The 100,915-nt window shown below is 34.8% G+C and carries 93 protein-coding genes, 2 tRNA genes and 2 pseudogenes (1 of these 97 cut by a window edge); 38 read left to right on the top strand and 59 right to left on the bottom strand.

Features of this window, described 5'->3' with window-relative positions:
* Positions 1-326: 326 nt before the first annotated feature.
* Complete coding sequence (locus tag ONI09_RS06795) at positions 327-1,064, top strand: type I glutamate--ammonia ligase (protein WP_264705507.1); 738 nt, start codon at positions 327-329, stop codon at positions 1,062-1,064.
* A gap of 3 nt (positions 1,065-1,067) precedes the next feature.
* Here ONI09_RS06795 and ONI09_RS06790 read toward each other — a convergent pair.
* Positions 1,068-1,830 (bottom strand): annotated as a pseudogene (locus ONI09_RS06790) (hypothetical protein).
* A 175-nt stretch (positions 1,831-2,005) separates the two neighbouring features.
* Here ONI09_RS06790 and ONI09_RS06785 point away from each other — a divergent pair.
* The 5 genes from ONI09_RS06785 (at position 2,006) to ubiA (ending at position 10,325) form a co-directional block, all read left to right on the top strand.
* Complete coding sequence (locus ONI09_RS06785; RefSeq protein ID WP_265014039.1) at positions 2,006-5,071, top strand: efflux RND transporter permease subunit; 3,066 nt, start codon at positions 2,006-2,008, stop codon at positions 5,069-5,071.
* Positions 5,072-5,159: 88 nt separating this feature from the next.
* Positions 5,160-6,722 (top strand): transcription termination factor NusA, encoded by a 1,563-nt coding sequence (nusA, locus tag ONI09_RS06780; protein ID WP_265014038.1) that lies wholly within the window; start codon positions 5,160-5,162, stop codon positions 6,720-6,722.
* A gap of 9 nt (positions 6,723-6,731) precedes the next feature.
* A complete protein-coding gene (infB, locus tag ONI09_RS06775; RefSeq protein WP_265014037.1) occupies positions 6,732-9,056 on the top strand; it encodes a translation initiation factor IF-2 in 2,325 nt (774 codons plus the stop codon).
* A 9-nt stretch (positions 9,057-9,065) separates the two neighbouring features.
* A complete protein-coding gene (locus ONI09_RS06770; protein ID WP_038249615.1) occupies positions 9,066-9,464 on the top strand; it encodes a ribosome-binding factor A in 399 nt (132 codons plus the stop codon).
* 3 nt (positions 9,465-9,467) lie between these two features.
* Positions 9,468-10,325, top strand: coding sequence for a 4-hydroxybenzoate octaprenyltransferase (gene ubiA, locus ONI09_RS06765; RefSeq protein ID WP_265014036.1), 858 nt, complete (start codon positions 9,468-9,470; stop codon positions 10,323-10,325).
* A 629-nt stretch (positions 10,326-10,954) separates the two neighbouring features.
* On the opposite strand, the gene ONI09_RS06760 is transcribed toward ubiA, so the two are convergent.
* The 4 genes from ONI09_RS06760 to ONI09_RS06745 all read right to left on the bottom strand — a co-directional run bounded on the left by ONI09_RS06760 (position 10,955) and on the right by ONI09_RS06745 (position 13,960).
* Positions 10,955-11,155, bottom strand: coding sequence for a hypothetical protein (locus tag ONI09_RS06760; RefSeq protein ID WP_265014035.1), 201 nt, complete (start codon positions 11,153-11,155; stop codon positions 10,955-10,957).
* Positions 11,156-11,160: 5 nt separating this feature from the next.
* Positions 11,161-12,639 (bottom strand): UbiD family decarboxylase, encoded by a 1,479-nt coding sequence (locus ONI09_RS06755; RefSeq protein ID WP_265014034.1) that lies wholly within the window; start codon positions 12,637-12,639, stop codon positions 11,161-11,163.
* Between the two features lie 87 nt (positions 12,640-12,726).
* A complete protein-coding gene (locus ONI09_RS06750) occupies positions 12,727-13,797 on the bottom strand; it encodes a Fic family protein (protein ID WP_265014033.1) in 1,071 nt (356 codons plus the stop codon).
* 10 nt (positions 13,798-13,807) lie between these two features.
* Positions 13,808-13,960, bottom strand: coding sequence for a hypothetical protein (locus ONI09_RS06745; protein ID WP_265014032.1), 153 nt, complete (start codon positions 13,958-13,960; stop codon positions 13,808-13,810).
* Between the two features lie 333 nt (positions 13,961-14,293).
* On the opposite strand from ONI09_RS06745, the gene ONI09_RS06740 reads away from it, so the two are divergent.
* Together ONI09_RS06740 and ONI09_RS06735 are read left to right on the top strand one after the other, a co-directional pair.
* Entirely contained in the window at positions 14,294-15,052 is a 759-nt protein-coding gene (locus ONI09_RS06740; protein ID WP_265014031.1) for a DsbA family protein, read from the top strand.
* A 190-nt stretch (positions 15,053-15,242) separates the two neighbouring features.
* The gene (locus ONI09_RS06735; RefSeq protein ID WP_265014030.1) at positions 15,243-15,839 is read left to right on the top strand and encodes a TIGR02217 family protein; all 597 of its coding nucleotides are present in this window, start codon (positions 15,243-15,245) and stop codon (positions 15,837-15,839) included.
* Between the two features lie 130 nt (positions 15,840-15,969).
* On the opposite strand, the gene ONI09_RS06730 is transcribed toward ONI09_RS06735, so the two are convergent.
* The 4 genes from ONI09_RS06730 to purE all read right to left on the bottom strand — a co-directional run bounded on the left by ONI09_RS06730 (position 15,970) and on the right by purE (position 22,884).
* On the bottom strand, positions 15,970-16,758 hold the full coding sequence (locus ONI09_RS06730) for a GTPase Era family protein (RefSeq protein WP_265014029.1): 789 nt from the start codon (positions 16,756-16,758) through the stop codon (positions 15,970-15,972).
* Between the two features lie 244 nt (positions 16,759-17,002).
* Complete coding sequence (locus ONI09_RS06725; RefSeq protein WP_265014028.1) at positions 17,003-19,666, bottom strand: 2-oxoglutarate dehydrogenase E1 component; 2,664 nt, start codon at positions 19,664-19,666, stop codon at positions 17,003-17,005.
* An 892-nt stretch (positions 19,667-20,558) separates the two neighbouring features.
* Positions 20,559-22,385, bottom strand: coding sequence for a DNA mismatch repair endonuclease MutL (mutL, locus tag ONI09_RS06720; protein ID WP_265014027.1), 1,827 nt, complete (start codon positions 22,383-22,385; stop codon positions 20,559-20,561).
* Between the two features lie 7 nt (positions 22,386-22,392).
* Positions 22,393-22,884: a 5-(carboxyamino)imidazole ribonucleotide mutase gene (gene purE / locus ONI09_RS06715; RefSeq protein ID WP_265014026.1), complete on the bottom strand. Its 492-nt coding sequence runs from the start codon at positions 22,882-22,884 to the stop codon at positions 22,393-22,395.
* Positions 22,885-23,320: 436 nt separating this feature from the next.
* Here purE and ONI09_RS06710 point away from each other — a divergent pair, with 436 nt between their 5' ends.
* From ONI09_RS06710 to ONI09_RS06670, 9 genes are all read left to right on the top strand, one after another.
* Positions 23,321-23,617, top strand: coding sequence for a helix-turn-helix domain-containing protein (locus ONI09_RS06710; RefSeq protein ID WP_265014025.1), 297 nt, complete (start codon positions 23,321-23,323; stop codon positions 23,615-23,617).
* Positions 23,618-23,677: 60 nt separating this feature from the next.
* A complete protein-coding gene (gene rpoZ, locus ONI09_RS06705; protein ID WP_007548528.1) occupies positions 23,678-24,085 on the top strand; it encodes a DNA-directed RNA polymerase subunit omega in 408 nt (135 codons plus the stop codon).
* 28 nt (positions 24,086-24,113) lie between these two features.
* Positions 24,114-24,359, top strand: a complete 246-nt coding sequence (locus ONI09_RS06700) for a monovalent cation/H+ antiporter complex subunit F (protein WP_007548527.1) — start codon at positions 24,114-24,116, stop codon at positions 24,357-24,359.
* Positions 24,360-24,365: 6 nt separating this feature from the next.
* A complete protein-coding gene (gene mnhG, locus ONI09_RS06695) occupies positions 24,366-24,653 on the top strand; it encodes a monovalent cation/H(+) antiporter subunit G (protein WP_265014024.1) in 288 nt (95 codons plus the stop codon).
* Position 24,654: 1 nt separating this feature from the next.
* Entirely contained in the window at positions 24,655-25,182 is a 528-nt protein-coding gene (locus ONI09_RS06690; RefSeq protein ID WP_015589497.1) for a DUF4040 domain-containing protein, read from the top strand.
* Entirely contained in the window at positions 25,175-25,594 is a 420-nt protein-coding gene (locus tag ONI09_RS06685; protein WP_006279705.1) for a Na(+)/H(+) antiporter subunit B, read from the top strand. Before ONI09_RS06690 ends, ONI09_RS06685 begins: the two co-directional genes overlap by 8 nt.
* Entirely contained in the window at positions 25,591-25,917 is a 327-nt protein-coding gene (locus ONI09_RS06680) for a cation:proton antiporter subunit C (RefSeq protein ID WP_253307288.1), read from the top strand. Before ONI09_RS06685 ends, ONI09_RS06680 begins: the two co-directional genes overlap by 4 nt.
* Before the next feature lie 123 nt (positions 25,918-26,040).
* Positions 26,041-27,993: an RNA polymerase sigma factor RpoD gene (rpoD, locus tag ONI09_RS06675; protein WP_265014449.1), complete on the top strand. Its 1,953-nt coding sequence runs from the start codon at positions 26,041-26,043 to the stop codon at positions 27,991-27,993.
* Between the two features lie 140 nt (positions 27,994-28,133).
* A complete protein-coding gene (locus ONI09_RS06670) occupies positions 28,134-29,099 on the top strand; it encodes an SGNH/GDSL hydrolase family protein (RefSeq protein ID WP_265014023.1) in 966 nt (321 codons plus the stop codon).
* A gap of 183 nt (positions 29,100-29,282) precedes the next feature.
* On the opposite strand, the gene ONI09_RS06665 is transcribed toward ONI09_RS06670, so the two are convergent.
* The 5 genes and pseudogenes from ONI09_RS06665 to carB form a co-directional block, all read right to left on the bottom strand.
* Complete coding sequence (locus ONI09_RS06665; RefSeq protein WP_265014022.1) at positions 29,283-29,432, bottom strand: hypothetical protein; 150 nt, start codon at positions 29,430-29,432, stop codon at positions 29,283-29,285.
* Between the two features lie 15 nt (positions 29,433-29,447).
* A protein-coding gene (locus ONI09_RS06660) for an IS630 family transposase (protein ID WP_264705388.1) occupies positions 29,448-30,307 on the bottom strand; the annotation gives its coding sequence in 2 pieces (ribosomal slippage) (positions 29,448-29,983 and positions 29,983-30,307; 861 coding nt in all).
* A 62-nt stretch (positions 30,308-30,369) separates the two neighbouring features.
* Positions 30,370-30,823 (bottom strand): annotated as a pseudogene (locus ONI09_RS07145) (IS110 family transposase); the annotation flags it as partial.
* The gene (locus ONI09_RS06650) at positions 30,820-31,035 is read right to left on the bottom strand and encodes a hypothetical protein (protein ID WP_080717592.1); all 216 of its coding nucleotides are present in this window, start codon (positions 31,033-31,035) and stop codon (positions 30,820-30,822) included. The pseudogene ONI09_RS07145 and the gene ONI09_RS06650, both read right to left, overlap by 4 nt.
* A 164-nt stretch (positions 31,036-31,199) precedes the next feature.
* Entirely contained in the window at positions 31,200-34,574 is a 3,375-nt protein-coding gene (gene carB, locus ONI09_RS06645; protein ID WP_265014021.1) for a carbamoyl-phosphate synthase large subunit, read from the bottom strand.
* Between the two features lie 138 nt (positions 34,575-34,712).
* On the opposite strand from carB, the gene ONI09_RS06640 reads away from it, so the two are divergent.
* The gene (locus ONI09_RS06640) at positions 34,713-34,895 is read left to right on the top strand and encodes a WPE palindromic element domain-containing protein (protein WP_264705490.1); all 183 of its coding nucleotides are present in this window, start codon (positions 34,713-34,715) and stop codon (positions 34,893-34,895) included.
* A gap of 124 nt (positions 34,896-35,019) precedes the next feature.
* Here the strand turns inward: ONI09_RS06640 and ONI09_RS06635 are convergent, their stop codons facing one another.
* Entirely contained in the window at positions 35,020-35,775 is a 756-nt protein-coding gene (locus ONI09_RS06635; protein ID WP_264707246.1) for an SDR family oxidoreductase, read from the bottom strand.
* Positions 35,762-36,577, bottom strand: a complete 816-nt coding sequence (locus tag ONI09_RS06630; protein ID WP_265014020.1) for a YihY/virulence factor BrkB family protein — start codon at positions 36,575-36,577, stop codon at positions 35,762-35,764. The genes ONI09_RS06635 and ONI09_RS06630 overlap by 14 nt, the downstream gene beginning before the upstream one ends.
* 135 nt (positions 36,578-36,712) lie before the next feature.
* Here ONI09_RS06630 and ONI09_RS06625 point away from each other — a divergent pair, with 135 nt between their 5' ends.
* The 3 genes from ONI09_RS06625 (at position 36,713) to ONI09_RS06615 (ending at position 37,948) form a co-directional block, all read left to right on the top strand.
* The gene (locus tag ONI09_RS06625; RefSeq protein WP_015589492.1) at positions 36,713-37,033 is read left to right on the top strand and encodes a TrbC/VirB2 family protein; all 321 of its coding nucleotides are present in this window, start codon (positions 36,713-36,715) and stop codon (positions 37,031-37,033) included.
* Positions 37,034-37,053: 20 nt separating this feature from the next.
* Positions 37,054-37,410, top strand: a complete 357-nt coding sequence (locus ONI09_RS06620; RefSeq protein WP_265014019.1) for a TrbC/VirB2 family protein — start codon at positions 37,054-37,056, stop codon at positions 37,408-37,410.
* Between the two features lie 217 nt (positions 37,411-37,627).
* Positions 37,628-37,948, top strand: coding sequence for a TrbC/VirB2 family protein (locus tag ONI09_RS06615; RefSeq protein ID WP_012673416.1), 321 nt, complete (start codon positions 37,628-37,630; stop codon positions 37,946-37,948).
* A gap of 809 nt (positions 37,949-38,757) precedes the next feature.
* Here ONI09_RS06615 and recF read toward each other — a convergent pair.
* From recF to ONI09_RS06600, 3 genes are all read right to left on the bottom strand, one after another.
* Positions 38,758-39,837 (bottom strand): DNA replication/repair protein RecF, encoded by a 1,080-nt coding sequence (gene recF, locus ONI09_RS06610; protein WP_182319834.1) that lies wholly within the window; start codon positions 39,835-39,837, stop codon positions 38,758-38,760.
* 16 nt (positions 39,838-39,853) lie between these two features.
* A complete protein-coding gene (gene bcp, locus ONI09_RS06605; protein ID WP_265014448.1) occupies positions 39,854-40,321 on the bottom strand; it encodes a thioredoxin-dependent thiol peroxidase in 468 nt (155 codons plus the stop codon).
* A gap of 189 nt (positions 40,322-40,510) precedes the next feature.
* Positions 40,511-41,938 carry a sensor histidine kinase gene (locus ONI09_RS06600; protein WP_265014018.1) on the bottom strand — a complete coding sequence of 476 codons (1,428 nt, stop codon included), beginning with the start codon at positions 41,936-41,938 and terminating at the stop codon, positions 40,511-40,513.
* 65 nt (positions 41,939-42,003) lie between these two features.
* Between ONI09_RS06600 and ONI09_RS06595 the strand changes: the two genes are divergently transcribed.
* The 4 genes from ONI09_RS06595 to ONI09_RS06580 all read left to right on the top strand — a co-directional run bounded on the left by ONI09_RS06595 (position 42,004) and on the right by ONI09_RS06580 (position 45,036).
* The gene (locus ONI09_RS06595; protein WP_265014017.1) at positions 42,004-43,179 is read left to right on the top strand and encodes an aspartate aminotransferase family protein; all 1,176 of its coding nucleotides are present in this window, start codon (positions 42,004-42,006) and stop codon (positions 43,177-43,179) included.
* A gap of 14 nt (positions 43,180-43,193) precedes the next feature.
* On the top strand, positions 43,194-43,700 hold the full coding sequence (rimM, locus tag ONI09_RS06590; RefSeq protein ID WP_038250708.1) for a ribosome maturation factor RimM: 507 nt from the start codon (positions 43,194-43,196) through the stop codon (positions 43,698-43,700).
* A 62-nt stretch (positions 43,701-43,762) separates the two neighbouring features.
* Complete coding sequence (gene efp, locus ONI09_RS06585; RefSeq protein WP_265014016.1) at positions 43,763-44,329, top strand: elongation factor P; 567 nt, start codon at positions 43,763-43,765, stop codon at positions 44,327-44,329.
* A gap of 8 nt (positions 44,330-44,337) precedes the next feature.
* A complete protein-coding gene (locus ONI09_RS06580; RefSeq protein WP_264707251.1) occupies positions 44,338-45,036 on the top strand; it encodes an inositol monophosphatase family protein in 699 nt (232 codons plus the stop codon).
* Here ONI09_RS06580 and hemA read toward each other — a convergent pair.
* From hemA to htpG, 4 genes are all read right to left on the bottom strand, one after another.
* Positions 45,028-46,230 carry a 5-aminolevulinate synthase gene (gene hemA, locus ONI09_RS06575; RefSeq protein ID WP_265014015.1) on the bottom strand — a complete coding sequence of 401 codons (1,203 nt, stop codon included), beginning with the start codon at positions 46,228-46,230 and terminating at the stop codon, positions 45,028-45,030. The genes ONI09_RS06580 and hemA overlap by 9 nt on opposite strands.
* Before the next feature lie 64 nt (positions 46,231-46,294).
* Positions 46,295-50,209 (bottom strand): host RNA manipulator TomO, encoded by a 3,915-nt coding sequence (locus ONI09_RS06570; protein WP_458695089.1) that lies wholly within the window; start codon positions 50,207-50,209, stop codon positions 46,295-46,297.
* A gap of 14 nt (positions 50,210-50,223) precedes the next feature.
* Positions 50,224-50,433 (bottom strand): hypothetical protein, encoded by a 210-nt coding sequence (locus ONI09_RS06565; RefSeq protein WP_265014013.1) that lies wholly within the window; start codon positions 50,431-50,433, stop codon positions 50,224-50,226.
* 38 nt (positions 50,434-50,471) lie between these two features.
* The gene (htpG, locus tag ONI09_RS06560; protein WP_182309722.1) at positions 50,472-52,367 is read right to left on the bottom strand and encodes a molecular chaperone HtpG; all 1,896 of its coding nucleotides are present in this window, start codon (positions 52,365-52,367) and stop codon (positions 50,472-50,474) included.
* A 645-nt stretch (positions 52,368-53,012) separates the two neighbouring features.
* On the opposite strand from htpG, the gene ONI09_RS06555 reads away from it, so the two are divergent.
* Positions 53,013-53,129 carry a WPE palindromic element domain-containing protein gene (locus ONI09_RS06555; RefSeq protein WP_077188447.1) on the top strand — a complete coding sequence of 39 codons (117 nt, stop codon included), beginning with the start codon at positions 53,013-53,015 and terminating at the stop codon, positions 53,127-53,129.
* Here the strand turns inward: ONI09_RS06555 and ONI09_RS06550 are convergent.
* Complete coding sequence (locus ONI09_RS06550) at positions 53,119-53,268, bottom strand: hypothetical protein (protein ID WP_265014012.1); 150 nt, start codon at positions 53,266-53,268, stop codon at positions 53,119-53,121. The two genes, ONI09_RS06555 and ONI09_RS06550, sit on opposite strands and share 11 nt — an antisense overlap.
* A gap of 600 nt (positions 53,269-53,868) precedes the next feature.
* Positions 53,869-54,798, bottom strand: coding sequence for a 4-hydroxy-3-methylbut-2-enyl diphosphate reductase (gene ispH / locus ONI09_RS06545; protein WP_265014447.1), 930 nt, complete (start codon positions 54,796-54,798; stop codon positions 53,869-53,871).
* Positions 54,799-54,818: 20 nt separating this feature from the next.
* On the opposite strand from ispH, the gene ONI09_RS06540 reads away from it, so the two are divergent.
* Positions 54,819-56,366, top strand: a complete 1,548-nt coding sequence (locus tag ONI09_RS06540; RefSeq protein ID WP_151807547.1) for a peptidoglycan D,D-transpeptidase FtsI family protein — start codon at positions 54,819-54,821, stop codon at positions 56,364-56,366.
* A 2-nt stretch (positions 56,367-56,368) separates the two neighbouring features.
* On the opposite strand, the gene ONI09_RS06535 is transcribed toward ONI09_RS06540, so the two are convergent.
* Both ONI09_RS06535 and elbB read right to left on the bottom strand, forming a co-directional pair.
* Positions 56,369-56,677: a hypothetical protein gene (locus ONI09_RS06535; RefSeq protein WP_265014011.1), complete on the bottom strand. Its 309-nt coding sequence runs from the start codon at positions 56,675-56,677 to the stop codon at positions 56,369-56,371.
* A 146-nt stretch (positions 56,678-56,823) separates the two neighbouring features.
* Positions 56,824-57,531, bottom strand: a complete 708-nt coding sequence (elbB, locus tag ONI09_RS06530) for an isoprenoid biosynthesis glyoxalase ElbB (protein ID WP_264707255.1) — start codon at positions 57,529-57,531, stop codon at positions 56,824-56,826.
* A 136-nt stretch (positions 57,532-57,667) separates the two neighbouring features.
* Here elbB and ONI09_RS06525 point away from each other — a divergent pair, with 136 nt between their 5' ends.
* Positions 57,668-58,702, top strand: a complete 1,035-nt coding sequence (locus ONI09_RS06525; protein WP_265014010.1) for a hypothetical protein — start codon at positions 57,668-57,670, stop codon at positions 58,700-58,702.
* A 36-nt stretch (positions 58,703-58,738) separates the two neighbouring features.
* Here ONI09_RS06525 and ONI09_RS06520 read toward each other — a convergent pair whose 3' ends face one another.
* The 9 genes from ONI09_RS06520 to ONI09_RS06480 form a co-directional block, all read right to left on the bottom strand.
* Complete coding sequence (locus ONI09_RS06520; protein ID WP_264707258.1) at positions 58,739-59,290, bottom strand: 5-formyltetrahydrofolate cyclo-ligase; 552 nt, start codon at positions 59,288-59,290, stop codon at positions 58,739-58,741.
* A complete protein-coding gene (locus ONI09_RS06515) occupies positions 59,274-59,894 on the bottom strand; it encodes a ferredoxin reductase domain-containing protein (protein ID WP_006279429.1) in 621 nt (206 codons plus the stop codon). The genes ONI09_RS06520 and ONI09_RS06515 overlap by 17 nt, the downstream gene beginning before the upstream one ends.
* A 97-nt stretch (positions 59,895-59,991) precedes the next feature.
* Positions 59,992-61,137 (bottom strand): SurA N-terminal domain-containing protein, encoded by a 1,146-nt coding sequence (locus ONI09_RS06510; protein ID WP_182309700.1) that lies wholly within the window; start codon positions 61,135-61,137, stop codon positions 59,992-59,994.
* Between the two features lie 184 nt (positions 61,138-61,321).
* A tRNA-Ser gene (locus tag ONI09_RS06505) sits at positions 61,322-61,412 on the bottom strand.
* A 734-nt stretch (positions 61,413-62,146) separates the two neighbouring features.
* Entirely contained in the window at positions 62,147-62,653 is a 507-nt protein-coding gene (ppa, locus tag ONI09_RS06500; protein ID WP_265014009.1) for an inorganic diphosphatase, read from the bottom strand.
* Between the two features lie 59 nt (positions 62,654-62,712).
* Positions 62,713-63,936 (bottom strand): WD1261 family protein, encoded by a 1,224-nt coding sequence (locus ONI09_RS06495; protein WP_265014008.1) that lies wholly within the window; start codon positions 63,934-63,936, stop codon positions 62,713-62,715.
* Between the two features lie 791 nt (positions 63,937-64,727).
* Positions 64,728-65,834: a tRNA 2-thiouridine(34) synthase MnmA gene (mnmA, locus tag ONI09_RS06490; protein WP_265014007.1), complete on the bottom strand. Its 1,107-nt coding sequence runs from the start codon at positions 65,832-65,834 to the stop codon at positions 64,728-64,730.
* A 316-nt stretch (positions 65,835-66,150) separates the two neighbouring features.
* Complete coding sequence (locus tag ONI09_RS06485) at positions 66,151-67,227, bottom strand: rod shape-determining protein (protein WP_265014006.1); 1,077 nt, start codon at positions 67,225-67,227, stop codon at positions 66,151-66,153.
* A 23-nt stretch (positions 67,228-67,250) separates the two neighbouring features.
* The gene (locus tag ONI09_RS06480; RefSeq protein ID WP_265014005.1) at positions 67,251-68,669 is read right to left on the bottom strand and encodes a gluzincin family metallopeptidase; all 1,419 of its coding nucleotides are present in this window, start codon (positions 68,667-68,669) and stop codon (positions 67,251-67,253) included.
* 275 nt (positions 68,670-68,944) lie between these two features.
* Here ONI09_RS06480 and ONI09_RS06475 point away from each other — a divergent pair, with 275 nt between their 5' ends.
* The 4 genes from ONI09_RS06475 to ONI09_RS06460 all read left to right on the top strand — a co-directional run bounded on the left by ONI09_RS06475 (position 68,945) and on the right by ONI09_RS06460 (position 73,576).
* Positions 68,945-69,424: an OmpA family protein gene (locus ONI09_RS06475; RefSeq protein ID WP_265014004.1), complete on the top strand. Its 480-nt coding sequence runs from the start codon at positions 68,945-68,947 to the stop codon at positions 69,422-69,424.
* Between the two features lie 182 nt (positions 69,425-69,606).
* Complete coding sequence (gene tilS / locus ONI09_RS06470; RefSeq protein WP_264705472.1) at positions 69,607-70,902, top strand: tRNA lysidine(34) synthetase TilS; 1,296 nt, start codon at positions 69,607-69,609, stop codon at positions 70,900-70,902.
* Positions 70,903-70,914: 12 nt separating this feature from the next.
* A complete protein-coding gene (gene ftsH, locus ONI09_RS06465) occupies positions 70,915-72,753 on the top strand; it encodes an ATP-dependent zinc metalloprotease FtsH (RefSeq protein WP_265014003.1) in 1,839 nt (612 codons plus the stop codon).
* A gap of 154 nt (positions 72,754-72,907) precedes the next feature.
* On the top strand, positions 72,908-73,576 hold the full coding sequence (locus tag ONI09_RS06460; protein WP_010081999.1) for a hypothetical protein: 669 nt from the start codon (positions 72,908-72,910) through the stop codon (positions 73,574-73,576).
* Here ONI09_RS06460 and tmk read toward each other — a convergent pair.
* On the bottom strand, positions 73,569-74,159 hold the full coding sequence (gene tmk, locus ONI09_RS06455) for a dTMP kinase (protein ID WP_264707522.1): 591 nt from the start codon (positions 74,157-74,159) through the stop codon (positions 73,569-73,571). The genes ONI09_RS06460 and tmk overlap by 8 nt on opposite strands.
* A 108-nt stretch (positions 74,160-74,267) precedes the next feature.
* Between tmk and ONI09_RS06450 the strand changes: the two genes are divergently transcribed.
* Together ONI09_RS06450 and ONI09_RS06445 are read left to right on the top strand one after the other, a co-directional pair.
* A complete protein-coding gene (locus tag ONI09_RS06450) occupies positions 74,268-74,840 on the top strand; it encodes a thioredoxin family protein (protein ID WP_265014002.1) in 573 nt (190 codons plus the stop codon).
* 5 nt (positions 74,841-74,845) lie between these two features.
* Positions 74,846-76,564 (top strand): monovalent cation:proton antiporter-2 (CPA2) family protein, encoded by a 1,719-nt coding sequence (locus tag ONI09_RS06445; protein ID WP_265014001.1) that lies wholly within the window; start codon positions 74,846-74,848, stop codon positions 76,562-76,564.
* Positions 76,565-76,594: 30 nt separating this feature from the next.
* On the opposite strand, the gene ONI09_RS06440 is transcribed toward ONI09_RS06445, so the two are convergent.
* The 4 genes from ONI09_RS06440 to ONI09_RS06425 are packed head-to-tail and all read right to left on the bottom strand — an operon-like array spanning position 76,595 to position 78,882.
* The gene (locus ONI09_RS06440; protein ID WP_182321165.1) at positions 76,595-77,212 is read right to left on the bottom strand and encodes an SURF1 family protein; all 618 of its coding nucleotides are present in this window, start codon (positions 77,210-77,212) and stop codon (positions 76,595-76,597) included.
* A gap of 1 nt (position 77,213) precedes the next feature.
* Positions 77,214-77,690: a bacterioferritin gene (bfr, locus tag ONI09_RS06435; protein ID WP_265014000.1), complete on the bottom strand. Its 477-nt coding sequence runs from the start codon at positions 77,688-77,690 to the stop codon at positions 77,214-77,216.
* A gap of 59 nt (positions 77,691-77,749) precedes the next feature.
* Positions 77,750-78,244 carry an RDD family protein gene (locus tag ONI09_RS06430; RefSeq protein ID WP_077188432.1) on the bottom strand — a complete coding sequence of 165 codons (495 nt, stop codon included), beginning with the start codon at positions 78,242-78,244 and terminating at the stop codon, positions 77,750-77,752.
* Entirely contained in the window at positions 78,244-78,882 is a 639-nt protein-coding gene (locus tag ONI09_RS06425; RefSeq protein WP_264707526.1) for an HAD family hydrolase, read from the bottom strand. Before ONI09_RS06425 ends, ONI09_RS06430 begins: the two co-directional genes overlap by 1 nt.
* A 167-nt stretch (positions 78,883-79,049) precedes the next feature.
* Between ONI09_RS06425 and ONI09_RS06420 the strand changes: the two genes are divergently transcribed.
* Both ONI09_RS06420 and ONI09_RS06415 read left to right on the top strand, forming a co-directional pair.
* Positions 79,050-79,508 (top strand): hypothetical protein, encoded by a 459-nt coding sequence (locus ONI09_RS06420; protein WP_265013999.1) that lies wholly within the window; start codon positions 79,050-79,052, stop codon positions 79,506-79,508.
* The gene (locus tag ONI09_RS06415; protein WP_265013998.1) at positions 79,505-79,873 is read left to right on the top strand and encodes a hypothetical protein; all 369 of its coding nucleotides are present in this window, start codon (positions 79,505-79,507) and stop codon (positions 79,871-79,873) included. The genes ONI09_RS06420 and ONI09_RS06415 overlap by 4 nt, the downstream gene beginning before the upstream one ends.
* Positions 79,874-80,058: 185 nt before the next feature.
* On the opposite strand, the gene ONI09_RS06410 is transcribed toward ONI09_RS06415, so the two are convergent.
* Positions 80,059-80,199: a hypothetical protein gene (locus ONI09_RS06410; protein WP_153296786.1), complete on the bottom strand. Its 141-nt coding sequence runs from the start codon at positions 80,197-80,199 to the stop codon at positions 80,059-80,061.
* A gap of 531 nt (positions 80,200-80,730) precedes the next feature.
* On the opposite strand from ONI09_RS06410, the gene ONI09_RS06405 reads away from it, so the two are divergent.
* Both ONI09_RS06405 and ONI09_RS06400 read left to right on the top strand, forming a co-directional pair.
* Positions 80,731-81,261, top strand: coding sequence for a phospholipase D family nuclease (locus ONI09_RS06405; RefSeq protein ID WP_015589462.1), 531 nt, complete (start codon positions 80,731-80,733; stop codon positions 81,259-81,261).
* A gap of 109 nt (positions 81,262-81,370) precedes the next feature.
* Positions 81,371-81,913 (top strand): hypothetical protein, encoded by a 543-nt coding sequence (locus ONI09_RS06400; RefSeq protein WP_006279913.1) that lies wholly within the window; start codon positions 81,371-81,373, stop codon positions 81,911-81,913.
* A 338-nt stretch (positions 81,914-82,251) separates the two neighbouring features.
* On the opposite strand, the gene rnc is transcribed toward ONI09_RS06400, so the two are convergent.
* The 17 genes from rnc to sdhD form a co-directional block, all read right to left on the bottom strand.
* Positions 82,252-82,950, bottom strand: a complete 699-nt coding sequence (gene rnc / locus ONI09_RS06390) for a ribonuclease III (RefSeq protein WP_264705467.1) — start codon at positions 82,948-82,950, stop codon at positions 82,252-82,254.
* Positions 82,951-83,137: 187 nt separating this feature from the next.
* On the bottom strand, positions 83,138-84,214 hold the full coding sequence (locus ONI09_RS06385; RefSeq protein ID WP_265013997.1) for a quinone-dependent dihydroorotate dehydrogenase: 1,077 nt from the start codon (positions 84,212-84,214) through the stop codon (positions 83,138-83,140).
* Positions 84,215-84,344: 130 nt separating this feature from the next.
* Positions 84,345-84,416, bottom strand: a tRNA-Cys gene (locus ONI09_RS06380).
* Positions 84,417-84,421: 5 nt separating this feature from the next.
* Positions 84,422-85,318: a class I fructose-bisphosphate aldolase gene (locus ONI09_RS06375; RefSeq protein ID WP_151807527.1), complete on the bottom strand. Its 897-nt coding sequence runs from the start codon at positions 85,316-85,318 to the stop codon at positions 84,422-84,424.
* A 58-nt stretch (positions 85,319-85,376) separates the two neighbouring features.
* Complete coding sequence (locus tag ONI09_RS06370; RefSeq protein ID WP_265013996.1) at positions 85,377-86,387, bottom strand: molecular chaperone DnaJ; 1,011 nt, start codon at positions 86,385-86,387, stop codon at positions 85,377-85,379.
* 58 nt (positions 86,388-86,445) lie between these two features.
* Positions 86,446-88,752, bottom strand: a complete 2,307-nt coding sequence (locus tag ONI09_RS06365; protein ID WP_265013995.1) for an AAA family ATPase — start codon at positions 88,750-88,752, stop codon at positions 86,446-86,448.
* A gap of 203 nt (positions 88,753-88,955) precedes the next feature.
* Entirely contained in the window at positions 88,956-90,182 is a 1,227-nt protein-coding gene (locus tag ONI09_RS06360; protein ID WP_458695103.1) for a DEAD/DEAH box helicase, read from the bottom strand.
* A 35-nt stretch (positions 90,183-90,217) separates the two neighbouring features.
* Positions 90,218-90,469, bottom strand: a complete 252-nt coding sequence (locus ONI09_RS06355) for a cold-shock protein (RefSeq protein WP_006279919.1) — start codon at positions 90,467-90,469, stop codon at positions 90,218-90,220.
* A gap of 174 nt (positions 90,470-90,643) precedes the next feature.
* Entirely contained in the window at positions 90,644-91,978 is a 1,335-nt protein-coding gene (locus ONI09_RS06350; RefSeq protein WP_265013993.1) for a TldD/PmbA family protein, read from the bottom strand.
* 18 nt (positions 91,979-91,996) lie between these two features.
* Positions 91,997-92,869 (bottom strand): ATP synthase F1 subunit gamma, encoded by an 873-nt coding sequence (gene atpG / locus ONI09_RS06345; RefSeq protein ID WP_265013992.1) that lies wholly within the window; start codon positions 92,867-92,869, stop codon positions 91,997-91,999.
* Between the two features lie 198 nt (positions 92,870-93,067).
* The gene (locus ONI09_RS06340) at positions 93,068-94,288 is read right to left on the bottom strand and encodes a heme biosynthesis protein HemY (protein WP_265013991.1); all 1,221 of its coding nucleotides are present in this window, start codon (positions 94,286-94,288) and stop codon (positions 93,068-93,070) included.
* Entirely contained in the window at positions 94,285-95,016 is a 732-nt protein-coding gene (locus ONI09_RS06335) for a hypothetical protein (protein WP_038250643.1), read from the bottom strand. Before ONI09_RS06335 ends, ONI09_RS06340 begins: the two co-directional genes overlap by 4 nt.
* Entirely contained in the window at positions 95,009-96,238 is a 1,230-nt protein-coding gene (locus ONI09_RS06330; RefSeq protein WP_265013990.1) for a lipoprotein-releasing ABC transporter permease subunit, read from the bottom strand. The genes ONI09_RS06335 and ONI09_RS06330 overlap by 8 nt, the downstream gene beginning before the upstream one ends.
* Before the next feature lie 280 nt (positions 96,239-96,518).
* A complete protein-coding gene (locus ONI09_RS06325; protein ID WP_265013989.1) occupies positions 96,519-97,727 on the bottom strand; it encodes a hypothetical protein in 1,209 nt (402 codons plus the stop codon).
* Between the two features lie 128 nt (positions 97,728-97,855).
* Positions 97,856-99,148 (bottom strand): sugar phosphate nucleotidyltransferase, encoded by a 1,293-nt coding sequence (locus ONI09_RS06320; protein ID WP_265013988.1) that lies wholly within the window; start codon positions 99,146-99,148, stop codon positions 97,856-97,858.
* A 111-nt stretch (positions 99,149-99,259) separates the two neighbouring features.
* Positions 99,260-100,522 carry a hypothetical protein gene (locus ONI09_RS06315; protein ID WP_265013987.1) on the bottom strand — a complete coding sequence of 421 codons (1,263 nt, stop codon included), beginning with the start codon at positions 100,520-100,522 and terminating at the stop codon, positions 99,260-99,262.
* A gap of 84 nt (positions 100,523-100,606) precedes the next feature.
* On the bottom strand, positions 100,607-100,915 hold the 3' portion of the coding sequence (sdhD, locus tag ONI09_RS06310) for a succinate dehydrogenase, hydrophobic membrane anchor protein (protein WP_265013986.1). Its footprint extends 48 nt past the window's final position; the window shows 309 of its 357 coding nt (coding positions 49-357); its start codon lies off the right edge, out of view; its stop codon occupies positions 100,607-100,609.

Below are 100,915 nucleotides of genomic sequence, written 5' to 3'. Positions count from 1 at the left end.
ATACCACACCAAGAAAAAAGCAATAATTAGAAAAATACAAGATAATCAATAGCTTACTGCAAAATGAAAAGCTAATACTACTTAATACATACTAAAAATTATGGTGATTTTTTGATGGGTTGTAAAGGGTATAAAAACATTAAAATTGATCATTTTTATTTCAAAAAAATGAAAAATTTGTAAATGTCGCTTGTATCGAGGATTAGAAGCATGCTATTAAAAACAGTAATACATTATGTATAAATAAGATGTTAAATTTACTGGCAAATAAGTAAAGTATTCATATAAATATAGCTAACCTAATATAGATTTACTGAAGCAAATTTATGATTATATTAAGTAATTTGAGTTGTTATGCTGTATTCGGTATTGAACTAGAGTTTTACATTGAAGGAATAGAAAAAGAATACTTATTTCTGAATAGCATCAAAAATAAAATAGCATCTCTTGAATTTTCTTGCGAGAAGGAGAATTCTACACATCAGTATGAGATAAAAAGTGGTTGTTACACGAACTTCGACAATTTAATTAAGCATTTTGAGTTAGCAAAACAATTACTTACTGAAACAGCACAAAAACTAGGTGGAAACGTTTCTTTTAAAGCAAAGCCCTATTTGGATAGAGCAGGCAGTGCATTAAATGTGCATGTTAATCTCGTGAACTCAAATAACGATAACTTATTTTATATCAATGAGCAAAAGTATAGTGATTATTTGATTCATAGTATTGGTGGATTATGCACAATGATGAAAAAACATATGTTGTTTTTTGCTCCAAATGATGATTCATATTTAAGATTTCAGTACCCGGATATCCACACTCCAACTACGATTAGTTGGGGAGTAAATAACAGAACTGCTGCGATCAGAATTCCCTATTTTGGCAACGATTTCAAAAGATGCCGCCTGGAGCACCGCGTTCCCGGAGCAGACTGTAATCTTGAAAAAGTACTTACAGCAATAATTGAAGGTATAGTTTTTGGTATAGAGAACAAAATTGCTCCGCCAAATAGAGTGTATGGCATTGCATCTGATTCTCAATATAAGATGGAGAGTTTGATATAGCAACTACCCCTCAAACCCTAACCCGTTAAACGGCCGTTGAATAATTGGCTGTTTTAGCACTTTCGTCACATTATCATTTACATTCCCGTACTGTAATAGCAAGTCTGCAACAGATAGTTTTTGCGTACTTTTAGACTTAGGCCCTATTATTGGGAAGGTTGCTTGGTGGCTGCTCAGGAAGTGGATTACCAGATACATCCATGTGTTCAGGAAGAGATTTCATCTGATTCTTTATAGAGCTAGAGCTATTTTGTGTAAGAGTTTTATCATCTGGCATGCCAAGAATAATTTTCTCAGGCACTACCATAGTTTTTGTATAATCAACAGGATTACTATTTTCAGCATCTATAGTCACATGAATTGGTTCGCCAAACGCATTTATAGGGCCACCAAGTGATCCTTTCTCCATGCGTTCTTGTGCTCTTTTCCTTATTATTTCTTCTTCGAACTCAGTTTCAGTTCTTTCTGGTTCTTTTGCGGATATTTCTGTATCTTTTTCTTCACCTTCATCAACACTGCTATACCCTTCATCTTCTGAAACTTTATCTCCTGAAACACCAGTAATTTCAGCAGGCTGTTCTTTTTTAGTTCTTATTTTATGAATCAATGAAAGTAATGTGTAAGTAACTACAGCAGCAGCAACGATAATGGCTATCTTTGCAGCAATGTGAATTGCTGTTAAAAATATTAAAGCTGATAAAGCTCCAGCTAACCCAGATGTAATAACTTTATTCTTGCCTTTTGTTACATTTAAAATTGCCACCATAATAACCTCTCAAATACTGTTCTAGAGTTGTTATACAGGAATTTTCTTATACTTGCAATTTTGCGAAAATTTTAATTATTTGCATAAAGTTTTAAAGCTACACAAGGATTAATTAATATGCAATGTATCTCGACTATAATATTGTACAAACACACATATTCAGCTAACATTCAACATGCAGAGCTTACTCATAGAGCGAAACAGGGCGGTGGTATTATTACTTATAGTAATTTTTATCTTCGGTTCATACGTTTATGTAAAAATGCCAAGGGAAAGCAATCCTGATATACAGATTCCTATAATCAGCGTGTTTGTTGGACTTCCTGGGATTTCTGCTCAAGATAGTGAAAAGCTATTAGTGCTTCCTATAGAAAATGAACTAAGATCCATCGAAGGTGTAAGAGAATTGAGAGCTTTTGCAACTAATGATGGTGCTCACATGATACTCGAATTTGGAACAGAGTATGATAATAAAGAAGTGCTCGATAATGTCCGTTCAAAGCTTTCAAACATAAAATCGAAGTTACCTGTTGAAGCGGAATCTCCAATAATAAATGAAATAAACTTGAGTCTATTTCCCATATTAAATGTTGGCTTAATTGGTAATCTGCCAGAAAGAGCCTTAACTGAAATAGCACGCAAGTTAAAGAAAGAAATAGAATCTCTGCCAAATGTTCTCAAAGTTGAAGTAGCAGGTATTCGTGAAGAAACAGTGGAAGCTATAATTGAGCCCACAGTTCTAACAAAATATAACATTCAATCAAACGAAATATTCCAAGCCATATCAAGCAATAATAGACTAGTGGGAGCTGGGTCACTGGCCGGTAAATATTCGATTAAAATATCAGGGTTATTAAAAGATATAGAAGATATTATGAATATTCCTATTAGATCTCAAGGCGATGCAGTTTTGAGAATCAAAGATATAGCAAAAGTATACCCTAGGTTTGAGGATCACCAAGGATTTGCTCGCATTAATGGATTACCTAGTGTCATGCTAGAAATTTCAAAACGTAACGGAAAAAACATAATAGACACAGTAAATCAAGTAAAATACTTAATGGATAAGGCAAAAGATCAATTACCTGAAAATTTAAAAGTGGTGTACTTAAACGACCAGTCAAAAAACGTCCGCGATGTGCTTGATGACTTGGAAAACGGCATAATATTTGCTGTGTTGTTAATATTGATCATAATGATGCTTTCTATGGGAACAAGGATTGCTATTCTTGTGGCACTCTCGATACCCGGTTCCTTTCTCATTGGGATAATAGCTCTTTACTTTATGGGTATAACCTTAAATATCGTTGTGCTCTTCAGTTTAATTATGGCTGTTGGCATGCTGGTTGATGATGCAATTGTGATCAGCGAATATGCCGATAGAAAGATGATCTGCGGAATGGATAAAGTAGAAGCTTTTTACACTTCAGTTCGTGATATGTTTTATCCGGTTCTATCATCAACGTTAACTAAATTAGCAGTGTTTTTTCCTCTATTATTCTGGCCTGATACTGTTGGTAAATTCATGCAGTACATACCAATTACAATAATTCTAACTTTGACTGGATCGCTCATTATGGCTTTGGTTTTTATACCAACACTTGGTGCAATATTTGGTAAGCCTTCGATAACTTCAAAAAAAGAAATAAAAAAAATGAGTGCTATAGAAAGTGGTGAAATAAAAAATGCTGGGCCTATAATAAGAGCTTACGTACGCATGCTAGAGAAGGTTTTGGATCATCCTAAAAAATTCGTATGTGCTACTGTATTCGTTTTGTTTTCATTTAGTGTGCTGTACTTTACTTTTGGTCCTGGAGTAAAGTTTTTTCCGAAAGTGGATTCAGATAATATTTTAATCAGTGTTAAAGCAAAAGAAAGCTTATCAGCCAAAGAACGAGATCTGATACTCAAAGAAGTGGAAGAACGCATTTTGAGCATTGAAAAAGAAATTCATGTTTCTTATGCTAGATCAGGAGCATTTTCAGACAACGTTATCGCCAGAATACAACTAGAACTTATGGATTGGCGCTTCAGGCGCAAAGCTAAGCACATACTAAATGATATAAGGAGCAGTGTGCAAGACATGAAAGGAATAATAATTAATGTTCAAGAGGAAAAGCCAGGACCGTCGGCTGACAAGCCAATACAAATTAACCTCAGCGGGAGTGTATCCAGTTTGAATTTAGCAGCAGAGAAAATTCTAGAAATTATGAACCAACCTTCATCCGGGTTTATAAATATTCAAGATAGCAGATCAGCACCTGAAATAGAGTGGAATATGAGTGTTGATAAGAGTAAGGCTACAAGCTCTGAAGTAAGTGTTGCAACCATTGGCGATTTTATAAAGATGGTTACAAATGGAGTGTTGATTGGAAAATATAGACCAAATAACACGGATGAAGAAATCGATATTGTACTCCGTTTCCCTGGAAAGGATCGCAACATGAAGACTATAGACAATCTTTTTATCAATACAGTTAATGGCCCGTATCCTATGAGCAATATAGTAAAATATGCTCCCGAAAAAAAGGTAAACAAACTAAACAGGATTGATGGATTACGCATAGTGACAATCTCTGCTGACGTTGATACTGGCTATCTTGTTGATGAAAGAGTAAAGTTCATTCAGAATTCTATTGCCCAGGATTGGGACAAGGGAGTAAAAATTGATTTTAAAGGCGACAAAGAAGATCAACAAAAATCAGGAGCATTTTTGTTAAAGGCTTTTATATTAGCGATTACACTAATGATATTGGTATTAGTGACACAGTTTAATAATGTATACCATACATTTATCGTAATGACAGCAGTGTTTTTATCCACAACATGTGTGTTTTTTGTTTTCTTTCTTATCCAACAAGTTTTCGTAGTTGTTATGTGTGGAGTGGGGATAATTGCTTTGGCGGGAATTATAGTGAATAATAACATACTATTACTTGATGCCTTTCATCACCAAATTAAGGTACACAAAAATGACATCAAGCGATGTGTAATAAACGCTGCAATTTCTCGCGTTAGGCCAATATTGCTTACCGTTGCAACCACAGTTCTTGGTTTAATACCGATGATTACCAGGTTAAATATCAATTTTTTTACGCTACAAATCACATATGATGCTCCATCAAGCCAGTGGTGGGTTGACATTTCAACAACCATAGCAAGTGGAATATTGGTTGCAACGGTTTTAACTTTATTCTTTACTCCTGCGTTGCTTGTTATACAAAGACATGAAAAAACTTGACTTAAATTAGCAATCATTTAACATTTAAGATAGTGTTCTTTGCCCGTTGGAGCTATAATTATAACTAATTACATTGGATTTATTTATTATGATTGCTGATCGTAAAAGCAGTGTTAAGCAGAAAAGTAACAAGAATAACATAGTTGGAAGCCTTGATGTAATAAAAACAGCAGGAGAGCTTTCACTTCAAAAAGGTTTAGATTTTGATGTTGTAATAAAGGCACTAGAAAGTGCTATAGAAGCAGTGGCTTATCAAAAATATGGTAGCAAAAGTAAAATTGTAGTTAATATAGATAGAAACACAGGCAAAGTTACTTCATATAGAAAACTAAAAGTTATTGATGATGAATCAAATGAAAAAGAGAATACTGAGTGTGAATCAATTACGCTTACACAAGCTAAATTAATAAAAGGAGATGCAAAAGTTGGAGATACTGTTAGTGAATTGCTCTCTCTTAACACTGATCTTGCTTCAGCAAGAATTGCCCAGCAAAAGATTGCTCAAGTAATTAAAGATGAAGAGTCAAAAAAGCAATATGAGGAGTTTAAAGATAAAGTGGGAGAAATAAGGTATGGTATTGTTAAACAAGTAGAATATTCAGATCTTATTATAGACATAAATGGCACTAGGGCATATCTTCCATTGCGAAATTTAACTGGTGGTGAATCATTTCGTGAAGGCGATAAGGTTAAAGCTTACATACAGACTGTTAAGCGCTCTGATGATGGACGTCAAATTATTCTTTCTAGGACTCATGAAGGCTTTTTGGAGGCATTATTAAATCAAGAAATACCAGAAATTGCTAACGGATTAGTGACAATTAAAGGTATAGCTAGAGATGCTGGTTCAAGGTCTAAGGTTGCCGTTTTCTCTCCCGACAAGAACATTGATCCAGTAGGTGCTTGTGTTGGAGTTAAGGGAGATAGAATAAAAACTATTATACACGAATTAAATGGTGAAAAAATTGACGTTATAAATTACTTCTCAGATTTGGGTCAATTTGTTATTAAAGCCATTACTCCTGCAGAAGTATCGAAGGTTATTATTGATGAAAATGAAAATTGCATAGAGTTAATAGTTGCTGAAGATCAATTGAGTTTAGCGATAGGAAAAAAGGGCCAGAATGTAAGATTAGCTTCAGAGCTTGTTGGATGGAAAATTGAGATATTAAGCACTCAGCAAGAATCAGAAAGGCGAAGTAAAGAACTTAGTCAATGTTCAGCTTTATTTGCTGAAGCTTTAAACTTAGAAGAGATTATGGGTCAGCTATTGGTAACAGAAGGTTTTTCAAGTGTAGAAGACATATCTAGCGCTTCAATTAAAGAGCTTGCTTCAATAGAGGGCTTTAATGAAGATATTGCAAACGAACTTCACAATAGAGCAAATAAGTACCTGAAAGCAGAAAATGATAGAAAAATAGAAGAGCTAAAAAGTCTAGGTATGGAAGATGATGTAATCAATTTAACTTTATCAATAGACAATAAAATTGCTCTTAGTAAACATGATATTAAGACTTTAGAGGACATAGCAGATTTATCAAGTTATGAGTTTTGCAGCATACTCTCTTCCTCATCAGATAGCAAAGAAGATCTAAAAGATACAGTAGATTCAATAATCATAGAAGCACGTAAAAAGCTTGGATTAATATAATAAAATAATATGAATAATGAAGATATCAGTGATAAAAAACTAACGCTCCAAGGTTTAAGCAAGCTTAAATTAGACCTCAATTTAAACTCTTCAACTAGCCCAAGTACTGGAGCTACAATAGTAAAAAAAAGAAGAAAAAAATCTCATGATGCAGAAGAACATAATTTATTTGACGAGAGTAAATTAGGTTCTTTAACAGAGAAAGAACAAATTTTCCGCATTAATGCTGTGCAGAATGCTGCTTTGCTGAAAGAAAAAAATCAGAGAGAAGAAAAAGAGAAAACAGCAAAAGAAGACAGCAATAAAGAGATTGACGAGAAAAATGAAGCGGACACTTTATCTAAAGAAATAAATAAGCAAGTTTTAAGTGATACTCACTTAGTTGAACTAAAAGAAGATAATATTGACTATGAGGGCGACGATAAAAAGTCTTCTAAAGTCAACAAAGATATATATTCTAAGCATTCTAAACTGGTAATTGCACAGGCAATAGATGAAAAAACTGAACAACCCCCTGTATTTAAGCAAAGGTTTGGTATAAGAGGTAGAAAGTCAAAGTTTACTAAGGGTAAAAATATATCAAGAGAAGTTATTATACCAGACAAAATAACTATCAGGGAGTTATCTATTCGCATGGCAGAAGATAGCAAGAGTGTGCTAAAAATGTTCAAAGAAGAAGTCGGTGAGAGTTATAGAGTAGATGATCTGGTGGATCCAGATATAGCATGTGAAATAGTGGAAAAATTTAATCATATGGCTAAACGAGTGAGCGATACCAACAGAGAAAAAGATTTATTTTTTATAGAAGGCAGAGAAAACCTGCCTAAAAAACCTAAACCACCAATCGTCACTTTTATGGGACACGTCGATCATGGTAAAACCTCATTGCTCGATGCATTTCGTGAATCTAATGTTGCAGAAAGAGAGTCAGGTGGCATAACTCAACACATAGGTGCTTATCAAATAACGACAAAAGATAAGCAAAAAATTACCTTTATTGATACACCAGGACATGAAGCGTTCACTGCGATGCGTGCACGTGGTGCCAATATTACTAATATAGTTGTAATAGTAGTTGCAGCTGACGATGGAATCATGAAACAAACAGTTGAAGCAATAAATCATGCAAAAGCAGCAAATGTTTCCATTATAGTTGCTATTAATAAAATTGATAAATCTGAGCCTGGTGATGTAGAAAAAATAATTAATAGTTTGCCTCAATATGATCTCATCCCTGAAGGGCTTGGTGGTGATGTTATGATTGTGCCAGTATCAGCAAAAAAGAAAACTAATTTAGATAAACTAGAAGAGACGATTTTGTTAATCGCTGAATTAATGAAGCTAGAAGCAATAGAAGATTGTCGAGCACTTGGATGGGTAATAGAATCCAAAATAGATAAAGCGAAAGGAATATCAGCCACATTGATAGTTGAGGAAGGAACGTTAAAGGTTGGTGATATATTGGTAGTTGGTACAACATACAGCAAAGTACGTAGTATGGTTAATCACCTCGGTCAAAGAGAAAAAGCAGCACTACCCTCCGCTCCAATTGAAATTACTGGTCTAAATGGTGTGCCAAATGCTGGAGATAAATTTGTTGTTACAAATTCTGAAAAGCAGGCGCGTGAAATTGTTGAATACAGGCTAGAGTTAATCAAGAAAAAGAAAGAAGATTTGGGCGACAATAATTTAGATATATTCAGTCGTAATAACAGCGAAACAGAAGAACTATCTGTAGTTTTAAAGTGCGATGTAACTGGTTCTATTGAAGCAATATCAAGTTCAATTGATAAACTCGGTAAAGACCAAGTGAAATTAAATATCCTACACAAAGCAGTAGGAGGGATAACAGATTCAGATGTGCTGCTTGCAGAAGCATCAAGTGCAGTAATTTTAGCTTTTAATGTAAAAGTGGATTCAAAAATAAGGGACTTGGCAAAACAAAAAGGTGTAGAAATACATACTTATAACATAATATACGAGCTCATTGACGACATGAGAATGTATTTAACTAAAATGTTAAAGCCTGTTACACGAGAGGTTCGTGTTGGCTTTGCATCTGTGAGGCAAATATTTAATGTATCTAAAGCTGGTAATATCATTGGATGTTATGTAAGTGATGGAGTCATAAAAAAAGATTCTTTAATTAAGGTAGTGCGTGGTGGCAAATTGGTGCATGAAGGAAAGTTAAAAGCACTACGTAGATTTAAAGATGATGTTAAAGAAGTAGGTGTAAACTTTGAATGCGGAGTATCACTAGAGGGTAATGTCGATATTAAAGTTGGAGATATTTTGGAAGCTTATCAATTAGTGCAAGAAGAAAGGGTGTTATAGTAGCTGGATATGAAAAAGGAAATTAGAAACCTAAAGATAGCATCGGTATTGCATAGAGCAATATCAAGAATTCTAATGGAAGGTAAGGTGTTCAATAAAAATGTAGCGGTATCTGACGTAAAATTAAGTAAAGATTTGAAAAAAGCAGATGTATATATTGTGTTATCTTCATTGAATATTCAAGTAGCTGACTACTTAGATCCAGAAAAAAGACGCACTGGAGATCCTTCTGAGAATAATTGTGATATTAATACTGTTGTTAATGAAATGAACCAATCTGCATGGTCAATACGTAAATCTATATTGTGTTATGTTGATTTGCGATTTATACCTGAACTAGTTTTCAAGCCTGACTTAGCGTTCGATAATTTTGTTAATGTAAGCAAAATATTACATAATCACACTTAATTAATGCATTTCAATCGTTACTTTTCATTAATGAGGTTGCACAGTTTAACGGGTTTGTGGCTTGTGCTATTTCCCAGTTTGAGCGGTATTCTTTTAACCTCAACTTCTCTATCGTATCAGGTTCTTTTTCTCCTTGTTTTGTTTACTATAGGTGCATTTTTAATGAGACCCGCAGGGTGCATAATCAATGATATCTTCGATAGAAAAATAGATGCGCACGTTGAACGAACAAAATATAGGCCACTTGCAAGTGGTGCATTAAACATAAAGCAGGCTTTAGCTTTACTTTCACTGCTACTGTCTATTGCCCTGGTAATCTTATTATTAACTAATAAAACTACACTTATACTTGGAATAATCTCAATGTGTATGATAGCTACTTACCCTTTATTAAAGCGGTATGTTTGGTGGCCACAATTGTTCTTAGGGTTTACCTTCAATATGGGATCGCTCATGGGCTCAGCAGCAATAACAAACCAGATCAGTATAGAATCCTTGCTGTTTTATATAGGATGCGTCTTTTGGACACTTAGCTATGACACCATATACGCCCATCAAGATAAAAAAGATGATGAAAAACTCGGGATGAAATCTACCGCATTATATTTTGGTGATACAACAAAATCTTGGTTGAAAAGATTTTATTTAATATCTCTTATGACGTGGCTATATGCTGGTATCTTATCATCATTAAATAACATTTTTTATATTGCTCTACTTGCTGTAGGGTTCATATTTCACCGCCAGTACAAAAATTTCAATCCTGACGATCCCAGTCAATGCATGCCCATATTTAAAAATAATTCCTACGTAGGGTTGCTGCTCTTTTTCGGCATTCTTTTAGATAGAATTATCACCTAGGTCTCAAGAGTTTCGGCTCTAATGAAATCAATAGACTCAGGTAGCCCGCAGAAACAAAAAAACTTGCTTGACAAACTCCGCCAGTCCTCTTATCATGATAGTGAAGCTATTTATTTATCTTCTCTGTACAGATTAAATGACAAAAAAACTCACGTATCTGGCGTCTCGTGTTTAATTTTTTGCACTATGTGCACCTTACGTCTTATAAAATTTCTACCTACATAAGCTGAAACGCGCTTATAAAGCGTTTAAAACATAAAAAAACGCCAACTTAAAAAATGGATAGTGAATAACTAGCTACCCTAGGGTTTCTTTTGCCTTTTTTTCTGTTTAGTAAATTTCTTAACGTTTATAATTTAGATTAGTTGCGGTTTAAAAGTAGCTGAATCGCGGTTATTAAGTGTTTAGAATAAAAAAACGCCATACTTGAAAGTATAATGTAAGTAATTAGCCAACCACGGGGCTTCTTTTGCCTTTTTCTCCACTTGGTAAATTTCTTAATGTTTATACGGAAGGTGTCATTCCAGCGCGTGACGCTGGAATCCCAAAAAAAGGATGATGTCATCCGAGTAGCTGACACTGGGATCCAGTTTTCCATATAATCTCATCGAAAACGTTGTAACCACTTTCTATGCTAGTTTGCTTGTGAGCAACCTGGATCCCAGTGTCTGGGCACTGGGATGACAGGGGAAGGAGGCTACTTTCATGACACCATCATAAAGTGAACCAGTGTCAGCTACTCGGATGACAAGAAGAGGGCACTGTGACGCACAATTATCAGTTAATGCGGCATTATAAAAAACGCCAAACTTTTTTCTGCTTTTATGCAAGAAGTCTAGTCCATATATTCCTCCCACTTCTCCGCGACTTTCCTTACTATTTCCTCACTCATCTCAATTTTCTTTCCCCACTCTCGTTTGGTTTCAGGCGGGATTTTATTTGTCGCATCAAATCCCATTTTACCTCCAAGTCCACTTTCAGGGGAAGCAAAGTCTAAATAATCAATAGGTACACTTTCTATCATAATTGTGTCACGCACAGGGTCCATCCTTGTTGACATTGCCCACATCACTTCCTTCCAATCACGTATATTTATATCATCATCAACAACGATAATAAACTTCGTGTATAAAAACTGCTTTAGAAAAGAAAGTATGCCCATAACAATTCTTTTTGCCTGCCCTGGATAGGATTTTTTTATCGACACTATCGCTATTCTATATGAGCAACCTTCCGGTGGCAGATAAAAGTCCACTATCTCTGGAAATTGATTGATAAGAATGGGCACAAAAATTTCATTGAGTGCTTCACCAAGAATCGATGGTTCATCAGGTGGCTTGCCAGTGAAAGTGCTAAGATATATCGGGTTTTTACGCATAGTAATTGCAGTAATATTAAATTCTGGAAATTGCTCAACAGAATTATAGTAGCCAGTGTGGTCTCCATATGGTCCCTCATCTTGATATCTATCCAAACTCACATAGCCTTCCAGAACGATTTCCGCGTGAGCTGGCACTTGAAGTGGAATAGTCTTACAATTTACCAGCTCAAGCGGCTTCTTTCGCAGTAGTCCAGCAAATTGGTATTCTGACAATGTTTCTGGCACTGGAGTTACCGCAGCAATAATCGTTGCAGGATCACTACCGATCACAGCAGCAGCAGGAAATTTCATATTTCTGCCTTCTTCCCTCCAACGCTTATGGTGAGTTGCGCCACCCCTGTGTGCAAGCCAACGCATTAGTGTTGTTTTTTTATCTATAACCTGCATACGATATATTCCAAGATTAAAATTATCTTGCTTTTCTTTCGTGGGTCCTTTCGTTACCACAATTGGCCAGGTGATAAGTGGTGCAGGTTCATTTGGCCAGCATGTTTGAATGGGCAGTAGACTTAGGTCCACTTCATCTCCGGTTAGCACTACCTCTTGACATGGAGCCTTGCTCACTATTTTACTTCGCATCGATAACACAACTTTCAACAAAGGAAACATTTTTATAGCATCCTTAAAGTTTTTTGGCGGCTCAGGTGATTGCAAAAATGCTAAAAGTTTACCAAGATCTCTTAGCTCACCAGGATTTATGTTCAGTCCCAAGGCAATTCTTTCAATAGTACCGAATAAATTCACTAAAACTGGAATCGAATTTTTGCCGTTTTCTGTGACAACATTTTCAAAGATGATAGCTGGTCCTTTGTTTGACAAAACTCTGCGGTGAATTTCTGTCATTTCAAGAACTGTTGAAACTTCCTCCTTAATCCTAATCAGATCTTTTTTTTCTTCTAAGGCTTTGATGAAGTCGCGTAAGTTGTTGTACATATTCCAGTTTTTAAAATTTTAAGTTTATATCTAGTTTTCAAGCACTTTATTGAAATTTGATCTATGCACTGTCTAGCGAGCTTTCAGTTAATTTGAGATCAAATCTTCATATTGCTTACTAAGTTTGTATTTCCTTCCTCTATTGGAAAAATCTACAATCTTGATAAACCCCATTTCCACCCACTTTTTACAAAGTTGCGCACTGGTACGAGGCTTAAAATTAAATAGTTCGCCAACCTGACTAGCTGTAATAGCGGAAAACTCCTGGAAGAGCTCAAGAGCTTTGCGTTGTTTAGGATCAAGCTTACGTATAAGATCAGTCTGATCAGTGTGGTATTCTTCTTCATTTATACGTTGTAAAACGTTCTCAAATGAATTTGCCATACCTTCTACGAAATACTCCACCCACTTAGTGATATCTGCTTCAGCTCGCCCCATGTAATAATTGTGCGATGTTATTGCTTCATAATAAGCCCCTAGATTTTTAGCATAATATTCTTCCAATGAGTACAGTCCTTTTAGGTCATATCCACCAAGGTGTAAAATTAATGTAGTCAGCAATCTTGCAGTACGATCATTACCGTCATAGTAAGGGTGAATTGTTACAAATTGATAATGAGCAATACCTGCAATAACTGGGCAAGGCACTTGCTCACTGCCACGAATCCAATCAATCATACTGCTCATGAGCTTTGGTACATCCTTTGCTTCAGGTGGCATATAAATTATCGCACGTGTACGGCTATCACGAATAACGTTTTGACCATCACGATAAGGGGTTGGTTTTACTTTAGGTTTTCCACTTGCCATTACTAGAGCATGCAGTGTTTGAATAGCCTTCTCAGTAATAGGTATTCCTCTTGCTGCCCATTGTTCAACTTGGGTTAAAGCTGCATAATATCCTTTAACCTCATTTTCATCTCTCCTATATTTTGGAAAGTGGCTTTTACCACTTAAAACCTCTTCAATCTGTTTAGGCTCAAGTCGATTTCCTTCAATCATAGTAGAATAGTGTGTGGTATAAAGCCGTGCAGTTTCACGAAGAGACAAAAGCATTGATACAGTGAGCGGCAAATGTAACACTTTTTCTTTTGCTGCTTCAATCCTTATAAGACAACTAGCAATTTTAGAAGTAATCGTATAATTCGGCATCGGCATAATATCTGCATTACATTACTTCTATATTATGCTGATAAAATGCAGATAATACAACATTTACACGATGCCGACCATAAACAGCAATAAATTCGGCTGATTGAGAAAGAAGTTTGTCTTGTAGAATAGCTATTCCTTTTTCTCTGCCAATTATTGGTTCACTCATATGTTTATTCCGCGGAGTTTGTTGAAATTATACACAGCGGAATAAAATTATCAACTTTGTTTTACCGCCGTATTTACAGCGTGGCGGTAAAAGATAGAGCATCTCATAATTGGCTATTCTGGAGGTAGTTTTGTCACTTGCATCACCAAGTCTTCTGATGAACTTTGTGGTAATGTGCTTGAGTTTTATTGTGTAAAGTTTGCATTTGAGGCAAAACCAGCTATAAAATACACTTGATATAAATGTTTTTATATATTAACATTAGATGCTTCTTTTAATATACAGATAAATGTGTACTAAAAGTTTTATGTTGTAGGTTTTTAAATAAATTGTATGTCTAGAATATCGTTTTTATTAATTTTAATAATAGCAATAGCAAGCTTGCCGATAATAAACAATTGGCTTTCAAATCGCAGCCAAATGCTAAGCGATGATTATATAGGTGAGAAATTAGATAATTATATAAGCAGAAATTTTGATAAGATCGTAAGAACTCTCAAAGAGGAGTCGATTAAAAGTAGTTATGCTGCTCGAGATAATGTAACCAAAAGTAAAATTTCACAATACAAGGATCAAATATTTGACCTTACTTATCCTTACTCCGGAAATGAAAATAGTAGTGTTATAGCTGTAGGCTTCCTTGACTATTCTTGTGGACATTGCAAAGCTACAAAGAATGATATAAAGCAGTTAATTAACGACGGCAAAATTAAGTATATCTTTAGGGATGCTCCAATACTTGGTAACGCTTCTTTAAAGGCAGCAAAAAGTGCTTTAGCTGTCTATTTTCTCGATAAAGAAAAATATTTCGATTTTCACCATGCTGCTTTAAGTCATAAAGGAGAATTTTCAGACGAAAGCATATTGGATATAGTGAAAAACATAGGGATTGATGAGGACGATTTTAATGATTCCATAAAAGATAACGCGGACAAAATTGAGCAAATGATAAACAACAGTAGGCTTCTAGTAAGAGATTTGGGAGTAGGTGGTGCACCTTTTTTAATAATTGGAGATAGCCTGTTTGTAGGAGCAACTGATTTGAATGTATTACGCAAAAAAGTAGATGAATTAAGTCACAAGCAAGGCTAGTTACAGTTTGCCATAAAATTTTATTTTTTTGCTTGACAACTCAAATGAACCTGAGTATAGTAACTGTGGGTGTGACAGCAGTTTAACTCAGTAGTCTCATCCACTTTCCATGGCGTCATTTACTATGTGAAACGCTTTCAAATTACAACATTTCCTTCAACCAAACTATTTTACTTTCACAGGAGGGTATATGCCATTCACAGAAATTAGATTTCCAGAAAATATATCTTATGGTTCCACTGGAGGACCGGAATTTTCCACTGACGTTGTAACAACTCACAATGGTTGTGAACAGCGCAACATCAATTGGTCTCATGCACGCACTAGATACAACATAGCTTACGGGGTCAGATCAAACGAGCAGCTACTAGAACTAATAACATTTTTTCATGCACGAAAAGGTAAAGCAATAGGGTTTCGTTTTAAGGATTGGTCGGATTTTATAGCCATTAATCAAGAGATTGGTATAGGAGATAACAAAAAAACGACTTTTCAGCTAATCAAAACTTATGTAAGTGGGGAAGATAAGCATATACGTATGATCAAAAAGCCAGTACATGGGACAGTAAAGATTTATTTAAATGGTAAAGAAGAGAGTGAATATTCAGTAAATTATTCAACTGGAGAAATAACATTTATGAAGCCACCAGTAAAAGATGTGATAATCACTGCGAGCTTTGAATTTGATGTGCCCGTGCGCTTTGATACAGATTACTTAAATGCTTCTATTGATGACTATGGAAGCAATAGCTGGAATAATATCCCCTTGGTGGAAGTGAAATTTTAGTTATAAGCGAGCATAGATCCACATCATAGTAGGGCTACTAGTCACCATCAATTGAAAAAATTAAGCACCACTGAGGCTCTATATTTAAATGAGCCTTAGTATATGCAATTATTTTAAACTTTATCACCAGCTATATACTACAATGTTGCTGAGCTTTGCTAACATTTACACTTGAAGCTTGGGGAGATTCTAACTCAGTGCTTTTTTCTTCCTGCAAAATAGAAAGCTTCAACAACTCCTTTAGAGTTGATTTTGCAAGTGTTGTATCATCTTTGTTTAAGATGTAGTCTAGCATGTTGTTTTTCTGTAAGCGATTAACAAAATATCTATCTTCCTCATTAAGAACCTCTATCTTGTTAATACAAGATAATACTAAATCCGAATTCTTTGTTGCTAAAATTCCATTCAAAAAGATATCTAATTTTGTTTTATCTTCAGTTAAGTCTTCAGCTAACCTATTTCTGATATTCTCATTGTCAAACACAATGTACTCGAGGTACGAGGAAGGCTCAATAAGTATAAAGTCCTCTAAAGGTACTAGTTCTAAACAGTTGTCAGCATAAGCAAATATTCCACACTCAGTAATACGCCCTCTTCTTCTCACAACACAGCACTTGGGAAGACTATGATACATTGATAACAAAGAAAAAAGACGTATTATACTTGTACCTCTATCTTTCATTTCCTCGAAAAGCTTCCTATCATTTATTAATTTGTGCAAAATGTAATCCATAGCAGGACCTGGTTTGCGGAAATGAAACATATTATTCTCTTCAAAAATGGCCTCAGCTAATTCGATAGATTCTTTATCCTCATCTACAAAAGCTTTTTCATTTCTATTTAACTGTATGATCTCAGCTTTGCTATCTCTGCGTAGACCAGTTCTCCTTATTAACATCTCAAATATTTTTGTATTCATATATATCCTATATTAATTAAAGTAAATATTAATAATGTTTACTTTTTAAATAAAAATAAATGAAAATTTTAATAAAAATTAATTTTTTTTTAATAGAATAAAAATCTTTTATATTTGCTTGAGTACCAAAAGGGCTTTATTGGTGTAATGCGTTTTCTATTGCGCCTGGCTGCAGTGCCCAGCGTCAAGATCTGATGAACAATGTTCGCTTGCCAGCTTTCGCTTCAATATTTGCACAATTGTGCTAGATCCCCTGCATAACCTGCTTTAAAATCTCCTCCTGCTGCTGAGTGTGAACACTAATATAACCACATGCAGGAGATGCAGCAGCAGGTCTTGCGATACACTTAGGTCTTTTTGCTTGAATATTGAGATTGGACAACACTTCTTCTATCAATGGGTTGACAAAAAACCACCCTCCCATATTTTTTGGTTCTTCTTGACACCATATAATTTCAGCGCTTTTGTATTTTTCAAGTTCAATACTTAGTTTATCGGCAGGAAATGGATAGAATTGCTCCAAACGTATTACTGCTATATCGTTTATTTTTTGTGCTTCACATACTTCAATTATGTCGTAATAAACTTTACCGCTGCATATTACAACTTTACGTATTTTATCATTCGAAACTAAACCTGTTCTACATTCTGGGATTACCGTGAGGAATTTTCCTTCAAAGTCAGATAGGTTAGAAACTGCTCTTTTGTGACGCAGTAGCGATTTTGGTGTAAACACTACCAGAGGCTTACGAAAGTCTCTATGGATTTGTCTGCGTAAGACATGGAAGTAATTTGCCGGAGTGGAACAATTAACTACCTGCATATTATCTTCTGCGCAGAGTTGCAAAAATCTCTCTATACGCGCGGAGCTATGCTCAGGTCCCTGTCCTTCATAACCATGAGGCAGCAACAAAACTAGACCGCTTGATCGCAACCACTTTGTTTCTGCAGATGCGATAAACTGGTCGATCATAATTTGTGCACCATTTGCAAAATCACCAAATTGTCCTTCCCAGAGCACCAGTGAATATGGGGAATCAAGGCTATATCCATATTCAAAGCCCATTACAGCATACTCTGATAAAGCGCTATCTATGACCTCAAAGTGAGCTTGCTTTTCATTTATATTGTTTAGCGGAATAAACGCTTCTTCTGTTACCTGATCAACAAGCCTTGAATGACGGTGCGAGAAAGTTCCACGACCAGAGTCTTGTCCTGATAAACGCACTCCTATTCCTTCTGTGAGCAGTGATGCAAACGCAAGACTTTCGGCAGTTGCCCAGTCTATATTACTACCGGAATTTATGCTGTCTATTCTGCCATCAAGTATTTTTCTAACCTTATTGTTAATGTTAAAGCTACTTGGGATGTTGCTATTTATATGTACACCTAATTTTTTCAACTCATCTGGCGGAACACCAGAATCTGTATAGTATTCGCTCAAATCGTTCAACCTTGCCTTTCTTAATTTTGACCATACTCCACAAAACCAGTCAGCTTTTTTTGGAGTATAAGCCGCTGATTCAGCAAGACTTTTATCCAATCTTGCCCTGAACTCACTGCGCAATTTATTTACCTCATCACCACTTAATACTTTCTCTGCGATCAACTTCTCTTCATACAGTGTTCCTGGAGTTTTATGCTTTGATATTACCTTATACATGAGTGGCTGAGTGAAATTCGGTTCATCACCTTCATTATGGCCATATTTGCGGTAACATATTATGTCAATCACTACGTCCTTTTTAAATTTCTGCCTATATTCCATCGCCAGACTTGTAGCAAAACTCACAGCTTCTGGGTTATCTCCATTAACGTGAAACACTGGAGCTTCTATTGATTTTGCTACATCAGTACAGTAAAAAGAGGATCGCGCACAACACGGATTAGCAGTAAAACCAACTTGGTTATTAATAACAATGTGCACAATGCCATCTACCTTATAACCTTCAATATTGCTTAAGGTTAGAGTTTCAGCAACCACTCCTTGGCCGATGAAAGCCGCATCACCATGAATTGATATGCCAAGCACAGATCTTATATTCTGTTTTGCTCTTATTCTTCCAGCCAAAACCGGATTTACCGCTTCAAGGTGAGATGGATTAGGGCATAAACTTAAATGTATTTTCTTACCACCGGCAAGTGTTTGATCAGAAGAGTAACCAAGGTGATATTTAACATCACCGGACACCTCAAGACCACCTGGATATGGAAGATTTCCTTGAAATTCAGATAGCATTGCCGCATATTCTTTCCCCATAACTTTGGTTAGAATATTGAGTCGTCCGCGGTGAGCCATGCCAAGAACTATTTCTTCAATACTAAAAGCTGCAGAATCACTAATGATTCTCTCAATTGCAACGATAGCTGATTCCCCACCTTCGATAGAAAAACGTTTATATCCAGGAAATTTCATATGGAGAAATTGCTCGAACATCTCAGATTCAATTAAGTGCCTCAGTATTTCCTTTTTATCTTGTGAACTCAGCGTATAGGTTTGATTTTCGATCTTTTCCTGCAGCCACATCCTCTCCTCATAAGAGGAGATATGCATAAATTCAAAACCGATGTTCTTGCAGTAAATATCTCTATAGATTCCAGCGTCACTTGCCGGATATAGATTCGAATATTTCTGATAATCTACTTCCTTATTCACATTGGGTGATAACGGATTAAGATCCGCAAAAAAATGACCGTAAGATCTGAAAAAATTTGCTAAACCAGAAACTGAATCATCCACCTTAGTTACATGTTGTGCATCGCAGGTCTCCGCTTTATTAACTTCTAAATTGCTTGAAAAAATTCTATACCAATCCTCCCCGATTGATTTATCACCCTGCAAATAACGGCTATACATTTCTTCCACAAATTCTCCATTATCACCATAAAGGCAGCTTAAACTCGACATAATCACTATAAAAAGTATCAAATACTTATAAGTATAACTTAAGTTTTTTAAAAAAGAACTTTTTTAGTTTCTATACGTCATACCGCCGCGGTATCTCTTAACATAGATCCCGCTAACACGTAGCGGGATGACGATTGTCAGGGTGTCATTCCAGTGCGTGACGCTGGAATCCAGTTTTTATTTGCAGCCTACTTGACTCGAAGCTAAGTTTTCTGGATCCAAATAGTCAAGGCACTGGGATGACAAAAAAAGGAGCACTGGAATGACAAAGCTATAGGTTGCAAGCGAGACGTCATACCGCCGCGGCGCTAACAAGAGATCCCGCTAACACGTAGCGGGATGACGGTTGTCGTTTAGCTATAAACATTAAGAAATTTACTAAGCGAAAAAAAAGGCAAAAGAAGCCCCGTGGTGGTTGGCTATTTACCATGTACTAAAATATCGGCGTTTTTTTTATTCTAAAACGCTTGATTAAGAGCGATTTAGCTGCTTTTAACTTGCAACTAACCTACACCGCAAGTGTTTAAGAAATTTACCAAGCAGGAAAAAAGGCAAAGAAACCCTAGGGTAGCTAGTATTCAAATTCTCCCTTGTCAATTTGACGTTTTTTGCTGTCTTAAACGCTTTGTAAGCGCGTTTCGGCTTATGTAGGTAAAAACCCAGAAATTTTTAAAGACATGCGATGCACGTAGTGCGAAAAATTAAACATGAGACGCCAAATACCCTAAGTTTTTTGTCATTAACCTGCACAGATTGCGAAGATAAATAAATAGCCTCACTTCCATGATAAGGGCGCTGGCGGAGGATGTCAAGGAAGTTTTTTCGTTTAATCCGTTTCTATGAGCTACTTGGATGACGAGGAAAGAGCACTTACATATTTATGGCAACCTCATTACCTACGCTCAAAAAGTTTTTCAATATCACTGAGTTTCATTTCTATATAAGTTGGTCTTCCGTGGTTGCATTGCCCGGAATATGGGGTTTTTTCCATTTGTCTCAGCAGCTCATTCATTTCATCTAACCTCATTTTTCTACCCGCTCTAATTGATCCATGACAAGCGATAGTGGCCAATATTTTGTTCACTTTATCTTCTACTGGCAATGTATCTTCTATTTCCGTTAATCTATCAATTATGTTAATTAGCATCTCTTTCACATCTATTGTGCCCAAGATTGCAGGGATTTCTTTTACTATCACTTTATTCTCTGATTTGATTTCAATATCAAAACCCATTTCAAATAACTTATCTTTATAGATTTCAATCATCTCCATTCCAGCCTGATCTTTAATTTCAACCGTTTCAGGAAGAAGCAGTTTTTGTCTTTTTATACTTGATTTTTGTTTTAAGCATTCATATACTAGTCTTTCATGGGCTGCATGCTGATCGACTATAATCAATTTGTCCCTTACCTCTGCAATAATATAAGTATTATAGACCTGACAGCGTGCAAACCCGAGCGGGTGGCTCTCTATCAAATCAACTTGCTCTAACACCTTTTTTTCCAGAACCATAGTCTCCGCTTGTGATGGAAATTTCTGTATGCCGGTATAATCAAACGATTTTGACTGTTCTGATAAGCCTTTTGCTTTTTCATTTGGAGAAGCAAATTCTTTTATTAGTTGATTTTTAAAAGGACTTGGTCTTTTTTCATAAAATTCTTTTTGAACATTAGGTTTATCAAAAGGATCCGGCAATGTTGAATCCATTTTCTGGTCATGCGCTGGAAAAGTGCCTATCCTTCTTGACAATGCTTTAATTAATCCTCTTGTCATTATCTCATATATGAGCTTCTTATTCTGAAACCTTACTTCTGACTTATTTGGATGCACATTTACATCTACTTGATCATAAGGTATCTCTAAATGTAACGCTGCAAAAGGATACCTATCGCTTGGAATAAAATCATGATATGCATACCTAACTGCGCCAATAAGTAAATTATCTTTAATTGGCCTTCCATTAACAAACGTATAGATCTGAGTAGACTTACCACGATTGACGGTCGGCTTACAGATGTGTCCCGTAAGTTTAATGTCGTCTTCTTCTTCATTGATCTCCAAAGAATTGCCCTGAAATTCTTCTTCTACTTCACACAATCTATGAAATAACGAAGTCTGCTTAGCGTATTTTAAGAGCTTTTTATTACCTAAAGTGAGAGTAAACCCTATATGATAGTTAATCATTGCTAGGTTGTTTACAATATCAACAATGCTTTGAGTTTCTGCTCTTTCGGTTTTTAGAAATTTTAGTCTATTTGGGGTAGCGAAAAACAAATCTCGTACTTCAATATGTGTACCTTGTGATAAAGAGTAAGGAGTTTGCTCCCCTATTTTCTCTCCACCCTCATAACTTATAGACCATGCTTCATTTGCTTCTCTTGCCTTAGACGATAATTTTATCCTACTTACTGCTGCTATTGAAGGCAGAGCTTCTCCTCTAAAGCCAAGATGCTTGATTTCTATCAACTCATTGTCGCTCAATTTTGAAGTAGCATGGCGCATAAACGCAAGTTCTAAATCGTTTTTTTCTACTCCGTTACCATCATCTGTCACAATAATAAGGTTACGCCCACTACTTTCTATTTTAATCTCTATTTCTAAACTTCCAGCATCTATTGCATTTTCCACTAATTCCTTTACTACACTTGCTGGCCTTTCTATCACCTCCCCCGCTGCTATACGGTTTATGGTTTTTGTGTCTAAAAGAATTATTGCCATAGATTTATTATGAAACTGGTTTTTCTTTTACTTCTTTGGTCTGTTTCTCTCTCCACTTTTTTAACCTACCTGCAATTTCACTGTTGGAAATTGACAATATAGATACGGCAGTAATGGCAGCATTATATGCTCCATTTTCTCCTATAGACATGGTTGCAACTGGAACACCCTTTGGCATTTGAACTATAGAGAGTAGACTGTCCAGCCCATTTAATTGTTTACTATGCACAGGAACGCCGATAACTGGTAAACAAGTTAGTGACGCAACCATACCAGGTAAATGAGCTGCACCTCCTGCACCAGCTATAATAACCTTAAAACCTTCTTCTTGTGCAGATTTAGCAAAATTGAAGAGCCTTTCTGGTGTTCTATGTGCAGATATTATGAATATATCATGTGAAACTTCTAATGCTTTTAACATATCAACAGTATGGACCATAGTGGTGTAATCTGACTCACTTCCCATAATAACAGCAACATCTTTTTTTATTTTTGCCATATTCAACACAATTTTACTTACTAACTAAATAATGTTCCAGCTAAAAAGCAACAAATATTTAAATTATATTATAAATATAATATATAGAATTCTCGTTAAAATAGAAATTTTAAAAATTTAAATAAATATTTATATTAAGATATAGAGATATAAACTTCTTATGTAAGATAAATTTATAAAATAATTATTTTTGTATTTCAAGTTTTGTAATCTTAGCTTGTTCTTTCTATAAATGGTTTTTTCAGATAGACTGATGGTAAAATGGTAATTTAAAATTACTAGAAATTTGATAAAAATATTAATATATAATCAACTTAAAGTTTTAAATATTGATATCATATAATTATTGACAAGTTACATGATATTAATATCTTGGTATATTAAATATTATGTTATAATGTTTAATAAAGTTAATTGATATCTGAGTGTGAGAATTATGGAAATAATATCGTTAAATAACTTAGACAGTGCAGGAATAAAAACAAAGTTGCTTTATATAATAAATAAAATTATAGAAAAAAATGCTTGGACTCAGGCTTTTGCAGCTGAGAAACTTGGTATTGGTCAGCCAAAGGTATCGCAAATTAAAAATGGTAAAATAGATGGTTTTTCTTTAGAGCGATTGTTAGGATTTCTAAAAAAACTTGATCATGAGATAACAATCACGATGACAGAAAGCCAAGAAATAAAATCTGAGGCAGAAAAAGTAAAACATGAAGTTGAATCGCAATAGATACAAAGTTGACAACTTGTTTTTTGTGATATAGTATAAAACTTATTAAGGTAGTATCTTATGGCTGAGTCTATTGTAGAAAAGTGTATAGAACGGGTAAGTAACCGTTTCAAATTGGTTCTGTTGGCAAGTCAAAGAACACATGATTTAAATACAGGGGCAAGTAATCCAATTCAAGCAGCTAAGTTTAAAGGTCATAAAAATACCATAGTTTCCTTACATGAAATAGCAGGAAAACAGGTGGATACTCATGAGCTGTTTAGCCTTTTGGTAGGTAGGTGCAAGGAATACATGAAAGGAAATATGAATAATGTTTACAGCAGTAATACAAGTAAGCTAGCGAATTTATTAAATTTTTCTGATAACACAGATCTTGATGCAAGTCAAGAAAGCCAAGATTATGAAGTGGATGGTGAAATAGATGATGAAATAAATGATCAAGATGGAGATGAAGAAGTATCCGTTTAGAAATCTACTGAAGTTACATAGTCTTTGAATGATTTGCATTGCTATCTATACACTGTTGTTCTGTATGAGTGTAATGTTGTGTTGCATAGTGTCTAAGTCAAATGATGTGTACAATAAGGTTTTAGCGTTCAATAATTTCTCAACGCAAGTAGTTGTACTTATAACAGCAATATCAATCATTCTGAATAATTTTTTTTTAATTGATATAGCATTATTGTATGCTAGTGTTAGCTTTATATCAACTATAGCACTAATGAGATTAATGTTGTTTTGATAATTTATGATAGGATCCATTTTCGTATTTTTAGGTATTTGTTTGATAATTATTTCAAATATAGGGGTGATCAGATTTCCTGATTTCTATACTAGGTTACATGCAGCAGGTATTACAGATTCTAGCGGTGCAACGTTATTGTTAATTGGTTTTGCTTTGCAGAATGGATTTTCAATCAATACTGTTAAAATAGTATTATTAATTTTTATAATATGGGTAGCTAACTCAACTAATAGCTATATTTTAGCGCGCACTCATTATAAAGTTAAGAAAAAAACTGTTAAAGAAGGCTAAGGTGTTAGAAATATTAAATGTAGTGTTACTTTTGTTGTTACTAACAGTTACGGTTTTTATAGTTTTCTCGCGACATTTAGTCGTAAGTGCTGTTCTAATGTGTGTATTTAGTTCACTGATTGCGCTTATATACTTAATTATGAATGCACCTGATGTTGCAATTACTGAAGCTTCTGTTGGTGCGGGGCTCAGTACAGTTTTTACGTTTGCAGCACTCTCCTTGATAAAGAATCATAAAGTAAATCTATCTCATAACCCTATAACGCTTTTTTTTATGTTATTTCTGGCTGTATGTTTGTCATATTTTATGATTCAATTGCCAGATTTTGGCAGCCACAATGCTCCGATCCACTTGCATGTTGCTCCTTATTATGTGGAAAATACCGAAAAAGCTACCGGTATTCCTAATATAGTGACAGCTATTTTGGCAAGCTTTCGTGGTTATGACACGTTTGGAGAAACTATAGTAGTTTTTACTGCTGCGCTTTGTATAACGTTGATATTAAAAGAAGAAAAAGAAAATGATTAAAGATCCGATATTAAATGCAGTAACATTTTTGATGATACCTTTTATCATTTTATTTGGTTTATACATACAATTTCACGGTGATTACACTCCGGGTGGAGGTTTTCAAGCAGGAATAATTATTGCCTCCGGGATAATATTATATTCAATGCTATTTGGTGTATCTACAACTCTAAAAGCAATACCTTATTCTGTGATTAGATTGACTAACGTGTTAGGTATTTTAATTTATGGAGGAACGGGCGTTGCAACAACTTTACTTGGCCAAAATTTTTTATCTTATGATATCTTGTTAACCAATAATAGAACCGGTCAAAAATTAGGTATTTTTTTGGTGGAATTAGGTGTAGCATTTACTGTCTGCTCCTCTATGTTAATTATATATATAAATTTTGCTCGTAGGAAAAAGCAATGACTTTATATAATTATACGATTATTATTGTATTAATGGTGCTAGGTTTATATATTATTATAAACGATAAAAATTTAATCAAGAAAATGATAGGGGTAAGCGTCTTCCAAGCATCTGTTTTGTTATTTTACATATCTCTAGGATATATAAAAAGTTCCTTGCCTCCTATATTGGTTTCAAATTTTTATTCATATAGCAATCCTATACCCCATGTTTTAATGCTTACTGCTATAGTGGTTGGAATTGCAACATTTTCAGTTGGATTATCCATAGCAGTAAAAATGGAAGAAAAGTATGGAACAATTGATCAAGACAAGTGTACATAAATTAACAGTATCTTAAACTATATGAAGTAACAAATAGCCACAAGTTAAAAGTAAAATTATAGACTTGCTCGTTGTAAGTTTGTTTGTTAATAAGAAATAAAATTATAAACTATAAAGGTAATGATGTCAACTATTAATGATGCAGAAGATAAGAAAAAAATTATCAAAGATCTGGTAACTAAGAGTATAAAAAAGGGTGGTTTTATCACCTTTGATGATATAAATGATAAATTATCAGATGAAAATTTTTCGTCTGACTTTATAGATGATGCTATATCTTTATTGCAGGATTCCGGAATTAATGTGCTTGAAAGTAGCGAAGATGAAGAAGATATTCCTTCCAACAGTGATGATAGTAAACTTGATGATGATGACACATCGCCAAATGTTACTGCAACTTTAGCACAAAATGATGATCCAGTGAGGATTTATTTACAAGACATGAGCTCCGTAAAGCTTTTATCAAGGGCAGATGAAATCGAGATAGCAAAAAAAATTGAATCTGAAAAGCATAACATGTTACGCGCAATAATTGAAACATCAGTAACATTAAAGGTGATAAAAGTATGGCGTGATGATTTAAGTAATGGAGCTCTCTTACTGAGAGAAATTATAGATCTGGATGCAATTTATAACTCTGATTTTAATGTGGTACCCAAAGAAGAAAGTGAAGAGAGTGAAGAAAGTGCTGAAGATGTTGAGGATTCTGAGGATGTTTCTGAAGATGCTGAGTACTGTAGTGATGATGAGAAAGATAGTAAAAAAAGTGATGATGAGAAAGACGGTAATAATGAAGATATAAGTTCAGTCAATTTAAATGTTTCTATTCTTGAAATGGAAAGTGACTTATTGCCAAAGGTCATAGTTGCATTGGATGAGATAATTACTTTAACAAATGAAGCGTTGATATTAAGAAAAAATTCTAAAAATTTCTCTAATGAGCTAGAAAATTTGTATAATCAAATATGGTCTATAGCATTACAAATTAAGTTAAGTGATGCTGCTGTTGCCAGAATTACACAAGAACTTTATAAGATAAATAGATCCATTACGCTTGAAGAGGCTAATCTTATTGCTGAGGCTAGAAAATACGATATCGATAGAGAAAGTTTCTATAAAGTTTATGATGACGTGCTTTTAAAGCACGAATTGAAAAAGATAAGTCTTTTAAAGATCAATGAAAATCAGTCCTCTTTTACAGGTGAATTAAAAAACAAATTTTTAAGGTTTATAGACGATAACTCTGAACATATAGCTAGTACCTTGAACGGTATTAAGCAGCATATACAGGAAGATAACGTACAAGAATTTAAGGAGCTAATCAAGAGAATACAAAAACACGAACGAGAAGTCTCTGAAGCAAAGCAAGAAATGATTAAGGCTAACTTAAGGCTAGTAGTTTCCATTGCTAAGAAGTATTCAAAAAGAGGCCTTGATCTGCTTGATTTGATACAAGAAGGCAATATTGGTCTTATGAAGGCCGTGGATAAGTTTGATTACAAACGTGGATATAAATTTTCAACTTATGGCACTTGGTGGGTAAGACAATCAATCACTAGAGCAATACCTGAGCAGTCTAAAGTAGTTAGAATACCAGTTCATATGGTGGAAATTATCAGTAAAATCAACAGAGCATTAAGAAAGATGACTCATGAGATGGGAAGAGAGCCGACGTTAGAGGAATTGAGTGTAGAACTGACAATGCCACTGGAAAGAATACGCAAAGTTATGAAAATAGCAAGGGATCCAGTAAGTCTTGAAGCTCCAACAGGAAAAGATGATAGTAGTACCTTTGGTGATTGTATAGAAGACAAGCGAGTCTCCAGGCCAGAGGATGCTGCAATACTTGCTGACTTGCGTGGCATTACAACCAATGTCCTTGCAACTTTAACACCAAAGGAAGAAAGAATTTTAAGAATGCGTTTTGGCCTTGGTAAAGATGGGAAGGAACATACCTTAGAAGAAGTAGGAAAAATTTTTAATGTAACACGTGAGAGAATTAGGCAAATAGAGGCAAAAGCACTGCGCAAGTTGAAACATCCAAGCCGTGCTAGAAAACTTAGAGGGTTCTTTTAAGTATACGTGTCAAGTTAAGAAGAAGCTGATTTTGCCCGGAAAAAGTGGAGAGCAAGTTAGGCCAAAGTTGTATAATTTCACCGCTATTTTTCTTTTTCTATGAATCTAATGAAACAACATGCTAATCTACGGTAAATATTATGACAAATAAAAATGACAATTCTAATTCAAAGTATAGAAATTTTTATGTTCTGGGTGATAGCTTATCCGATAATGGCGCAATCATTGGAATTTTAAATAATTTATCCTTTGCAAAAAGCGTAAAATTTGATGATCCTTTTTATCAAGGAAGATCTTTTAGCAATGGCCCTACTGCTGTTGAATATATAGCAAAATATTTAGATTTAGATGAATTTAAACCTGGGTGGAGTTATTCATTTTTTGGGAGATGCCACGAACAGCAAGGTCAGAATTACGCAGTTTCATATGCAACAGCATCTGAAATTTTTGACCCTATTTTTTCTTATTTCTTCAATAAATTTCGTTTAGCTAACCAGCTAGATGCGGTAATTAAACATCATCCAGATATAGGTAAAGAAGATTTATTTTGCATCATAATCCGCGGAAATGATGTTATGGTTGCCACTGCTTATGACGATACTAAAGCGGAAGAAGTGTTGGAACAAGCAGTGAGTGAAATATGTAATGCACTTAAGGTTCTAAATGAACATGGTGTTAAGCATGTAGTTGTTGCAAATGCACCTGAAGTTGGCTCAATACCAGCTTTTAATAGAGATGAAGAAGCAAGGGAACTAGCTACAAAGCTCACGGAGAGTTTCAATGCAAAACTGGCTAAAGGCTTAGATTATATGAAGAAAAGTACAAATCTTGAAATAAAAGCATTTGATCTTAACTCTAAAATGAGAAGTATGTTTAGCGAATACAAGAGCAAAGGTTTAAATTGTCAAGATGCATGCACATCGAACATTGCAGACCAAGTTGGGAGATTTAAAGAAAATATAAAAATACTCTTAAAGTTGATATTTAAAGGGGAACTTGACGTTCACTATAACCCTGGGTGTAGCAAAGAAACACTAAAGGATTATTTCCATCCAACTGCGGAACTTCATCATGAAGTTGGTAATGAAGTGTATGAGTTGATTTGACACAGTTTTTTTGAACATATCCTTTTAAATAGTAACCAGACTGCATTCTGTGATTTTTAGCAAAACACGATCTTTCATTTGAGCTTTCTTCAATTTAAAATAAATACAGAAAATTGCTGCCTATAGCTAAACTGACTTAGATTTACCGACAATTTGAAAAACCGTCATCCCGCTACTATATAGTTATTGATATATATATTTTCTTTTAAGCTCTTGGTTTTGATCGATAAATGTAATCATTTCATCTTCTAAAGTTTTAATTTGATTACGTAAAATTGCAAGAAGTTCCTCTATTTGTTTGATTATAGATGTATCAGTTATAGCATTTCTCATAATAGTCCAAACAGGTCATAGGAAGGCAGAATCAACAGCACGACGAAAGGATTCGAATAGAGGAATGTTTTTCCTGGCTCTGTTTTTTATAGCAAACCAATGATGCTCAATTTTGTTGAAATCTGGAGAATAAGGCGGCAGATACAAAATTTCTGCACCAACCCCTTTAGCAAGCTCGATAATCTTATCAGACTTATGAAAAGTAGCATTGTCAAGAATGACAGTCTGTCCAGGTTCCAAGATCGGTGTCAAAAATTGCTCAAACCATCCATTAAAAACATCCATATTACAGTGGCCTTCAAAGGTTAACGGAACAACTATCTTTCTTCCACTTAAGGCTGCAACCATACTGATTCGTTGAGTTTTCTTTCCAGATTTTAAGGCATAAAACCGCTGTCCTTTCTGGCAATATCCGTAGGGGTAGTCTTCGGTGTTATCAATGCCAGACTCATCTATATACACTAAGTTTTTAGGTTCTTTTGTCGCTATAATTTTCAAAAATTCAGCACGTTTTTCTTCGTTTCTTTCCTTGTATCCATATGTCTTTTTTTGCGCGTAAATCCAATTTTTTTAAGGGCTCGATAGATCGTTTGGATACTAACGTTGTTCCAAAGTTTAGCCATTTCCGATAGAGTCTTTCCTCCGTGTTCTCTGGCAAATTTGGCAAAGGTATCCCAGTCGGTAATTTTGTGATTGTAACCCCCATTTCCAAGTTTTTTTGATTGAAAGTCTCCTGTTTCTTTTCTTCTTTGCTGCCACTCCCATAAAGTAGTTCGTCCAATCTTAAATCTTGCTGCCACTGTTTCTCTGCTTTCTCCTTCGTCTAGCGCTTCCATTGCTTTTTTTCTTAAATCATAACTATATGCTGCTGGCATTCAACCTCCTCATCATCATCTATCCTTATCCTATCACATCCGGACTTTTATGGAAAGAGCTATACCTGTTGGATTTGGGTTTTTTGTATTTTTGCTATTTCTACAAGTTGGTTTCTACGAGATAATTTTTGTTTCAAGCAATCAATATTACCATTACTAACTGTTAAAGGAGTAACACGCATATCTGTATTATTAATATAACGTGAGATGATACTACAGTCTATTTTATCAGTTTTTGTAGTAATACCAAGGCTTTTAGCATAGTCTCTCCCACCTTGGTTGAATGACGTACACCTCAAAACCATTGCTTAGTAAAGTATAGGCACATAACTTTTCGTATCCACCAGTTGCCTCAAGACCAATTTTGGTTACATTATGCAAACGTAAAAAGTCCAGCATTTCACCAATGGATTGTACATTGTTTTCAAATATTTTATAATGCTCAAGTGGGTGAATGTGGAGATCTAATTTACTTTTGCTAACATCAATGCCAGCAATAATGTTTGATGAATTCATAATTCCTCCGTAATAATAACATATACTGCATTTTCCAGCCTTATATACGAGCCTAAAAGCTCAATCAGTTGTTCGGAACTTTCAGTATAATAAACCAGAGAAGAGAACCTTGCTGAACAACGATTCTTATAATCAAGGGGCGTGACGATTCCTCTTCTCTGTGTGTCTTTAATCTCACTACTTTGATATTTATAAAGACTTGTTCTTAACATATAAGGGAAGTGTCCTCTAGGTGAGATTGTGGAGCATTCGTTGCAGCATTTGGCTGTTCAATTACGCTAGTTGATTCTTTAGGTATACTATTTCCTTCAAAATTTCCATCTTTTTATTATGTTCTCTTTAGCATTTTGAGAGTGAATTATTCTAGTTTTGATATTTAAACGTTTTGTATCTGCTGTAATGATTTCACTTCCAGTTTGCTATTCTTTACATATTGAATTGCAAGCACTAACGCTTTACTTCCGGAAGCTGTGGTGCTGTAAGCTATATTTTGCAAAATAGCAGTTCTCCTGATATCTTTGCTGTCTGAGACTGACTTTACACCTTTTGAAGTATTAATCACTAAATTTATTTTTCCATCTTTGAGCATATCAACTATGTGGGGTCTGCCTTCTCTTACTTTATTTACAGCTTGTGCAGCAATGCCGTTATTGTTCAGATACGAAGCTGTGCCTTTGGTGGCATATATTTCAAAACTCAGTTCTTTCAACATTCGTGCAACTGGCAATATATACTTTTTATCATCATCTTTTACTGAAACCAGAGCTGTTCCTTCTGTTGGTAACTTGTATCCTGCAGCCATGTGCGTTTTTGCAAGTGCAGCTTCAAATGATGAGTCAATTCCCATCACTTCTCCTGTTGATTTCATTTCAGGACCAAGTAAAGTATCAACTCCTGCAAAGCGGGTAAATGGAAAAACAGCAGCTTTAACTGCAAAATGATTGAAAGGCTTGTTTTCCTGATTCAATTTTTTACCCAAAACAACCTGAGTGGCAAGCTTTGCAATAGGAATATTGATTACCTTGGAAATAAAAGGAACGGTTCGACTAGCCCTTAAATTCACTTCAAGTATGTATACATCACTAGACCTCTTGCATAACTCGATTTCTGAAGGCAATTTTGTCGTCAAAGCTTGTCTGCGCTCCTCAAATACATTCGAGTATTCTGTGGTGTTCATCTGCACTTTTCCTAAAGATTTCTCATCACAAACAGATTCTGCAAGAGGTCTATTCTCTTGAACAGCAAACTGAATGTTTATCAGACCTTTCACTTTTAATGCTAATGCTATTCTCTCAGTTTGGAGCTCGATCTCTTTTATTACTTCGTCACTCAATGTATTTGTCGGTATTGAGCATGTTGAATCGCCAGAATGAATACCAGCTTCTTCAATGTGCTCCATGACCGCTGCAATGAAAACTTTTTCCCCATCACATACAGCATCAACGTCAACCTCAACTGCATTGACTAAAAATTTATCAAGAAGCAGCGAACCATGCTCAAAGATTTTAGTTTGATCTAAGACGTACTCTTTAAAGCTCTGAGTATCGTGTCTAATCGACATGGATTGACCACCGAGGACATATGATGGCCTGACTACTAGTGGAAACCCCACCTTTTCTGCATTGGTTAACGCTTCTTCTACTGAATGGCAGATAGAACTTTCAGGTTGTTTTAAATTAAGTTGCAAAGCAAGATTTTTAAACCTCATGCGATCTTCTGCAAGGTCAATAGAATCAAACGAAGTTCCCAGAATTTTGAAACCTCTCTCGTTAAGCACTTTGGCTAACTTTAAAGGTGTTTGACCACCTATTTGAACTATTACACCAACCAGTGTGCCATTTTCTTGCTCTTTGCTTAGTATTTCAAGCACATCCTCTGCAATCAGTGGGGCAAAATATAAACGATCAGCGGTATCGTAGTCAGTTGAAACAGTTTCTGGATTACAGTTGATCATTATTGTTTCATACCCCATTTCTTTGGCGGCAGAAGCTGCATGTACGCATGCATAATCAAATTCAATACCTTGACCAATGCGGTTTGGACCACTTCCTAAAATGACAACCTTTTTTCGGTCAGAAATGTCCGCTTCGCATTCTGTCCTATTTGTAATGTTTCCCTCATAACAGCCATACATATAAGCAGTGCTCGATTCAAATTCAGCTGCACAGGTGTCTACACGCTTATAAACTTGTTTGATGCCAAATTTTTTTCTTGTTTCTTCGATTTGCTCTACTTTCTTATTGCTTAATTTCGCCAATCTTGCATCTGAAAATCCCATTTTTTTCAGCTCTAACATTTCATATGCAGTTCCAGGGAGGCCGTTTTCCTTGATTTTTTGTTCAGCCAAGATGATTTGCTGTATATTCTGCAAAAACCATAAGTCATAACCTGTAATTGAATTTATTTCTTCTATGCTAATTCCATGACGCATTGCATCAGCAGCAATCAGCAATCTGTTTGGTAGCAATTTTGCTAATTGAGATCTGATGTGATCAATATCAGTATTTTCAGAAAACACTTCATCAAGTCCCGTGAGCCCAGTTTCAAGCGAGCGAAAAGCTTTCTGCAGCGACTCATTAAAAGTGCGGCCTATAGACATTACTTCTCCCACCGATTTCATGGAGGTTGATAATTCACAATTCGTCCCCTTAAATTTCTCAAATTCAAAACGAGGAATTTTAGTGACGATATAATCAATCACTGGTTCAAATGCAGCAGGTATAACTGGAGCGCAGTCATTACGTATTTCATCGAGCGAATAGCCAATAGCAAGTTTAGTTACAACTTTTGCAATGGGATAGCCTGTTGCTTTCGAAGCAAGTGCAGAGGAGCGAGAAACCCTTGGATTCATTTCAATTACAACGAGGCTTCCATCTTCTTTAGGGTTCACTGCAAACTGAACATTTGCACCACCGGCACTAACGTCAATTTCCCTCAGCACTGCTATAGATGCATTTCTCATTTGTTGATATTCAGCATCACGCAGAGTCAAAGCAGGAGCAACCGTAATACTATCTCCGGTGTGCACTCCCATTGGATCAACATTTTCTATCGAACAGACTATTATGCAGTTATCTTTACAATCGCGGATAACTTCCATTTCATACTCTTTCCAGCCGATAATTGATTCATCTATCTGAACTTCATTTATTGGCGAAATTTTGAGAGCACTTTTTGCGATATTGAAAAACTCCTCTTTATTATATGCTATGCCACTACCTGCGCCACCAAGAGTGAATGATGAACGGATGATTGCTGGTAATCCAATGTAATCCAAAGCCTTTCTTATTTGTTCTTGATTTTTTATAATGATACTTTTGGGATATTTCAGTCCTATTCTATCCATGGACTGACGGAATAACTCTCTATCCTCTGCTTTTTTTATTGCTTCTCTATTTACCCCTATTAATTCTACGTTGTATTTGTCTAACACTCCATCATCTGCAAGTTTTATTGCGCAATTGAGTGCTGTTTGCCCGCCCATTGTTGGCAATATTGCGTCTGGCCTCTCCTTAATTATAATTTTCTCTATGATTTCAGGCAGTACCGGCTCAATATAAGTTGCATCAGAGAATTCAGGATCTGTCATTATAGTTGCGGGGTTGGAGTTAACCAAAATGACTTTATAACCTTCACCTTTTAATACTTTACAGCTTTGCGTTCCAGAATAATCAAACTCGCATGCCTGACCTATAACTATTGGGCCTGCTCCTATTACTAATATAGATTCTATATCTGTGCGTTTCGGCATAATTACAATAACGGTCTCTATTCAAGTAATGTTACCAATCTTTCCTGTATATGTGAATTTTTATTAAACCTATTAGCTAATTACTTTTAGGCTTGACGCATAACTGTACGAACATTGCAATTTGCGTGGCAGATTCCAGTGCTTGACACACAGCTGTACAAACATTCATTTTTGAAGGTAAATTGCACAGCAAATGATGTCATTCAAGTAGCTGACACTGGTTCCTTTATGACGGCAGTGCCCAGAGGTGTCATCCCAGTGCCCAGACACTGGGATCCAGAAAACTTAACTTTAAATAAGTGGCTGCATAATAAAGACTAGATTCCAGACTGGAATGACACCATAGAGGCACTGGGATGACATCCTTCCTAGTGGAGATTACTCTCAAATCACAATGTTCATACAGTTGTGGGCTTAACGGTATCTTTGCAGATACTATGGTAATTTATTCGGGAGATTTGCTGAGCGGTAAGATTTGTCCTGATGCGCTGCAATCTTCAGAAGCTAACTCCACAAATTTGTCTGTTAGGTCATCAGGTGACACCAATTCAGATCCAGGAAATGCCTGCTCACTACCCACAGGTCCTTCCGTGTATACAGCATTTACACATAATTTTGTATGCTTTGTTTCAGATGCATATATTTGCACCATTATTTCTAGTGCAACTTTACTTGCAGCATACGGCATCCAATATGGATAAGAGGAAGGAGAAAGTGTCACTTCTGAGGTCATGAATATCGCTCTTCCAGCATTAGACTTTTTTAGCATTGGATCTAAGTTTTTTAGTAAGTACCAATTGGCAGTAAAATTTGTATTCATTACGTTCTGTAGCTCTTCAATCTCACAGTCATGAATGGGGTTCAGTTTGCCTAAAATTCCAGCACACGCAACTAATATATCAAGTGCTCCAGATTCTGATAATTTCAGGCTTTCTATCATGTTTGTCAGTATCTTTACATTCTCAAAGTCTAAAAGATCAAGCTGAATTAGTTTCACAGAGCCTTCTTTAAATTCTTCAAGCTCTTCAATTTCATTATATAGTGGCTTGAGATTATCAAGAGATCTTGAAATCAGAATCACACATGCACCTTCTCTTATAAACCTTTTTGCAACAGCAGAGCCTATTCCACCTGAAGCTCCGGTGATTAAAGCTACTTTACCTTCTAACTTACCCATTTCTTTCTCCTTAGCGAGATCCATTGAAATATTTTAGCTGAAAATTGAATTTTGCTCCATATATAAAAATCAAACTTAGCATATAAAAAAATAGTAATGACACTACTACACCACCTAAACTTCCATATATCAAATCCAGTTGGTCAAAGGAAGCTTTTAAGTATTGCTTAAAAGCTGAAGCAGAAATCGTCCAAAGAATAACAGCTACACAAGATCCAGGAAATACGTCTGATAAATTTTGTTTTATGTTTGGTAACATAAAATATAGCCAAGAGACTACTGTGAAAAGTACAAATTCAATAAGTAAATACCTAGTATAACTTAGCCCCCGATAGGAAAAATCAATTAGCATTGGTACTAGTGTAGAAAACACTATAGTTAGAGTTATAATAAGCGTGATTACTAAAAATTGTAATATACTTAGTACTCTTCTTAATATATAAGGCGGCGAAACCGGAACTTTATAGGCCTTATTGAGTATTGTTCTAAGCCCTTCAATTGTCGATGAAGCGGTCCAAACAGCACCTACAATTGCTAAAGTTAGTAAGCTTTGCGGCGGGCCTGATATTATCTCCCTAATACGCGGCATCAAAGATGATAAAATATCCTGTGGCATGTTATCAATGATAAATACCCAGCCAATGTTGTACTGGTCTAAAAAATTTGCGAATGTTGACGCCACAGCCATTAAAACGATGAGAAAAGGAAATATTGATAACAGAATTAAAAATGATAAATACCCTGCATGCTCCACTCCATCATTATGAATTGTGTCAATCAAAGCACGATAAAGGCAATAAACGATGCTGTAAAATTTCTGTAGCACTGTAATATAGACGAACCAAGAAAAGTATTCTAAATGAAATAAAGGATACTTTTAAGCAAAAAATCCTCACCATTTACTTAAATTTAATCAAAGTGAAGGATAATCCAGCATTAAATAGAAATTATCGGAGGCGTAATGAAAAATTTTCTTCTACTTGTGGCTTTAATTCTCTCCTTTGCATTTGATGCAAATGCTGCAAATACTTTTGTTGATAAAAATGATACAACATCATCGGTGATATGCAAGATAATAGGCTATACTCACGGCATAGGTGGACCGATGATCACAATAGTGATAATTGGTGCAGCTTTGCTTGCGATATTCGGCAGAATGCCATGGCCAGCGCTTTTTGCACTCGGTGCGTTCACTGCTGTGTTTTTTGGCGCTCCTGTGGTCGTTTCAAAAATAACACCAGGAGGTGTGATTTGTAAAGACGGTGCAGTAGCGGATAAGTAATAGAAATTATTGGAGGCATAATGAAAAATTTTCTTTTACTTGTGGCTTTAGTTATCTCCTTTGCGTTTGATAATGTTTTTGCTAGCAGTGTTACTGATGACGCAACGTCAAACACAATATGCAAAATAGTAGGCTATACTCACGGCATAGGTGGACCGATGATCACAATAGTAATAATTGGTGCAGCATTGCTTGCAATATTTGGCAGAATGCCGTGGCCAGCGCTTTTTGCACTCGGTGCATTTACTGCTGTGTTTTTTGGTGCACCTGTAGTTGTTTCAAAAATAGTACCAGGCGGTGTGATTTGTAAAAATGGTGCAACTGTTTGCCCTGATGGTACCAACTGGGATACAAGTACAGGAGCGTGTAAAAAATAGGCGCTGCAGATTTAGAAAAGCATTAGCTAAACGGTGCTTCTTAAAGGAGCACCATTATTCCACAATTGTATAAATGTTGTCCAAGTGAATAACACTGAGATCCGGGAATTTTTATAAACTGATAGGATGACAAATTTACTAGAACCCTTACCATTTACTCAAATTTAATCAAATTGCAGAATAATCTAACTTAGGACAGAAATGATTGGAGGGTATAATGAAAAATTTTCTTCTACTTGCGGTTTTAATTTTCTCCTTTGCGTTTGATGCAAATGCTGCAGATGCTTTTGTTGATACAAGTGATACAACATCATCAGTGATATGCAAGATAATAGGCTATACTCATGGCATAGGTGGACCAATGATCACAATAGTGATAATTGGTGCAGCGTTGCTTGCAATATTCGGTAGAATGCCGTGGCCAGCGCTTTTTGCACTCGGTGCATTCACTGCTGTGTTTTTTGGCGCTCCTGTAGTCGTTTCAAAAATAACACCAGGAGGTGTGATTTGTAAAGACGGTGCAGTAGCGGATAAGTAATAGAAATTATTGGAGGCACAAACGTAGTTTTCTTTACTTGAAAGTGGTCAAGCTGACCACTTTCAGTGTCTATGAATACCTAATAAATTCTCTTTCTGTAATCATATCAGTTAAAGTTTAGATTCCAGCGTCACGCGCTGGAATGACAAGGCTTATCGTCATGCCGCCGCATACCGTCATACCGCGATTCATTCGCGGTATCTCATCAGCTAACAAGCAGCGGAATAACGGTTGTCGTTTAGCTATGAATATTAAGAAATTTACCAAATAAAAAAAAAGGCAAAAGAAGCCCCGTGGTTGGCTAATTACTTACATTATACTTTCAAGTATGGCGTTTTTTTATTCTAAACGCTTAATAACCGCGATTCAGATGCTTTTAAGCCGCAACTAATCTAAATTATAAACATTAAGAAATTTACTGAGCGAAAAAAAAGGTAAAGAAACCCTAGGGTGGCTAGCATTCAAATTCTCCCTTGTCAATTTGACGTTTTTTGCTGTCTTAAACGCTTTGTAAGCGCGTTTCAGCTTATATAGGTAGAAACCTAGAAGTTTTATAAAGACATGAGGTGCACATAGTGCAAAAATTAAGCATGATTTACGCCAAATACATTAAGTTTTTTGTCATTAATCCACTGCAGAGATTGCGAAGATAAATAAATAGCTTCAGTTTCATGATAAGGGGACTGGCGAAGTTTGTAAAGTAACTTTTGCATTTAATTTAAAGTAAAAAAAACAGAAATGTTTTGGTTTGAGGTTTAATTGCCGGAATTTACAATTGGGAGTTGCCTGTATGAGCTTTGAAAGAGGTACTATTCATTTGATAATTCAAAAAACTTGAAAGAATAAAGATAGCTATTGAAATTATCTTGATTTACATCAGTTATCCAAGTTTGACATTGAATACTTAACACTTCCTCCATTAACGCCTTTCTGTAATGTTTATCCAGATGAGACATTATATCATCAAGTAGAAGAAGTGGTGCCTTATTGTAATGAATACACCTTGCTTTTACACTGGATAAAATAATAGAAAGCAGTAATAACTTTTGTTCTCCAGTGGAGCACAGATTTATTGGTACGTTTCTTTTTTGACAAAAAACCCGAAAATTATCGTTATGCACACCAAAGGTTACTCTACCAGTCAATGAATCTTTTTCTCTGTTTTCCTTTAGACGATTCTGAAAATATTCTGCAGTATCGTCCAAAGTTAGCTGGCTGCTGAATTTCAAACTTGCCTTCGGAAAAAACTCACTGGAATGGTTATCAATTGTGTCTTGTAGTGTCTTTAAAACAGACGATCGCATACGTAAAATACTAACTGCATTAACGGCCATTATGTTTTCAAGACTAGAGAGCCAATTTTCGTCCAAGGTGTTCTCTCTTAACAGTTTACTTCGCTCACGTTTAGCTTTTCTGTGTTTCATGTAGCAGCAAGTGTAATTTTCCTCAAACAGTGAGACTATACGGTCTAAAAATTTTAATCTGTCACTTGGAGAATTAAGAAGAACATAGTCCATTTGTGGAATCAGCCATATTACATTGGATATCTTATACAAAGATGAATAACTCGATTGCGTTTTTCCATCAATTTGTATTAGTTTCTTATCAAAACTCTTTGCGATACCAATTGAATTAAAATCCATTCCATTAAAAAAATCATAGTGCACTACCCAATCTTCATTACTGAATCTATTTTGTATCTCACTGGCTTTTGCTTTTTTCATTCCATTGCTTTTAGCAAGCAACGAGATTGCTTCAAGTATATTAGTTTTACCAATACCGTTTTTGCCAGTTATTACAACTGAGCTATCATCTGAATCCAGTTCAAAGTTTGAGTGGCTACGAAAATTATGTAATTTCAGCTTTTTTATGTAGCAATGGGTAGCCATTAACCTATTCTTTAGTTTATATTCTCTTTACTTCTTCCAGAACCTCATCAACATGTCCACTAACTTTTACATTTTTCCAGATCTTCACTATTTTACCTTTTTTATCTATTAAAAAAGTAGTGCGTTCTATTCCCATATACTTTTTGCCAAACATACTTTTCTCTACCCAAACACCATATTTTCCCAACATTTCAGCATTCTCATCAGAAACTAAAGAAAACGGCAGAGAATATTTTGCTTTGAAGATAGTGTGACATCTAACACTATCTTTTGATATACCAATTATCACTGTGTCAAGGAAAGAAAAATCATCTATTTTATCTCTAAAGCCTTTTGCCTCCATTGTACAACCCGGAGTATCGTCTTTAGGATAAAAATAAAGAACTACATTTCTTTTATCAAAAAATTCACTCAGTGATAAATTTTCACCAGAATCTGCTGGCAAGCTAAAATCGGGTGCATTATTTCCTACTGCTAATTCCATACCTTGCTCCATTAATAACACTTCCATCTATAGTAGTATATTGTAGTCAGAGTATCAAATTTTATATATAGCTAACAGATAAGATTCTTGATGGGGGCTTATTGATGAATTTCTGCCTACCTTCTCGGCTTGCCGCTTTTGATAAAGTGTGGTTTTCGTCTGATGTAAGGCCATATCAAATAGATCCTATTAAAAATCAATCGAATCTTCACATGTTTGTTCTTCATAAAAGAAGTTCAATGTTATCGTAGTACCAAGTTTTGCTTCACTTTTAATGTCAAAAGTTCCACCCATTAACTCTACTAATTTCTTGCTTAGCGGCAATCCGATGCCCGTACCTTCGTTTCTATACCCCGAATCTGCTTGGCCAAAAACAGACATAACTTTATATATGTCCTGCTGCATTATTCCTATTCCATTGTCATGAAACTCAATAGTTAATAAGTTTTTTTCTATATTTTCTTTTATCACCATTCTTATTAAACCATCTTTGGAAGTAAACTTGATTGAGTTTGATAATAAATTTATTATAACTTGTTTCATTCTCTTGGGATCTGCAATGACTAATAATTGTTTATTAGTCATCTCTTTTGTTAAATTAATCCCGGCTTCTTTTAATTTAGGTAATAGCATATTTACGCATGAATCCATTATTTTGTTCAGGTTAAACTTCACTTTTTCTACTGTTAAACTACTTGATTCAGCTTTAGAAAAATCGAGCACATCATTAATTAAGGTAAGTAAGTGTGTTCCTGCATTATATATATCGTCTGCATACTCCTTGTATTGAGAATTATCCATTGAACCTAAAGTTTTATTTTTGACCAACTCCGCAAATCCAATAATAGCATTAAGAGGTGTGCGTAATTCGTGTGTAACGCTTGCAAAAAACTTTAGCTTGTTTGCATTTTCTTGCTCTAATGTCTCTTTTATCTGCTGTAATTCAATGTTAGTTTTATGTTGCTTGGCTAGCATTTGGGTATTAGAAAAGTGCAAATAGAACATTATTAATATTAAGATTATTAATAATAGGCCCAAAAATGTTAAAAACAGGCCATATGCTATAACATAAGAATTATTGTAGTTTCGAAGAATCTTCAAAAAAAACGACGGTTTAACGCTATTTTCATGGAATATAGGGAAAATAGAAGTTAATGTATTTCCTGTAGTATAAAATATTTCTTGGTTACTTAATAGTTTATCAATTTCATCGTTTGTAAGTAACTGTTCATAATCATAATCTTGAGTGTTAAAATTACTGAATATTATTCTGCCGTTTTGATCATACAGTATTAAGCTGAAATCCTTTACTTTGCTCACTGATTGTAATAATTCAGCACGTAGTTTTACTAATTGGTTTATGTAGTCAAAATTTTTGTATTTAATGTGATGCTTTTCTATTAGTAAATAATGGTATTTTTTTATTATGCCATTTTCCAGTACGCTTTTTAAGTTTACACTTGAATCACGGTAAGAAGAAAGGAAATTACTTCTTAGTAAATGATTACAATATATCACACTGAATAAAATCATAAAGATCGATGAGAGTAATACAATAACTTTTGTGTATTTGTTTTTCTTCAACGCAGAAAACATCAATTTACCTAGCTTATACATATCCTTCTTATTGTGAAACAACGGTTTTTATGTTATTAATAATAAAATTTAGCATATAATATTTTATGACAATTTCTCCTATTTTGCCAGTTTATTCTCCTGTTAATATAAATTTTTCTCATGGCAAAGGTATCTACCTATATGATGTTGATGGTGAGCGCTACGTAGATTTTCACTCCGGAATAGCCGTTAGTAGCTTAGGTCACGCTAATTCGCGATTAATTAGTGCTCTTAAATTGCAAGGAGAAAAATTATGGCATATATCAAATACCTATAATATACCTGCTGCCAATAATTTTGCAGAAAAATTAATAAACAACAGTTTCGCTGACACTGTATTTTTCTCAAATTCTGGATTAGAGGCAGTAGAATGTGGGCTTAAGATTGCTAGGATCTATCAAAATGGAAAAGGCAATAAAAATCGTCATAGAATTTTAACATTCCATGGTGCATTTCATGGAAGAACCTTTTTAACTTGTGCTACAAACGATAAACAGAAATTTTCTGAATTACTAAATCCCTACATTGATTGGTGTGATAACATCGAGCCCAATATTGAGAGCGTAAAGAAAGCAATTTCAAGTGGTATAGGCGTTATATTAATAGAACCAATACAAGGGCAAGGTGGTATCAAAGTAATGAATGAAGTCTTTATGAAAGAACTAAGAAAGCTGTGTGATGAAAATGACATATTGTTATTTTTTGATTGCGTGCAATGCGGTGCTGGCAGGACAGGAAAATTATTTGCATACGAACATATAGGAGTGGAACCTGATATATGTGCTCTTGCAAAGGGAATAGGCGGCGGGTTTCCGCTAGGGGCTTGTCTTGCGACTGAAAATGCTGCTAAATATATGGCGGTCGGTATGCACGGTTCCACTTTTGGTGGCAATCCGCTTGCAACCTCAGTAGGTAATGCTGTGCTCGAAGAATTGCTCAGCCCCGGCTTTTTGAAAAATGTTGAAATTAGAGGTAAATACTTAAAAAATAAACTAGAAGACTTAGCAAGTAAATTTCCAATAATAGAGGAAGTAAGAGGAAAAGGGTTAATGCTTGGAATAAAAGTGAAAGCAGACAATCAAAAGTTTGCAGAAGAGTTAAGTCATCGCGGCTTGCTTACTGTTGGGGTAACATCAGATAACGTTGTGAGAATTTTACCTCCACTCATTATCACTGAAAAAGAGATTGATGAAGGCATCGAGATTTTGACTCAATATTTATCTGAGAAATCTTCTGATTAGATACTTGCATTAATATGAACGACAATCTGGTATGCTTAGGAATTATTACCTCTCCTCACGGAATTAAAGGAGCTGTTAAAGTAAAAACCTTTACTGAAAAGCCTGAAAATATCTTCTTATATGGTAAGCTAATAAGTGGTGATGAGAATTATAAAATAGACTCAGTATCCGTCATAGGTGATAATTTAGTAATAGCTACAATAAGCGGAGTAAATTCCCGTAATGAAGCAGAGCTTTTAAGGAATAAGAAGCTATATATAGAAAGAAGCAAGTTACCAGAGCTAAATGATGAGGATGAATTTTACCAAAGTGACCTTGTAGATATGGAAGTAAGGCTGAAAAGTAATGAATTATATGGCTATGTAAAATCTGTGTATAATTTCGGCTCAGGGGATATATTAGAAATTTTAGTTATCAGCACAAAAAAACGTATTATGCTGTCTTTTACTAAAGAGATATTTCCACATATAAATATAAAGGGGAGGTATATAGTATTAAATATACCAGAATTTATTGACTAATAAAGACTTTGATATTTATATAAAGCTATTTATAATTGTAAGATCAAACTGAAAATGTAATTATGGCAGAAAGAGCTAGCGATATTAGACCAGGTCAGGTGTTGGAACATAACGGCGGATTATTTTTGGTTGTAGGTATTATGCATACTCAACCTGGTAAAGGTGGTGCATACATACAAGCTGAAATGAAAAATATCAAGACCGGAGCAAAACACTATGAAAGATTTCGTTCTGATGCAACAATCAGAAGGGCAATTTTAGATGAAGAGGAATATGTTTACCTTTTCACTGAAGGAAACATTGTAAATCTTATGCATCCAAGTAATTACGAGCAAATCACTATAAATTTGGACTTATTGGGAGAAAAAAAAATTTATTTACAGGATAACATGAAAATTAAAGTTGTAGCTTATCAAGACAAAATAATTTCTGCGCATGTGCCTGATTATGTTACACTTGCTGTGAAAGAAACAGAGTCTGTTATTAAAGGACAAACTGCTACTGCTTCTTATAAGCCTGCAATTTTGGAAAACAGAATGCGCGTTAACGTGCCTCAATTTATAAAAGAAGAGGATAAAATTGTAGTATATACTCCAGGTGACAGCTATTATGAAAGAGTGAAAGAGTAAAAGGAAGAATGTCCATCTCATCACCACGAATTAATGTGATGCTTGATTCTGTGCATAGTGCTTCCAGGCAGCTTATGCGCGATTTTAATGAATTGCAAATTTCTAATGTTAAATCAGCAGACTTCATTAATAAAACTTATTCAAAATCCAAGCAAACCATATACGATTGCTTGCACGACTACAAACGAGACTATGGGTTTATTTCCGAAGATGATACTGACCAAGAAATAAAAGATAACGGTTATACTTGGTTTATTATGCCTATAGAGGGCAGGGAGAACTTTTCTAGTTGCATGGTTTATTTTGCAGTATCAGTCTGTCTCATTCATAAAAATAAAGTTGTGGCAGCTGTAATTGATGCTCCGGCTCTTAGAGAAACTTTTTGGGCAGAAGAAAAGAAAGGTGCTTTTCTTGAGGACTTTAGATCTCGTCATATAAAAATGCGGGTGAAAAGCCGTGAAGGGGGTCTAATAGATGTAAGTGGTAATTTATTAAATAAATTGCTGCCTGGCAATAGTAATGTACGCTCCATCGGTTCAACAATTTTAGGCTTTGCGTACCTTGCAGCAGGAAGGCACAGAGGAGCAGTTTACTCTGGAGTTAACAAATATAAAGCCTTGCTCGGTAGACTTTTTCTGCAAGAAAGCGGTGGAAGGCTAACGGAAGACAACGGATTGATTATTGCTGGCGATATTAAATTAGGATAAACAGGCTACAGAGATAGACAACTTTTCGAAAACTTTTACAAGAGATTCTGTTAAATGTTCTATCATTTCATCAGTATGATAAGGTGTAGGGGTAATACGGAAACGCTCAGTTCCTCTTGGCACTGTTGGATAATTTATATGTTGAACGTATATTCCATGCTCATCAAATAATAATTTTGATGCTCCTTTGGATAACTCTGGGTCGCCAATTATTATTGGAATTATATGAGTTTCTGTTGGAATGAAGTTAATTCCTGTATTTCTCAGTGAGTTTTTTACTTTTTCAACGACTTGCTTTTGCTTTTCCCTTTCAATGTTGCTCGATTTTAGGTGTTCAACGCTTGCCTTTGCTGCCGCTGCTAAAACAGGCGACATAGCAGTGGTGAAAATAAATCCTGGAGCGGAACTTCTTATTACATCTACCAAGCTCTTTGAAGATGCTATATACCCACCCATCACTCCAAAAGCCTTCGATAGTGTACCTTGAATGACGGTTATTCTATCCATCAGGCCTTCTCTTTCTGCAATTCCGCCACCATGTAAACCATACATGCCAACTGCATGCACCTCATCCAAATAGGTGATTGCATTATGTTGATCTGCAAGATCGCATATCGTTTCAAGCGGCGCTACATCGCCATCCATTGAATATACAGATTCAAGTGCTATTATCTTTGGTGTTTTTGTGTCTACGGATTTTAACAACTGCTCTAAGTGATCAACATCATTGTGTTTAAATATATGTTTTGGTCTTTTTCCTGATTTTATGCCTTCTATCATTGAAGAATGGTTCTTCTCGTCTGAAAAAAATACTACATTTGGGATAACAGACGATAAAGTGCTAAGTGTAGTCTGGTTAGCAAGGTAGCCACAAGCAAAAGTTAGAGCAGCCTCTTTTTTATGCAAACAAGCTAAGGATTTTTCAAGCTCGACAACCTCTTTTGTTGTACCAGATATATTTCTTGTTCCCCCCGCACCAATTGATGAATTTTGAATGGCGGCAATAACTTTCTCGTTTTGTGACATTCCTAAGTAGTTATTACTGCACCAGACGATTACTTCCCTATTTCTTTCATAGTCCATAATGTGGGGGAACCTACCTGGCAATGACGCAAAGTGCGTAAATTCACGGTAGCGCCCCTCATCTTTTATATCTTTTATTTTATTCAAGAATATTTCTTCGTAGTTTACCAAGTCCTTATTTACCGATAATTAACATAATTATAATAAATTATTAAATGGTAAACTACTATATTTATTATACATGTACGGCAGTAGGTACTTTCCCCGTGTTGAAAGATTTTTCAACCTCGTTGTTTTCAACTTGGCTTTTAGGTGTACAGTAGTATATAATTGCAGCGGCAACCAGACAACAAGCTCCAACTGCTATCCCCACTGCTAACATTTCTAAGTAAACAAAGATAGCTATCGAAGCTACTGCAGCCACGACTAGTGTTGAAACAACTATAGTAGACAATGTGCTTTTTTTAATATTCTGTGGAGAATCATTATCTTCTTCACTTGGATCATTATCATTTTCTATATCTTTCATGAGAGGCTTGTGATCATCCAGAGTTATAGTGGAAGCACTATTAGATTGACTTATCACCATACCTATAAACTGCACAGATACACTACTATCATCCACCCCTTTGCTATTCTGCTCTAGATTATCGGCAGGTAGTTGATCACTACCATTCTTTGACACTACACCTACACTACTATCACCTGCACTTTGCAAATTAGTATTACCTTTTTCACTTGAATCATAACTCTGTACCATAGGTTGAGCTTCCAGCAAAAGTACACCATTTTGATTACTTGCAACTTCATCAGTATCTTCACTAATAGTTTCAACCAGACAACTCACATCCCCTGAAACCTGCGCATCAACATGAATAACATGCTCTCTATCCACAAAGGATAATACTGTGCTATTGTCCACATAGCCGCTGCTTTGTAAACTCACACCACTTTTTTCCACTTTATTGTTTTCAGTATCACTACTCACAGGAGTTACCTGATCACTTATAGTAGCGCTAACATCTTGTATATCTTTATTGTTTTGATTATCAGACTGTCTACCATTACTTTGAACATTATTCACCTGCTCAGATTTGTTGTTAGCTACTGAAGGTATTAGTGTTGGCTTCAGTGCCGGTGTTGGTTGTGGTGTTGGCGCCGGCGTAGGTATTGGAATTGGATTCGGTGTTGGTGTTAGGTTCGGCGTTGGCACTGGCGTAGGTGTTAGAGTTGGATCTTTCTCTGAAAATAGCCTATAATCGTCAATATCATCATGTGTCTCAATAGCATTGCGAGTTCTATCATTAAGTGCACCATTCTCATACGAATCTGTAAGTACTTTTACTATATTTTGCAATCCTTCTGAACCCGCTTTGTTGATCGTATTCAAATTAAGGGTAATGTAACCATTAGAGGTAGGAAGTTGGATTTTTGATATTCCATTGCGAAGAAACTCCTGTACCACAAGCTTAAGCGAAGTAAAACCCTCTCTACCATGCTTGTTGAAAATTTCAATGACATTGCGGAAAGCAAGCTGTTGACTACTTAAAACTGCAGATTGCAAATTCTGTGTATTTCCCATTTCGGTAATAGGGTTAAGACTTCCACTTGGAAGCACATGACCGTTCTGCATATAAGGATAAAAAGGAAACACTTCTTGCTGCCTGGTGCTAGTTTGAGTACCATCTTTTTGTTCAGAGATTTTATTCTCACTTGAAGAAGCATTAGGTGTTTCAGGTGTAGTTGGTTGAACAGGTGGTACAGTATTGCTTGGATTGGTAGACTGCTTGCCATTGATTTGAACATTATCCTCTTGTCCAGAGCTTTTATTAGTTACTGGAGGCACTGATGTTGGCACTTGGTCTGGTATTGATGTTAATATCGGATTCGGCGTTGGCACTGGTGCTGCATTAGCAGAGGCTTTTGTACCTTCAACATTACCACTCGCAGAACTCTGTGGTGAAAGTGGTGGTGAATCTTGTTGATCACCTTGTTGCTCTTGAGTATTAGAAGGCTGTGCCTTAAGTTTTGCACTTTCTTCTGGTACATGTTCAGCAGGTTGGACAGGAGCTTGTTTCCTCTTACTACTATCAACTTCAGTGATTACCTTCGAGCCATCATTTTTACCAACATATAGTTCTCTAAATTGCACTTCTTTTTCTTGTTCATTTTTCTTTTTTTCTTCTTTAGATCGTTTTATGCTCTCTTTACGTTTTTTAGCACTATTTTTACCCATTTCACCCTCCTCATAATTATTACCTATAGCTTCCTCTATTGAAGCCTCTTCATTGTTCATAATATTTTTTCCTCTGTCCACAATATTTTTTTCTGTCTGCTTACTGCCAGCACTTTCAAGTCCTGGATTTTCTGATAGAATGTCACTTGTTATAACTGGAATTTCTAATTCATCTGCAACGTTATTACTTCTTTTTCGTATTATAAAAGTTCCAGGAGTTTGGCACATTTCATCCCACAAATCTTGACGTTCATGGCAGGAATATTTTTGCACACCAATAGAAAATTGCAGAATATTTCTAATTTGCATTAAACTGAATATTAGATCAATATTCTTTTGACGTTTATTGTCTTTTGGATCTTTAGTGTATTCATCATACACTATGCAAGCAGTCTGAACTAATCCATTTACAATACCTGAAAGACGGCTGTTATATTCACGTAAAGCTTCAGATTGCAATAATTTGTTTTCCTTTTCCAGATCTTCTATGCGCTTTTCTATGCTAGACTTAAAAATCTTACACTCCTCTTGAAAAATTACGTTAATTGCACCCTCTTCTGTGTATAAGTAACATACTTCCTTGACTAAGGAGTAATCTTCTTGGCCTATTGAGTAGTGTGTTGCATTTTTCAGTATATTCTGTATGACCGGCCTAATCACTTGCTCATTATGTGATACGTTTTGATGGATTTCTTTAGTGTAAAAAAGCACCTCGACTATAACGTCTGTGTTTGTGTATTCAACATTAGACAATGCAATGAGGATTGATTCGTGTATGTTATCAAATTCGTTATTTTTAAATTTTTGATTGAGATAGCCGATAACATCATTGCTGCATTTAGCACATTTTTCACACAAGTGCTCGATAAATGCAATATTACCAGCATCCAATGCAGTTTTCAGAATTAAATCATAAATTTCTTTTCTGCCACGAGCTCCTATGTTTTTCAGGATTTGTTGCCCTAGTATTGTAATAACTTTATCATCCGCAAATGCTTGTTCATATACATCGTAAATGGCATGATCTGCACTATTAGTGTATCGTTTGCACAGGTATTCAATGACAGATGTGTGTTCCTGGCTTATCGCAGTTTCTAATAAAGTAACAAAACTCTTTTTTAATAACTCTTCTGTTGAGGCTTTTTTAGTTAGCTTATTAATATATCTTTCAAATGCACCCAGCACTATCGTGATGAATTCTTCATTTTTGATCAGAGACGCTGTTTCAAGCACACCATACAAAGAATCAGGATTACTTGTTTTTAACACCTGTCCAAAATCTCTTAAAACGTATTCGACAAAAACTGCATTTAATAATTCTTGCTCTTTTCTTAATGCTATAACTGAGAAAAAACCAATCTTATTAGGTTCGACAAGTTGTATAGTTTGATCTTTTAATCTTCCATAAACTCCATCGGTACCATGGAATTTTTCTATAAAAGCTTCAATATATTTTTGACCACCAACAAGGAGAGGTAAAAGACTTAAATTTCCTTCAGCAAAAAGAAAATCCTGATATTGCTCTACTAGCTTGTCATTAGCTGCAATTGCCAATAGTACCAATTCTTTTACTGAATAATCATACTTGAAACCCTCTTGATCAAATTTATATTGTGATAGTATATTTGAATATATATGTTGATGGTTGCTTCCGTTTTGTAACTCCAAATTAAGTTGATTTGAACAGAAATCTTTGAGATTTTCATTATCCAGCGTAATAGACCTGCCTTCATAATCTTCAATATTTTGTACAACCTTGTCTAATTCTTCACAATTATCTTCTTGTATAGCTTGATTTAAGATATTTATAATCTCAGCAAAAGTTAAGTTTTTAGGAATGATACCATATGAATCTTCATCTTTTAACTCTACAGTAAATGACCTATCACAACCATCAGGAAAGTTTGCAAGTATTGCATTCTCTAAACTTAGATCTGCAGGGGAGGGGGTGTGCTACATGGAGTAGCTGGTATCTCTTGACTTTCGCTATCTAAAACTTCAAACTCTTCTTCAATACCTGAATCTTCAGAATCTGGTTTTTCAAAACCACGCCAACTTTTGATTAATCTTTCAGAATTTGATTGGCCCTGTGAAGTTGTATCTTGTGATACAAAGTCTCTAAAATTGGAACCAAACATGTTTTACCTCCTAACTAGCAGCTAAGCTAAGTATAGCATTAAACAGAAATCTTGCCAAGCAAATTATTCAGTCTCTTAGCAAAGCTGCTCGCGTCATCCATCTCTTCGCCTTCCACGATGCAAGCTTGGTAAAACAATAAGTGAACCATGTCCTCCAATGTTGGGTTTTCACCACTTTCAGCATAAGATTTCATTATACTCTTTATTACAGGATGCTTAGTGTTAATTTCAAGCACCTTTGGCGTGCGGTAATTTAGCTGCTTTTGTTCACGCAAAAAACGCTCCATGCGAAGATCCATAGCACCTTCATCAACCGCTAGGCATACGGGACTATCAGTCAATTTTTTGGAAATTTTTACGCTTTTTACTGAATCTCCAAGCACTGTGGTAAAATATTGCAATATAGTTTCCTCAGTTTTTTCTTCATTCGATTTGTTTTCTTCATTTTTCTTATCTTCTTCTGAAGAGAATTTTTCCAAATCAACATCAGCGCGAGTCACAGACTTAAACTTTTGATCTTTATATTCATGAATTACACTAGTCCAGAAATCATCCACTGGATCAACGAACAGAAGAACCTCCAGCCCTTTACTGACGAACCCCTCAAGTTGCGGACTGTTTTTCACTGAATCGAGGCTATTTCCGGTGAGATAATAGATATGTTCCTGCTCAGGCTTCATTCTGCTTATATAGTCATCAATGCTGACTAATTTCTCATCACCAGTACTATGAAATCTGCAAATTGAGAGTAGTGCTTCTCTCTCATCAGTTGGCATAGCTTCACAAAGACCTTCCTTTAAAACTGCACCAAAATTGGTCCAGAATTTTGTATATTCCTCTAAATTCTCTTTTGCTTTTTTACCGAGCTCTGATATCACACGCTTAGTGAGAGATTTTCTGATCTGCTCAACAACACGATTATTCTGCAGCGTTTCTCTGCTGATATTAAGAGGCAAGTCCGGTGAATCAACCACGCCTTTCAGAAAACGCAAGTATTGTGGTATAATCTGTACGTTATCTTCAGTGATAAATACTTTATTTACATATAACTTCACAGAGCAACGTCTATCTGGATGGAATAAATCAAAAGGTTTTATAGAAGGAACATAAAGCAAATTTGTATATTCTATTGCACCTTCATTTTTATTATGCAATATCATCCAGGGCTCCCCGCCAACGTGAGCAACACTGCGGAAAAAATCGTTGTGCTCCTCTTGAGTAACGTCATTTTTTGGCTTAGTCCAAATTGCAGCCTTACTGTTTAACTTTTCACTTTTTCCTTCTTCGTCTATAAATTCAACAGGAAAATTTATGTGATCAGAGTAAGTAGTGACAATATTTTCAACACGAAATTTATCTAAAAACTCGTTTTCTTCAGGATGCATAATGAGCGTAATTTTGGTTCCGCGAGGGACTTGATTATCTGACTTGCTGATTGAATATTCCCCATCTCCTTTGGATTGCCAGATCCAAGACTCCTCTTCTCCAGCTTTTCTCGATTCTACTATTACTTCTGATGCAACCATAAAGCTTGAGTAAAAACCAACACCAAACTTCCCAATCAGCTCCACAGTTTGGCTTGAATCCTTGCTATTCTTAATCGCATCCAAGAACTTTTGCGTACCAGAGCTTGCAATTGTACCAAGATTGTCTATTAAATCCTGTCTATTCATTCCAATGCCATTATCAGTGATATATAGCTCGTTCTTGTCTTTATTGGAGCTGATAGTGATTTTTAATTCGTCACTCAAATCTAGCAAATTAGGGTTTAGTTGAGATTCATAGCGCAACTTATCACATGCATCTGATGCATTTGATATTAATTCACGCAGAAAAATGTCTTTATTGGTGTAAAGTGAATGAATCACTATATTCAGTACTTTCCCTACCTCAGCGTCAAATTTTAAATTTTCAGTTTCTTGTACATTATGCATTTTGAGCTCCATTATTTGCCTACTACCCTAATAATTTAAGTATTGAATCACGATCTTTCAAGGTCACGTACACCAAAATTAATGTGGGTGTAGTTATTATGACACCCAATTTATGGGATCTCTTGCATAACAAACTTTTGGCAGCGCATTGGATGAAACGAAAAACTTCCTTGACACCCTTCGCCAGCCCCCTTATCATGAAACTGAAGCTATTTATTTATCTTCGCAATCTCTGCAGTGGATTAATGACAAAAAAACTTAATGTATTTGGCGTAAATCATGCTTAATTTTTTGCACTATGTGCACCTCATGTCTTTATCAAATTTCTAGCTACACAAGCTGAAATACGCTATTTAAAACATCAAAAAACGCCAACTTAAAAAATGGATAGTGAATAATTAGCTACCCTAGGGTTTCTTTGCCTTTTTTTCTGTTTAGTAAATTTCTTAACGTTTATAATTTAGATTAGTTGCGGCTTAAAAGCGGCTGAGTCACGGTTATTAATCGTTTAGAATAAAAAAACGCCATACTTGAAAGTATAATGTAAGTAACTAGCCAACCATCGGGCTTTTTTTGCCTTTTTTTTCGCTTGGTAAATTTTTTAATACTTAGATTAGTTGCAATTTAAGAGACCAGAAATGGTCAGTGCTTGGCACTGGAATAACGTCCTCCTTTGTTATCCCAGTGCCCAGACACTGGGATCCAGGAAACTTAATTGCAAGTAATGCATTGGATTTGGTGAGTATGGGTTTTATGTTATAGAATGAAACACTTTTGGTGAATTTGTAAAGAAAACTGGATCCCAGTGTTTGGGCACTGGGATGACACCATTCTTTTTCCTGGATTCCAGACTGGAATGACACCATTTGTTGTGTTTAACAAAGTTCGTACTTAGCTTCATATTAGCCGTAAATATTTAAGAAATTTACCAAACGAAAAAAAAGGCAAAAGAAGCTCTGGGGTTATTATCCGCTTTAAAGTATTGGCGTTTCTTATGTTTTAAACGCTTGACAAGGGAAATTCAGCTGCTTTTAATTGCAACTAACTTACGCTGCAAATGTTTAAGAAATTTACTAAGCAGAAAAAAAGACAAAGAATCCCCGAGTTAGCTAGTCTTTTACTATCTCTGTCGAGTATTGGCATTTTTTGATGTCTTGTAACGCTTTATAAGCGCGTTCAGCTTATTTAGATAAAAATCTAGATGTAGATGAAGTTTTGTAAAGACATACAGTATCTACATACTGCAAAAAATTGAACATAAGACGCCGACACATTAAGTAATCCTTACCTTTTAATCTGCAGATTGGCGAAAGCAAATACAATAGCTTCACTATCATGATAAGGGCGCTGGCGAAGGGTGTCAAGTAAGTTTTTTCGTTTCTATTCCCAATAAAAGTTTGTTATATGGTTATGCAAGAAGTCTAATGAATCGCGGTGTGACGTCTTAGCTATAGATGTGGTTTGTGTGATTTCAAGAGAAGCTTAGTAGATAAGTTGTGTCTTAAACCAGATTCGGTATTTTAAACTGAACACTTTCAATAATACCACCTGGCATAACTGAAATTTTTACACTCAGGTTTACTTTTAGGTAGTCCATTAATTCATCAACCAATATGTCAGGAGCGGAAGCACCTGCAGTGATTCCTATCTTTTCTACGCCCTGAAACCAGCTTTTATTCACACAGCTGTAATTATCAATCAAGTAGGCTCTTTTTCCTCCGGCAGTGCACAGATCTAATAAGCGGTTTGAATTTGAGCTATTTTTACTTCCTACAACTAATACCATGTCTACAATTTCAGCTAGCTTTTTAACAGCATTTTGTCTGTTTTGCGTTGCATAGCATATGTCCTTTAAATCTGAACCTGTTATGCCTGGAAACCTTGATTTCAAGGCAGCAATAATGTCACGGGTATCGTCGATGCTTAACGTAGTTTGTGTAACATAAGACAAATTATCTGGATCTTTAACCTTTAAATCATATACATCCTGCAAAGTTTGCACTAAAGTGATAGGATTGTTTACTCTTCCCCTAATTCCCTTAACTTCTGGATGGTTTTCATGCCCAATGAGAATTAATTCTTTACCACTGTTTTCATACCTTTTTGCTTCTTTATGCACTTTGTTGACTAAAGGACATGTTGCATCAATCGCTTGAATACCCTTTCTTTTTGCCTCATCTTCTATATTTTTTGATACTCCGTGCGCGCTGAAGATCAGTATTCCTTCATTATCTTCAATTTCCTCGATACTGCTTACAAAAACCACTCCTTGTTTCTTAAAGTCCTCTACTATATATTTATTGTGAACAATTTCGTGTAGCACATAAACTTGGCGCTCGTTTTTGTATTTTTCTAAAGTAATAGCTAATATGTCCACAGCTCTTTTTACCCCGGCACAAAAACCTCGTGGTTCAGCTAAGATGATTTCCATTTTTGTCAAATCAAGTAAATATGCAAGCATTACTTAAAAATAAGCTCCGCTCACTGTGTTTTATAGTACCATTATTTATATTTTATATAATAATTATTTTTCGCATATTCTCTTTAACATTTGATCAACTTACTACTTCAGAAAATTTTAGAAAAGATAATATAGTACATAAACAACCCGATATTTTAGATAGAAATGGAGTGGTAATAGCAACAAATGTGCCCACAACATCACTATATATAGATGCAACCAAAGTAAAGAATCCGGAAAGTATAGCAGCACAACTATGTTCTACTTTGCATGACCTCGAATACAAGAACTTATATAGAGTACTTACTTCAGAAAAGAAATTTGCTTGGATAAAGCGGCACTTGACTCCAAAAGAATTACTAGCGATCAAAAACGCTGGTGTACCAGGAGTAAATTTTTATGACGACATAAAGCGTATATATCCTCACAGTAATTTATTTTCACACGTGCTTGGTTACACTGACATAGATGGCAACGGTATTGCAGGAGTTGAGGCATATATAAGTAAAAATAATGAGCAAGAAAAGCCCATAATACTATCCTTAGATACACGAGTGCAAAGCATAGTGCATGAAGAGCTAACTAAAGCTGTAAGCAGATATCAGGCACTTGGCGGAGTAGGAATTGTTTTAAATGTGAGAAATAGTGAAGTTATCTCGATGGTCAGCCTACCTGATTTTAATCCCAACTTACAGAATAAGGCAGAAGACGTACAAAAGTTTAATCGCGCCAGTCTTGGGGTATATGAGATGGGGTCGGTATTAAAATACTTTACAATAGCCGCAGCGCTTGATGCGAACGCTACAAAAACTAGCGATTTATATGACGTATCAACACCAATCACCATTGGAAAGTATAAAATTCAGGATTTTCATAAATCTAAAATTCCCAAAATTACTGTGCAAGATATATTTGTAAAATCATCCAACATTGGTGCAGCAAAAATTGCAGTCAAACTAGGTATTGAAAAACAGGTAGAATACTTTAAAGCTATGAAGCTATTTTCTCCTTTGAAAATAGAAATACCAGAAAAATCCACACCGATAATCCCGGATAAATGGAGTGAAAACACTTTAATAACAGCATCTTATGGTTATGGCATAGCTGTAACTCCTATACATCTTGCACAAACTGCAGCAGCATTAATCAACAATGGGATATTTCATAACGCAACCTTGATGTTGAATAAAAGAAGTATAGGAGAGCAAATTATCTCAAGAAGAACTTCCAGGGAAATGAGAAAATTATTACGTGCAGCAGTAACAGATGGCACTGGCAGAAAAGCAAAAATAAAGGCATATTCAATAGGAGGAAAAACTGGATCGGCGGAAAAAGTTGTAGATGGTAAATATAGCAAAGATGCAAACATAGCATCATTTATAGGAGTGCTAACTATGCTTGACCCAAGGTACATAGTTCTAATTGCTATTGATGAGCCTCAAGGGATGCACCATACCGGGGGAATAATTGCTGCGCCTATAGTAAAGAACATTATAAATAGAATAGCGCCTATACTAAATGTTACACCTGAGATGTAAAATTATGATTGCTTTACTACAACTTCAAATTTATCATCACCAAAATCCTTATTAATATACCAAGAACCATCATCTTTAGTTACAAATTCAAGACCTTTAAGGTATTTTTTTATTGTCTTTCCATTTTGACCATCAATAGCGATATTAATATCGAATGTAATAATGTCTAGATTTATCATAGCTTCTTTCCCGCTGCACGAATTTAGACTGAACTTGCCTAACATGACATCATTAAAACTCACTTCCCCTGTATAGACATCACACTGACCGTCCACACAACACGTAGTTTCAATATAGAAAAGGTCTGACATATAAAACACCTTACGTTTATAAAAAAAGAGCTAAAGCCCTACGCCATACCGTTATAGTCAGTAAACCTAGAGCACTTTAGCTATAATACAGCTAAGAATGTAAAATTCAACAGTTAATTGTGTAAGGAAGTCTAAATTACTATATCTTAGAGGAATGGCTGTTTAGTTTTTTTGTTAATCTTTTTTACCATGCTGTCAATCATATGCTTTATCCCTTGATATACAGAGTATGTACTTTCGTCGCTACGCATATAAGCAGAACAGGAAAATACATTATGTTCTTCGTCTTCTATTGATAACTCTGTATCGCATTTTATGTGCTCGCCGCCAAGCCTTTCTATCAACTGTTCTCTGTCATCTCCTATAGTTACCTTAACCTTACTTTCTTCTTTACCTATCTTGTTACTTAAAATTGAAACAATGATGGCTGGAGATATGCATATCGCTCCTATTGGCTTTTTTGTAACAAAAAATTCTGAAACTAATCTTTCAAATTCAGGCATTACTGTCACCATGTCTTTACTTTCAGCTAAGTCAGATAAATTTTTCGCAACCCCGTATCCACCAGGTACAACTAGCATGTCAAAATTTTCAGCTTTGGCTTCTTTTAAGTCATATATTTCGCCTCTTGCGATTCTTGCTGCTTCCACAAGTACATTCCTTTTTTCTTTTGTTGCCTCTTTTGTTCTATGATTCATAACTTGTGTGATATTGATATCAGGTGCAAAGCATTTAACATCCACTTCCTGCTGATCAAGCACAAGCAAACTTAAAACCGCTTCTCTTACCTCTGCACCGTCAAGGTGACCACACCCTGATAAAACCACAGCAGCTTTTAATTTTTTTTCACCCATAAAGTACCTTGATTTCATACAATCTAGATATTTTAATACAAATTCTATATTTGGAAAGGGGTATGTTATATCAATTATAATATAATTAATGATTAGTATGTATAATTAGGCATATTTATAATCAACGAAGCTGAATATGGAATCTAGCAATAGTATGTTTTTTGACACTGACTATCCAGAACTAAGAAAAGCTATTTCAGATATAATAGAAAGTATTGCACAATCCTCACAAGATGGGAAAAAAGAGTTATTTACAACCCTATCAGAACAAGTTAAAGGGATGAACCTCAAAGATTTAGGTTTAGCGATTAATGACCAAGGCTTGCAAAAGGAGGTTAACAAAGAATTATTTATAAAATTCATTGAAAAAGCACTTGAAAATTCAAAGTCTGAAGATATCGAGCCAAAGATAATAGAAGAAGCACTACAATCTGTTAATCAGCAAGCAATAAGTAATGTTATAAATAATAATAAAGGTCCGCTGGATAATCTAGTCAATTATTTTAAATCAGCATCTGCAAATGAAAAAATAGGAATAGCTTCTGATGGAATGGTATTAGGAGTAGCATTTTCTCCGCTTATTGTGCTTGCTACATTAATAGCGCTTGTAGCTATTGGAGCACGTTATGTAGGAATAGGTATAGGAAAGGCAGGGGAAAAAATAAAAGAAGGTGCGATTGATGCAGGAAAAGCAGTGAAAAGTTTATCTAAAAATTTAGGGGATAAATTGACTGAGGTTGGGCCAAAAAAAGATAACTTTAGTAAATTATACAATAGTTTGGCTCTAGAGATTATAGGCTATAATATGTCCGAAGAAGGTGAAAAAATAAAAAACGCCCAGAGTAAAGCAAAGGTCATAGGCATGCTTCAAAATGAAGGGCAGCGATCTGCTATACAAGAGTTAGTAAAGAATGGAACTATTCAAAATTTTTCAGAAGATGATATGAAAAAGCTTAGAGAAAAAGGTACTAGTACTTATGAAAGTGATAAGGAAGCACTTGAGGAACTTATGGAGAAATTTCAATCTAAAATTATGGCCATTGGTGAGGGTAAAATAAAGGAGGTAGAAAAAATGGTTAATGATAAAGTTAACCAAATGAAGTCACCAGTTCCTCAATTAGATAGTCCAAGTTCTGAACAGGCGAGTACAGGAGAAACCAAAACCCTCTGATGGCTTGGAGAGGGAGGGAATGGGAAAGGTAGAGATCTATTCTTTTTTATCCACTTTTTTGAGCAATCCACTTCTACACCTAACACACATTTCAGTGATTATAATATCCAATTTTTGATCATGTTTTTCTACAGGTAAATCTTTACAATATTGTTTCTCATAGGCTACACCTATAAATATTTTTCCAAGTGGCCGCAGTTTTTCTATCATTGTATCATACCAACCACCGCCAAAACCTAATCTATTAAAATGATCATCAAAAGCAATAACAGGAGTAATGATTGTGTCGGGAATTACATCTTCATTTGTTTCGTTCCATTCCTCAAATTTTAGTAACTTATTTTTATTAGGAATTGCTACTTTATAATCTAAATCGAGTAAACTATGCATCAAAGGCACAACATCTATTTCCTCATCCATTGGAATGTAAGCTGCTATTGTTTTGCCTTTAACGTAGCTTAAGTTCTGATTAAAGAGATTAATAAGGGAATTTGCCGCATAACTGGAATAACTTTCATCAATATCTTTTCTTATAGCTCTATATTGCTCTCTTATTTCCTTTTTGTGCTGTTTAATATCTTTGAACATGATCTATCCATTTTGCAGTAAGTTTTTCTTGTAAACTATTTTGCTTCAAGCGCTCACTTAAAAAGTCAAAGTCAACACACCCCATATCCTGGTCTTGATTACTGCAACTATAAACAAAACTCCTTTCTCCTGTTTTCGCATTTATATGTTGCTGCACACACTGAGCGCAGATTTCTTTCATCATACACTGCATAGGAGAATTAACTGATGATATCGCTATGTGGCCTGATTTCAGATATGGCTTTAAAATTGTTTTTCTAGCTTCATTCACAGCTTTCATCATTTTGTCAGAACCAATAGTGATAATTTTATCTATAACGTTCAAATTAATACCTAATCTTCCTTGTTGATAAGAGACTATTGCATCAACTATATTACCATGAAAGGATTTATCTTGATCTCTGCTTGTTTCTATCAATCCTTCTTCACATGCCCAAACTACTGCATTTGATGCACGCTCTATCAGTGCTCGTTTAAATACATCACTTAACTTCTTATAGCCAGCAAAGTACAAAACCTTGTTATTATTTTCAAGACATGCCTTCCCTATCGAAAATAACACTGCATTTCCAACTCCACCACCAATTAGCATTATATTCTTCATGTGCTATTTTAACTGCATTTGTTCAAATTTTTTGAAATTTTATAGAACAAAGTAATTTATATAGTTCTATACACAAAGACAAGAACACTCTCTGACTTCAACTATACCGATAACTGATAGCTGCATTTTTACGCATATCATCTAATAACAAGTTGCTTTGTATCATAATCTTTTGTTGGTACATTTTCTGTTTGATTGCTTCTATACCCGCTACATTACTCTTGATATCACACAACATCATCAACTTTGCAGTGCCATTTTCTCTCAATTCTACTATTTCATTCACACTTGTTTTACTAAATAAAATCTGTAAATCAGGATTTAAATCTCGCATTTTTATTTCAAATTCTTTTGCGTTTGGCAGCTTAAAATTATCTGCCAATTTATCAAAATTTAAACAACTGACCTTTTGCTCCTTGAGATTATCTAATAAACTTTCTGAACCTTCAACCACAATCTGTTTTAATTTTAAAGTGCTTTCCAGCAGTGCATGATTAAGTTGTACTTTATCTATTACTTTTATAACGGAGTAACCTTCACTGAAACTGAATGGACCTGCTATGTCGCTGGTTTCTAATCCTTCTAAAACGCTCTTGAGTTTTCCTTTTAGCTGACTTAAATTAACTGTTGCTTTACGCATCTTTATTGGAGATTCTGGGTTATTACTGTTGCGTAATTTTTTTACTAAATCTTCAGCTATACCATAAACGTCCTTGTCTTTTTGATCAGGAATTATAAACTCTTGGAACGTGATAAGATAATCCGGCTTTTCTGTTTGCCTTTTTACATCATCTACTTCTTTATCGCTTATATTAATAAATGGCACAATTCTTACTTCAATAATTTTGCTCCACAGTAACTGACATTTTATTTGTTTTCTTAAAATACCAAGATCTATATTATGCTTCTCTATGTATTGATCAACTTCATTAGCCTTAAGTTTAAAACTTTGGGTTAAAAATAACATAATAGCATTATCTAACTCCTCGTTGCTCAATTTTATATTCAGCCTCTGTGCTTCATTGATAATGATAATTTCGTCTATTAGCTCCCTAAGCACTTGAGGCTTTGCTTCTTTTTGATTAACACTTTGAGTGCCAAACAATGAATTTATAAAGTTGATGCGTTTTTCGATATCTAAATTTGAAATTGGTTCACCATTTACATCTGCAACAATTTCAATCTCGGTTGCAAGCAACCTAAGTGGCAACACTATCAACAGTAAAATTAGTATTTTATACATACAAGTAAAGTTGTTTAGTTAATAACCAATTCTATAATAAATACTGAGTCAATGCTAGCCAACTTTTTAATAGTGATCTCAGTGACAATGGAAATAAAAACCATTGCAACAAAATCAGGTACGCTGGTAAATAGGCTAAAAACATGCTAATATAGCGAATTTAAACCGTGCTAAAAACAGTATACGGAAGGAGAGGGATTCGAACCCTCGATACGACTTTTGGGTCGTATAACGGTTTAGCAAACCGCCGCCTTCAGCCGCTCGGCCACCCTTCCAAATTTAGAACCTAAAGATTATATAATACCAAGACCTCTACCACCTGTCTAATGCTTTTAATTGCAATATTTGTATCTGTTCAGATGCATGGCTAATGCTGAAACAAAAATTCCAGTGCTCCCTTTCTTGTCATCCCAGTGCCCAGACACTGGGATCCAGGATTTTGATTAGCACTAAGTTGGTGAGCATATAAGTGTTATGTTAAAATATAACGTTTTTACGGAAAGTCTGGATCCCAGTGGGCTTTGTTGCATCGCTAGCTATGATGGATTAAAGATAAAAAAGATAGCGAATATCAGTAGCTTATTATTCTGGTATTTATAACAAGAACGGTCAGTGAATACCTAAATTTGAGTAAAAGAAATTTCACTACCACTCACTAATCTGGCTAAAATTCAAGAATTTCAATGCCTTAGCTATTTTCAATAGAATTAAATTTATTAATATAAATAACAAATTACTATTCTTAAATTTGATCAGATTGATTGCAAAAAAACAAGATTTTCAATAAGTTGCTTATAATCCTAACTATAGTTAGCCTTTCATAAGTAGCGATGCAACAAAGCCATCCCAGTGTCACGCACTGGAATGACATCGTTTACTATGTGCCATATTGCAATGTTCGTACAGTTGTGCGCGGTATAGATTCCGCTAACAAGTAGCGGAATGACGAATTTGTTGTTTTTCAAATTGTGGGCAAACCTAAGCCACTTTAGCTATAAATCAATAAAAACTAATTTCTGCTTTTTTCAATGATTTTCTTTGCTTCTTCCACACCAACCCATTCTCCAACTGCTACCGTTTTTTCCTTTTCTAGATCTTTATAATGAGAAAAGAAATGAGTAATTTTATCTAGTAGGCTTTTAGATAAGTCAGAATAGTCCTTTATATTGTCATAATAGCTATCAACACTGGAAACAGGCACAGCTAATATTTTCTCATCTTCTCCTTTTTCATCTTTAGTGAGTAATGCGCCTATCGGACGCACCGATATTAAAACACTAGATGCTAAGGGAAACTGAGTTAGCACCAAAACATCCACAGGATCACCATCACCTGCGCAGGTATTTGGTACAAACCCATAATTGCAAGGATAAGTCATTGAGGTAGATAAAAATCTGTCAACTTGTAACAACCTAAACTCTTTATTAAATTCATACTTTACAGGCTCAGCATTCGCACTTATTTCAATTACCACATTCACCGCATTTGGTCCTGCTGTTATTTTACTTAAATCCATAAATTACCTCTTAACTTAAGAATAAGCATTATACAATATATGCTTTTAAGTTGCTACATTTATGTAATTCTAAACTTATTTTGCACGGGCTGTCCTAAATTTTCATTCGTCATCTTATTGACTGTTGAAAGTGGTGGTTCCTGTGATAATTGAAATAAAGCATATACTATTACGATAGTAAGCACTGCAGCAATTACTAGATTAGCAAAATTATCCTGTGGTAGGACACCTTTTATTGGATTAAATAATTTTTGCTCCATAAAGAAATAATCAGCAACATATAACCCAACAGATAATACAAACATACCTAAAATAAGTTTACAGACTGTGTTTTTATGGTCTTTTTCTTTTTTCTTGCTGGTGATAGGATTTGGCCTACATTCATTCTCTTCTTGCAGCACTGAGTAGTATATATTATCAGGGCTCGTTATTAATTGTTCAAATTCATCACTATTTTGGTTTTTTAACAGTTGCTCTAGGGTGTTTTTTGTATTTATAGGATATATTAATCCATCCATTTTCAATGCTTTCTCTTGCCGATCCACATTCTCATGGTCGATTGTATATTTATCTCTACTTGATAATCCGATCATGTGTAGTTTGCCAGCTAAGAACATTATATAGCTCTCTATTAACTGATTCTCACATATCTCTAATACTTCTCTTTTTACTGTTTTGTTAGATGACGAAAGTTCTTTATAGTGACCACCCAAAGAAAAGAACAATGCTATATCTTTATCTGCTTTTATGTCATGAATGGAATAATAGCTGCTGATAACGCACTTATTTAATGCAAATTCTCTGTCATATTTGTTTAATGTATTTCCTTCACTTAGTAACTTTCTAAGACCAATGAGTACTTTATTTTCAAAATCTTCTTCTGTTTTAAATATTGGTTCTCTCTTTGGATTTGCTAAGATGTTAAGTAAATCTAATTTTCTTCCATCTACTACTTCATTTATATATTCATTTAACTCAGATCCTTTAATAACTTCATATATTTTATCTATGATATCTTTAGTATTCAGGTTATTGTTTTCACTTAGAATTTGATAAGCTTGAGCATAAATTAAAAACAGCCCTTGTAGACTAAATTTTAAGTTAAAATATTTATCTAATGGTTCCTCTTTTTTTCTAATGAATTCAGACAAACCAAAATGATTTCTGTGATCCATAAAACGACCTAAGTCAGCATGTTGAAAGCTACCTAAAAAAATAAATAACGTCTCTAATAAATTACCCTTACCAACAATTTTTATTAGTTCTTCAATTTCTTTTATCATTGCTGAAACCTATAATGTTCTACTTTATAGTATAAGGGATACATGGCAAAATAGCAATAAATGTTATTAGACTTCTTGCATAACCCAAACTAAGTAGAAAAAGGTATAGCTATACCGCCGCGGTATCTCAGCCACTAACAAGAGATCCCGCTAACACGCAGCGGGATGACGAGACTTATCTTTATGCCGCCGCGAACCGTCATACCGCGATTCATTCGCAATATCTCTAGATCCCGCTGGGATGACGGTTGTCGTTTAGCTACAAACATTAAGAAATTTACCAAACAAAAAAAGGCAAAAGAAGCCCCGTGGTTGGCTAATTACTTACATTATACTTTCAAGTATGGCGTTTTTTTATTCTAAACACTTAATAACCGCGATTTAGCTGCTTTTAAGCCGCAACTAATCTAAATTATAAACGTTAAGAAATTTACTAAATAGAAAAAAAGGCAAAAGAAACCCTAGGGTAGCTAGTTATTCACTATCCATTTTTTAAGTTGGCGTTTTTTAATGTTTTAAATGCTTTATAAGCGTGTTTCAGCTTGTGTAGGTAAAAACCCAGAAATTTGATAAAGACATAGAGTGCACATAGTGCAAAAAATTAAACATGAGACGCCAGATACGTGAGTTTTTTTGTCATTTAATCTGTACAGAGAAGATAAATAAATAGCTTCAGTTTCATGATAAGGGGGCTGGCGAGGTTTGTCAAGGAAGTTTTTTCGTTTCTGTTATATGGTTATGCAAGAAGTCTATTGTATGTTTACACTCTGCATTAAAGCTTTTAGTTAAGATCATATCCATCCACCGCCGATAACTTGCTCATCTTTATACGCTACACAGGCTTGACCTGGACTGATGCCAAAGTAATCGTCGTTTAAAATGACACAGGCTTTATTTTTTTCGTCAGTTGAATGTATTGTTGCTAAACTTCCCGCATGTGATGATCTCAGCTTCACAGTTACTTCCATACCTTCCTTTGGTTGTTCTAACCAATTTAACTCCTTGATCAATATTTTTTTTTGCATTAATACGTTGATCGGACCTACTATAACCTCATTATTTTCTGTATTAATTTTTATCACATAAAGAGGTTCATTGTGTGCGATACCCAAGCCCTTTCTTTGCCCCACTGTAAAATTTACTATGCCACTGTGCTCGCCTAGCACTTTTCCATTAACATCCACTATTTTACCTTTCTGTACAGATTGTGGAGCTAATTTAGCTATTGTTTTACTATAGCTTTCGGAAACAAAGCATATATCTTGACTGTCCGGCTTTTCAGAAATTTGTAAACTGAAATATTTTGCTAATTTTCTTATATCACTTTTATAGAACCCACCTAGCGGAAATCGCAAAAGCTTTAACTGTTCTTGAGTTGTAGCAAACAAAAAATAACTTTGATCTTTACTTTTATCAATACTTCTGCACAACTTTACCTCACCATTTTTTTCTAACCTTCTCACGTAATGTCCTGTTACGAGCACATCCGCACCAAGATTTTTTGTAACTTGCAATAGATCACGAAATTTTACCGTTTGGTTACATCTCACGCATGGTATGGGAGTTTCCCCACGCATATAGGTACTCGCAAAATCCTCTATTACTTCCTTTTTGAATATTTCCTCATAGTTTAAAATATAGTGAGGAAAGCCAACACTTTCAGCTACACGCTTAGCGTCATAAATATCCTGTCCAGCGCAGCATGCACCCTTTCTTGCGTTAGCATTACCGTCAGTGCCATAGAGTTGAAGAGTCACACCTATCACCTGGTACCCAAGGTTATGTAGCAGTGCTGCAGCAACCGAGCTATCAACTCCCCCGGACATTGCAACAACAGCCTTAGTCTGGTGCGGAGTTTTATCTTTTAGCAGAGGTTCAATTTCAAATTCTTTTAGCATAACCGCCTTAATTTATAAACGCAAATCTTGTGTCATTCCAACATACAACTGTGCAAACGTTTTGATTTGGGGGCAATTTACATAGTAGATAATGTCATGAAAGTAGCTGACACTGGAATCTAACTTCTATTACACAAATTCATTAAAACAGCATATTTATTTGTAATCAAGTTTCCTGGATCCCAGTGTTAGCTACTCGGATGACACCCTTTTCTGCTAGAAGTTGCCTTCAAATTACTTGGTGCATGACACTGGGATCTCATTTATATTACATAATTCCATCAAAACAATTCGATAAGCTACCTTCAAAAATAATTTAATCTTGCTTGAATAAAACATGGCCAAAATAATCCATGTTTTCAAGCACTTTTCCACTACCTAAGGCAACACAACAAAGTGGGTCATCTGCAACACGAACCGGTAATTTTGTTGTTTCACTGATAACTTTACCTAGATTATGTAATAATCCACCACCACCGGATAAAACTATTCCTCTATCGACTATATCAGAAGAAAGTTCAGGTGGAGTGCTCTCCAGCGCAGTCTTAATAGCAGAAATTATCTGATGTACAGGCTCTATTAAACTCTCTACAACTTGGTATTCCGATAAAAGCATTTCTTTTGGCATGCCACTCACTAAATCCCTGCCTTTAATTATCATTCCCTCTTTGTTATTTTCACCTGGCAGACTGGCTGAACCTATGCTTTTCTTAATTTTCTCAGCGGTTGTTTCACCGATTAATAACTTATGATTTTCACGAATATATGATTTTATTGCTTCATCCATAATATCGCCACCTACTCTGGCAGAACGTGAATAAACAATTCCGCCTAAAGAAATAATTGCAACTTCAGTTGTACCGCCTCCTATATCAACAATCATAGAACCCTCAGGTTCAGTAACCGGGAGCCCAGCTCCGATTGCTGCAGCCATTGGTTCTTCAATTAAAAATACTTCATTTGCACCAGCACTTTCTGCTGCATCTTGTATAGCACGCCTTTCAACTGGCGTGGATCCAGATGGAACGCATATGATAATATTAGGTTTATTAACAGTGAATTTTGTGTTTGCACTGCGTATGAAATATTTTAGCATTTCTTCCGCACTTTTAAAATCAGCAATGACTCCATCTTTTAAGGGCCTTATCGCCTCTATTTCTCCAGGCGTTTTTCCAAGCATCATTTTAGCTTTTTTACCAAAAGCATAAGGAACGTAACTTCCTTTTTCTTTTATTCTTGCTACAACTGAAGGCTCATCAAGCACTATTCCCTGATTTTTCTGATAAACTAAAGTGTTTGCAGTACCAAGGTCTATAGCAATATCGCTAGCAAACAAACCTTTGAAAGTAAAAAGGCTATAAAACTTTCCGGTTAATTTTCGAACAAAATTCATACATAACTCAAGAAAACCATTTATTAAGACAAATTATACTTTTCAGATAAGTAGTAAGTAACACACTCAACGTCTAAACCCTTAACTGTTACCTTTTTTAGCAGTTCCAGGCCACACTTTGCACTGTATACATTTTGAGATAACCAACTGATAAGTAAACTAAAATCTCCTTTTATTATAGCACTTAATGATTCGTAATGATTCTTTTTAACGAAAGAGAAAATCTGCACAGCAGCAATTAAAGCAATAATTTTTATAGGAAAGTAGCCCATAACACCGCTTGCCCAATATTCATCTTGAAAATAAGTGTTTAGCTCATTTTTAGCTTTTACTGGAATTTTATAGTGCTTCATACCTTCCAACCACGCATCATGCAGGTCTTTGACTTCCAATGTGCCATTTATTATATCTTGTTCTAACTTAGTTCTCAACATAATATGAGCTAACAGACTAAATTCATCTGCATTTTTTAAAAAAGAAGAAAGGTTTATTTCATTGAAAACCAAGTGCAAATTTTCAACACTGCTATTAGTTTTGCCTTTTATAGCAAACTTCTCTTTTATGTGTGGTTGAATAAACTCAATAAATTCTCTGGATGTTCCAATCATCCTTTCCATGAATAACCCTTGAGTTTCATACATAACATGTCTCGTAATTGGACTACTTATAGAATTTTGCGCTAAACATTTTTGATAAATTGCATAACCACTATGCCGTAAAAGTGAAAATAAACCATAACAAAAATCAGATTCATCATAATCTATAGGGTAGTAATAAGAAGTACGAATCTCATTTAGTGCAATACCCATTTGCTGTAAACATAATGAGCCAAGTTCAATCTGTTTCTGAGTAGCAACTTTTTGTATATTAGTAACCTTATCCTTATCCTTTTTCTGCTTTTCAATTATTTTATCTACATTTTCGCTAAAAAATTTGCCTACCTTGGGGAATACTTCCCTTATATTCTTTTCTGTGATATCAGAGTCATAGTCAGCAAGCAGTGAGTCGTATTTTGAGCATTTTAATTGCTGCGATTTTATAGAAGCTACTTCGCGAATGAGTGTGATTAAATCAGTAAAACGTTCTTTTAGTTTTTCTAAGTTACTGGTTTCAGAATGAGATAGCTTCCATAAATTTTGGCATTCAACCTTAGCTTTGGATAAAGACTTTACTAAATCAATAGGAACAGCACTGTTGCTTTTATGTATTCTCTCTATTAACTTTAGCTGCTGAGTATTTGCACTTTTTTTGTTACCAAGAGCATCTGCTAATGATCCCTTTATTGCGTCATGAGAGATAATTTCATGTCTGATTTCTTCTAGAAGACTCATTTGTTCAACTTTGTCCTCTATATTCAATTGGCTTTGGTTTAGTACTTTTAGCGTATTTTCGATATTCTTTACCCTATATAATACTTCCTCTAAAAACTTATAAGATTGCATATTTGTTCATTATTTTAGAAAACATCTGTTTAATACCGTAATAGATTAATAATAAAGTTAAAAGTATATTTGCTTAAAGTACAATAAAAAATTGTACTTTTTATTCTTTTATTGGATTTTTCTACTCAGAGTCCAGCATATTATAGGAAAATTAATTGTAAGGTTGTAGAAAAAGTATTTAGTATTTTATTTCCCTTGACTATATTACAATATGGAGAGATATTAGCTAATGAAATTAAAGTTACGCACTATTTAAAATTTATGGAGGTTTAGTAATGTGGATTAGACTGGTTATAATGTGCTGTTTTTGTTTATTACTTACTGGTGTAAGTTCTTGCCCAAAAAAAGGAGCAAATACAACAAATAAAATAAATTCTGTTGTTAAGCAGATAGGTGATAAAAGAGTTTTCTTTGGTTATGATGAATCTAGTATTGCTGAAGTAAGTGCAGATGCATTACTTGACGTAATGGAGGTGTTACAAGATAACCCTGACGCGAAGGTTACTTTAACTGGTCACACTGACAACCGTGGTTCTCATGAATATAATCTTGCGCTAGGCGCTAGAAGGGCTGATGCAGCTAAAAAATTTATGGTTAGTTGTACACCCTACATAGAAAACAGAATAAAAACTGCTTCTAAAGGTGAAACTGAGCCTTTGGTTAATGTAAAAGATGATTCTAGAAATTCTAAATATGAAAAAGAGCATGCTAAAAATCGTAGAGTGGAATTTTCATTTTCTGGAATAAAGAAATAGTTTCTTGCATTAAAACCTCGATCCCAGTGTCAAGCACTGGGATGACATAAAGAAAGGGCACTGGGGTAGACAAAAAAGGACAAACTTGTCATATTTCGTTGCTTGAGCGGGATCTGTATATACCACAAATAAGTCGCGGTATGACGTAAGAGATCTGACCTATCTGGCCATCAAGAGACATAATGGAATTAGAGTTATTATTTCAAAATGTGGTTAATAGTTTTGCTTTCTATAACAATCAAGTTGCAGTTGCAGTATCAGGTGGTGTAGATAGTATAGTCTTACTGCACTTAATGACTAACTGGGCAAAAAAAAACAAGCTTTCACTTCCTATAGCATTAACAGTAAATCATGGATTACGTTCAGAGTCTCAAAAAGAAGCTGATTTTGTTGTAAGTTATGCAAAGGAACTTGGAGCAAAGGAATCGTTCATATTAAATTGGGAAAAGCAAAATATTAAAGGCAATATTCAGTTACAGGCACGAAAAGCACGGTATAAGTTACTAGCAGAGTGGTGTAAAAACAATAATGTTAAATGTTTGCTCGTCGCTCATCACAAAGATGATCAAGCAGAAACGTTCTTGTTAAGATTAGAGCGAGGTAGTGGCGTAGATGGATTATCATCAATGGACTACAAGTCTTTCCTAAATGGTATTTATATATTTAGGCCATTGTTAAATTTTAGTCGTAGTGAAATAGAAAAGTACGCTAAGCTTCACCAGTTAAAGTGGATCGAAGATAGAAGCAATCATGACTTAAAATACAGACGAACTTTATACCGCAACTTACTTAAAGCAAGTGACAATCAAGAGATTTTAACAGAGCGAATATGCCTCACAGCCCTTCATATGAAAAGAGCTGCAAAAGCGTTGATGCACTACACACGCCTTGCGTTTAATGACTGCGTTAATGTGCATGATCTTGGTTATATTGAAATTAAACTAAGTGAATTTTATCAATTGCCAGAGGAAATAGCCTTGAGGCTTCTTCTTTACTCTATAATGGCAATTGCCAGTAAACACTATAAACCAAGGTATAATAGCCTTATCGTAATATTTAATAAAATATTGCAAAAGGATAGTAATGTTAACTGTACACTTTCTGGGTGCAAAATAAGAAAGTATGGAGAAAATATCTTGATAATTAGAGAATCGTCAAAGATACAAGAAATTACCGTAAACCTACCTTTAAATGAACCTACTCAATGGGATAACAGATTTAGCTGCACAATACTCGGAAATCAAGAGTGTTCAGTTATCATCGCTCCATTAAAAAAAACACAAAAAGTTCCTGAATTTCTGAAGGATTACAACTGCTGCCCTGAAGTTTTCTATTCTTTGCCTGTAGTGCTAAAAGATGGAAAGGTGCTTGCTTATCCTGATGTAAATTATAACGAAAAAAATACCAATGACGATAAGGCTCAATGCATTATTAATAGCACGATAAAACAAAATTTGGTAAGCTTGATTAGTATTTAGTTAGAAATAGAAATGAAAAAATTTTTAGAAGGCTTATTGATCTGGTTAGTAATTATTGTTCTTATTTCAGTTGCTTATATTCAGTTCAGCGGAAATGTAGGTAAAAGTAAAACAATTATACCTTTTTCGGAATTTTTAACTAGACTAGAAGACAATGATGTAGAAAATATTGTCATAAAAAACCAGAGCATTGAAGGCAAGTTCAGGGACGGTTCAAGTTTCAATTCAAGCGGTGTCATATATAGCGACCTAATAAAAAATTTACATGATAGAAAAGTGAGATTCTCCTTTTCAACTGGAAATTCTGCCATGAACGTAATTGGTGGATTACTTATCTCATGGGTCCCAACATTTATCTTTATTGGCTTCTTGCTATTCTTTCTTAAACAAACACAAGCGGGGGGCAACAGAACTATAAGCTTTGGCAAGTCAAGGGCTAGACTTATGACTAGTGGAAAAAAAGTAACATTTGATGATGTTGCCGGAATTGATGAAGCAAAAGAGGAGCTAGTAGAAATCGTTGATTTCCTTAAACAAAGGCAAAAATTTCAAATATTAGGTGGAAAAATACCAAAAGGGTGCCTTTTAATTGGCTCTCCTGGAACTGGTAAAACTTTACTTGCTCGTGCAATTGCAGGAGAAGCTAATGTGCCATTCTTTAGTATTTCTGGATCTGATTTTGTTGAAATGTTTGTGGGTGTTGGTGCAAGTCGTGTTCGTGATATGTTTGATCAAGGCAAGAAAAATGCTCCTTGTATAATTTTTATAGATGAAATAGATGCGGTGGGTAGGCATCGTGGCATTGGTCTTGGTGGCGGCAATGATGAAAGAGAACAAACATTAAATCAGTTATTAGTTGAGATGGATGGCTTTGAGTCTAATGAAGGTGTAATAATAATTGCTGCGACTAACCGTCCGGATGTCTTAGATCCAGCACTGCTTAGACCTGGTCGTTTTGACCGACAGATTACTATTTCTTTACCCGATATAAATGGGCGTGAAAAGATATTAAATACTCATATAAAGAAAATATCAATAGCACCAGATGTAAACGTGAAAACAGTTGCAAGAGGAACACCAGGCTTTTCTGGAGCTGATTTAGCAAATTTAGTGAACGAATCTGCACTTATTGCTGCAAGAAGAAACAAGAAGATTGTTACCATGGACGATTTTGAATATGCACGTGATAAAGTGATGATGGGCGTAGAAAGACGATCCCTAATTATGACAGAAGAGGAAAAGAGACTGACTGCATACCATGAAGCTGGTCATGCGATAATTGCTGTTAATATGCCTGCTTCTGATCCTATACACAAGGCAACAATTATTCCACGCGGTAGAGCACTCGGTTTAGTTATGAGACTACCAGAAACAGATAGAGTGTCCCTCACAAGAGAAAAGATGATAGCAGATATTACTGTTGCTATGGGTGGAAGAGTGGCAGAGGAGCTAATTTTTGGCTACGATAAAGTCACAAGCGGTGCATCTTCGGATATAAAACAAGCATCTGATTTATCACGCGCTATGGTAACAAAATGGGGAATGAGTGACAAAATAGGCCCGATCTATCACAATCGCGAACAAACCATACATGGTTCTGAGATAATTTCTGAAGATACGTTAAAATTTATAGATGAAGAAGTAAAGAAAGTTGTGTCTTCTTGCTATGAAAAAGCAAAAGACATTTTGACCAAGCATAAGAAAGGCTTAGATCTCATTGCCGAAAATCTACTGGAGTTTGAAACTTTAACAGGAGATGAAATAAAGGACATATTAAATGGAAAAAAAATTGTTAGAGAGGAAAATGAGAAGAATGAGAAAATAAAAAAATCCTCTCTCTATGAGAGTTGACCTCATCTTAAAAATGCTAATCAGCTAACGCTGCAATAAAACATTCAGAATTGTAACTGTCAATATAAATTGTATTAAAATATTAATAATATTGCATTTTCATCACAATAATGCTATCATTCAGTTAGTATTAATGTTTAATGAGGTGTGAGTAATGATTGATATAGCTTCTATTGGTGTAAGTACAGTTATTGATCAGAATTATAGAAGAAAAGCACAATTATGTTTATCAGGATTATTTGTAACTGTGTCAATAGCAACTGTTACCTGGTTTATTTTCCCTGCGTCACAAAATGTATTAGCTCCGTTTTTACTTCCGGCTATGTTCTTGCTCTTCACTTTATCGATGGGTTATTACATGTTCATATTTAGTTGTGAAGAAAAATCTTTGGTAAAGAATGTTCTTGGTATGGTTGAACCGGCTGAATCGGTAAAGAGAGTGCATTGCCAAGAAAATATTAAGTCCTTATTAGCAGAAGTGAGAAGTACTACGAAAGATAGGTTTCGTAACGTGCTTGTTAATCTTTGTTTTGAAGATCGTAGTAAAGCACACAAACTTGCATTATATGTGAAAGAAATTGACGATATTGTGTCTTCAATAAAAAATAAAGACCTCTTAGACCATTTTGATCAATTTTTTACTATTACTGAAGTAAGCAATAAAAAAAATAGAAGTGAATTAATGAACCTCGCAAGGGCATATAAGATGATAAGTGAAGAAGATCCAGACAAAATACAGGATTTTTTAGCTACTCAAACAAAAAGTTATTCATATGAAATAATGTTACCTGAAATTGATAATTTTCTATCACAAGCTAGGTGATTTTATCAATAATTTCATTGTGTACGTGATTATCATTTTTTGTTTCAATTCCAGTGATAACACTGCACCTAACGGGCTCTTTTATGGCTATTTCCTGAAATCCTTTTCTGACCTTATTGTAAAAATTAACATCCATTTCTTCATATTTATTCTTGTCTTTTGCTCTATTTAACCCAACTTTAACATCAATATCTAGAATGAATGTAATATCTGGATATTTAATTTCCACTAGCTTATGTAAGTCCCTTATTAGCCCTAAGTCAACTCCAAACCCATATCCTTGATATGCAATAGTTGAATCAATAAACCGATCACAAATCACTATTTTTCCTTCTGCAAGAGCTGGTAATATTAATTTTTTCATATGTTCGCGCCTCATCGAGATAAGTAGCAAGAGTTCAGAAATAGAATCAATATTATTCGTTAACAATACTCCTCTTATCTTTTCTGCAAAATCAGTGCCACCTGGTTCTCGAGTCAATACCACATTATTTTCGCCGTGAATTTGCTTAAAATGATTTGCAAGTAGCTTAGATTGTGTTGTTTTACCAGAGCCGTCTATTCCTTCGAAAGTTATGAACATAAGTTTTATAATTATAATACTAAAAAAGAATATGCAAACAGTATACATAGAAACCGTTTGACATTTAAATAATAAGACCGTAAATTACATATAGTATAATAATAGTCTATGGTTGCTCTGAATACTCCTAAAGTCGATTTTAGTTTTACTGCAAAAGATTTTAATCTTTTGGGAGTAGACAATAAATATTATGCATTAAGTGACTGTTGTGGAAAAAATAGTCTTATTATAATGTTTATATGCAATCACTGTCCTTACGTTCAGTCAATTATTAGCAATCTGGTAAGCGATGTTGATCAATTGAAAAAAGATTATCAGGTAAACACCGTTGCAATAATGCCAAATGATGTAAATGAATATCCAGAAGATTCCTTTGAAAATATGGTTAATTTTGCCAAGGAAAATAAGTTTACATTTCCATATTTAATTGATAGTACACAGAAAATAGCTAAAGAATACGGGGCTGTTTGCACTCCTGACTTTTTTGGCTTTAATTCCAATTTAAACCTTTGCTATCGTGGACGTTTTAATAACACAAAAAAAGAAAAGGTTCAAAGCTATGAAGTAGGAAGTAGTGACTTATTTCAAGCTATGAAATTTATTGCAGAAACTGGTAATTCTCCAATTGACCAAAAATCAAGTATTGGCTGCTCAATTAAATGGTCTAATTCTACAGGTTAAATATCATGCACAGTGGCTCTCAGCATTTGTTTGATATTATAATTTTGCTTTCTGCTGCTGTGTTTATAGTCATAGCGTTTTGGAAAATGAATATTAGTCCAGTGCTCGGTTACTTCGTTGCAGGTGCGGTTATTGGTTCTCATGGGTTTAATCTGATACACTCAGCTGAAGCAATGGATAATCTTGCAGAATTTGGTGTAGTTTTCCTATTATTCATTATAGGCCTTGAATTGACATTTGAACGCCTGATCGCTATGCGTATTCATGTATTTGGGTTCGGTTCTCTTCAAGTTATAGTTACCATGGTAGCAATATGGTGCATCGCTCTTGCTTTCGGAGTGAATACGAATATAGCAACAGTTATTGGTGGTGGGCTTGCGCTATCCTCAACAGCAATAGTGTTGCAGGTTCTGCAAGAAAAAGGTTCTCAAGCAAGTCAGGTTGGTAGGTTGTCAATAGCAGTACTATTAATGCAAGATTTTGCAGTAGTACCATTAATAGTATTGGTACCTTTACTTGCTGGCAATTCTGAGCACAGCCTGATAAGCTCATTGGCAGGTTCATTGGTGCAAGCAGCTATTGCATTAGTGCTGATATTTATAACTGGTAGATTATTGCTTAGACCTTTATTTTCGGTTATTGCTAAAATGGAAAGTAATGAGGTCTTTATATCAACAACGCTTTTAATAGTATTAGGAGCAGCATTTATTACTGAGCAATTCCATTTATCGTTGGCATTAGGTGCATTTGTCGCTGGATTGTTAGTTGCAGAAACAGAATACAGACACTCAGTGGAACACGCGGTATTACCATTTAAAGATTTGTTTCTTGGCTTATTTTTCATGACTGTTGGTATGTCCATCAATACCGAACTTTTACTCAATAAGTTACCACTAATTACTTTATTATCGATTATCCTTATCGTTTTAAAAACATCTATCATATATATATTGTGTAGATTTTTTGGATTTAAGAGTGCACCTGCTATACAAGCTGGGTTACTGCTTTCACAAGGCGGTGAATTTGCGTTTATTTTATTTCGCTTAGCAGATGAGCTAAATGTGCTACCAAGTGAAATCGCTCAAGTACTTATGATGGTAACTACAGTAACCATGGCTTTCACTCCTCTTTTATCGGGGCTTGGAGATTGGATAGCAAACTCATTTAGCACTGAGAAAACAATATTAGATGATGAAGCTGTTGAAACAGATACACAAGATCTTTATAACCATGTGATAGTTGCTGGATTTGGTAGAGTGGGATATATGGTAACAAAAATGCTTACGGCAGAGCATTTAAGTTACGTTGTTGTAGATATTCAATCGAAAATAGTCAAAGAAGGAAAAAGTGATAGTTTTCCTATATATCTTGGAGATGTTACAAGATGTGAAATTTTAAAATCGGTAGGAATAGAAAGAGCTCAAGCTCTCGTTATTTCAATAAAGAATGAAGTTACTATAAAAAAAGTTGTTTCTTTAGTTGCAGCAAATTTTCCGCATGTAAATATTGTAATACGCTTACCAGATCTGAGTAATGTGGAGGTTTATGGAGATCTAGGAGCTAGTAAAATTATTCCTGAAACATCTGAGATAGGATTGCAGCTAGGTGGAGCTGCACTGAGCCTTAGTGGTATTAGCGAAAGTGGAGTTACGTCTTTAAAAAGTAGATTCAGAAAAGGCAATTACAGTATGTTGAAAGACCTTGGTAGTGATAAAGATGAATAACTACTTTTCTAATTTTATGTACAGAAAGCTTCAAGCTTTATTGAGGTTTTGCCTATAGTAAATTACGCACATAATCAACCAAGTTAAGGAAAGTGCAAACCAAGTGATTGCATATTCCAAATGCTTCATTGGCTGTATAGCTACTTTGCTGCCAAAATTGTTCGGCCACAATACACACTTCTCTAGCTTAATACCTAACTCATTGGAAATTTCTTCTGTACTCAGGGTAAACCATGTATTCGAAGCAGTATCGTTCTTGATAAACCAATTTTTGCTTTTATTGCTATCGCAATATAAAATTCCATCTGCAACTACTTTTTCAATTTTTACTTTTTTCTCCTTTTTTTCTCTGACTATTCCTTTATTCACCAACATGTAACGTCCAGTGGTGAGCAACATAGGAGACAGCACGTGATAGCCGTGTTGCCCTGCAAAAACATATAGTTCTATATCACTTAGAATCCCATCAATCTTGACATGCCTATAGTTAAATTTTTCAAGGTCGTTATTGGGCAATAGATGAACCACTGGAAGACTCATACTTTTAATAATATTATTCTTCCAGTTCAATCTGAATATTTGCCATAACCCTAATAAAAAAAGAAGTGAGCAAGGTATAATTAAAATAAATACTATCTTTTTTAACACTCTATATTTGTGTTCTTAAATAGTTTTCAACACCCATTAGTTCAATAAGATCGATCTGTTTCTCAATCCAATGAAAGTGCTCTTCTTCATTTTTTAACATCTCTTCTAATAACATTACACTAACAAAATCCTTTTCTTTCTCAGCGATAGAAATCGTTTCTTTGATATCCTTAATACCTTTTCCCTCTAATTTCAAATTAGCTTCTAAGATTTTCCGTATTGTGTCTTTTGTAAACTTTCCATCATACTTTGATATTTCGTTTGTATCCTGAAAATTTGGGACTCCTTTAAATAACAAAATTCTTTCTACCAACTTGTTTGCATGTTCAAGTTCTTCGTTAAGCTCATTTTTTACCTTTTCTGCAAGTCTATTAATTCCATTGTTTTTGAGAATCGCAAAATGCAAAAGATACTGGCGTACAGAAGTCAGCTCATTGGTCAATAATTTGTTCAAATGTTTTACTATCTCTTCATTCATAATCTTCCCTTAGTTCAATTCATCAGCATAATTTATATGATAACGATAGTTATAGCAACTCATTTAATAGTTCCTTTGATAACAACCGTATTAAATAGCATGTCGTGGTATGTCTGTTTTTTCTTAGAGAAGCAAGCAACTAGATACCAGCAGAGAGTGAGTAGCACTATAATTACTTTCAATGCACTCAAGACATTCACTAATACTTCCTGATCTCGCAAAAATTCAGTAAGGACAACTACTACACTGTTTAACAAAGGAAGAAAAAACTGGGAAGAGCTTCTGTCAAACGCTAAATTCAAGTCTATTTTAGAATTATCTAAATTGATAGTATACATATTCATTAACTGTTGACCGGGAGTTGCTTGGGCCTTTGAAGATATAAAATATGTGAAGTAACTACAATTTACACACATGTATGATAGATGTAAAATCAACGGAGAATCCTCTAATAGCAGTATAATTAATAAAGTTGGAATTAATAAAATTGCTACATCTATTAAATACGCGCAAAAGCGTCTTGTTATACTGGCAATCTCTGTAACAGCGGTCATTACCTATCTTCTAAATACTTTATTACAAAATCTGTAAGTTTATCAAAATGTTGAAAACATAACAAATCTTCATAACCGCTTATTGATGGACCGTATATAATAGGTAAACAATTGGCATTTTGTGCACACAGAACATCTGTGATGCTATCACCAACGAAAAACACATTTTCTCTATTTATAGGCAACGTACTCTCTTCTAATGCAAATAGCAGTGGGGTTGCAGATGGTTTATCTTCTGCAGTATCGGATGACCCAACCACTCTTTCAAAGTAAGAATCTAGTTTAAAATAGGTAACTTCTTCACGTAAATTAGTATTTTTCTTATTACTTACTATTGCTAGATAAACATTGTGGCTTTTCAGTGTCTGCAACATTTCCTCTACTCCTTGATTCAGAGCAATGTTTTGTAATAGCGCATTATCTAAGTATTGTTGATATATGTGATTTGCTTTTTTCCACTGATCGCCAAACAAATTGACCATATAGCTCTTTCTCGACTCATGGGAATTTCTATCAGCAGCTTTATTACTATACCCCATTGAGTTTATGGTATGCTTAATAGCATTAAAAATGTTATCTTGAGTGTCAACTAAGGTATTATCCCAATCGAATACTACTGCTAATGGGCTATCTTTCATTTCTTACATAATTATACATTTTAACTTAATAAGTAAATAGCATTTTAATGAAAAAGATATAAATAGGACGCCCTTGATAAACACTTTTTACCACAAGTTATGTTAACTGTTTTTTATATAATTAGCTAATATACTGGTTATATGATATGTTTTAATAGGTAACAGGTATGGCCCAGACATCTAAAAAAAGTGTTGAAAAAAAGTTTAAAGATGTTTTTGAACGTTCTCCAGGTGCTTTTCCAGAAGGTACCTCATTAGAAGAGAAGGTTAATTATATCGCAAAAGGAACAGAGGCTCTAAAAGCTGTGAAAAGTAAGGAGCTTGAGAACAAAATGAAAAACGTTGCAGAATTGAGTCAGAAATTTGAAAGTCAAAAAGGACGTGCAGATGAAAAAGTACGTCAAGATTTTGAAAGAATTGCTGAGCTTGACCAACAATATAAAGGGAAGGGCATCTTCACAAGTGAAAAAGTTGCAGAGCCAAAAAGTGACAAAAAACTCCAAGACACTCCGAGAAAAACTACAACAGCAGTTAAAGACCTTGAACATAATACACAAAAAAGACTACTGAAGCTTCTGTGCAAACAGCATCAGAGCACGATTCACAAACCGTTAATCCCTCAGTGAGCAAGAGTTCTATAAAAGAGAAGCTCAACACTGAGCCGGACAAAAAAGATACCACGCCTCAACCACAAGAAAATCAAAAAGAAGAAGGGTTTTTGAGTCTTCTGAAGCGCTTTGTTAAGAAAATATTAGAAAAATTTTTAGGTGAAGGTGAAAAGGATGTAGAGAATGCTCGTGGCATGAAAGAAGATGCTCAAAGAGATACGTCAAATAACGAAGAGCAACAAAAGAGTAAGCAGCTTGATGAAATTTTAAAGGACAAAAGTGTAAGCGAGGGTTTGAAGCAGGCAACAAAGCTTGAGAACCCGGCAATAACGCCTGTTAATACTCCTAAAGTGAATGAAGTAAACACGGGTCGTGAAAGGTGATCCGCTTTCAAGCTTCATTATACCGCCACGAACCGTCATACCGCCGCGGTATCTCATCCGCTAACAAGTAGCGGGATGACGATTGTCAGGGTGTCATCCCAGTGTCCCTATGATGTCATCCCAGTGCCCTGACTACTTGGATCTAGCAAGCTTTGCTTGCAAATAAGTCTAATACGCGTCGCGTTTTATGCCAAAACACAATTGGAGTTACATGCAAAATAGATCCCAGTGTCAGCTACTCGGATGACAAAAAAAGGAGCACTGGGATGACACCATTTGTTGTATTTAACAAAGTTCGTACTTAGCTTCATGTTAGCTATAAACATTAAGAAATTTACCAAGCGAAAAAAAAGGCAAAAGAAGCCCCAGCTAATATCTATTTTAGAACATTGGCGTTTTTTAAGTCTTAAACACTGCAATTTAGCTGCTTTTAAATGCAACTCACCTTAGTTTAAATGTTTAAGAAATTTACTAAGCAGAAAAAAAGGCAAAAGAAACCCCGTGTTAGCTAGTTGTCACTCCCTAATCTTGCAAATTGGTGTACTATACTGTCTTAAACGACTTATAAGCGCGTTTCAGCTTGTGTAGGTAAAAACCTAGAAATATTGTGAAGACATAAGGTGCACATAGTGCAAAAAATTAAAAATAAGACGCCAACTACGTTATTTTCTTGCTGTTTAATCTGCACAGATGAAGATAACTGAATACCTCCAGTTTCATGATAAGGGGGCTGGCGGAGTTTGTCAAGTAAGTTTTTTCGTTTCTAACGGTTGTTGCCAAAAACTATGCAAGAAGTCTATTGACAGGTGATTAAATTATAATGTAGCCTATCGCCGTATATCCGGGGGTGGGTTGTTGTGAGGCTTTTTCACTTTTTATTCTTGTTAATGTGTTTTTCTCTGTATTACTATGCGGGTTTTATATTTTCGCCCTGCCCAAAAGCTACGGTTTGCTTTTCACCTGGAGAAGATTGTGCTGTACCGATAATCAACGTAATAGATCAGTCTAAAAAATCTATCTTAGTTCAAGAATATACATTTACTCTTGGAACAGTTGCAAAATCTTTGATTAATGCTAAAGAACGCGGTGTTGATGTTAAAGTCATCTTAGATAAATCGCAACTCTACTCAAAATATAGTGTTATAAATGAATTATTTTCAGGTGGAGTACCAATTTGGATCGATGATAAGCCAAAGATTGCTCATAATAAGATAATGATTGTTGACAATCAAAAAGTCATCACAGGGTCATTTAACCTTAGTAAGACAGCTAAAAAAGGAAATGCTGAAAATTTATTAATTATTACAGATTATCCTGAATTGATTCAGCAGTATGTGAAAAACTGGGAGGCACGAATGTCACAATCTTACAAATACGCTCCCAACTAATCGAGAGCGCTTGCTCAAAATCAGTTTTAAAAACAGCAAGGGAGAGCTTTTTTGATTGATTGGCATAATGATTATGATATAATGAACTAAAAATTTAAGGAATAAAGTAATGGATTATATAAATGATGCTGCCGGTAGCTACACTGCTATTCATGATTTTTTTCAAAACAACGGTGTTGGAGATTACAAAGTTCAATGCAATTATGGTGGGGTGCCGTATGCTACTGATGAGTACGTGCATTCTGGCGATAAATTTTGGAGTAATAATTTCATAGACTCACATTTTGGCAGGGAAATAAAAATGTATCCTCAAAGTGAACTTTTAGCTAAAGAATATGCTGGAAATACGTTGCCAGTTTCAATATCACTAGATAAGGATTTAATAAAAATGAAGGAATGTCAGAAAAAAACGAAATTTGTGGAACTAGAAAGGGAATCAGGTGATTTAGTGCATGATAAGCAAAAGTATGTAAAGTGTTACACAACAAAGCTATCATATGATGATGTACATATTTACAATAACGATAAAGTTTCAACATTTAGCATAAAATACGACGTGCCAAATGATCCGAAATACAGTTTAAATATAACATTTACAAAGGTTAATGATAATAAACCAGGATTTTGGCAGAAATTTAAAAATATGTTTTAACGTGACCATTCACTGGTTTTTACTCAATCAACCAACAACAGTTAATATCAAATTTTTATAATTAAACAATATGCTATTTTTTAAAACTTTCATTCTCCTTGACTATGTCAACTTCACAAAACAACTCTTGGACCAAATGTATCTGGCATAACACCTTTTGGTAACTTGCTACTTCTTTTTTTCCGCATCTCCGACAACAGCCATTGATATTCCACTACATAAGGCTTGATTTTTGGTAGATCAACTTTTTTATGAATAATACTATGCTTCTCCTTAAATTGACCATTTACCCTAAACGCTATTAGCTTCCTTAAAATTTACATTAATGCCTATTTTGCCTAAACTGAAGCGTCTTTTCCAATTTTTTCTAGCATCAACTCAGCAGCTTTTTGTTCAGCAATCTTTTTACTAGAAGCGCATGCAGAAACTTTACCATAATCTTCTATGCAAACTGATATAGTAAATTCAGGATTATGCGCTGGTCCAGTTTGTTTTACAAGCTCATACTCTGGTAAAGGCAATTTGTTTTTCTGAGTCCACTCTTGCAGTGAGGTTTTAGGATCTTGAGGGGGGTCAAGCATGCCTTTAGCTAGCTTTTCCCAATATTGGATAATAAATTTTTCAACATTTTCAAGCCCGCCATCAATATAAATTGCACCTATTAGTGCTTCAAGCGAGTTTTCTAAATTTTTTAAGTTACTTCTCCCTCCATTGCAGCGTTCACTATTATTCATGATGATAAAGCTGCCTAATTTTATTTCTTTAGCAACATTAGCAATGGTGTTGCCACAAACTAAATCCGTCTTTCTTTTTGCCAATGCTCCTTCTTTTTCTTCAGGAAATAGTTTAAACAGTGTGGCAGATACAACCATATTCAAAACACTATCGCCCAAAAACTCTAGTCTTTCGTAGCTTACAATCTGGTTTTTGCTATTCCTTTTATTTACGCTTGGGTGAGTTAGTGCCTCTTCTAATATTGCATAATTTGTAAATTTATAATCAATGATCTTAGATATTGCATCATTCAAACTCTTCATACCCATTATTTAAAAGAATAACACTTCCTACCACACCTTTATACCAAAGAATTAGTTTTGTTTTATTAAAATAATACCAACAACTTCCAAAATATACAGTTTAATAGACTTCTTGCATAACCATTATTTGAATAATGATTCATCGATGTTATTCCATTGTCGGCTACTTAGGTGACAGAGAAGATGTTTAATGTATACAACCCACCACCTCACTAATGTTACTAAATCCATCTCTCCTTATTAGTTCTGCAAGTTCTAGATTAATTTTGTTTACAACTTGAGGTCCGTGGTATATGAGAGCAGTGTACAACTGCACCAAAGAAGCTCCTGCCTTTATTTTTTTATATGCATCAGCACCACTTGAGATTCCTCCGCATCCTACCAACAATATTTTGCCCTTAGTAAGTTTGTACATATCGCTCAATAACTCGGTTGAAAGTTTAAACAGCGGTTTGCCACTCAACCCACCACTCTCGTTGTGGTGGGAATGTAAGTTATTCCGACTGATCGTAGTGTTGCTCACTGTTAATCCGTCAATCTTATATTCCAACGCAAGCTCAGCGATATTTTCTTTCGTTTGCTGATCTATATCTGGTGAGATTTTTAATATTATTGGTATGGATTTAGAATTATCAATTGATTTCCTGGTTAGAGTTACGGATTTCAACAATTCCGATAATTCTTGCTTATTGTGCAGATTGCGTAAATTAGGCGTGTTTGGGGATGAGATGTTCAGCACTATATAATTGCTTTTTCCATATACTATCTTTATTAAGTCAACATAATCGCTGATTTGGTCCTTTGATGTACTGTTTTTTCCTATGTTGATGCCAAAAATGCAGTCATCAAGCTTGGTTTTATCTATTTGTTTAAGAAAGTAGTCTATTCCTTTATTGTTAAATCCCAATCTGTTAATTACCCCTTGATCTTTAATTAACCGAAAAATTCTTGGTTTTTTGTTTCCATATTGTGGATTACGAGTTACAGTACCAGTTTCAATAAATCCAAAACCAAATGAAAGCATAGGCCTTATAACTTCTGCATTCTTGTCAAAACCTGCAGCCAGACCCACGGGGCTTCTGAGCTTATTACCAAAAAAATTCACACTCAAAGATTCTGGTAGCTCTATAGGTTTTCTATAAGGCATTTCCTTTAATGCCATAATTGCCAAAGAGTGAGCAACCTCGGGCGATAGTAAAAACAATAAATCACGTAATATCATTTTGTAAAACACTTTGCTTATTTTTAGTTTATTTTTTACCATGAAACGCTATAAGAGTATAACCATAACTTGAAAAGAAATTGATTTTACTTATGAATAATTTTCTCTATAGGTTACACACTTAAAGCTACTGTTGAATTGAGCAACTTTTACAAGATATAGAAAATGAAAGAGGCCGGGACCGGAATTGAACCGGTATAAAAGGATTTGCAGTCCTCTGCATAAGCCATTCTGCCACCCAGCCGTTTTTTATGTGTAGATATCCATTATATCTTTTAGCATAGATAAAGCTTCCTCCCTTTTGCGTTGGAAAGTGTTACGTCCAATGATTGAACCATTACCACCACCCTGCTTAATTTCTTTCGCTTCATTGCATATGTCATTCACTGATTTCGACTCGCCACCAGAAAAAACTACTATTCTTTTTCCTGCAAAACAAGATCTTTTAACATATTCAATTCTTTTAGGTAATGATTCAATATTTTCTGTTTCTATTTTCTCCCTTTCCAAATATTTAGTTGGAAGTTTTACTTTTATTATATTAGCGCCAAGCAAAGCTGCCATGTGTGCAGCATAGGCAATAACATCAACCGCTGTTTCACCTTCTTTGGAAATTCCTTCACCGCGTGGATAAGACCATAACACTACTGCAAGCCCATAAGATTTGGCTTCAGCTACGATTTCACGGGCTTCTTCCATCATATCGAAACACTTAGCAGAACCAGGATATATAGTAAATCCAACAGCCAAGCAGCCCAAACGCAGTGCATCTTTCACAGAAGAGGTTATTGCTTGATCAGAAGTCAGATTCTTCGAATGTAAGGAGTTGGAACTATTAAGTTTCAAAATAAGTGGGAGCATTCCAGCATAAGTTGAAGCACCAGCTTCAATCATACCAAGTGGAGCAGCATATGCACTTACTCCCGAATCAACTGCAAGCTGAAAATGATAATGTGGGTCATAAGCATCAGGGTTAACTTCAAAACTTTTTATTGGCCCGTGTTCAAACCCTTGGTCTACAGGGAGAATTACTAATTTGCCAGTGCCGCCAAGCTTTCCATGCATGAGAATACGAGTAAGATTTGCTTTTACCCCGGGGTTTTCACTTTCGTAGTGGTTTAAGATTTGTCTTATTTCTTTACTCATTAACGCTATGAAGTTCATTTAAAGTATAGCAAAAACCACAGTTGAAGCAAAGATCTTTTTATGGTTCTTGTCCTGCAGGTGTACCTAAAGATGTAACGTTAGGATTGGTGGTGTGCTGTTGTGGCTTTTTTTGGATTAAATCTCTAAAATACATTTTGACAATAGGAAGAACAAGTGGCATAAGCACTAGCTTGTAGTCATACCATGTAAATTTTTCTTTATAGCTAAATTTTGCATCTTCTTCATATAAGCGCTGAATGCAATGTTCACTATATAGTTCAGATGCCTTTGTAAAAGTTCTAAGTAAAGCAATAAGTAATAAATCCAATGCTAAATTAATCATCAGCATTGTTCCATATTGAGCAGGCCAGCCATTTTGTGCTACCTCTGACACTAGACCACATATAGCAAATGTTGCTGCGATACATATCACATAATTATCAGCAGCAATAAGTAGATTGTATCTTCGATTTAATCTATCCAGATTTTCCTCTTGTGAACCTTTTTGTTTACTTGCTGCATAAATAATACCACAAAAGGATATAATAAATAACAACGGCCAAATCCCTATGCTAAATGCATAAAATTGATAAGCGATGCTTTGCACCGTGCCACTATTAGCAAGTTGCGATAAGCAATACTCAACTTTCAGCGATGGAGTAGACACCGCATTTGCTAATATAAAAAATAAAAGTGCTCTATTTATAGCTTTGCTTCTACGTGATAATATTCCATAAATTTTTGTTTGCCTCCTCCGTTCTTCTTCACTTGATAGCCTTTCATATTGACTAGGAGTTTTTCCTTCTTTTAAAGCGTTGAGATGCTTCTCTAGCTCTTTTTTATCTGCACTAAGTTTTTGAAACTTTTCTGTAGCTATCTTTTTCTTCTCTTCATCTTTTTCTTTGTCAGGGTGGCACTTTAATGAAAGCTTTCTAAAGCTCCGTTCAACTAACTTGAGTATATCGTCAAACTCCTGGCTTATTACTTCTTCTGCTTTTATTTCTAGTCTTGAAAATAAATTCTGTAAGTCGCGATTACTGTAATACTGATTTCTAGTTAAACTTGCCACTATAGCCTCATTATTCTTAAAATAAGTATACTATCAGTGTAATAAAAAAACAAGAATTTCAAACTATATCAAAAGCAATTTTATTTTCTACTTTATTCATATGAATTCTTAATTTCTTTCCTTTTATTAATTTACGATTCAGTATTTCTTCCGCTAAGTAACTTTTTATCTCTTTTTCAATAAGTCTCTCTATCGGACGTGCTCCCATTTCCTTACTATAACCTGTTTGTGCAAGATAAGATTTCACTTCATCTTCTACCAAGCAGTTTATGCCTTTTTGCGTCAGCTGCTTTTTCAGTTCCTGAATAAATTTATCTACAATATGCAGAATTATATCCGCATTTAAGTCAGAAAAAGAAATAATCGCATCAAGACGATTACGAAATTCAGGGCTAAAAACCTGTTCTATCGCTTTTTCACTATCACCAGTGTTAAATTTTTTATGCCCAAAGCCAACAAAACTTTTGCTGCGTTCAGCTGCTCCTGGATTAGTTGTCATAATTAAGATTATATTGGAAAAGTCAACTTTACGTCCGTAAGTGTCTGTAACACAACCATAATCCATAATTTGTAGCAATATATTATAGATATCGCTATGGGCCTTTTCAATTTCATCAAGCAACACAACACTATATTGATTGTTAGATACAGACTCTGTGAGTAATCCACCCTGATCATAACCTACATATCCAGGAGGAGAACCAATCATCCTTGATATCGTATGAGACTCAATATATTCGGACATATCAAAGCGTATAAGATTCATGCCCATGCTTTCTGCTAATTGTTTTGCTAGCTCGGTTTTACCAACACCGGTTGGCCCTGCAAAAAGATAATTTGCTAAAGGCTTATTGTAATTTCTCAACCCAGATTTAGCAATTTTAATAGAATTAACAAGAGATTCTATTGCCTGCTCTTGGCCAAAAATCACCTTCTCTAGATTAGCTTTTAAAGACTTTACTTTCTGCAAATCATCAGATTCAGATCCGCAAGGCACATTTGTAATTCTAGTAATGGTATTCTTAATATCTCTACTATTTACAATTTTACCCCTGTTTCTTAGCAATTTACAATATGCCCCTGCCTCATCAATAACATCAACCGCTTTATCAGGTAATATTCGCCCAGTAATATACTTATGCGAAAGTTCAGCCGCAGACCTAATGGCATTCTTTGTATAATATACTCCATGATACCCTTCATAGTAGTGCTTTATACCATCTAGTATCTTTATCGTTTCATTAACAGAAGATTCTTTAACATTAATTTTTTGAAACCTTCTCGCTAGTGCTTTATCTTTTTCAAAACTAGCGCTGTATTCTCTATATGTGGTTGCACCTATACAACGCAGTGTACCTCTTGCAAGCGCAGGTTTGAGTAGGTTACCTGCATCAAGAAAGCTAGCACTTGTAGAACCTGCTCCAATGATAGTGTGTATTTCGTCAATAAAAAGGATAGCACCTGGTTTTGCCTCAATCGCTTTTATTATAGATTTTATTCTCTCTTCAAAATCACCTCTATAGCGTGTCCCTGCAAGGAGTGATCCTAAATCCAAAGCATAAATTATACTGGACCTGAGCGCACTTGGAACACTGTTTTCAATGATTTTGAGTACCAAACCCTCAACTATTGTGGTTTTGCCAACACCTGGATCTCCAACATATAAAGGGTTGTTTTTTCTACGCCTCAATAATATTTCTATAGTGCGATTTAATTCATAATCACGACCAATAACATAATCTATTTTTTTGCTTCTTGCATAGTCATTTAAATTTTTACAATAACTTTGTAGAATTTCCTCATCTTTTAGTAGCTCACCTTTATTTACTGTAGTAGGAGCATCATTATTTTTATCAAGTTTTACTTTATGATTAGTGGTGTATTCATCTATATCGTTAGAGTATTTCATGTTAGATATGTGGTAAATCAAATTGGAATCTTTCGCACTTTGTTTCTGCAATAGATCTTCAACGTATAAATCTTGCCCAGACAAAATTTCTACTAGAACACTTGCTCCATTTATTTCTTTTTTCCCCAAGCTATGAGCCCGTATTATTGCTCTGTGTATTATGCATTGAAACATTGAGCTAGGTTTAACTCCACTGATAATCAATTCAGAACTGCTTTGTAAAAACCCTTTTATATTATTATTATAATCATTAGCCTTAATATTGCATCTTGATAGAATGTTATCCATACTGATGATTTCATCGGCTCTGATATTACATCTTGATAAAACGTAATTTACATCCACGTCTTTAGTTAACACCAGCAATAAATGTTCTACTTTCGCATATTTAAGATTAAAATTAGAAGCAATGAATAGTGCTCTATTCAAACTTGCCTCTAAGTTTTTGGAAATCATCTCTTATTCTCTTTAAAAGTGGGAACTCATATATAATGAACAGCACACAATTATTAAAAAAATTGAAATCCAGCAGTTCGCTGTAGCCAATTTGAATCCCACTCTGGATCTACGTCATAGCACCGCAATATCTCAGCATAGATTCCGCTAATGAGTAGCGGAATGACGAGTTTTACGCTTATCAAATTGTAGGTAAATCCTATTTAATACGCTTTTTCTAGTACTCTGCTTTTCTTCTTAAATGCATTGATCTTTTTTCTACCGTATTTAGTCTTTAACGTACTTGGCCTTTTAAAGACCTTTTTGCTGTTACGTTTTTTAAATTGCACACTACAATCAAAATTTAGCTCTCCTTCTTTGTCTGCCAGTGCAGGCAGTCTTCTCTTATCTTGAGGTGTAACAAAAGATAGCGCATACCCTTCAGCTCCAGCGCGTGCAGTTCTACCTATACGATGAATATAGTCAGCTTGCGATTGTGGTGCATCATAATTGATAACATGTTGAATGTGGGGAATATCAAGGCCGCGAGAAGCAACATCTGTTGCAACCATGATTTGATTACGGCCACGACGAAAAGAATTAATGACCCTTTCGCGCTTGTGCTGCCTTAAATCACCATGAATTGCTAAAGCGCTATAGTCATCTTTGTGCAACCTGTTAGCTAGCTGATCCGCTCCTCGCTTTGTTTTGACAAAGATAATGATTGATCCTTCGCGCTGACATAGTTGTGTAACAAGCTTTTCATATTTTTCTGATTCTGATGCATAAACAATTTCTTGCTTAATTTTTACAGAAGTTGTAACCTCACAATCAACAGAAATACGTTCTGGTCGATTAAGGTACTTCTCAGCAAGTTTTACTATATCTCCAGGAAGAGTTGCAGAAAACATAAGAGTTTGCCTTATTTTAGGCAAATGCTTCATAATTTCTTCAATCTGAACTCCAAAGCCCATATCAAACATACGATCCGTTTCATCAAGCACAAGAACGCTAACATTGCGAGTAATCAAAGTTTTACGCTCAATATGGTCTATAATACGACCAGGAGTACCTATTACAATTTGTGGTTTTTTCTGAAGCTGATTTAGCTGCCTAAAAATAGGCTCGCCACCAATCAACAAAGCGACCCTTAGTGCAGAATTTTGAGATAAGAGTTTTCTTATCTCATTTGTTACCTGATGCGCAAGCTCTCTGGTTGGCACGATGACTAAAGCTGAAGCAGTGTTAGGCTCATTCAGCAACTTAGCAACCAACGGAATAGCAAATGCTAAAGTTTTTCCAGTTCCCGTTTGAGCAGATCCAAGAATATCTTTACCTTGTAGCGCTAAGGGAATCGCTTGTATTTGAATCGGAGTTGGGACGAAAAGATTATTTTTATCTAGAGCTTGTCTAAGCGAAGCTGGGAGACCCATCTCATGAAAATTATTCACAATACGTTAATCCTGTTAAAAGACTTCATAATAAATTAATCTTCCAATCTTAAATTTATTGCAGATTTTTTATCTTCTCCGTTTCTACCGCGCTCCTCTTTAACCTCATAACTCACCCTTTCTCCTTTTATTCCCTTCTCTTTATTCTCTCCTTTAAGTGCCTCAGGTCTTATTCCCGAACGTTCCAATGTGCTAATATGCACAAAAACGTCACCCCCTTTACCTTCTGGCTTGATGAAACCATAGCCTTTTTCGGCATTAAACCATTTTACATTACCAAATTCCATTTAAACAACTCCTAAATTATTAACTAACATTACTAATGTGATGAAAAACTTTGAAATTACGATTGAGAATGCTTTAAGCTTAGATATTGAAACTAAACCTTTATACTCCATAGTCTATTCTTAACATTACATGACAATAATACATAATTGTTGTACTTGATGCAAATAAATTTTTTAATCGTTAAGCGAACCTGCAACCGTCATTTCGCTAACTTTAATCGTTGGTGAATTAAATTGCCCACAAAAAGTTAGATCATCTGCAACGACTAAATTGCTAAACATATCCTTCAAATTGCTAGCAATGGTAATCTCATGTATTGGATACGTTATTTTTCCATTTTCTATAAAAAATCCGGAAGCGCCTTGGCTGTAATCGCCATTGATTAAATTGACACCAAAACCAAATAAATCAGTTACATATATTCCCTCTTTCACTTCCTGAATTAATTCTTCAAACGATACATCACCATTCTCAATGTAGAGGTTACTAGCTGCAGGAATAACTGCAGCATTACTTGCACGAGTTGCACTTCCGGTTGTTTCTGAGTCTAATTTTCTAGCCGAGTATAAGTCTAAAATCCAATTTTGTAATATTCCGTTTTTTACAAATATATTTTTCTTGCTAGTTATCCCTTCTCCATCAAATGGTCTAGATGCTATGCCTCTTGGCAACAATGGATCATCGATAATATTAATTCTATCGTTGAAAATCTGAGCGTTTAAACTACCCCTCAAGAAAGAACTGTTGCTTATAATACTGCTCCCATTTATAGCAGAAGCAAAACTTTTTACTAGCCCTTTTGCTGCTCTTTTTTCAAAAATAACTGGAAATTTACCAGTTTTCATTGTACGTGAATTCAATTGATCAACTGCTCTTTTTGCTGCTTCTTTTCCCATTAACTCTGGCAACTTTAAATCACTAAAATTACATGCTATATCATAATCGTAACCAACCTTCATTTCACTTTCTCTTCCAGCAACAACAGAGACCTGATTAGCAAAGGTTGATTTACTAAACGAGCCAATAAAACCAGAAACAGTCGATAATACTGTATTCACTAAAGCGTATGAAGAAGAGGCCCCTTCAGAGTTAGTGATACTCTTATGTGCAAGGGCTGAATTTTCTGCAGCTTCAGCAATTTCTTTTAGGTTATCAACGGTTACAACATTATTATCTGGGATACTTAAATCTGCAGAAGAGATATAATTACTACCATTTACAGCAAAATTAATGCAAGAATCTTCTGGCGCATTCTTTGCCATTTCTACCACTTGGCTTACTGTATCACTCAGATTATTCAAATCGTTTGTAGAAATATACGCAGCTTTGTTTTTACCTGCTATAGCTCTGATTCCTACAGTGCAATTTTTAGATTGTGATATTTGCTCAATTTTTGATAGACGCTGAGAAACTGAAGTCTTATTAGTTTCATATATTGTAACTTCCGCATCTTGATTTTGCTTTTTTATTAGTTTAGTAATATCTGCTGCAATATTTAATATATTCATTTTCTATTCCTTAGATTTCTATAAAGATTCTGCACCACCTATAACTTCAATTAAATCAGTCGTAATCGCTGCTTGACGAGAACGATTATAAAGCAATGCTAATTTGTTCAGTATCTCTTTAGTGTTTCTGTTTGCTGATTCCATAGCAACCATTCTAGCACTATTCTCACTCGTTGCACTTTCAAGTAAAGCAGAGTAAAGAGCAATTACAACGTAATCTTGAACCAAAGATTTTAAAATAAATTCAATATTTTGTGGTTCATACTCATAGCCGTAATCTGTTGTTGGACCAGCCAGAGAGCTATCAATCAAGGATGAGTCTTTACTCCATGGTTTTATTGTTTCCAACATTGGTTTTTGCGTGAAGGTATTATAGAATTTACTATAAAAAACTTTAACTTTATCGTATTTACTTAAATCTATACCATCAACCAAAGCTTCTACGTGCTTTAACGTGATTCCCTTACTATTTTCAATTTTTAAGATACTTTTAGAGTCAAATCTATTTTTACCTACATCAAAAGCTTTTTTACCAAGAAATACAATATCTACTTTTTTGCCATTTGCGATTGACTTATTTACATGCTCTTGACTAAATTTGACAATAGAAGAGTTAAAGTTGCCGCACAAGCCACGATCAGACGCAATAATGAATACTAGGTAAGAACCGTCGTTACTGACATTTAGAATTTTTGCCAGTAATTCTTGATCAACTGATAGCATTAATGAAAAAATAATGTTATGCAGCTTAGATACATATAATTTTGAACTTAATAACTTCTTTTGGCTTTGTAACAACTTTGCTGCAGAAACCATTTGCATTATTTTCGTGGTTTTCTGTACAGACCTAATATTCTTAATTCTTAAGGATAATTCCTTTAAGCTCTTCATTTTGTATACAACCCTGATTTGTTAAAATATATAACTGTTAGTGTCTAAAAGCAAGTTTTTTTGACATTAAAACCAAGTCTAGCTAAGAAACTTGCAGGTTTATTGTTTGGAGATAAGGATTATATTAAGAAAGTGCTCTAACTTCAGCAATATCAATGTGAAAGTAGCCTAATGGTAATTTCTACACTTTGTGGAATTTTATAATATATAATAAACACAATTAAAACTATTACAACTTGAACACTTATGATCCCATTGTTCTAGTTCCCTGTTACAATTTTTACATTTCCAGCCTGGATCAGGCAAAGCTTCTGAGCCCATCTTGTTTAGCCAATAAATTACCTTGTCGTGTTCTTGCAATGTAACCTTGAGTTGTATTACAATAAAGTAGATTGACATGTAATTAGCTTTTTTCATAGCAGTGTCTAAATATTGACTTGCAAGATCATATTTACCTGAACTCATTGAGGACAAAGCAAGTAAACAGTAACTAAAATAATAATCAGGGCGTAAGTTGTATAGTCTTTCAGCACCTTTACTATTTAAATTGATGTACATTTTAGATGACTGAGGAGTAGGATTTACTGTATACTCTACCTCTAGCACTGCAGAAGCTTTTCTGATTTTTCCAAGTTTAATATATAATTCTGCCTTTAAATAATTGATGGGCTGAAAAATTGCACTATAACGTTGTGCTCTAAATAAAGACTTTATAGCCTCCTTAAAATTTCCTTTACTTTCATATTGCTTTGCTAAAGCGCAATAAAACACTGCAAAGATTTCTTTATGATCAAAGGGGAGAAAAATATTGGACTTAACTGCTTCCTTCAACCTCAAAATTGCATTAATCCAATCTTCTTTCAATATGCAATGCTCTATTTGAAAGGGAATAGATAGCATTTTATCGTTAATTGAACTAGAGCAATATTCTATAAATTTTTGAAAGACTACTTTTTCTTGTTTGAGGTGGACAATCAGCTTATTGGCTAGAAGTAGAGCTAAGTTACGATTTTTATTTGCAATATTTGTTAAACCGTTACTGAAAAAGCTGTAATTTCCCGTCTTACCTGAGTTAAAGAGCTTTATTAAAGACAACCTATCGCTCTCCTCACTCAGACTTTTAACTAGCTTTTGGGCATTCTCTATATTGTCTAAGTCTATGCTAAAGAAAGCTTCAAAGAGAAGCAATTCTTCCCTATCCCTTCTTCTATTTCTTATGTTGGCAAATGTTGATGAAATGGAGGAAAAAAAGCGTACAAGTGTAATTAATAAAAATAATAAAACTACACAAGTAAAAATAATGAAATATAGATCAATACTTATAGTGTAATTGCCTAATTCCAATTTTATTACTTCACCACTTACCTTGACCCATATACCAAATAAAAACGAAAAAGCGAAAATTATAAAATAAATCATGAGATATATTGTAATAAGTGATGATATATTGTTGAAATATTCTTAGAAGCTACAATAAAACCATTCAATTTATTCAGCCATGGCTTGAATTCTGAATGCGTTAAATTGCTTACTGTAACAGTTATATTTTGCCAATCATTATCATTTATTGACTCCTCAATTTCTGCGAATTTTACTCTTAATGGATCATTTCGGTCGTCTACCTTTATCCAGTTTGAAATGATTTTTTTAGATAATGTACTTTTGTTGTAATCGATAGTATCAATAGTTTTTTCAAAAGATAACTTCAATTCGTGTAAGGTATTTATCTCTTTCAAATTTTCTAATTCATCTACTGCATTTTCTATCTCTGGATCGTCAAGCTCTGATATCAAAGGCTTTATTGAATTTATATGGTTATCAAATTTTGCTTCTCGCAATAACGAATTCTTCATTTTAACCACAAGTAATAGCAATTTTGCAAGGTTCTTACATCTTGAGTTATTATCACCTTGCTCACATTGAGTATGCTGACTTCTCTTGAGGTCAAATATCTTTTTTTCTATTCTAGATTGATTAACTTCAAGCAACATTCTAAATTCATCCATGTTTTCCGTTAAAGCTTTCACATTGTTTTCACTCTCTTGCTGATTTATTTTTAAAAAGATTATGTTATTTATTGTGATGTAACCGGTAAATAACAATACAATTAAGAACCAACCTATGTACTTTTGCTGAGTATCATTCATAACGTAGTATCTCCGCAGGATCTTGTGCAGCTGCCTGCAACGCAGGAGCAATTGTCGCTAAAAATGATAAGAGTAACGCAAGTGCAGAAATATTTACTACGTCTTGGGGTACTAATATCACTGGCAAACTTGAAAAAAAGTATATCATAGGATCAAACAGCTTGACGTTAGTAATGTTTTCTAAAAACACTCTAATGCTTTCGATATTGAGAGAAAAAACGACACCTATAATACAGCCAAGACAAGTTCCCGTAAAACCGATTAATAGACCACAAGCGCAAAATATACGCATAATGCTTCCACTTGTTGCACCAAATGTACGCATAATTGCAATCGCGGATTTCTTTTCTTGCACTATCATCATTAAATTTGAGATAATATTAAACGCTGCTACAACTATAATCAAAGTGAGAATTAAAAACATCACATTTCTTTCAGTGTTTAAAGCACTAAAATAATGGCTTTGCTGTGATTGCCAACTTTCAGCTTCCATTCCTATTTCTTTTTCTATAGCATCTGCCAGCTTATCAGCTCTAGTAACGTCGTCTACAAGTACTTCTATATTTTTTATGCTATTTTTATAATTAAAAAAGGCTTGTGCTGATTTTAGAGGCATATATATCAAGGTATTATCATACTCAAACATACCCATATCAAATATTGCTATAACTTTATATTTTTTCATTCGCGGCATTTCACCAAGTAATGCATCAAATTCTTCAGATGATATAAACGTAATTTCGTCGCCATAGTCAATGTTCAAAACTTCTGCTAAGCGTGCTCCTATTATTATCCCTTCATCAAATTTTTTTACATCACCTATAATTACATTATTTGTAACGGCAGTACTATCCAGCAAATCTTTAGTTGACACACCTCGCACTACGCTACCTGCAATTTTACCATTTGCTACAATAATAACTTGATCATTGGTCATAGGAGTAGCTTTTAATATACCAGGAATTCTCTCAATAGATTTTGAAACTGCGTAGTAATCTGAATTTATGTTCCTATCAAAATAAACGTTAATATGGCCATCAATGCCAAGTATTGAGTCAAGCAACTTTGCTCTGAATCCGTTCATCACAGACATCACCACTATTAGTGTTGCAACTCCAAGGGCAATGCCGATAATAGAGAACAAAGTCATGATAGAGCAAAACCTGGCATTTCTTGCTCGCAAATAGCAAGCAGCCATAGTAATTTCAAAGGCAATGGACATTACAAAATATTTTGAGGTTAGACATTATATTTTTGAAACTTCGTATAATTGTAGACTTTTCTTTATTTAAAAACTAGAGATTTTTGCTTCCTTAAATTTAGCAGACTTATAGAGTATCTTTAACATTAGAATTTCAAAATCTTCCATATACATCATCCAACCTCACTATATCATTATCAGATAAATGCTCTCCTATCTGAAATTCAACTATTTCAAGTGGAGAGCTTGTGCTTTTATAATATAGAAAAAATCAAGAATATTATTGGGTTTATTCAATAAGTTATAATTCTTTCCTTCCATAATTTTCAAATTGTACAACTAGTTGCTTTACATTTACATCTGTGAGAAGAGCATTTTTGCTAACATGAGGTCTCGGATCAGATTTTGCTGATAAGGGATTCATCTGAGATATTTCATCCCTCATTGGAAATAAGCGAGATTGGGAAGCAACTTTTGGTGATGGCCTAGTTTTTTTCTCCACATCTATATTCACTTGTGCAACAGGAGGGGTCCTGCTTTCAATAGTTTGCGCATTAGGACTTTCTTTTGCTTGATTTTGTTTGAATTTTTTTCTTATCTCTTGTACTTTAATATCGATATTATAATTAATTTCTTTTTCCATAGAAGATACTACCATTTCTAGCTTTGTGCTTGATTTTTGATCAGTATGACCTAACTTTTTAAGTTTTAGTGGTAATTCAGGTTTATCTTTAGTTGATTTAGGAACAGTTCCTACTACTTTTGGTTTTTGTCTAACTTCTTGACCAGCAGTAAACATTTTTTTTGGCAATGGGGGTGCTATTGATGGTTTTGGCAATATTGGAGGTTTAGATTGTTGTTTTTGTTTAAGTTCTCTTTTTGCTTCCATATGTTCTTTAGGAACTGTTACATAAATTAGCTCTTCTCTAGGCGATTTTGAACTTTGTGAATTTTCTGTTAAAATTTCACTCTTCTTCTCTTGATAATTTGATATCTCTTTGTATCCAGGCTTTTCATCTAATGAATTTCCATGGCCTGAATCATTATAATTAACTTCTACTTGTCTATCTTCTTTTAGAAAACTGCGTTCTGGCTTTTCTGGAGCTATTGCAATATTTCCTCTTTCAACTTGCTCCAAACCTGAAATTTTACGATAAGCCTCTAGATATTCAAAGATTGTCATTGAAGTAGGAGGAGGTAATTTATCAATAAAACTACTTATATTCTTAACTGGAACATTTCTTCCCGAGATTCTATTCAATACTTCCTTTAATATCTTAAGACCTGATGGCTTTCCATTCATCGATTTTACATAATCAATTGAGTCACTACGTATAACAAACTTAGCTACATCTTCTGCCTTATCTGTAAAACGCTTTAATGCCTGAGATAAATCCCTTACCGTTTTATTATAATGTCTAATAGTTACTAACTCATCTCTTGCTTTTATAGCTTCTTTAAGGAAACCGAGATTTTCTCTATAATTGTCACTTTTAAATGGATCCTTCATATTAATTACAACTCATTATTTATTAAAATATGGGTATAGGTTTAAAATATTAAGATTTAGTAAATATTATTTTTTACATAAAGCAGCTATACCCATATTATAAATTGCCAACAAATGCATTTATGGCGTTACCATATTCTTCCATATACATCATCCAACCTCACTATATCATTATCAGATAAATGCTCTCCTATCTGAAATTCAACTATTTCAAGTGGAGAGCTCGTGCTTCTATTTTCAATCCTATGGGAAACTTTCCTTGGAATTTCTATCATATGATCTTTTGCTATAGCGTATTCTTTGTCGTCTAAACTAACATACCCAACTCCTGATAGCACTATATGGTATTCATCTCTATAGTGATGGAATTGCTTAGAAGTGCAGCTTAATGGATTTATAAAAAGATATTTTATAAGAAAATTTTCGCTCATTAAAATTATACTACAAAATCCCCATGGTTTAACTTCTTTCCTTATCGCCTTTACTTTCTTAACTTTATGAATAAATGAAATTAGACTTTTGCTTGGTTGCTTACAAGCTCCACCCAATAAATTTTTATTACTTTCTGTCGTTGAAACTGGTTCTTTTTCTCTAATCACATGCTGAAATGACACCGGTTCTTTACTAAACTTCTCACTCAATTCTAAAACCGAATTCCAAGTTCCAACATCCAACCAATCGAAATTAGCTTCTATCATTGCAACGTTTTTTGCTTTTTCCATCACCAAGTAATCAATAGATATGCCTTCAATTCCTGCAAAATCTCGTTGTTTTAAATATAGAAATCTCTCTTGCGGTGTGAAATGTTTAAAACATGAATTGTAAAGATTCGGGGCAGATTTTTTGATCTCATCTATGTAGCGTTTTGCTTTAAACACAAATATTCCAGAGTTCCAATAATGATCGTTACTTAACTTACGCTCGGGTTTTTCTGTAAAATCTTTCACTATATGACATTTTTCTTTCTGATCATATACTGCATTTATATAGCCGTATTCAGAATTGAATTCATGAGGCTTAACCCCAAAAGTAACTATAGAGTCAGCCTCAGAAGCTAACTTAGACGCTTTCTCAACGGAAGCATAAAAATTATTCAAATCACCTATAAAATGGTCTGAAGGCAGAATTAACATTATCTCATTTTCATTGCAGAGAAGCGCAGCAATTAATATCGCTGCTGCTGTTCCAATTTTCACTGGTTCGAAAATCACTTTATATTCTTGCAGCGCATGCAACTCCTTCTTCACTAACGACTCGTACTGTATATTTGTGGCAATTATGGGTGGCATATAACCACTTTTTAGCCTCAATAAAGTGTTGTGAAACATAGTGTTATGGCTAAATATTTTTTGAAATTGCTTTGGCCTGAATAAAGGCCAAAGTCTACTGCCACTACCACCACACAATATTACAGGGCGCATTTAGTTAAGATATTAATTAAATAATTAATATCTTATACTGAGGGCAAAATACATGCAAGTTTTTGTTGTAAAATGATTAAATAGAGGGTAGGTATCAATTTAAAGTAATGGCTAAGGAGAGTGAGTGTGTGTAGCGCCTTGCCCTTTCTGTAAATTCCTCTCATTTTGTAATTTCTTAACATGACCTTTGCTTTTATCACTTAATATTTCATTACCCTTATTTTGTTCTTCCTCAGGACTCTTTAGTATTTCATTACTCTTGCTGACTCCTTTATCATTCCCTTGTTTCTTCAAGTCTTTTTCAATATCTGGCCTCCTAGCGTTAAGCTCATCCCATGTGCCCACTATACTAAGTGGCTTATGATCCTTTTGCTCTGGCTTTAGCCTTTCTTCACCTTTAATAACATTAAAGTCACTTTTTGCTTCTTCCCAACATCCTTTCAATTGGTGTTTCCACATAGTGAAGTAAGCATCACCATACTTTTTCTTATCCGCTACAAATAATAAAACTGGAGCCTTAAGTATGGTAGCTACCATATTTACTGAATTCTTCACTGCCATCGCAGGGGTGAACAAAAGATAGCCAAAAGACTTTGCAATTGGGTTTTGTTTGCTTATTAAATGCTCCCCTAACTTTATAGGAAGAGAAGTCAACAATTTAGTACAAACTTTAGCCAAGCTTGTAGCAAAAACGATAGGAACAGATATAAGACTTTTATCTAGCTCTAGATTACCATTCTGATCTCTAATTTCTGAAAAATGGGTGCTTAGCTTCTTGTAATCACTAGTGTATAATAATTCTCCATTTCTTCCTTTTTCATCAACAACTTCCTGAACTTTACCTTCTTTATTTTTTACCTCTTTAGTTAGCACAGAAGAATTAGTTAATTCAAATGGATATTGAGGATCCTTAGTTTTTTCAGCTTCAAAAATTGGCACGTGTTTTTTCAAATCCATTCTCGAAAAGCCTAATGGCTCAAAATATGACTTATGCAACTCATTTATCGGAATTTTCTTACCCTGATTGTCTATATAATTGATAGTAAAATAAGATCTATCATTATCTTTATCTTTGGTAACTAAAGATAATCTGAAACTTGGTTGTTCTCCATTCTCATCTTTTTGACCATACAAAAGTTTATAGGTTGGATTTTTATCTTTATCTAGTATAGCATTTCCATGCATATCCCTATTTTCTATGATTTTAGCAGACTGTACAATTTGATCATAATTTTTTGGATACTGGCATTTCCTTGCATCATACATCATTACCTTTCTAAGGTCTTCGACGTAAACTTGAGATTCAGGTGAAGTAAGCAGACCTTTTGCTTTAAGTGTAAGATCTATTGCTCCCTTTTTTAATGCTTCAAACATATTGTCAAACCAAAATCGCTATAATGCTATAGTTCAATAATAAAACTAGTACACTAATAACATATTAACACAGCACCGGTGATTTTACAAGAAAATATGCCTGTAGAAGATAAAGATTGTAAAAGCGAGGGTTATATAAGTAATGCTTGATAAGTACTTTATGCATGTAATTGTAAAAATCCTCAAAGGTACGCTGTGTATATAATCTTCGCATACTACCTGCATTCCAAGAACTGCGTGCCAAAAAATGCAAAACAACAATACAACAAAAAATAAAAGCTCTAGAGGGTGATTAATAAATTTTTCACTAAAAGACAAAGAGCTATCAGTATAAAATGTGCAACAAAATGAATAGATAAACCAAGGAAACAGGAACAGTAAAATTACCGCAGA

It is taken from the genome of Wolbachia endosymbiont of Drosophila pseudotakahashii (genome assembly GCF_026015925.1).
Lineage (GTDB): Bacteria > Pseudomonadota > Alphaproteobacteria > Rickettsiales > Anaplasmataceae > Wolbachia > Wolbachia pipientis.
Note: the sequence above shows the minus strand (reverse complement) of the source record. Positions and strands in the feature narration are given on the sequence as shown.

What these genes read in the sequence shown, in the direction of transcription:
- ONI09_RS06795 (WP_264705507.1), top strand. Translation starts at nt 327, where the DNA reads ATGATTATATTAAGTAATTTGAGTTGTTATGCTGTATTCGGTATTGAA.
- ONI09_RS06785 (WP_265014039.1), top strand. Translation starts at nt 2,006, where the DNA reads ATGCAGAGCTTACTCATAGAGCGAAACAGGGCGGTGGTATTATTACTT.
- nusA (WP_265014038.1), top strand. Translation starts at nt 5,160, where the DNA reads ATGATTGCTGATCGTAAAAGCAGTGTTAAGCAGAAAAGTAACAAGAAT.
- infB (WP_265014037.1), top strand. Translation starts at nt 6,732, where the DNA reads ATGAATAATGAAGATATCAGTGATAAAAAACTAACGCTCCAAGGTTTA.
- ONI09_RS06770 (WP_038249615.1), top strand. Translation starts at nt 9,066, where the DNA reads ATGAAAAAGGAAATTAGAAACCTAAAGATAGCATCGGTATTGCATAGA.
- ubiA (WP_265014036.1), top strand. Translation starts at nt 9,468, where the DNA reads ATGCATTTCAATCGTTACTTTTCATTAATGAGGTTGCACAGTTTAACG.
- ONI09_RS06755 (WP_265014034.1), bottom strand. Translation starts at nt 12,639, where the DNA reads ATGTACAACAACTTACGCGACTTCATCAAAGCCTTAGAAGAAAAAAAA.
- ONI09_RS06750 (WP_265014033.1), bottom strand. Translation starts at nt 13,797, where the DNA reads ATGCCGATGCCGAATTATACGATTACTTCTAAAATTGCTAGTTGTCTT.
- ONI09_RS06745 (WP_265014032.1), bottom strand. Translation starts at nt 13,960, where the DNA reads ATGAGTGAACCAATAATTGGCAGAGAAAAAGGAATAGCTATTCTACAA.
- ONI09_RS06740 (WP_265014031.1), top strand. Translation starts at nt 14,294, where the DNA reads ATGTCTAGAATATCGTTTTTATTAATTTTAATAATAGCAATAGCAAGC.
- ONI09_RS06735 (WP_265014030.1), top strand. Translation starts at nt 15,243, where the DNA reads ATGCCATTCACAGAAATTAGATTTCCAGAAAATATATCTTATGGTTCC.
- ONI09_RS06730 (WP_265014029.1), bottom strand. Translation starts at nt 16,758, where the DNA reads ATGAATACAAAAATATTTGAGATGTTAATAAGGAGAACTGGTCTACGC.
- ONI09_RS06725 (WP_265014028.1), bottom strand. Translation starts at nt 19,666, where the DNA reads ATGTCGAGTTTAAGCTGCCTTTATGGTGATAATGGAGAATTTGTGGAA.
- mutL (WP_265014027.1), bottom strand. Translation starts at nt 22,385, where the DNA reads ATGGCAATAATTCTTTTAGACACAAAAACCATAAACCGTATAGCAGCG.
- purE (WP_265014026.1), bottom strand. Translation starts at nt 22,884, where the DNA reads ATGGCAAAAATAAAAAAAGATGTTGCTGTTATTATGGGAAGTGAGTCA.
- ONI09_RS06710 (WP_265014025.1), top strand. Translation starts at nt 23,321, where the DNA reads ATGGAAATAATATCGTTAAATAACTTAGACAGTGCAGGAATAAAAACA.
- rpoZ (WP_007548528.1), top strand. Translation starts at nt 23,678, where the DNA reads ATGGCTGAGTCTATTGTAGAAAAGTGTATAGAACGGGTAAGTAACCGT.
- ONI09_RS06700 (WP_007548527.1), top strand. Translation starts at nt 24,114, where the DNA reads ATGATTTGCATTGCTATCTATACACTGTTGTTCTGTATGAGTGTAATG.
- mnhG (WP_265014024.1), top strand. Translation starts at nt 24,366, where the DNA reads ATGATAGGATCCATTTTCGTATTTTTAGGTATTTGTTTGATAATTATT.
- ONI09_RS06685 (WP_006279705.1), top strand. Translation starts at nt 25,175, where the DNA reads ATGATTAAAGATCCGATATTAAATGCAGTAACATTTTTGATGATACCT.
- ONI09_RS06680 (WP_253307288.1), top strand. Translation starts at nt 25,591, where the DNA reads ATGACTTTATATAATTATACGATTATTATTGTATTAATGGTGCTAGGT.
- rpoD (WP_265014449.1), top strand. Translation starts at nt 26,041, where the DNA reads ATGTCAACTATTAATGATGCAGAAGATAAGAAAAAAATTATCAAAGAT.
- ONI09_RS06670 (WP_265014023.1), top strand. Translation starts at nt 28,134, where the DNA reads ATGACAAATAAAAATGACAATTCTAATTCAAAGTATAGAAATTTTTAT.
- ONI09_RS06665 (WP_265014022.1), bottom strand. Translation starts at nt 29,432, where the DNA reads ATGAGAAATGCTATAACTGATACATCTATAATCAAACAAATAGAGGAA.
- ONI09_RS06650 (WP_080717592.1), bottom strand. Translation starts at nt 31,035, where the DNA reads ATGTTAAGAACAAGTCTTTATAAATATCAAAGTAGTGAGATTAAAGAC.
- carB (WP_265014021.1), bottom strand. Translation starts at nt 34,574, where the DNA reads ATGCCGAAACGCACAGATATAGAATCTATATTAGTAATAGGAGCAGGC.
- ONI09_RS06635 (WP_264707246.1), bottom strand. Translation starts at nt 35,775, where the DNA reads ATGGATCTCGCTAAGGAGAAAGAAATGGGTAAGTTAGAAGGTAAAGTA.
- ONI09_RS06625 (WP_015589492.1), top strand. Translation starts at nt 36,713, where the DNA reads ATGAAAAATTTTCTTCTACTTGTGGCTTTAATTCTCTCCTTTGCATTT.
- ONI09_RS06620 (WP_265014019.1), top strand. Translation starts at nt 37,054, where the DNA reads ATGAAAAATTTTCTTTTACTTGTGGCTTTAGTTATCTCCTTTGCGTTT.
- ONI09_RS06615 (WP_012673416.1), top strand. Translation starts at nt 37,628, where the DNA reads ATGAAAAATTTTCTTCTACTTGCGGTTTTAATTTTCTCCTTTGCGTTT.
- recF (WP_182319834.1), bottom strand. Translation starts at nt 39,837, where the DNA reads ATGGCTACCCATTGCTACATAAAAAAGCTGAAATTACATAATTTTCGT.
- bcp (WP_265014448.1), bottom strand. Translation starts at nt 40,321, where the DNA reads ATGGAATTAGCAGTAGGAAATAATGCACCCGATTTTAGCTTGCCAGCA.
- ONI09_RS06600 (WP_265014018.1), bottom strand. Translation starts at nt 41,938, where the DNA reads ATGTATAAGCTAGGTAAATTGATGTTTTCTGCGTTGAAGAAAAACAAA.
- ONI09_RS06595 (WP_265014017.1), top strand. Translation starts at nt 42,004, where the DNA reads ATGACAATTTCTCCTATTTTGCCAGTTTATTCTCCTGTTAATATAAAT.
- rimM (WP_038250708.1), top strand. Translation starts at nt 43,194, where the DNA reads ATGAACGACAATCTGGTATGCTTAGGAATTATTACCTCTCCTCACGGA.
- efp (WP_265014016.1), top strand. Translation starts at nt 43,763, where the DNA reads ATGGCAGAAAGAGCTAGCGATATTAGACCAGGTCAGGTGTTGGAACAT.
- ONI09_RS06580 (WP_264707251.1), top strand. Translation starts at nt 44,338, where the DNA reads ATGTCCATCTCATCACCACGAATTAATGTGATGCTTGATTCTGTGCAT.
- ONI09_RS06565 (WP_265014013.1), bottom strand. Translation starts at nt 50,433, where the DNA reads ATGTTTGGTTCCAATTTTAGAGACTTTGTATCACAAGATACAACTTCA.
- htpG (WP_182309722.1), bottom strand. Translation starts at nt 52,367, where the DNA reads ATGCATAATGTACAAGAAACTGAAAATTTAAAATTTGACGCTGAGGTA.
- ONI09_RS06550 (WP_265014012.1), bottom strand. Translation starts at nt 53,268, where the DNA reads ATGAAGCTAAGTACGAACTTTGTTAAACACAACAAATGGTGTCATTCC.
- ispH (WP_265014447.1), bottom strand. Translation starts at nt 54,798, where the DNA reads ATGGAAATCATCTTAGCTGAACCACGAGGTTTTTGTGCCGGGGTAAAA.
- ONI09_RS06540 (WP_151807547.1), top strand. Translation starts at nt 54,819, where the DNA reads ATGCAAGCATTACTTAAAAATAAGCTCCGCTCACTGTGTTTTATAGTA.
- ONI09_RS06535 (WP_265014011.1), bottom strand. Translation starts at nt 56,677, where the DNA reads ATGTCAGACCTTTTCTATATTGAAACTACGTGTTGTGTGGACGGTCAG.
- elbB (WP_264707255.1), bottom strand. Translation starts at nt 57,531, where the DNA reads ATGGGTGAAAAAAAATTAAAAGCTGCTGTGGTTTTATCAGGGTGTGGT.
- ONI09_RS06525 (WP_265014010.1), top strand. Translation starts at nt 57,668, where the DNA reads ATGGAATCTAGCAATAGTATGTTTTTTGACACTGACTATCCAGAACTA.
- ONI09_RS06520 (WP_264707258.1), bottom strand. Translation starts at nt 59,290, where the DNA reads ATGTTCAAAGATATTAAACAGCACAAAAAGGAAATAAGAGAGCAATAT.
- ONI09_RS06515 (WP_006279429.1), bottom strand. Translation starts at nt 59,894, where the DNA reads ATGAAGAATATAATGCTAATTGGTGGTGGAGTTGGAAATGCAGTGTTA.
- ONI09_RS06510 (WP_182309700.1), bottom strand. Translation starts at nt 61,137, where the DNA reads ATGTATAAAATACTAATTTTACTGTTGATAGTGTTGCCACTTAGGTTG.
- ppa (WP_265014009.1), bottom strand. Translation starts at nt 62,653, where the DNA reads ATGGATTTAAGTAAAATAACAGCAGGACCAAATGCGGTGAATGTGGTA.
- ONI09_RS06495 (WP_265014008.1), bottom strand. Translation starts at nt 63,936, where the DNA reads ATGATAAAAGAAATTGAAGAACTAATAAAAATTGTTGGTAAGGGTAAT.
- mnmA (WP_265014007.1), bottom strand. Translation starts at nt 65,834, where the DNA reads ATGCTAAAAGAATTTGAAATTGAACCTCTGCTAAAAGATAAAACTCCG.
- ONI09_RS06485 (WP_265014006.1), bottom strand. Translation starts at nt 67,227, where the DNA reads ATGAATTTTGTTCGAAAATTAACCGGAAAGTTTTATAGCCTTTTTACT.
- ONI09_RS06480 (WP_265014005.1), bottom strand. Translation starts at nt 68,669, where the DNA reads ATGCAATCTTATAAGTTTTTAGAGGAAGTATTATATAGGGTAAAGAAT.
- ONI09_RS06475 (WP_265014004.1), top strand. Translation starts at nt 68,945, where the DNA reads ATGTGGATTAGACTGGTTATAATGTGCTGTTTTTGTTTATTACTTACT.
- tilS (WP_264705472.1), top strand. Translation starts at nt 69,607, where the DNA reads ATGGAATTAGAGTTATTATTTCAAAATGTGGTTAATAGTTTTGCTTTC.
- ftsH (WP_265014003.1), top strand. Translation starts at nt 70,915, where the DNA reads ATGAAAAAATTTTTAGAAGGCTTATTGATCTGGTTAGTAATTATTGTT.
- ONI09_RS06460 (WP_010081999.1), top strand. Translation starts at nt 72,908, where the DNA reads ATGATTGATATAGCTTCTATTGGTGTAAGTACAGTTATTGATCAGAAT.
- tmk (WP_264707522.1), bottom strand. Translation starts at nt 74,159, where the DNA reads ATGTTCATAACTTTCGAAGGAATAGACGGCTCTGGTAAAACAACACAA.
- ONI09_RS06450 (WP_265014002.1), top strand. Translation starts at nt 74,268, where the DNA reads ATGGTTGCTCTGAATACTCCTAAAGTCGATTTTAGTTTTACTGCAAAA.
- ONI09_RS06445 (WP_265014001.1), top strand. Translation starts at nt 74,846, where the DNA reads ATGCACAGTGGCTCTCAGCATTTGTTTGATATTATAATTTTGCTTTCT.
- bfr (WP_265014000.1), bottom strand. Translation starts at nt 77,690, where the DNA reads ATGAATGAAGAGATAGTAAAACATTTGAACAAATTATTGACCAATGAG.
- ONI09_RS06430 (WP_077188432.1), bottom strand. Translation starts at nt 78,244, where the DNA reads ATGACCGCTGTTACAGAGATTGCCAGTATAACAAGACGCTTTTGCGCG.
- ONI09_RS06425 (WP_264707526.1), bottom strand. Translation starts at nt 78,882, where the DNA reads ATGAAAGATAGCCCATTAGCAGTAGTATTCGATTGGGATAATACCTTA.
- ONI09_RS06420 (WP_265013999.1), top strand. Translation starts at nt 79,050, where the DNA reads ATGGCCCAGACATCTAAAAAAAGTGTTGAAAAAAAGTTTAAAGATGTT.
- ONI09_RS06410 (WP_153296786.1), bottom strand. Translation starts at nt 80,199, where the DNA reads ATGTTTATAGCTAACATGAAGCTAAGTACGAACTTTGTTAAATACAAC.
- ONI09_RS06400 (WP_006279913.1), top strand. Translation starts at nt 81,371, where the DNA reads ATGGATTATATAAATGATGCTGCCGGTAGCTACACTGCTATTCATGAT.
- rnc (WP_264705467.1), bottom strand. Translation starts at nt 82,950, where the DNA reads ATGAAGAGTTTGAATGATGCAATATCTAAGATCATTGATTATAAATTT.
- ONI09_RS06385 (WP_265013997.1), bottom strand. Translation starts at nt 84,214, where the DNA reads ATGGTAAAAAATAAACTAAAAATAAGCAAAGTGTTTTACAAAATGATA.
- ONI09_RS06375 (WP_151807527.1), bottom strand. Translation starts at nt 85,318, where the DNA reads ATGAGTAAAGAAATAAGACAAATCTTAAACCACTACGAAAGTGAAAAC.
- ONI09_RS06365 (WP_265013995.1), bottom strand. Translation starts at nt 88,752, where the DNA reads ATGATTTCCAAAAACTTAGAGGCAAGTTTGAATAGAGCACTATTCATT.
- ONI09_RS06355 (WP_006279919.1), bottom strand. Translation starts at nt 90,469, where the DNA reads ATGGAATTTGGTAATGTAAAATGGTTTAATGCCGAAAAAGGCTATGGT.
- ONI09_RS06350 (WP_265013993.1), bottom strand. Translation starts at nt 91,978, where the DNA reads ATGAATATATTAAATATTGCAGCAGATATTACTAAACTAATAAAAAAG.
- atpG (WP_265013992.1), bottom strand. Translation starts at nt 92,869, where the DNA reads ATGAAGAGCTTAAAGGAATTATCCTTAAGAATTAAGAATATTAGGTCT.
- ONI09_RS06340 (WP_265013991.1), bottom strand. Translation starts at nt 94,288, where the DNA reads ATGATTTATTTTATAATTTTCGCTTTTTCGTTTTTATTTGGTATATGG.
- ONI09_RS06335 (WP_038250643.1), bottom strand. Translation starts at nt 95,016, where the DNA reads ATGAATGATACTCAGCAAAAGTACATAGGTTGGTTCTTAATTGTATTG.
- ONI09_RS06330 (WP_265013990.1), bottom strand. Translation starts at nt 96,238, where the DNA reads ATGTCCATTGCCTTTGAAATTACTATGGCTGCTTGCTATTTGCGAGCA.
- ONI09_RS06325 (WP_265013989.1), bottom strand. Translation starts at nt 97,727, where the DNA reads ATGAAGGATCCATTTAAAAGTGACAATTATAGAGAAAATCTCGGTTTC.
- ONI09_RS06320 (WP_265013988.1), bottom strand. Translation starts at nt 99,148, where the DNA reads ATGCGCCCTGTAATATTGTGTGGTGGTAGTGGCAGTAGACTTTGGCCT.
- ONI09_RS06315 (WP_265013987.1), bottom strand. Translation starts at nt 100,522, where the DNA reads ATGTTTGAAGCATTAAAAAAGGGAGCAATAGATCTTACACTTAAAGCA.